Source organism: Nonomuraea sp. NPDC054003 (assembly GCF_055585125.1).
On sequence record NZ_JBVJKR010000013.1, the window covers coordinates 1 to 109,339 of the forward strand.

110 protein-coding genes, 3 tRNA genes and 2 pseudogenes are annotated in these 109,339 nt (G+C 70.5%); 52 read left to right on the forward strand and 63 right to left on the reverse strand.

The genetic code is table 11. From position 1 onward, the window contains the following. Positions 1-397: 397 nt before the first annotated feature. From ACZ6YG_RS30530 to ACZ6YG_RS30540, 3 genes are all read right to left on the reverse strand, one after another. Entirely contained in the window at positions 398-793 is a 396-nt protein-coding gene (locus tag ACZ6YG_RS30530; protein ID WP_271277228.1) for a hypothetical protein, read from the reverse strand. Positions 794-1,012: 219 nt separating this feature from the next. Beyond that, the gene (locus ACZ6YG_RS30535; RefSeq protein WP_466019919.1) at positions 1,013-4,129 is read right to left on the reverse strand and encodes a DEAD/DEAH box helicase; all 3,117 of its coding nucleotides are present in this window, start codon (positions 4,127-4,129) and stop codon (positions 1,013-1,015) included. Beyond that, positions 4,126-4,965 carry a Hachiman antiphage defense system protein HamA gene (locus ACZ6YG_RS30540; protein WP_271277226.1) on the reverse strand — a complete coding sequence of 280 codons (840 nt, stop codon included), beginning with the start codon at positions 4,963-4,965 and terminating at the stop codon, positions 4,126-4,128. The genes ACZ6YG_RS30535 and ACZ6YG_RS30540 overlap by 4 nt, the downstream gene beginning before the upstream one ends. Before the next feature lie 894 nt (positions 4,966-5,859). On the opposite strand from ACZ6YG_RS30540, the gene ACZ6YG_RS30545 reads away from it, so the two are divergent. Beyond that, positions 5,860-6,369, forward strand: a complete 510-nt coding sequence (locus ACZ6YG_RS30545) for a hypothetical protein (protein ID WP_271277709.1) — start codon at positions 5,860-5,862, stop codon at positions 6,367-6,369. A 701-nt stretch (positions 6,370-7,070) separates the two neighbouring features. Here ACZ6YG_RS30545 and ACZ6YG_RS30550 read toward each other — a convergent pair. The 4 genes from ACZ6YG_RS30550 to ACZ6YG_RS30565 all read right to left on the reverse strand — a co-directional run bounded on the left by ACZ6YG_RS30550 (position 7,071) and on the right by ACZ6YG_RS30565 (position 10,821). Continuing rightward, positions 7,071-7,412, reverse strand: a complete 342-nt coding sequence (locus ACZ6YG_RS30550; RefSeq protein ID WP_397199533.1) for a DUF1540 domain-containing protein — start codon at positions 7,410-7,412, stop codon at positions 7,071-7,073. 278 nt (positions 7,413-7,690) lie between these two features. Then, a complete protein-coding gene (locus tag ACZ6YG_RS30555) occupies positions 7,691-8,794 on the reverse strand; it encodes a cobalamin B12-binding domain-containing protein (RefSeq protein WP_466019920.1) in 1,104 nt (367 codons plus the stop codon). Continuing rightward, positions 8,791-10,353 carry a PP2C family protein-serine/threonine phosphatase gene (locus ACZ6YG_RS30560; RefSeq protein ID WP_466019921.1) on the reverse strand — a complete coding sequence of 521 codons (1,563 nt, stop codon included), beginning with the start codon at positions 10,351-10,353 and terminating at the stop codon, positions 8,791-8,793. Before ACZ6YG_RS30560 ends, ACZ6YG_RS30555 begins: the two co-directional genes overlap by 4 nt. A 141-nt stretch (positions 10,354-10,494) precedes the next feature. After that, complete coding sequence (locus ACZ6YG_RS30565) at positions 10,495-10,821, reverse strand: winged helix-turn-helix transcriptional regulator (protein WP_148036503.1); 327 nt, start codon at positions 10,819-10,821, stop codon at positions 10,495-10,497. A 111-nt stretch (positions 10,822-10,932) separates the two neighbouring features. On the opposite strand from ACZ6YG_RS30565, the gene ACZ6YG_RS30570 reads away from it, so the two are divergent. Both ACZ6YG_RS30570 and ACZ6YG_RS30575 read left to right on the forward strand, forming a co-directional pair. Continuing rightward, the gene (locus ACZ6YG_RS30570; protein WP_466019922.1) at positions 10,933-11,787 is read left to right on the forward strand and encodes an MBL fold metallo-hydrolase; all 855 of its coding nucleotides are present in this window, start codon (positions 10,933-10,935) and stop codon (positions 11,785-11,787) included. Then, entirely contained in the window at positions 11,784-12,428 is a 645-nt protein-coding gene (locus ACZ6YG_RS30575) for an NADPH-dependent F420 reductase (RefSeq protein ID WP_271277704.1), read from the forward strand. Before ACZ6YG_RS30570 ends, ACZ6YG_RS30575 begins: the two co-directional genes overlap by 4 nt. A 57-nt stretch (positions 12,429-12,485) precedes the next feature. Here ACZ6YG_RS30575 and ACZ6YG_RS30580 read toward each other — a convergent pair whose 3' ends face one another. The 3 genes from ACZ6YG_RS30580 to ACZ6YG_RS30590 form a co-directional block, all read right to left on the reverse strand. Beyond that, complete coding sequence (locus tag ACZ6YG_RS30580; RefSeq protein WP_466019923.1) at positions 12,486-13,409, reverse strand: slipin family protein; 924 nt, start codon at positions 13,407-13,409, stop codon at positions 12,486-12,488. A 72-nt stretch (positions 13,410-13,481) separates the two neighbouring features. Beyond that, complete coding sequence (locus tag ACZ6YG_RS30585) at positions 13,482-13,982, reverse strand: hypothetical protein (RefSeq protein WP_148036507.1); 501 nt, start codon at positions 13,980-13,982, stop codon at positions 13,482-13,484. 164 nt (positions 13,983-14,146) lie between these two features. Beyond that, positions 14,147-14,515 carry a nuclear transport factor 2 family protein gene (locus ACZ6YG_RS30590; protein ID WP_271277701.1) on the reverse strand — a complete coding sequence of 123 codons (369 nt, stop codon included), beginning with the start codon at positions 14,513-14,515 and terminating at the stop codon, positions 14,147-14,149. A gap of 331 nt (positions 14,516-14,846) precedes the next feature. Here ACZ6YG_RS30590 and ACZ6YG_RS30595 point away from each other — a divergent pair, with 331 nt between their 5' ends. Further along, positions 14,847-15,167, forward strand: a complete 321-nt coding sequence (locus ACZ6YG_RS30595) for a GYD domain-containing protein (RefSeq protein ID WP_466019924.1) — start codon at positions 14,847-14,849, stop codon at positions 15,165-15,167. 189 nt (positions 15,168-15,356) lie between these two features. Here the strand turns inward: ACZ6YG_RS30595 and ACZ6YG_RS30600 are convergent, their stop codons facing one another. Next, the gene (locus ACZ6YG_RS30600; RefSeq protein WP_148036510.1) at positions 15,357-15,815 is read right to left on the reverse strand and encodes a hypothetical protein; all 459 of its coding nucleotides are present in this window, start codon (positions 15,813-15,815) and stop codon (positions 15,357-15,359) included. Positions 15,816-16,103: 288 nt separating this feature from the next. On the opposite strand from ACZ6YG_RS30600, the gene ACZ6YG_RS30605 reads away from it, so the two are divergent. Next, complete coding sequence (locus ACZ6YG_RS30605) at positions 16,104-16,421, forward strand: hypothetical protein (RefSeq protein ID WP_397199540.1); 318 nt, start codon at positions 16,104-16,106, stop codon at positions 16,419-16,421. 108 nt (positions 16,422-16,529) lie between these two features. Then, positions 16,530-17,156 carry a glyoxalase gene (locus ACZ6YG_RS30610; RefSeq protein WP_466019925.1) on the forward strand — a complete coding sequence of 209 codons (627 nt, stop codon included), beginning with the start codon at positions 16,530-16,532 and terminating at the stop codon, positions 17,154-17,156. Between the two features lie 17 nt (positions 17,157-17,173). Here ACZ6YG_RS30610 and ACZ6YG_RS30615 read toward each other — a convergent pair whose 3' ends face one another. The 4 genes from ACZ6YG_RS30615 to ACZ6YG_RS30630 all read right to left on the reverse strand — a co-directional run bounded on the left by ACZ6YG_RS30615 (position 17,174) and on the right by ACZ6YG_RS30630 (position 23,422). After that, positions 17,174-18,526, reverse strand: coding sequence for an MFS transporter (locus tag ACZ6YG_RS30615; protein WP_466019926.1), 1,353 nt, complete (start codon positions 18,524-18,526; stop codon positions 17,174-17,176). Between the two features lie 139 nt (positions 18,527-18,665). Continuing rightward, a complete protein-coding gene (locus tag ACZ6YG_RS30620) occupies positions 18,666-21,134 on the reverse strand; it encodes a hypothetical protein (RefSeq protein ID WP_466019927.1) in 2,469 nt (822 codons plus the stop codon). Continuing rightward, positions 21,118-22,410: a hypothetical protein gene (locus ACZ6YG_RS30625; RefSeq protein ID WP_466019928.1), complete on the reverse strand. Its 1,293-nt coding sequence runs from the start codon at positions 22,408-22,410 to the stop codon at positions 21,118-21,120. The genes ACZ6YG_RS30620 and ACZ6YG_RS30625 overlap by 17 nt, the downstream gene beginning before the upstream one ends. Beyond that, entirely contained in the window at positions 22,403-23,422 is a 1,020-nt protein-coding gene (locus ACZ6YG_RS30630; RefSeq protein WP_364232803.1) for a hypothetical protein, read from the reverse strand. The genes ACZ6YG_RS30625 and ACZ6YG_RS30630 overlap by 8 nt, the downstream gene beginning before the upstream one ends. Positions 23,423-23,885: 463 nt before the next feature. On the opposite strand from ACZ6YG_RS30630, the gene ACZ6YG_RS30635 reads away from it, so the two are divergent. After that, positions 23,886-25,322 carry a cellulase family glycosylhydrolase gene (locus ACZ6YG_RS30635; RefSeq protein ID WP_466019929.1) on the forward strand — a complete coding sequence of 479 codons (1,437 nt, stop codon included), beginning with the start codon at positions 23,886-23,888 and terminating at the stop codon, positions 25,320-25,322. A gap of 44 nt (positions 25,323-25,366) precedes the next feature. On the opposite strand, the gene ACZ6YG_RS30640 is transcribed toward ACZ6YG_RS30635, so the two are convergent. Beyond that, a complete protein-coding gene (locus ACZ6YG_RS30640; protein WP_466019930.1) occupies positions 25,367-25,669 on the reverse strand; it encodes an SCO4225 family membrane protein in 303 nt (100 codons plus the stop codon). Positions 25,670-26,219: 550 nt separating this feature from the next. Between ACZ6YG_RS30640 and ACZ6YG_RS30645 the strand changes: the two are divergent. Then, positions 26,220-26,375 (forward strand): annotated as a pseudogene (locus ACZ6YG_RS30645) (DapH/DapD/GlmU-related protein); the annotation flags it as partial. A gap of 1,216 nt (positions 26,376-27,591) precedes the next feature. On the opposite strand, the gene ACZ6YG_RS30650 reads toward ACZ6YG_RS30645, so the two are convergent. The 5 genes from ACZ6YG_RS30650 to ACZ6YG_RS30670 are packed head-to-tail and all read right to left on the reverse strand — an operon-like array spanning position 27,592 to position 31,784. Continuing rightward, a complete protein-coding gene (locus ACZ6YG_RS30650) occupies positions 27,592-29,418 on the reverse strand; it encodes an ABC transporter permease (RefSeq protein ID WP_466019931.1) in 1,827 nt (608 codons plus the stop codon). Between the two features lie 2 nt (positions 29,419-29,420). Next, positions 29,421-30,167, reverse strand: coding sequence for an ABC transporter ATP-binding protein (locus ACZ6YG_RS30655; RefSeq protein WP_271277692.1), 747 nt, complete (start codon positions 30,165-30,167; stop codon positions 29,421-29,423). After that, complete coding sequence (locus ACZ6YG_RS30660; RefSeq protein WP_271277691.1) at positions 30,164-30,691, reverse strand: PadR family transcriptional regulator; 528 nt, start codon at positions 30,689-30,691, stop codon at positions 30,164-30,166. The genes ACZ6YG_RS30655 and ACZ6YG_RS30660 overlap by 4 nt, the downstream gene beginning before the upstream one ends. 35 nt (positions 30,692-30,726) lie before the next feature. Beyond that, a complete protein-coding gene (locus tag ACZ6YG_RS30665; RefSeq protein ID WP_466019932.1) occupies positions 30,727-31,449 on the reverse strand; it encodes a hypothetical protein in 723 nt (240 codons plus the stop codon). Further along, positions 31,434-31,784, reverse strand: coding sequence for a hypothetical protein (locus ACZ6YG_RS30670; RefSeq protein WP_466019933.1), 351 nt, complete (start codon positions 31,782-31,784; stop codon positions 31,434-31,436). Before ACZ6YG_RS30670 ends, ACZ6YG_RS30665 begins: the two co-directional genes overlap by 16 nt. 77 nt (positions 31,785-31,861) lie before the next feature. Between ACZ6YG_RS30670 and ACZ6YG_RS30675 the strand changes: the two genes are divergently transcribed. Next, a complete protein-coding gene (locus tag ACZ6YG_RS30675; protein ID WP_466019934.1) occupies positions 31,862-32,848 on the forward strand; it encodes a BtrH N-terminal domain-containing protein in 987 nt (328 codons plus the stop codon). On the opposite strand, the gene ACZ6YG_RS30680 is transcribed toward ACZ6YG_RS30675, so the two are convergent. Both ACZ6YG_RS30680 and ACZ6YG_RS30685 read right to left on the reverse strand, forming a co-directional pair. Then, on the reverse strand, positions 32,834-34,024 hold the full coding sequence (locus ACZ6YG_RS30680) for an RNA polymerase sigma factor (protein ID WP_466019935.1): 1,191 nt from the start codon (positions 34,022-34,024) through the stop codon (positions 32,834-32,836). The two genes, ACZ6YG_RS30675 and ACZ6YG_RS30680, sit on opposite strands and share 15 nt — an antisense overlap. Positions 34,025-34,030: 6 nt before the next feature. Then, positions 34,031-34,372: a YciI family protein gene (locus ACZ6YG_RS30685; protein WP_148036525.1), complete on the reverse strand. Its 342-nt coding sequence runs from the start codon at positions 34,370-34,372 to the stop codon at positions 34,031-34,033. Between the two features lie 164 nt (positions 34,373-34,536). On the opposite strand from ACZ6YG_RS30685, the gene ACZ6YG_RS30690 reads away from it, so the two are divergent. After that, positions 34,537-35,322, forward strand: a complete 786-nt coding sequence (locus ACZ6YG_RS30690; RefSeq protein ID WP_466019936.1) for a methyltransferase domain-containing protein — start codon at positions 34,537-34,539, stop codon at positions 35,320-35,322. A 6-nt stretch (positions 35,323-35,328) separates the two neighbouring features. Here the strand turns inward: ACZ6YG_RS30690 and ACZ6YG_RS30695 are convergent, their stop codons facing one another. The 3 genes from ACZ6YG_RS30695 to ACZ6YG_RS30705 form a co-directional block, all read right to left on the reverse strand. Further along, positions 35,329-35,556, reverse strand: coding sequence for a LapA family protein (locus ACZ6YG_RS30695; RefSeq protein WP_148036527.1), 228 nt, complete (start codon positions 35,554-35,556; stop codon positions 35,329-35,331). 67 nt (positions 35,557-35,623) lie between these two features. Further along, positions 35,624-36,535, reverse strand: a complete 912-nt coding sequence (locus tag ACZ6YG_RS30700) for a hypothetical protein (protein WP_466019937.1) — start codon at positions 36,533-36,535, stop codon at positions 35,624-35,626. Between the two features lie 13 nt (positions 36,536-36,548). Further along, positions 36,549-37,514: a helix-turn-helix transcriptional regulator gene (locus ACZ6YG_RS30705; RefSeq protein ID WP_466019938.1), complete on the reverse strand. Its 966-nt coding sequence runs from the start codon at positions 37,512-37,514 to the stop codon at positions 36,549-36,551. A gap of 89 nt (positions 37,515-37,603) precedes the next feature. Between ACZ6YG_RS30705 and ACZ6YG_RS30710 the strand changes: the two genes are divergently transcribed. Further along, positions 37,604-38,065 carry a VOC family protein gene (locus ACZ6YG_RS30710; protein ID WP_148037262.1) on the forward strand — a complete coding sequence of 154 codons (462 nt, stop codon included), beginning with the start codon at positions 37,604-37,606 and terminating at the stop codon, positions 38,063-38,065. A 90-nt stretch (positions 38,066-38,155) separates the two neighbouring features. Continuing rightward, positions 38,156-40,306 (forward strand): hypothetical protein, encoded by a 2,151-nt coding sequence (locus ACZ6YG_RS30715; RefSeq protein WP_466019939.1) that lies wholly within the window; start codon positions 38,156-38,158, stop codon positions 40,304-40,306. On the opposite strand, the gene ACZ6YG_RS30720 is transcribed toward ACZ6YG_RS30715, so the two are convergent. Beyond that, positions 40,290-40,715: a DUF6463 family protein gene (locus tag ACZ6YG_RS30720; RefSeq protein ID WP_466019940.1), complete on the reverse strand. Its 426-nt coding sequence runs from the start codon at positions 40,713-40,715 to the stop codon at positions 40,290-40,292. The two genes, ACZ6YG_RS30715 and ACZ6YG_RS30720, sit on opposite strands and share 17 nt — an antisense overlap. Positions 40,716-40,800: 85 nt before the next feature. On the opposite strand from ACZ6YG_RS30720, the gene ACZ6YG_RS30725 reads away from it, so the two are divergent. Both ACZ6YG_RS30725 and ACZ6YG_RS30730 read left to right on the forward strand, forming a co-directional pair. Continuing rightward, positions 40,801-41,346 (forward strand): TetR/AcrR family transcriptional regulator, encoded by a 546-nt coding sequence (locus tag ACZ6YG_RS30725; protein WP_466019941.1) that lies wholly within the window; start codon positions 40,801-40,803, stop codon positions 41,344-41,346. A 100-nt stretch (positions 41,347-41,446) separates the two neighbouring features. Beyond that, positions 41,447-42,127 (forward strand): GntR family transcriptional regulator, encoded by a 681-nt coding sequence (locus ACZ6YG_RS30730; RefSeq protein ID WP_271277680.1) that lies wholly within the window; start codon positions 41,447-41,449, stop codon positions 42,125-42,127. Here ACZ6YG_RS30730 and ACZ6YG_RS30735 read toward each other — a convergent pair. The 4 genes from ACZ6YG_RS30735 to ACZ6YG_RS30750 form a co-directional block, all read right to left on the reverse strand. After that, positions 42,105-42,539 (reverse strand): hypothetical protein, encoded by a 435-nt coding sequence (locus ACZ6YG_RS30735; protein WP_148036534.1) that lies wholly within the window; start codon positions 42,537-42,539, stop codon positions 42,105-42,107. The two genes, ACZ6YG_RS30730 and ACZ6YG_RS30735, sit on opposite strands and share 23 nt — an antisense overlap. A 49-nt stretch (positions 42,540-42,588) precedes the next feature. Then, complete coding sequence (locus ACZ6YG_RS30740; RefSeq protein ID WP_466019942.1) at positions 42,589-45,282, reverse strand: AfsR/SARP family transcriptional regulator; 2,694 nt, start codon at positions 45,280-45,282, stop codon at positions 42,589-42,591. 61 nt (positions 45,283-45,343) lie between these two features. Continuing rightward, positions 45,344-47,566 carry an AfsR/SARP family transcriptional regulator gene (locus tag ACZ6YG_RS30745; protein ID WP_466019943.1) on the reverse strand — a complete coding sequence of 741 codons (2,223 nt, stop codon included), beginning with the start codon at positions 47,564-47,566 and terminating at the stop codon, positions 45,344-45,346. A 111-nt stretch (positions 47,567-47,677) separates the two neighbouring features. Continuing rightward, positions 47,678-48,487 carry a M23 family metallopeptidase gene (locus ACZ6YG_RS30750; protein ID WP_271280090.1) on the reverse strand — a complete coding sequence of 270 codons (810 nt, stop codon included), beginning with the start codon at positions 48,485-48,487 and terminating at the stop codon, positions 47,678-47,680. A gap of 150 nt (positions 48,488-48,637) precedes the next feature. On the opposite strand from ACZ6YG_RS30750, the gene ACZ6YG_RS30755 reads away from it, so the two are divergent. Next, positions 48,638-49,462 (forward strand): exonuclease/endonuclease/phosphatase family protein, encoded by an 825-nt coding sequence (locus tag ACZ6YG_RS30755; protein WP_466019944.1) that lies wholly within the window; start codon positions 48,638-48,640, stop codon positions 49,460-49,462. A gap of 4 nt (positions 49,463-49,466) precedes the next feature. Here ACZ6YG_RS30755 and ACZ6YG_RS30760 read toward each other — a convergent pair whose 3' ends face one another. Next, the gene (locus ACZ6YG_RS30760) at positions 49,467-49,838 is read right to left on the reverse strand and encodes an STAS domain-containing protein (protein ID WP_148036540.1); all 372 of its coding nucleotides are present in this window, start codon (positions 49,836-49,838) and stop codon (positions 49,467-49,469) included. A gap of 107 nt (positions 49,839-49,945) precedes the next feature. Here ACZ6YG_RS30760 and ACZ6YG_RS30765 point away from each other — a divergent pair, with 107 nt between their 5' ends. Beyond that, positions 49,946-50,599, forward strand: coding sequence for a flavin reductase family protein (locus ACZ6YG_RS30765; RefSeq protein WP_261809052.1), 654 nt, complete (start codon positions 49,946-49,948; stop codon positions 50,597-50,599). 10 nt (positions 50,600-50,609) lie between these two features. On the opposite strand, the gene ACZ6YG_RS30770 is transcribed toward ACZ6YG_RS30765, so the two are convergent. Both ACZ6YG_RS30770 and ACZ6YG_RS30775 read right to left on the reverse strand, forming a co-directional pair. Beyond that, positions 50,610-51,353 (reverse strand): ABC transporter permease, encoded by a 744-nt coding sequence (locus ACZ6YG_RS30770; RefSeq protein ID WP_271280087.1) that lies wholly within the window; start codon positions 51,351-51,353, stop codon positions 50,610-50,612. Further along, positions 51,334-52,278: an ATP-binding cassette domain-containing protein gene (locus tag ACZ6YG_RS30775; RefSeq protein WP_148036543.1), complete on the reverse strand. Its 945-nt coding sequence runs from the start codon at positions 52,276-52,278 to the stop codon at positions 51,334-51,336. Before ACZ6YG_RS30775 ends, ACZ6YG_RS30770 begins: the two co-directional genes overlap by 20 nt. Positions 52,279-52,510: 232 nt before the next feature. Between ACZ6YG_RS30775 and ACZ6YG_RS30780 the strand changes: the two genes are divergently transcribed. The 11 genes from ACZ6YG_RS30780 (at position 52,511) to ACZ6YG_RS30830 (ending at position 58,966) form a co-directional block, all read left to right on the forward strand. Beyond that, entirely contained in the window at positions 52,511-53,521 is a 1,011-nt protein-coding gene (locus tag ACZ6YG_RS30780; RefSeq protein WP_222709279.1) for a lysozyme, read from the forward strand. A 43-nt stretch (positions 53,522-53,564) separates the two neighbouring features. Continuing rightward, positions 53,565-54,092 carry a C40 family peptidase gene (locus ACZ6YG_RS30785; protein ID WP_148036544.1) on the forward strand — a complete coding sequence of 176 codons (528 nt, stop codon included), beginning with the start codon at positions 53,565-53,567 and terminating at the stop codon, positions 54,090-54,092. A 60-nt stretch (positions 54,093-54,152) separates the two neighbouring features. Next, positions 54,153-54,383, forward strand: a complete 231-nt coding sequence (locus ACZ6YG_RS30790) for a transposase (RefSeq protein WP_148036545.1) — start codon at positions 54,153-54,155, stop codon at positions 54,381-54,383. Between the two features lie 39 nt (positions 54,384-54,422). Further along, positions 54,423-54,498: transfer RNA gene (locus ACZ6YG_RS30795), tRNA-Thr, on the forward strand. 152 nt (positions 54,499-54,650) lie between these two features. Beyond that, a tRNA-Met gene (locus tag ACZ6YG_RS30800) sits at positions 54,651-54,724 on the forward strand. Between the two features lie 71 nt (positions 54,725-54,795). After that, complete coding sequence (gene rpmG / locus ACZ6YG_RS30805) at positions 54,796-54,960, forward strand: 50S ribosomal protein L33 (RefSeq protein WP_019632658.1); 165 nt, start codon at positions 54,796-54,798, stop codon at positions 54,958-54,960. A 179-nt stretch (positions 54,961-55,139) separates the two neighbouring features. Further along, positions 55,140-55,589 (forward strand): MaoC family dehydratase N-terminal domain-containing protein, encoded by a 450-nt coding sequence (locus tag ACZ6YG_RS30810; RefSeq protein ID WP_148036546.1) that lies wholly within the window; start codon positions 55,140-55,142, stop codon positions 55,587-55,589. Position 55,590: 1 nt separating this feature from the next. Next, complete coding sequence (locus ACZ6YG_RS30815) at positions 55,591-56,019, forward strand: MaoC family dehydratase (RefSeq protein WP_148036547.1); 429 nt, start codon at positions 55,591-55,593, stop codon at positions 56,017-56,019. A gap of 54 nt (positions 56,020-56,073) precedes the next feature. Then, positions 56,074-57,117, forward strand: coding sequence for a hypothetical protein (locus ACZ6YG_RS30820; protein ID WP_466019945.1), 1,044 nt, complete (start codon positions 56,074-56,076; stop codon positions 57,115-57,117). An 11-nt stretch (positions 57,118-57,128) separates the two neighbouring features. Continuing rightward, complete coding sequence (locus ACZ6YG_RS30825; protein ID WP_148036549.1) at positions 57,129-58,160, forward strand: UDP-N-acetylmuramate dehydrogenase; 1,032 nt, start codon at positions 57,129-57,131, stop codon at positions 58,158-58,160. A gap of 239 nt (positions 58,161-58,399) precedes the next feature. Beyond that, the gene (locus ACZ6YG_RS30830; RefSeq protein ID WP_466019946.1) at positions 58,400-58,966 is read left to right on the forward strand and encodes a TMEM165/GDT1 family protein; all 567 of its coding nucleotides are present in this window, start codon (positions 58,400-58,402) and stop codon (positions 58,964-58,966) included. Here ACZ6YG_RS30830 and ACZ6YG_RS30835 read toward each other — a convergent pair. From ACZ6YG_RS30835 to ACZ6YG_RS30850, 4 genes are all read right to left on the reverse strand, one after another. Beyond that, positions 58,963-59,541, reverse strand: a complete 579-nt coding sequence (locus ACZ6YG_RS30835) for a hypothetical protein (RefSeq protein WP_466019947.1) — start codon at positions 59,539-59,541, stop codon at positions 58,963-58,965. The genes ACZ6YG_RS30830 and ACZ6YG_RS30835 overlap by 4 nt on opposite strands. Further along, complete coding sequence (locus tag ACZ6YG_RS30840) at positions 59,538-60,401, reverse strand: hypothetical protein (RefSeq protein WP_466019948.1); 864 nt, start codon at positions 60,399-60,401, stop codon at positions 59,538-59,540. The genes ACZ6YG_RS30835 and ACZ6YG_RS30840 overlap by 4 nt, the downstream gene beginning before the upstream one ends. Before the next feature lie 85 nt (positions 60,402-60,486). Next, positions 60,487-63,327, reverse strand: coding sequence for a helix-turn-helix transcriptional regulator (locus ACZ6YG_RS30845; RefSeq protein WP_466019949.1), 2,841 nt, complete (start codon positions 63,325-63,327; stop codon positions 60,487-60,489). Positions 63,328-63,443: 116 nt separating this feature from the next. Continuing rightward, positions 63,444-63,590 carry a hypothetical protein gene (locus ACZ6YG_RS30850; protein WP_219546921.1) on the reverse strand — a complete coding sequence of 49 codons (147 nt, stop codon included), beginning with the start codon at positions 63,588-63,590 and terminating at the stop codon, positions 63,444-63,446. A 174-nt stretch (positions 63,591-63,764) separates the two neighbouring features. Here ACZ6YG_RS30850 and deoC point away from each other — a divergent pair, with 174 nt between their 5' ends. Genes deoC through ACZ6YG_RS30875 form a run of 5 tightly spaced genes read left to right on the forward strand, consistent with a single transcriptional unit; the run spans position 63,765 to position 68,533 of the window. Beyond that, positions 63,765-64,694 carry a deoxyribose-phosphate aldolase gene (gene deoC / locus ACZ6YG_RS30855; RefSeq protein ID WP_148036554.1) on the forward strand — a complete coding sequence of 310 codons (930 nt, stop codon included), beginning with the start codon at positions 63,765-63,767 and terminating at the stop codon, positions 64,692-64,694. Continuing rightward, entirely contained in the window at positions 64,694-66,130 is a 1,437-nt protein-coding gene (locus ACZ6YG_RS30860; protein ID WP_246640500.1) for an aldehyde dehydrogenase family protein, read from the forward strand. Before deoC ends, ACZ6YG_RS30860 begins: the two co-directional genes overlap by 1 nt. After that, complete coding sequence (locus ACZ6YG_RS30865) at positions 66,120-66,317, forward strand: hypothetical protein (RefSeq protein ID WP_148036555.1); 198 nt, start codon at positions 66,120-66,122, stop codon at positions 66,315-66,317. Before ACZ6YG_RS30860 ends, ACZ6YG_RS30865 begins: the two co-directional genes overlap by 11 nt. Beyond that, on the forward strand, positions 66,310-67,155 hold the full coding sequence (locus ACZ6YG_RS30870) for an aldehyde dehydrogenase family protein (RefSeq protein WP_148036556.1): 846 nt from the start codon (positions 66,310-66,312) through the stop codon (positions 67,153-67,155). Before ACZ6YG_RS30865 ends, ACZ6YG_RS30870 begins: the two co-directional genes overlap by 8 nt. Positions 67,156-67,174: 19 nt before the next feature. Continuing rightward, positions 67,175-68,533 (forward strand): FG-GAP repeat domain-containing protein, encoded by a 1,359-nt coding sequence (locus tag ACZ6YG_RS30875; protein WP_466019950.1) that lies wholly within the window; start codon positions 67,175-67,177, stop codon positions 68,531-68,533. Here ACZ6YG_RS30875 and ACZ6YG_RS30880 read toward each other — a convergent pair. Genes ACZ6YG_RS30880 through ACZ6YG_RS30890 form a run of 3 tightly spaced genes read right to left on the reverse strand, consistent with a single transcriptional unit; the run spans position 68,486 to position 70,965 of the window. Continuing rightward, positions 68,486-69,928 carry an amidase gene (locus ACZ6YG_RS30880; RefSeq protein WP_466019951.1) on the reverse strand — a complete coding sequence of 481 codons (1,443 nt, stop codon included), beginning with the start codon at positions 69,926-69,928 and terminating at the stop codon, positions 68,486-68,488. The two genes, ACZ6YG_RS30875 and ACZ6YG_RS30880, sit on opposite strands and share 48 nt — an antisense overlap. A gap of 19 nt (positions 69,929-69,947) precedes the next feature. Continuing rightward, a complete protein-coding gene (locus ACZ6YG_RS30885; protein ID WP_148036559.1) occupies positions 69,948-70,127 on the reverse strand; it encodes a type II toxin-antitoxin system antitoxin in 180 nt (59 codons plus the stop codon). After that, on the reverse strand, positions 70,120-70,965 hold the full coding sequence (locus ACZ6YG_RS30890) for an SPFH domain-containing protein (RefSeq protein ID WP_148036560.1): 846 nt from the start codon (positions 70,963-70,965) through the stop codon (positions 70,120-70,122). The genes ACZ6YG_RS30885 and ACZ6YG_RS30890 overlap by 8 nt, the downstream gene beginning before the upstream one ends. Positions 70,966-71,021: 56 nt before the next feature. Between ACZ6YG_RS30890 and ACZ6YG_RS30895 the strand changes: the two genes are divergently transcribed. Then, a complete protein-coding gene (locus ACZ6YG_RS30895) occupies positions 71,022-72,218 on the forward strand; it encodes a threonine synthase (RefSeq protein WP_397199565.1) in 1,197 nt (398 codons plus the stop codon). A 157-nt stretch (positions 72,219-72,375) separates the two neighbouring features. Here the strand turns inward: ACZ6YG_RS30895 and ACZ6YG_RS30900 are convergent, their stop codons facing one another. From ACZ6YG_RS30900 to ACZ6YG_RS30910, 3 genes are read right to left on the reverse strand one after another with little or no spacing between them, the layout of a single operon-like run. Continuing rightward, entirely contained in the window at positions 72,376-73,026 is a 651-nt protein-coding gene (locus ACZ6YG_RS30900; RefSeq protein WP_466019952.1) for a hypothetical protein, read from the reverse strand. 19 nt (positions 73,027-73,045) lie between these two features. Then, positions 73,046-75,835 (reverse strand): ATP-dependent RNA helicase, encoded by a 2,790-nt coding sequence (locus tag ACZ6YG_RS30905; RefSeq protein ID WP_466019953.1) that lies wholly within the window; start codon positions 75,833-75,835, stop codon positions 73,046-73,048. Then, on the reverse strand, positions 75,822-76,139 hold the full coding sequence (locus ACZ6YG_RS30910) for an ArsR/SmtB family transcription factor (RefSeq protein WP_148036564.1): 318 nt from the start codon (positions 76,137-76,139) through the stop codon (positions 75,822-75,824). The genes ACZ6YG_RS30905 and ACZ6YG_RS30910 overlap by 14 nt, the downstream gene beginning before the upstream one ends. A gap of 88 nt (positions 76,140-76,227) precedes the next feature. Between ACZ6YG_RS30910 and ACZ6YG_RS30915 the strand changes: the two genes are divergently transcribed. Next, the gene (locus ACZ6YG_RS30915) at positions 76,228-77,418 is read left to right on the forward strand and encodes an MFS transporter (RefSeq protein WP_466019954.1); all 1,191 of its coding nucleotides are present in this window, start codon (positions 76,228-76,230) and stop codon (positions 77,416-77,418) included. On the opposite strand, the gene ACZ6YG_RS30920 is transcribed toward ACZ6YG_RS30915, so the two are convergent. Beyond that, positions 77,349-78,179 carry an undecaprenyl-diphosphate phosphatase gene (locus ACZ6YG_RS30920; RefSeq protein WP_261809054.1) on the reverse strand — a complete coding sequence of 277 codons (831 nt, stop codon included), beginning with the start codon at positions 78,177-78,179 and terminating at the stop codon, positions 77,349-77,351. The two genes, ACZ6YG_RS30915 and ACZ6YG_RS30920, sit on opposite strands and share 70 nt — an antisense overlap. A 100-nt stretch (positions 78,180-78,279) precedes the next feature. Continuing rightward, entirely contained in the window at positions 78,280-79,095 is an 816-nt protein-coding gene (locus ACZ6YG_RS30925) for an NmrA family NAD(P)-binding protein (RefSeq protein WP_466019955.1), read from the reverse strand. A 74-nt stretch (positions 79,096-79,169) separates the two neighbouring features. Here ACZ6YG_RS30925 and ACZ6YG_RS30930 point away from each other — a divergent pair, with 74 nt between their 5' ends. From ACZ6YG_RS30930 to lipB, 4 genes are all read left to right on the forward strand, one after another. Beyond that, the gene (locus ACZ6YG_RS30930; protein WP_397199573.1) at positions 79,170-80,084 is read left to right on the forward strand and encodes an AraC family transcriptional regulator; all 915 of its coding nucleotides are present in this window, start codon (positions 79,170-79,172) and stop codon (positions 80,082-80,084) included. Continuing rightward, positions 80,081-80,590, forward strand: a complete 510-nt coding sequence (locus ACZ6YG_RS30935) for an HAD domain-containing protein (protein WP_148036568.1) — start codon at positions 80,081-80,083, stop codon at positions 80,588-80,590. Before ACZ6YG_RS30930 ends, ACZ6YG_RS30935 begins: the two co-directional genes overlap by 4 nt. 63 nt (positions 80,591-80,653) lie before the next feature. Continuing rightward, complete coding sequence (locus tag ACZ6YG_RS30940) at positions 80,654-80,836, forward strand: PspC domain-containing protein (RefSeq protein WP_148036569.1); 183 nt, start codon at positions 80,654-80,656, stop codon at positions 80,834-80,836. 17 nt (positions 80,837-80,853) lie between these two features. Continuing rightward, entirely contained in the window at positions 80,854-81,489 is a 636-nt protein-coding gene (lipB, locus tag ACZ6YG_RS30945) for a lipoyl(octanoyl) transferase LipB (protein WP_148036570.1), read from the forward strand. 1 nt (position 81,490) lies between these two features. Here the strand turns inward: lipB and ACZ6YG_RS30950 are convergent, their stop codons facing one another. Then, complete coding sequence (locus tag ACZ6YG_RS30950; RefSeq protein ID WP_466019956.1) at positions 81,491-81,880, reverse strand: type II toxin-antitoxin system VapC family toxin; 390 nt, start codon at positions 81,878-81,880, stop codon at positions 81,491-81,493. After that, the gene (locus ACZ6YG_RS30955; RefSeq protein WP_148036572.1) at positions 81,877-82,104 is read right to left on the reverse strand and encodes a FitA-like ribbon-helix-helix domain-containing protein; all 228 of its coding nucleotides are present in this window, start codon (positions 82,102-82,104) and stop codon (positions 81,877-81,879) included. The genes ACZ6YG_RS30950 and ACZ6YG_RS30955 overlap by 4 nt, the downstream gene beginning before the upstream one ends. 187 nt (positions 82,105-82,291) lie before the next feature. Between ACZ6YG_RS30955 and ACZ6YG_RS30960 the strand changes: the two genes are divergently transcribed. After that, entirely contained in the window at positions 82,292-82,744 is a 453-nt protein-coding gene (locus tag ACZ6YG_RS30960) for a VOC family protein (protein WP_466019957.1), read from the forward strand. Between the two features lie 25 nt (positions 82,745-82,769). Here the strand turns inward: ACZ6YG_RS30960 and ACZ6YG_RS30965 are convergent, their stop codons facing one another. The 3 genes from ACZ6YG_RS30965 to ACZ6YG_RS30975 form a co-directional block, all read right to left on the reverse strand. Next, entirely contained in the window at positions 82,770-84,302 is a 1,533-nt protein-coding gene (locus ACZ6YG_RS30965; RefSeq protein WP_219546946.1) for an amino acid permease, read from the reverse strand. Positions 84,303-84,442: 140 nt separating this feature from the next. After that, entirely contained in the window at positions 84,443-84,988 is a 546-nt protein-coding gene (locus ACZ6YG_RS30970; protein WP_148036575.1) for a type 1 glutamine amidotransferase domain-containing protein, read from the reverse strand. 33 nt (positions 84,989-85,021) lie between these two features. Further along, entirely contained in the window at positions 85,022-85,372 is a 351-nt protein-coding gene (locus ACZ6YG_RS30975; protein ID WP_466019958.1) for a DUF2809 domain-containing protein, read from the reverse strand. 28 nt (positions 85,373-85,400) lie between these two features. On the opposite strand from ACZ6YG_RS30975, the gene ACZ6YG_RS30980 reads away from it, so the two are divergent. The 6 genes from ACZ6YG_RS30980 to ACZ6YG_RS31005 all read left to right on the forward strand — a co-directional run bounded on the left by ACZ6YG_RS30980 (position 85,401) and on the right by ACZ6YG_RS31005 (position 92,851). Then, complete coding sequence (locus ACZ6YG_RS30980) at positions 85,401-87,026, forward strand: ABC-F family ATP-binding cassette domain-containing protein (protein ID WP_466019959.1); 1,626 nt, start codon at positions 85,401-85,403, stop codon at positions 87,024-87,026. Positions 87,027-87,146: 120 nt separating this feature from the next. Then, positions 87,147-88,952 (forward strand): ABC transporter substrate-binding protein, encoded by a 1,806-nt coding sequence (locus ACZ6YG_RS30985; protein ID WP_466019960.1) that lies wholly within the window; start codon positions 87,147-87,149, stop codon positions 88,950-88,952. Further along, positions 88,949-89,995: an ABC transporter permease gene (locus tag ACZ6YG_RS30990; protein WP_148036578.1), complete on the forward strand. Its 1,047-nt coding sequence runs from the start codon at positions 88,949-88,951 to the stop codon at positions 89,993-89,995. Before ACZ6YG_RS30985 ends, ACZ6YG_RS30990 begins: the two co-directional genes overlap by 4 nt. Further along, positions 89,992-90,876 (forward strand): ABC transporter permease, encoded by an 885-nt coding sequence (locus tag ACZ6YG_RS30995; RefSeq protein WP_148036579.1) that lies wholly within the window; start codon positions 89,992-89,994, stop codon positions 90,874-90,876. Before ACZ6YG_RS30990 ends, ACZ6YG_RS30995 begins: the two co-directional genes overlap by 4 nt. After that, on the forward strand, positions 90,873-91,850 hold the full coding sequence (locus ACZ6YG_RS31000) for an ABC transporter ATP-binding protein (protein WP_148036580.1): 978 nt from the start codon (positions 90,873-90,875) through the stop codon (positions 91,848-91,850). Before ACZ6YG_RS30995 ends, ACZ6YG_RS31000 begins: the two co-directional genes overlap by 4 nt. After that, positions 91,847-92,851 carry an ABC transporter ATP-binding protein gene (locus ACZ6YG_RS31005; protein WP_219551554.1) on the forward strand — a complete coding sequence of 335 codons (1,005 nt, stop codon included), beginning with the start codon at positions 91,847-91,849 and terminating at the stop codon, positions 92,849-92,851. The genes ACZ6YG_RS31000 and ACZ6YG_RS31005 overlap by 4 nt, the downstream gene beginning before the upstream one ends. Positions 92,852-92,904: 53 nt before the next feature. On the opposite strand, the gene ACZ6YG_RS31010 is transcribed toward ACZ6YG_RS31005, so the two are convergent. Together ACZ6YG_RS31010 and ACZ6YG_RS31015 are read right to left on the reverse strand one after the other, a co-directional pair. After that, positions 92,905-93,474, reverse strand: coding sequence for a hypothetical protein (locus ACZ6YG_RS31010; protein WP_397199578.1), 570 nt, complete (start codon positions 93,472-93,474; stop codon positions 92,905-92,907). Then, on the reverse strand, positions 93,471-94,022 hold the full coding sequence (locus ACZ6YG_RS31015; protein WP_271275158.1) for an RNA polymerase sigma factor: 552 nt from the start codon (positions 94,020-94,022) through the stop codon (positions 93,471-93,473). Before ACZ6YG_RS31015 ends, ACZ6YG_RS31010 begins: the two co-directional genes overlap by 4 nt. 128 nt (positions 94,023-94,150) lie before the next feature. On the opposite strand from ACZ6YG_RS31015, the gene ACZ6YG_RS31020 reads away from it, so the two are divergent. Then, positions 94,151-94,690: a TetR/AcrR family transcriptional regulator gene (locus ACZ6YG_RS31020; protein WP_219551550.1), complete on the forward strand. Its 540-nt coding sequence runs from the start codon at positions 94,151-94,153 to the stop codon at positions 94,688-94,690. Here ACZ6YG_RS31020 and ACZ6YG_RS31025 read toward each other — a convergent pair. After that, the gene (locus tag ACZ6YG_RS31025) at positions 94,674-95,402 is read right to left on the reverse strand and encodes a nucleotidyltransferase domain-containing protein (protein ID WP_397199579.1); all 729 of its coding nucleotides are present in this window, start codon (positions 95,400-95,402) and stop codon (positions 94,674-94,676) included. The two genes, ACZ6YG_RS31020 and ACZ6YG_RS31025, sit on opposite strands and share 17 nt — an antisense overlap. Before the next feature lie 84 nt (positions 95,403-95,486). On the opposite strand from ACZ6YG_RS31025, the gene ACZ6YG_RS31030 reads away from it, so the two are divergent. Beyond that, positions 95,487-96,257 (forward strand): SDR family oxidoreductase, encoded by a 771-nt coding sequence (locus tag ACZ6YG_RS31030; protein ID WP_397199580.1) that lies wholly within the window; start codon positions 95,487-95,489, stop codon positions 96,255-96,257. A gap of 6 nt (positions 96,258-96,263) precedes the next feature. On the opposite strand, the pseudogene ACZ6YG_RS31035 reads toward ACZ6YG_RS31030, so the two are convergent. From ACZ6YG_RS31035 to ACZ6YG_RS31045, 3 genes and pseudogenes are all read right to left on the reverse strand, one after another. Beyond that, positions 96,264-96,842: pseudogene (locus ACZ6YG_RS31035) on the reverse strand (SDR family oxidoreductase); the annotation flags it as partial. 48 nt (positions 96,843-96,890) lie between these two features. Beyond that, positions 96,891-97,829, reverse strand: coding sequence for a ribose-phosphate diphosphokinase (locus tag ACZ6YG_RS31040; protein WP_148036586.1), 939 nt, complete (start codon positions 97,827-97,829; stop codon positions 96,891-96,893). Positions 97,830-97,849: 20 nt separating this feature from the next. Further along, complete coding sequence (locus ACZ6YG_RS31045; RefSeq protein WP_261809056.1) at positions 97,850-98,491, reverse strand: HAD family hydrolase; 642 nt, start codon at positions 98,489-98,491, stop codon at positions 97,850-97,852. A 124-nt stretch (positions 98,492-98,615) separates the two neighbouring features. On the opposite strand from ACZ6YG_RS31045, the gene ACZ6YG_RS31050 reads away from it, so the two are divergent. Then, the gene (locus tag ACZ6YG_RS31050) at positions 98,616-100,334 is read left to right on the forward strand and encodes an alkyl/aryl-sulfatase (RefSeq protein WP_466019961.1); all 1,719 of its coding nucleotides are present in this window, start codon (positions 98,616-98,618) and stop codon (positions 100,332-100,334) included. Here the strand turns inward: ACZ6YG_RS31050 and ACZ6YG_RS31055 are convergent. Continuing rightward, complete coding sequence (locus ACZ6YG_RS31055; RefSeq protein ID WP_148036589.1) at positions 100,273-100,611, reverse strand: hypothetical protein; 339 nt, start codon at positions 100,609-100,611, stop codon at positions 100,273-100,275. The two genes, ACZ6YG_RS31050 and ACZ6YG_RS31055, sit on opposite strands and share 62 nt — an antisense overlap. 118 nt (positions 100,612-100,729) lie before the next feature. On the opposite strand from ACZ6YG_RS31055, the gene ACZ6YG_RS31060 reads away from it, so the two are divergent. Both ACZ6YG_RS31060 and ACZ6YG_RS31065 read left to right on the forward strand, forming a co-directional pair. Continuing rightward, on the forward strand, positions 100,730-101,359 hold the full coding sequence (locus ACZ6YG_RS31060) for a TetR/AcrR family transcriptional regulator (protein ID WP_271275161.1): 630 nt from the start codon (positions 100,730-100,732) through the stop codon (positions 101,357-101,359). Next, the gene (locus ACZ6YG_RS31065) at positions 101,314-102,747 is read left to right on the forward strand and encodes an MFS transporter (protein WP_466019962.1); all 1,434 of its coding nucleotides are present in this window, start codon (positions 101,314-101,316) and stop codon (positions 102,745-102,747) included. The genes ACZ6YG_RS31060 and ACZ6YG_RS31065 overlap by 46 nt, the downstream gene beginning before the upstream one ends. Here the strand turns inward: ACZ6YG_RS31065 and ACZ6YG_RS31070 are convergent. Then, positions 102,742-103,719, reverse strand: coding sequence for an NAD-dependent epimerase/dehydratase family protein (locus ACZ6YG_RS31070; protein ID WP_466019963.1), 978 nt, complete (start codon positions 103,717-103,719; stop codon positions 102,742-102,744). The two genes, ACZ6YG_RS31065 and ACZ6YG_RS31070, sit on opposite strands and share 6 nt — an antisense overlap. Positions 103,720-103,921: 202 nt before the next feature. Then, a complete protein-coding gene (locus ACZ6YG_RS31075) occupies positions 103,922-105,709 on the reverse strand; it encodes a bifunctional metallophosphatase/5'-nucleotidase (RefSeq protein WP_466019964.1) in 1,788 nt (595 codons plus the stop codon). A 108-nt stretch (positions 105,710-105,817) separates the two neighbouring features. Between ACZ6YG_RS31075 and mshD the strand changes: the two genes are divergently transcribed. Next, positions 105,818-106,780 (forward strand): mycothiol synthase, encoded by a 963-nt coding sequence (gene mshD / locus ACZ6YG_RS31080; RefSeq protein WP_261809058.1) that lies wholly within the window; start codon positions 105,818-105,820, stop codon positions 106,778-106,780. On the opposite strand, the gene ACZ6YG_RS31085 is transcribed toward mshD, so the two are convergent. From ACZ6YG_RS31085 to dcd, 3 genes are all read right to left on the reverse strand, one after another. Further along, on the reverse strand, positions 106,713-107,717 hold the full coding sequence (locus ACZ6YG_RS31085) for an inorganic phosphate transporter (protein WP_148036593.1): 1,005 nt from the start codon (positions 107,715-107,717) through the stop codon (positions 106,713-106,715). The genes mshD and ACZ6YG_RS31085 overlap by 68 nt on opposite strands. A 5-nt stretch (positions 107,718-107,722) precedes the next feature. Next, positions 107,723-108,340, reverse strand: coding sequence for a DUF47 domain-containing protein (locus ACZ6YG_RS31090; protein WP_148036594.1), 618 nt, complete (start codon positions 108,338-108,340; stop codon positions 107,723-107,725). Positions 108,341-108,498: 158 nt separating this feature from the next. Then, on the reverse strand, positions 108,499-109,074 hold the full coding sequence (dcd, locus tag ACZ6YG_RS31095; RefSeq protein ID WP_148037269.1) for a dCTP deaminase: 576 nt from the start codon (positions 109,072-109,074) through the stop codon (positions 108,499-108,501). 103 nt (positions 109,075-109,177) lie between these two features. Here dcd and ACZ6YG_RS31100 point away from each other — a divergent pair. Beyond that, a tRNA-Gly gene (locus ACZ6YG_RS31100) sits at positions 109,178-109,248 on the forward strand. The last annotated feature ends 91 nt before the right edge of the window (positions 109,249-109,339 follow it).

The window sequence follows — 109,339 nt, forward strand, 5'->3', positions numbered from 1 at the left end:
AGCGACGCTGGGCGGGGTGCGGGGAGCTGGATCGACCTGACATGGACTCCATCCTTTCCAACCGATGGAGTCTCCATCAATCCCGGCGCAGTTCACTGGCTGGCTCACCGCCCTGCTGGGATGCGTCCACTACGACCTAGGGGAGAGGGAAGAGGCCGAAACCGCCCGGCGTACCGCCTTCGAAATGGGCCGCCAAGTAGGGCACGGGGAACTCATGGGATGGGCACACGAGATGTCAGCGTGGTTCGCCCTCGTCGAAGGCCGCTACGAAGACGTCGTGACGGCCGCCCGCATGGGCCAGTCCGTAGCCGGCACAAGCAGTGCTATGGTCCAACTCAACCTGCAAGAGGCGCGCGGCCTGGCCCGTATCGGCGACCGCCGTGAGGCCGACCGTGCCCTAACCCGCGGAGCCGACGTGCTCGGCAGCCTTCCAATGCCAGAACACCCAGACCACCACTTCGTGTTTGACCACTCCAAGTGGGTGTTCTATGCCGCCACCTGCTACACCTGGCTCGCCGACGACGACCGCGCCGAAGAACACGCCCGCGAAACTATCCAGATGCACACCCGCCCGGACGGTACGTCCAACGCGCCCATGCGAGTAGCCGACGCACACATAGATCTCGGCATCGTTCACGCCCGGCGCGGCGACCTCGACGCAGCCGTAGACCACGGTATGGCCGCTTTCGACATCGACCGTAGATCCCTCACCGATTTGGTCAACCGCGCTGGCGACCTCGACCGTGTACTTCGGCAGCGCTACCGTCGAGAAGCGCTCGCCGTAGAATTCCACGAGCGGTTTGTAGCTGCGCGGAGTGCTCTAGCGAACCGTCGACCAGACCTGCTCGATTAGGTACGAGATATCGAAGACTGCACCACCTGTGCTCGCCGCGCGATCTTACAGTCATCTCAGTAAACCGTATAGATTCTGCAGCAGTTTACATGTGACACGTGCTTCCGGTGGTTCGTTGGCCATTTAAGATGAGCCAATAGTAAAGAAAGCAGTAACGTGTCATACACCAACGCCAGACAGCTGGGACCAGATTGCCTTGCAGTCAGCGCCGGTTACCACACTATCTGACCCTAGAGCGGCATCCCAATCGCTCGCTTCACGCTGTGATACCCAACTACGCAATTGCTCGAAGGTTCCAGATGCCGGAATATCGCGCAGCTCCTCAGTCAATCCCTGTGCAGCAGCTCGAGGAACTCCCACCATACGAAGAGTAGCCGCCTCCCGAGTGGGCACACCGTAGAAGATCAAGGAAGGAATGTGGGCGACATCTCCAACATCACTCGCGCCGCCGAGGGACAACTTTTGCAGCGCGCCCAAGCCCCATGGAATTTGGCTAATCAAACGCGAATATAGATAATGTCCGGCTTCCCTACGTCGCTTCGTAGCATCCGAGACGTGCGTAAACCATTTATCTGCTATATCGACTACAGTTGCGCCGGAAACCCAATCGCGCACAATACCCGCTACTCTGCGAGGATCAAAGACGCCACTGTCTCCCTCTCCCAGAGAAAGCTCCGGAACATCTCCCAACACTGATATCACGGAGGTGAGCGACGATGGATCCGATGCGAATAGGTTGCGAGTAGTCCAAAATTCTGCGTCTCGGAACTCGGGATGTTCGTTTTGCTGTTTAGCATAAAGGTAGTCAACCGAGTAAAGGCTGAATCCGGTACCGTCGGCAAGGGATAGATAACCAGGTTGGCGGCCCTGCAATTGCTCGACGAATCGACGCGTAAGTCGCACTAGGCGTTCGGCGGCAGTGCTATTCGCTTCGCGAGCTTGATGATAAACAAGACTGGAGCGCAACATATCCTCAAGCTCGGCCGCAGAGGAATCAATGCCTGCCACTCTTATCGCATGAGTGAGATACTGAAGAAAAACGGCGAGCTCGCGATTGTTCCGGACGAAGCCCATATTGAGCTCGGAAGCTACTGACGACATATCGCCGAGGGCTGAAAGGAGAACGCTCGCTAGCTCTGCCGCTTCCCCGCGCAGAAACTTTCGAGCATCATCGATCCCCTTATTATCGGCGGCAGGAAATAGAACGAGGCCTAGCCGATCCCTCAGAGCGCGTCCAGCGCGGCCTGCAATGTTCCAAAACTCCGAGTAAGACATCGGCGTCCAGCCGACAGGTCTGCCCTGGTATTTCGAAATTGTTTCTACGATTACACTTCCGATTGGGAAATTAACGCCCTGTGCAAGTGTGCTGGTCCCGCACACTACACGGACATCTTCTCTGTCGATAAGAAGTTCAATGAGGTACCGGAGATCGTGTGATAGACCGGCATGGTGATATGCCACGCCTTTCTGAATCAGCCGTGCTAGTTCATGTTGTGATCCCAACTCACTCTGCACATAGCGAACAACAGATTCGGCGAACTCCGAAAGTGGGCGCTCGGGCATGTAGTCGGCAATCTCAGCAGCACGTGTTTCTGATGTGCTTCGGCCGCGGGCGAGAACCAGAACACCGCCGCGACGAGCAAGCCGCAACGCCGTAGAAACAGTAATCGCTGCCTTCGACTTGCTTTGATGAACTCCAGCAGGTCCCAAATCCAATTCGATCTCTTCGGTAAGATCTACATTTCCTGCGCTCGGAAGTGTTTGTAGTACTAGCCGGCTAGGTTTGCCTCTGGGCTTCTTCCAGATACTTGCTGCGGCTATCCGCTCACTTGGGCGCCACGCAACCCGGATTGTTCCATCGGCATCGTCACCTAGCCATGATGCCAGCATGGCTCCATTTGGTACGAAGGGGGTCAGAAGAAGGAATCTCGCGTCAGCACGCTCCCTCTTTAGAGTACTAAGCAACAATTCGAGGCGTGCACCACGTGGACCATCGGCAATATTGTGCGCCTCATCTACAACTACAAGAGCCAGGCCCCTCGCTACGGGATGATCGGATCTGATCAGTAGATCGAGCTTTTCTGGGGTTACCACAAGTACGTCTATATCGCGTCGTAGCAACCTATCCTCGGTAGGATCAAGCTCAAAAACGGGAACTGCTGCTTCAACGGAATACCCGAGCGCCGATATGTCAGAACGCAGCCGAATTACTATCTGATTGATTAGAGCTCGAGTTGGGACAACGTACGCGACTCGGCTGCCTGGGTTTAGTGCAAGGGCTTGAACGATCGAAAACTCTGCGATAAGGGTCTTGCCGGCTGACGTAGGCATCTCGACGACAATTGCTCGCTTTGCCGGATCTAGCAGGCTCGATCCAAGAGCAGTTCGTTGGCTCGGCCACAACTCCAATAGAGGAGCGTTTCGCGCCGTATCTGTTAGCGCATTTACGAAGTCTCGAATTCGCGCACCGAGCCTTCGTGTATTGAACCAGACACTACTTCGAACGAGTTGGCGCGCTCCAGCGGTGAGTAGATCCGCGAAGTGCGAAACCTCTGGCTCCGGTTGAAGATCCAGAATCTCAGTGATATTAGAGATATGGCGATCAATCTGCAGGAGGGCGTCAGCTGGTTCGCCATTGATGGTGTATCTTGCGGAAAGATCGACAATCTTCGCAAGGTTGAATCGTGTAATCAAAAGACCAGATACATTCTGGTCATTTCTAGCTCTCTGCAGCATCGCATCGCGCTTCTCTCGCTGGAGATGACGCAATGCCTCGATTTCGCTGACGGCAGCTTGCACATCCGCCCAGCCACCATCTTTTCTGCACAACAAAATAAAGCTATGTGCCACCCTCAATAGGAGCTCATCCAGCCAGTCTGACGAGAGTCTTGTAAAGTCCAGATCGTAGAGCTGTTGATCATCTTGGAGCAGCATTCTTAGCTCTGCTCTACGGCCGGCAAGAAGAGCGTCGACTGAGAGGTAGAAATAGTGAAGAACTCGCTTCCGTTCGTCTATTTGCGACAAATCGTCGAGTCTCCGGCACAGGAAAGCGCCGTCGAAAAGACTCGCACGGGCCTCTTCGCTGTCGTCCACCTCTAGAGCTAGACGCTCAATTGCCGCAGCCAACGAAGATAAATCGGCTTCTTGCGAATCGAGCATCTGTGGCTGGTCTAGCAATTCTTGGAGGGCATCCTGAAAGTACTTTGTTCTGGAAGACTCGATGACTGCGTCGAGCTGCAATTCTGCAAGCATCTCGCGAATCTGCGCGACATTCATCCCGCCTCCCTAGCTCTAGTGTATACCAGGTTGGCAAATTCCTCAATAGGAATGGAAATCTTTGCAATGCAGAACTTTATGGCAGCTGGTGCTAGTTCCCGCGGATTGGTCCTAAAAGTGCCGAAATCGGTTTCTTTCCCGGTTTCTTTAGTTCGCATCAAAACCGGCAGGACAATTAGGGGAAGTTTGTGGCAGCCCCATAGCAGTATCGCTTTTGCGACCATAGGCTTGTCTTGGTCGTCCGCATGCTTGATTGCCCAATTAAGTTCTTGCAAGATACGAGTGTGGTCGCTGATGATTTTTTTCAGCTGATTCTTGAGGCAGTCGTCCCCTTGCTCTACCACTGCTGGCGGCGAAGAAGCAGCATTGGAGGCTTTCACCTCACTACAGACAAGGCTGAGTTCCTGCTTGTCTGATCTGGCAAGTGCCAAAAGGTCCATCCCACGTGTGGGCTGTCCTGGGATCTCCTTGTTGCGTATCCGGCTTGCCACGACTGAACTCCCGTGGATCCGCTCGACGACTAGATGGGCCAGCACTTCGGCTGTCTCGTTGCGAGCCATGTCGAGATGTGGCCTAGTCGGATTCTGCCTAGCCCGTGGGATGGATGCCTCTGCTACCTCGTTCACGAGAGCCTCAATGTCTCGTAGATCGACTATGTCGTCGAGGCCGACCATCGCGCCGGTGAGAGTGTCGCGGAGCTTGTCTGGTTCGACATAGAACTGACGGACCGTCTCCGCGAAGAGGTCCAGGGCCACATCGGCGTCGACGTCAAATATGGAGTAGTGGTGGTTTCCCTCCCATACCTCATAGGCAAGGGAAAATCCGGGTAGGGCCACCGCGCCTCCACGCAAACAAGCAAGGGGTCGCGGTGATCGTACAGTTCTTGATTCATAGAAGTAAATGCGTTAGTTCCGGCATGTAGATGTATAACCTATTATGGAATGCCTAAAAAGGCGAATAAGGGACAGCTTGACCCCTGTGGAGCAGCGTCAACATCACCTCGCATGTTCGAATCTGGCATTGGAATTGCGGGGAGAATATGTGAAGGTACTCTAGTAGTAGAACGTATGTTTCTATCGATTGCCGGTCTATAGGGCATGGGTCAACGTGCCCGATTCGTTATGATCAAGGTCTCTCGTCGGGATCGGATAGCGATCCCTCGTGTGTTGCGCGGCGCTTCTGATCAGCGGCGGGACTGGCTGAGCCCCTGTGCAGTCCCGAGGGATAGTTGAGCCCCTGCCTGGTCCCCGGTCTGCCGAATTGTTCTCATGGGTATCAAGGCGGCGGCGCGGCGCGCCGCCGCGCCCCGGCCCTGCGCCCGCCCGCCGTCCGGGCGTGCGGCCTGGGGGCCGGTCCCGGCCGGCGCGGGACTCCGGGCCGCCCGCCGCACACCTGCCGCGCCGCACGGACCGAACCGTCAGCGCGGGGTTGCCGCGCCGCCGCACAGGTACATCCCTGACGATCGCCACAGCGTGGCTGGCCATGGCGCGTGGCTGGGGGCGATCGACGATCCAGGGTTCGTTCCTCACCCTGGCTCACCGAGGAGCGTGGCGGATCGCCGCGTGTGGTGCGGGAGCGGCATCCCGCTTGTGGCCTCCAACGCCGCACCCGTCGAGGAGCCGGCTGAGCCGTACGGTTGCCTGTCTGTCATGTCCCACTATCGAGCAGATCGTTCCCCGCTCGTGAGGGCGCGCTCTATTGGTCGGTGGTGGGCTCTACGCTCAACACTCGTGAGCCCCAATGTGGAGACCGTCCGGCTGGAAGTAGACGTCGAGGATTGCAGCGCTGTCTTACTGATGGACTGGGACGGAGACGACGCGGGCGATGTTGTGTGGTCTGTCGCGCTCGTCACGGTGTGGAAGGCCATGGCTGAGCTGTCGATCGTGTATCAGCACGGCGACGGCATTCCCTTCACGGTGACCATTGCCGATCAGGATCCGGGCGCTGATCTCGACGGGTACGAGGAGATCGTGGAGATCGACTTCATGTCGGCGACCGGCGAAGTCTCCCTGGTCGGATGGTGCATGGATTGGGACGATACGGCGATGCGCCGCCTTCCCCTGCTGCCAGCTGGTCCGGGCATCTACCGGCTGCGCTACCACGTACGCAGCACGCTCGGGGAGCGGCCGGATTTCGATGACAACCAGCACTACCTGCAGATGTGGCCCGCACAGCCGTCCCCGCCGGTCGTCGTCAAGCAGGGGGAGTGGATCGCTCATTTGAACGATGCCGCCACCTGAGGCTCGTGGCCGGGCGCCTGTGCAATATACGTGTAATGATCAAGAGCATGAGGGTGTACCTCGGAGGCTCCGCCGCAGGTAGAAGGACGTGCATGATTCGCAACGGTCACGAGCTGTAAAACCGTCGGCTCAGTCCACGCAAGTTCGAACCTTGCACCTGCCACAGCGGGAAAAGGCCCCTGACCAGGATGTACGCCGGGTCGGGGGCCTCTCTCATGCCTGCCCGCATCTCTCTGCGATTCCCCGTGATTCACTGTGGTTCGGGGCACGGGTAGGGCGCGTGATCAAGATGCCCGGCAGGTTCGACGGCGGACGGGATGATCAGTCGGGCGAGATGCGCGCGTCGCGCGAAAACGCCAGGTGCCGGCTGGCCACCGAGTCGTCACGTACGACGTTCTGGATCGGATTAAGAATCACGGGTATTCGACAGGCATCCGCTCAGCTCAGCGTTTCCCCTGCTCAGGCGCCGTGATCGTGTAAGAGTTCCCAAGCTGATAGCGCGAGTTCGATTCCCGTCACCCGCTCGGGGAGCCCTGCTCGTTGACCTCCGGTCAACTTCACAGGCCTTTGTGCTGGTCGGGAGTACGACCCCCGAGCCCCTCGCGTGCTCCATCCGGTTGGATCGAGCGATCGTGTGCACGACGAGGTGTTCGACATCGCGGTTCGCTCACCCGGCGATTCGTTTCTGCCGTGCCGCGGCCTCAGGCGGGCGAATAGGTGAGACAGTCCGCGGTGTTCTCCACATAGCCGACCGTGATGTTGGGAGCCTGGCACTCGAACTGGACGTTGTGCCGGCAGTCGGACATCTTGCATGCGCCGACGTGGCCCACGGTGGTGGGATCGCCGCCCTTGGCGGAAGTGCGGAAGAAGGTGTCGCAATGGGCATGGCGGATATCACCTACGGTGATGGCCAGTGCATGACACCTGCGGTCGGTGTTGTAGGCGCACGCATCCACATCGCATTCGTTCACTACAGGCATCTGCATCGGGATCCTCCGGGACGTTGAAGTGGCGCCGGTGAGCGGCTTGTCGGAACCGCTCACAGATGCTGCCCCAGCTCCGGTGAGCCCACTCTGAGTCGTCATGAAGCAGGGTGAAGTTTTGCCGTTTGCGATGGCTTCGCGGCCTTTTCTAGCGTTTCTGGGGTACGCAGCCAGGTGTCATCGAAGGCGACCGTATGCCGCGGCCCATCACCGTACGTGCAAAGGATCTTGGTGGCTGGGTGTGCTTCGGGCCACCCAAGGAAACGCGCACGGTACAGCCGGGAAGTACAGCAGCCGACCTGCGCCATGTCTCCTTCCCCACCCTCAGTACCTGTTTGTTACCTCTGTCCATCTTCGCGGGGAGGGATTTCACCTTCTAGAGACTCGCGCGCCTGCTGAGAGCCCGCCGTCGCCTGGCGGCCCCGGGCCAGGGTGTCGAGGGCGTGCGGGAGGCCCGTGAGGCGGGCGCCCAGGGCGTCAAGTACGGCGGTCAGTGCGTCCGGCGGCGCGTCGCGCTGGGTGAGCGTCCATGCCAGCCACCTCGTGTAGGAGACGAACAGCTCGGGATCGTTCACGTACACGGCGGTGCCCAGGAAATCGACGGTGAACGCCACGTCCTCCGCGGTGAGGACGGGCGGTTCCGCAGGCCGGGGCCCGGTCTCGGGGACGCAGCGGCTCAGCTCTTCCAGGGCGCCTCTGACCAGGTCTGGCTTGCGGTCGGTGAACAGGGCGTACTCATGGGAGGCGAGATGCGGTCGCCGCTCGGCGCTCAGGCCGGGCGCGTGCCTCCGGGGCAGCGGCCCGGCGTCGAGCAGGTCAGCGGCGGCACGGGCGTCGGGCGTCCAGGCGTCGGCTCCTAGCAGGCGGGCGTAACGGCCGTCGGGGCCGAAGGCGGCGCCGCCCACGAGCACGGGCGTGCCGGCCGCCTGGCACGCGCTGATCGCGGAGTGCGCAGCGGGCAGGCGGGTGGCGATCGAGCTGGAAAGCGCGACCATGTCCGGGGCCGTCCTGTGCAGGTGCACGATCAGGTGCCGGGTCGGCACATGGGCTCCCAGGTAGTCGACCATCCAGCCGCGCAGCCGCAGCACCTCGGTCAGCAACCGGGCGGGGAAGGTGTGCCACTCGCCCTCGACGCACGCCACGCAGAGCCGCCACTTGAGCGGCGCGGAACCGTGGTCCGTCGTGTCGATCGTGTTGGCGAGGACGGCGAGCACGCCCTCGTTGACGGCGGTCGCCATGTGCTCCTGGGCGACGGTGAGGCGGTTGGCCGCCCACTCCTCGCCGATGCGTGCCTGCGCGACGGCGACGACGTCGAGGAGGAGGCGCTCCAAGGAGACACCGGCGTCGTGCGCGTCCTGCGCCACCTTTACCGCGGCGTACTCGTCGCCGGCCGTCGCCGCCGCCCGCAGCGCCTCGACGTACTGCTCCATGTCGTCCTTCACGGCTCCGGTCCTCCGGTCGCCGCAGGGGGTGCCTCACCTGGGGCGCCGATGGCGACGATCGCTATGTCGTCGTGCTCACGGTCGCCCGCCCATTGCAACGCGAGCATCTGCACGTGTTCCGCCAGGGTGTCCGTCGGCACGCCGACGCTCCGCCGCAGTTCCTCGCGCAACCGTTCGTCGCCGAACCACTCGTCGCCGAGCGGCCCCCCTCTGGCTTCGATGACGCCGTCGCTATAGAGCAGGCACTTCTCCCCGGGCTGCAGGAGCACCGTCTCGGTGGAGCTGGTGACCTCGTCCAGGAGACCGATCGCCGTGCCGTGGGCTGTGGTGACGTCCACCCGGCCGTCGTCGCGCACGATCATCGGCGGCGGATGTCCGGCGCTGGTCAGCCGCAAGGCGACTCGCGTGCCTCGGCGCTCGACGCCGGCCAGCACGAGCGTGACGTAGCGGAGACTCTCGCCGGCGAGCAGCACGTCGTTGAGCCGCTCCAGCACCTGCTGGTGGTCATCGGCCAGCGGCAGCAGGGCGCGCAACGTGTCACGGATCTTCCCGGTGAGGACAGCGGCCTCCAGCCCCTTGCCGGAGACGTCGCCCAGCACCACCAGGGAGTGCCGCCCCGAGCCGACGGCCGGGTACACGTCGTAGAAATCCCCGCCGATCCGCGAGCTGCCGCCTGCCGCCCGATAGCGGGCCGCCACTTCGATCCCGTCCAGCTGCGGTATCACCGGCGGCAGCAGGCCGGCCATCAGCAGTTCGGTGATGGCCACCTGGTCGGAGTACAGGCGGGCGATGGAGATCGCGGTGCCGGCCCGCGCGGCGAACAGCCGGGCGAACATCTCCTCGCGGGGGGAGAACCCGGCCGTATGGCGCAGCAGGACGAGCGCGCCTACGGGCATGCCGTGTCCGGGCAGCGAGATCACGGCCGCGGAACGGATCCCGCGCCGCCGGCCGGGGAGCACCCGGCCGGGCACCAGGGCGGGGTCGATCCAGCGGGCGGGCACCGGCGGGAACCCCTGCAACGCCTCGTTGAGCCCCGGGATCGTCCGCGGGTCGAGGTCCGCGCTTTCGCGTCCGGCCTCGCCCTCCGAAGTGCAGAAGGCGAGCTCGTACTGGCGGCTTCCCAGCGGCATGACGACCAGCGCGGACTCGGCGAGATGCCGCACCGCCAGCCGCGCGGTGGTCTCCAGGCAGCGGTCGAGGTTCAGGGTGGACAACAACTCGGTGGCGGCCTGCACCACGGACAAGACGGAGTCGCGCTCGGCCTGCAAGGTCTCCATGGCCTGCTGCTGTCCGGTGACGTCGATCAGCAACCAGGTGACGTGGCCGCCGTCGGCCCACACGGGATGGGCCTCGAACACTCGCTCACCGATCGGTCCGCGGACCGGCGCGCACGCCAGGCCCTCCCGGCCCGTCGTCAGTCGAGCCGAGAGCCCGCGTTGGGCTTCGGCGAGCCAGGCCGGCCCGTCGTGGAACAGTGACCGGGCGGCCTCGTTCGCCTGTTCGACGGCGCCTGAGACGCCGGTCACCACCAGTGGGTACGGCGAGTCCTCCCCGAGCATGCCGATCCTGCCTCGTGCGCGATCGCTGTCAAACCTCAACCGTACTGCCGGGATGTACATGGCTTTCTCGCCGGACAATTGATGTTGTGTCATTTTTCGCCGCAGGACGCGCCGCGTAGCCCGGGTCGTCTTCGCCGACTGTCAGGCGTGCTCGGCGGCCCAGGCGCAGATGGCCGCGAGGGGTTCCTGCAGGGACCTGCCGAGATCGGTGAGGGCGTACTCGACGTGCTGCGGAACGGTCTCCTTGTGGACGTCACGGGTGATGAGCCCGTCCGCCTCCATGCCGCGCAGCGTCTCGGTCAGCACCTTCTGCGTGATGCCGGGCAGGCGGTGGCGCAGGCGGGCAGGCCGCTGCGGGCCGTCCATCAGGGCGTAGATCAGCAGGATCCGCCACTTGGCCGCCAGCCGCTCCAACGCCTGGCGGGTGGCACAGGACTCCTCCAGCACGTCAGGGATCGTCAGGTCCACGGGCGCCTCCGGCGGGAGTGGTAAGGGCACTTCAAAGTGCCTTCTGGGAGACGGGCGTCCCAGCCCTTACGTTCGACAGCACCGCGAACCCAAGGAAGAGAGACGCCGCCGATGACGGACTTCCAGTGTCATGTCTACACCGCCGCGGAGCCAGGGATCTTCGCCAACAGCTACCTGCTGGAGACGGACGACGGCGTAGTGCTGATCGACGCGAACCTGCTGGTGGCCGACGCCGAGGCCCTGGCCGCCCGCCTCGCCGCGCTGCGCAAGCCGCTGCTGGCCGCCTTCGTGACCCATCCACACCCCGACCACTTCAACGGGCTGCCGTACGTCGTGCCCGAAACCGTCCCCGTGTACGCCACCGCGGCAGTCGCGAAGGAGATCGAGCAGAGCGCCGACGCCAAGCGGGAGCAATGGCGGCCCGTGTACGGCGACCAGTGGCCCGACCGCTATCGAGTGCCTGAGCGTCTGCTCGCCTCCGGCGACGGCGTCGACGTCGGTGGTCTGCGGGTGACCGTGCACGACATCGGCCCGGCCGAGAGCCACGCCGACTCGTACATCGTGGCCCGGAGCGGCGACCGGCGTGCCGCGTTCATCGGGGACCTGGCGTTCGGGTCGATGCACTCGTACCTGAGCGACGGCCACTCCGGGCACTGGCTGGCCGCCCTCGATCGGATCGCTCGCGACCTCCGCGGGGTGCAGCTGTTGCCCGGTCACGGGCCGTCCGGCGATGCTTCCATGCTGGACGCGCAACGCCGGTACCTGATGATGTACCGCGAGACGATCGAACGGCTCGCCCGCGGAGCTTCCAGCCTCACTGACGACGACAAGCATGAGCTCACGCGGACCATGACGCGTTTCTCCCCCGACGCGCGGCTGGACTGGCTGGTCGGGCTGGGCGCCGACGCCGTCGCCGCGGAGCTGGCCGCCGAGCACCGTGAACCGGCACCAGGGACGCAGCAGTGAAGATCGGGGTCCTGGGCACCGGAGACGTCGGCCGCCGGCTCGCCTCCAGGCTCTCCGGTCTCGGCCACGAGGTGACGCTCGGCTCCCGTACGGCGGACAATCCGGTCGCCGCCGCGTGGGCGCGCGAGCATCAAGGGCACCACGAGACCTTCGCCGGCGCGGCCACCCACGGCGAGCTCGTCGTCAACGCCACCGGAGGGCTCGTGGCACTCGCCGCCCTGAAGGCCGCGGGGACCGCCAACCTCGACGGCAAGATCGTGGTGGACGTGTCCAACCCGCTGGACTTCTCGCAGGGCTTCCCGCCCCGGCTGGTCGTGCCCGCGGCTGGAAGCGTCGCCGAACAACTGCAGCAAGCCTTCCCCCGCACCCGCATCGTCAAGACGCTCAACACGATGCACAACACACTGATGACTGATCCGGCGCAGGTCCCGGGACCGCACAACGTGTTCGTGTGCGGGGACGACCAGGCCGCCAGGGCGCAAGTCGCGGATCTGCTGAAGTCATTCGGCTGGGCCGATCGGCAGATCCTCGACCTCGGCGGCCTGGCTGCCGCCCGCTGCGTCGAGCCCCTCGTGCTGCTCTGGATATCCCTCAGCGGCACCCTGCGGACCTCGGACTTCAACTTCGCGATCCTCCGCTGACGGAGCGGACCCCTGCGCCGGCACACCGTCCCATCCGGTCCTGGAGAGGCTGATGGTCTATGGAGTACGCGAGGCGCCGTTCTTCATGGCCGATTCCGCGGCGGACCGGTCGAAGGAGAGCCCTGACGGGGCCAGTTCGGGCGTGGCGGAGTTCGTCACGGCCGGCTGCCTTTCGGGCTCCTCCTCTGAGGAACTGGCGGGCTGCTCCGTGGTCTCCGCGACCGGAGCGCTGTTCGCGGAGCGTTCGAAGAAGCGCAGGAGCTCCACGGGCACCGGCATGACCAGCGTGGAGGTCTTCTCGGCCGCCACTTCCACCATGGTCTGCAGCAGGCGCAGCTGGAGCGCGCCGGGGGCCTCGTTCATGATGGCCGAGGCGTCGGCGAGCCGCTGCGCGGCCTGGAACTCTCCGTCCGCGGTGATCACACGGGCCCTGCGCTCCCGCTCGGCCTCGGCCTGGCGGGCGATGGATCGCTTCATGCCCTCGGGAAGATGGACATCCTTGATCTCCACGCGGTCGATGTGGATGCCCCAGCCGAGCGCGGGGCTGTCGATCATCAGCGCCAAGCCCTTGTTCAGCTCCTCGCGGTTGGAGAGCAGGTCGTCCAGATCGCTCTTGCCGATGATCGAGCGCAGTGACGTCTGGGCTACCTGCTCGATCGCGAACAGGTAGTTCTGCACCGCGATGGCCGCCCGCATCGGCTCCTCGACCCGGAAGTACGCGACGGCGTCGACCTGGACGGAGACGTTGTCACGGGTGATGCCTTCCTGCGTGGGCACCGGCATCGTGACGATCTGGATATTCACCTTCTTCATCCGATCCACGACCGGGATGAGGAAGGTGAGCCCTGGCGGGCGGATCTCCTGCTGAGCCTTGCCGAAGCGGAAGACCACGCCTCGCTCGACTTGGTTGACGACTCGGACGCTGACCACCAGCCAGGCTACGAGGATGGCGATCAGCCCGATCACGATAGTGGTGATCATGGCATGCCCCTTCCAGCTCAAGGTTAGATCCGGGCATCCGCCCGCGTCGGTAAGGCAGGCGTCAAGACCTGGTCAGCGGCTTCGGCCGGGTGGACGGCGGGCGAGGTGCCGTTTGGAACCCGAGGTGGTCGGTCCGAGTGTGACGCCGGGCGGCAGCTGTGAGGGGCGTTTCCGGATCCTGGGAATCACGCCGACCTGGTACTCGTCCTCGTAGACGAGCTTGCCTGGATCGCTCGCCCGTACGAGGTCGCATCGCACGTCGTGCACCGACAGGAGGTCCCGCAGCGGCCTGAGACGGGTGAGCATCGCGCCCGTGGTGGCGTGTTTGAACCAGGTGATCGCGCCGATGGTGTTCCCGTCCGCGTAGAAAGGCGGCTCGGGCAGGTGCTCGCGGAACCAGTCGTCGATGTCGAAGTAGAGCTCTTCCTCCTCCGGCGTGAGCAAGTTCTTGCGTCGCAGGTGGTCGACGGCGACGAAGATGCCGACCTCGACCCCCAACCGGCCGACGTAGTCTGCCTGAAGCCGCAGGTATGGCGTCTCGTTGATCATCTGCCTGCTCCAGAGTCTGCTCACGCCCTCGACACCTGTCAGCATGACTCGTCCGCCTCTTTTCGAACACTCTCGACCGAGTTCGTCCAGCGCGGCGGGCACAGTATGGACGGCGCGTATGTCTGTGACGAAGCCGCCCTTGCTCGGGTGCGCCGGCGCCTGCGGCCCGTCTCCCAGTCCTGAGCGGTTCAGTCAGAACTCAGGGTCCCTTGGTGGAAGTAGAGCCGCCAGCCCGCGTCAGTCCAGCGCCACACCGAACTCCGGCGGGCACGCCGTCCGCCGTTGTCGGAGACATAGGTCAGGTGGACCACGCCAGGGGCAAGAAGCAGCCCTGTCATGTCACTCACTCGAATGGGCTCGTCGGATTCCCGAGTACTCCCAGCCAGGCTGGCGATGATCTCGGATCGGCTCCAGAGACGGCCGGACGCGCCGACCTCCTTGAACTCCGGATGCAGGAGTTCGGCCATGAGATTCGCCGACGATCTCACGGTCGGATCGAGAAGCCGGAGCTCTCCGGTCACAGCAGCTTCCACGGGATCCGTCCGCTGGTCGACCATGCCAAGGACCTTACGGGCAACGTCTCCGGCGGGGCACCCCGGCTCCTGGATGATCAGGTCAGCGAGGCGTGTGAGTGGCGGGCGTGATCACGGCATCGTCCCGTACGGGCGGACCCGCGGTGGATGCGGCCGCAAGGAGAACCACTACGGTCATTTGTCGCCTCATAAGCTAGGGATCTTCGCAGCTGCAGGCTTCGGCGGCGTAAGGCTGCGACAGGGGAAAACCAGTACAGAGGGTGGGATTACCGTCATCTGAAGCCGAGAACTTCGATCCCGTGACCGCGATGGCCGCCCCAGTGCAGGGTGGCGGCACGAGAAGAGGGACTCGACCATGCCCAAGTACCTGATTCAGGCGACCTACACCGCAGACGGCCTCAAAGGAGTGTTGCGAGACGGCGGCACCGGGCGTCGGCAGGCGGTGGAGCGCATGGCGGAAAGCGTCGGTGGCCGGGTCGAGCAGATGTACTTCGCGTTCGGCGAGACGGACACGTATGTGGTTCTCGACCTGCCGAACAATGCGGCTTCGGCCGCTGTGGGGCTCACGATATCGGCGACCGGGGCCGTACGGACGAAGACGACCGTCCTGCTGACGACGGAGGAGATCGACGACGCCACGCGGATGGAGGTGGCGTACCGGGCTCCTGGCACGTGACAGCCAGGTGACTGCGAGCGCCGCAGCGGTGGAAGGCCGGCTCGTCGACGATGACCATCCAGCCGTCAGGGCCTACGCTCGCGGCCACCGCGCGTCCGCGAACTCCGGATGATCACGCGGTGGCCGTCTCCACGCGACCCCAACGCCTCGAGATCAGTCACTGGAGTACTGGGTGGTCACCGGAGCGCGTCACGGGCACTTCGCGCGCATCTTGGGGCTCCAGCCGTTGCGGACGACGTACTTGCTTCCTGCGTAGTAGCTGACCTGGCCCTGCAGGCGGTAGGTGAAGACGGTTCCCCGCTTGCAGCCCTTGTACAACGTCTTCTTGCCGGCCCCGTACCAGGAGGCGCTGGAGATGTTCTGCCAGCCGTACCAGCGCTTGCGCTGAAGCATGATCTTGGTGCGCTGGTTGCGGGAGCAGCCTCTCGACCAGCCGGTCGCGGCCACGTGTCCCTTGCGCATCTCCGGACGGTACACACGCACCTCACGGCAGGACATCGCCGTCGAGCCGGTCGCCGCGGCGGCCGGGGTGACGGTGGTGGGGGAGGTCTGGGCGCTGGTCTGGACGGCGGCCTGCGCGGGGGCGCCCGCGGTCAGAGCCGCGGCGGCGACCGCCGCACCGAGGACCATCGTGTTGAGCGTTCGCATCGGGTTCTCCTTGGTGCTCGTCGTACTGGACACCGCGAAGGTAGCCAGGCCGATGTTGAGAATCTGTGGAGCGCCTGTTGAGCGAACGACCGGCCAGTACTTCAGTGACCCATCGTGATCATGGTGGGGATCTGCGCTGGTAGTGGTCATGTGGACGCGCGGATCGCCGAGCCGGCGCCTTTCGCCCGGCCTTGATCGGTGCTGCCGGGACGATTAGCATGATCGCCGTGCTGCAGGAGGCGGGGTCGAGACGATCGCGTCACGAGGGAGTTCCGGGGCCTACTGACGATGAGCGCGGAAGAGGATTTCCAGCAGGTCGGCGCGGAGCTGGCTGATCTGGGTGTGGGGATCTCCAGGATGATGGGGCGTCCCGCGCTCAAGGACCAGGCGGGGAAGGTGTTCGCGAGCCTGCAGCGTGACGGCGCGATGGTGTTCCGGCTGGTCAGGGACACTCCCGAGCACGCGGCCGCGCTCCAGTTGGCCGGGGCGTCCCTGTTCGATCCGACGGGGCAGGGCAGGGTGGTGAAGGACTGGGTGGTCGTGCCTCACTCCTCGGCCGATAAGTGGACCGATCTGGCCGAGGCCGCTCTCAGCCGTCCACGCTGACCTGCGAGCGTCGCGGCGCCGGTCCCCGCTGTGGGCCGGAGCCGGCATGACCAGACCGATCAGGATTCGAGAAGTGGGGATCACCGGGCCGCGTCTAGCGTGACTGCTATGGCTTCCATCGAATTCGTCACCCTAGAGGTTGCCGACCCCACGGCGGCCACCCGGTTCACCACCACTGTTCCCGGTTCGGACGCTTGGTTGCGTCTGCGGGCCTCGGAGGCGCCGACGACCGGCTTCCGCGGATTCACGCTGTCGCTCGTCGTGTCCCAGCCGGCCACCGTCAACGGTCTCATCGACGCCGCCGTCGACGCCGGTGCCACGGCGTTGAAGCCGGCCGCGAAGTCGCTGTGGGGGTATGGCGGTGTCGTCCAGGACCCGGGCGGGGCGATCTGGACGGTCGCCTCCTCGTCGAAGAAGGACACCGGCCCGGCCTCCCCGCAGATCGACGAGATCGTGCTCCAACTGGGAGTGGAAGACGTGGCCGCGAGCAAGAAGTTCTACGTCGACCGCGGTTTCTCCGTGGCGAAGAGCTACGGCCGCAAGTACGTCGAGCTCGCCACCCCGTCGAGTCCCGTCACACTGTCGCTCTACAAGAGGCGTGCCCTGGCGAAGGTCGCCGGCGTCGCTCCCGAGGGCACCGGATCGCACCGGCTCGCCATCGGCGGTGACACCGGGCCCTTCACCGACCCGGACGGCTTCGTCTGGGAGGCGGCTCCCGCTCGCCACGGAAAGTGACCAGAGACACGGGGTGGTCAGGAGTCGCGGGCGTCGTCGAGGACGCGGGCGGCCTCTCGCTCGTACGGGGCGCGGGCGGCCAGCACCACCAGGCCGCCCAGGATCATGGGCACGATCAGCGCGTACATGGCCATCAGGAGGGAGCCGGTGGCGTCGGAGGTCATGCCGATGATCAGCGGACCGAAGGCGACGCCGATCGTCAGGAGCAGCTGCAGGACGGCGAAGCCGACGCCGCGCGACCTGGCCGCCACCACGTCGGCGATGCAGGCCGTGCAGGTGGGGATGGCGGTGGCGGAGATCGTGACGGCCAGCAGGATGAGGGTCACCATGGCCACCGGCGAGTTCATCAGCAGGGCGACGCCGAGGAGAGCCGAGCCCACGGTGATGCCGGAGCCGCCGATGAGCAGCCGGCCGCCCTTGACGCGGCCGTGCACCCGCTTCCCGAAGTGGGTGCCGATCAGGGTGCCGGCCAGCACGCCCACGATGGTGACGCCGCCGCTGATGCTGCTGGCGACGCCGGTCTGCATGCCGAGGACGCGGACCATCAGGGAAGGCAGCCAGTAGTAGACGCCGCCGAGGCCGAGGGTGAGGATGCTCACGCCGACGGAGACGAGGACGAGGGTGCGGGTGGCCAGGACCTGGCGGAGCTGGGGCCAGAAGAGCAGTTTCGCCTCGGCTTCCTGCGGTGGCGCCGGGTCCTGCCGGGGTACGGACGCGGCGGCCATGATCTTGTCGATCTGGCCGCGTTCCGGCTCGCGCAGGCGCCAGACGAGGAGGGCGGTCAGCGCGCCGGGGATCGCCATCAGCACGAAGGCCGCCCGCCAGCCGAAGGCCTGCCCGATGACGCCGCCCAGCAGGGTGCCGACGCCGCCGAGGTAGGAGGTCATCCGGGTCCAGCCGTACACCTGCATGCGGGTCGCGGCGGGGTAGAAGTCGGCGAGCAGGCTGCTGACGGCGGGGTTGTCGATGTTCTCGGCGGCGGCGAGCAGGACCCGCATGAGGTAGAAGACGGCGAACCCGGCGGCCAGGCCGGTGCCGAGGGTGGCCAGAGCCCAGCAGAGCACCACGATCCCCAGGATCCTGGTGCGGTTGTAGCGGTCGGCGAGGTAGCCGGCGGGCAGGGCGACGAGGGTGGCGGCCAGCGCCGCGGCGGTGGGGATGGATCCCGCCGCGGTGTCGCTGAAGCCCCATTCGGCCTGGACCAGAGGCAGTACGCCGGACAGCAGGTTCGCTTCGATGCGATCGACCATGCCGACGACGAACAGGACGATGAACGGCCCCCACCCGAAGGGGTTGGGATCGGTCGGGCTGATGCCGCCGGGCGGCGGGGATCCGAGTCTGCGGCGTTCGCGGGCGACGGCCTTGACCATGACTTCTCCTCCGCGGCTCCGGGCGCCGAAAGCGCCAGAACACGGTTCTAAAACAGTGTTCTAGGAGGAGTGTCGTACATCACACTCTGTTTCACCAGTGCTGAGCGGTGCCTGTGAAACGGATGAGCGTCGCGCACCCTCAGCCGATCGACGCGCGCTCGTACGCGTCATAGCTGTCGCGCACGGCTGTGCCGCCCGCGGCCAGGGCCCGCAGCAGCGCCGCCAGCCTGGCGGGTCCGTCGCCGGGCGGCGTACGGTCGAGCGCGGCCCGGCACAGGTCCCGCAACTCCTGCTTGGTGCGCTGCCCGCGCAGGACACCGTCGAAGAACTGGTCCGCGCAGGCGTACAGGGCGCGGACGGCCGTCGCCGACTCGGTCTCCAGCTCCTCCCGCAGGCGGCCGAGCGCCTGCTCGACCATGTCGGTGAGCGTCTCCGACACCCACTGCGCGGTCTCCTCCGCGCGCTGCCGGGTGGACACCACCTTCAGCGCGGCCTCCACGGTCAGCCCTTCGGTCCTGTGGTCGACGAAGTCCTCCTCGGGAGCCGGCCTGGAGTCCGAGCCGGTTCCCTTCTTCCTCGCCCAGGTGGGCACGTCGTCGTCCGGGTCCGTACGCCGGGCGTCCTCACGCGGCGGGTCGTACGAGCTGCCCTCCCGCGCGTGGCCGCCGGGGATCTTCCCCCTGACGTCGATGTCCATCACGATGGGCTGCACGATCCGCAGGAACAGGCTCCGGACCCCGTAGCCGGTGCTCAGGTCGGCCAGGTCGGCCACGGTCGTGGCGAGGGCCACGTGCCCGTCGCCGCGCAGCGACTCGGCCAGCACCGTCAGCGAGCGCCGCTCCGGCAGCGTCTCCTCCGGCAGATGGCTCCACAACGCCTCCGTCACCTGCTGCTGCAGCTCGACGATCGCCTGGTCCATGGAGGCGTCCACGACCTTCTTGAAGGTGTCGGACACGTAGTGGCGGCTGCGGATGAACTCCTGCTCCACGGTGTCGAGCCGGAGCATCTTGGCGTCGGAGCGGACCTCGCTGAGCCACTCGCCGGGGGCGCTGTGGCCGAACCCGGCGGCCATCCACGCCCTGACCTCCTCGACGGCCTTCTCCACCGCCGCGTCGAGCTCGTCCGTCCGCCTGCCTTCCTGCACCCGCCGCAGGTAGTCGTCCGCGATGTCGCCGAGGGCGTCCGAGAGCCCGCGGCGGAGCCGCGTCACGAGCTCGCTGACGAGCGCGTCCTCCGTGGGCAGGGCGACGTTCTCCCGCCGCAGCGTCTCGGCCAGGCCGGCGACCGCCTCGACCGCGCGGCGCCCGGCCGCCTCCGTGCCCTGCCGCGCCGCGCCGAACGCGGCCTGGTCCATCGTGGCCAGCCGCGCGGCCAGATGCGACAGGACGGGAACCAGCACGCGCTCGCGTACCTCGTGCTCCTGGACGACGTCGGCGGTCAGCACCTGGATGCCGTGCATGCCCACGGCGCCGCGGGCCTGCTGGGTCGCGGTGTCGAACTGGCTCTTGGTCAGGTCGGTGTGCTCGGCGTCATGGTTGAGCAAGATGATCATGAAGTCGCCGATGGCCGCTCCGGCGCTCGCGGCGCGCGCGAGCCGCTGGATCTCGGTGTCGCTCTCGCTGAAGTGCACCGTGGTCTGCCGGGGCCGTTTGATCTGCAGCAGCAGGTCCACCTCGTTCCGCAGGTCCTGCATGAACTGCTGGGCCACGTCGATGCCCCGTTCCTGCGTGCCGGGGAGGTCGATCAGCGTGAGGTCGCGTACGGGATTGTTCGGGAACGGGCAGTAGATCCGGACGTCGCGCACGGCCAGGTAGGGGCGCGGCGCGTCCATCGGGCCCGAGGCCGGGGGATAGGAGACGTGCGCGGCCACCTGGTCGAGCGGGATCTCCCGCACCTGGTCGCGGACCAGGTGCGGCTCGTAGGAGCGCAGCGACGCCCGCGCCTCCTGGAGCCGGCGCAGGTGCTCGGGGGCGGCGGTGAGGTCCCGGCCGGCCGACCGGGGGTCGCTCCGGTAGTCCTCCCAGGTCGGATAGCGGTAACGGGCGAACTCCGTGATCGTGTACGGCAAGCTCAATCCCAGGGCGTCGTGGCGCGGCCTGAGATAGACGTCCCTGAACTCGGCGAAGTCCCGCAGCACGACCTCCGCGCGTGCGGTGTCCGAGTTGGAGATCCGGCTGCGGGTCGCGGTGGTGGGCAGCGAGTCCCGCGAGGTCGGCAGGACGTCGACGGGCAGGCGGTCCAGCCCGGAGATCGCCCGGAGCAGCGTGCTCTTGCCCATCTGGGTCTGACCGACCACGCCGATGTTGAGCGTCGTCCGCGAGGTGCGTTCCCGGACCGCCTGCAGATGCCCGGCCGCCTCGGTCAGCTCCGCCAGCACGGACCGGGCGTCGCCCTCGTCGAGGAAAGCCCGCAGGGCGGTGCTCAGCCCGGGGCTCAGCTCGTGGGCCGCGGCGTCGCGCCTGGCCTCCTCGGCCAGGGCCACCAGGTCCGCGAACGCCTGCCGCAGCGCCTCCCAGGCCGTGTACGACTCCTCCGCCTGTGCCTGCCGTGCCCGGCGGGCGTCCAGCACGGCGTTGATCCTGGCCTGAATCTCAGAAGCGTCCACCATGCCTCGCCATCTCTTCGTCGGGCTCTTGCGCGGATCTCCAGACGTACGCGGTCATGCGCGCGGTCCGCTCTCCCTGCTCCGTCACCCTGATTCCGATGAGCCGGCCCTTTTCGCCGATCATCACGCAGGTCACCTCGTGGAGGCCGGTCGCGACGTGCGGCGCCGGGTGCGGGTACATGTCGGCCTTCCGGCATCCGGGGAGGGTGCGGGCCGTGCCGGTCAGGATGGGGGTCTTCGGGGCGAACTCCAGCGAGACGCCGGTTCCGCGGCGGTAGCTCACCCACGGGCCCTTGCCGGTTTCGAAGCCGGGGACGAGCCGTTTCCCGGCCTGGTCCTTGAGGGTGAGGGGCTGGTTGACGATCCTTCGCCCGGTCTGCGGACGCTTCGGCGCCGCCGGGACGGTTGACCGGGTGGCGGGCTCGGGGGCCGACGCCTCCAGCGGGGCGCGCGAGGAGACGGCCACACCGACGACCAGCAGGACGAACACGGCCGCGCCGCCGAGCAGGATCGGGGACGATCCGTTCTTGCGGGGTGGCCGGGGGGTTCCGGCGACCGGCGGTGCTGGTCGGCGTTCGGGGCGCTCCAGGGGGTGGGGGTCGACGGGGCCCACGCGCTTTGAAGGCTCCAAGGGGCCGGAGCGGTCGAGACGGGGGACGCCGCGGTCGAGTACGCCCAGGTGGGTGACGCCGGCACCGGGCCGCCCCGCCGCGCTCCAGCCGAGTACGACACTGGCCGGGGCGGGGCTCGCCAGGGCGTGGTTCCACACGATGTCCCAGTCGTTCACGTGGATCACCGGCGGGAGCACGAGGTGCGGATCGACCGGAGGCGGCGGGGCGACCGGCCACGGTGGCGGGCCCGGCCGGCCGGGGTCGGGCCGTCGCACCGCGCTGACAGGAGCGTTCCAGACGGGCTCCATGTGGCGTTCGTAGACGGCTCCGGCCCAGGCGGGGTAGTGCTCGTACAGGTCCGGGAGCTCGGGACCGCCGCTGTCGGCGGCGGAGAACCAGCCGACGAAGCAGTACATCTCCCTGCTGCCGTCGGTGTGCATCGACCGGCTCAGTTCGATCGCCTGGCAGGCCACTCCCACCAGCCGCGCGCCCGGCCGGACGGTGATGAGGAAGCGGGGACGGCCCTCCAGTCGCCTGCCGCCGGCGATGACGGTGTGGATGGCGTTCTCCAGCCACTGGCGGTCGGCGCCCGGCGGGCGGACCCGCCACCACACGTCGGCCCCGGCGGTACGGCCGAAGACCACCGGCGCCCAGGTCTGCTCAGGCACGGCGGCCGGCCGCCCAGCGGGCCGGCGACCCGCCCTCGAACACGCGCAGGTTGCCGAGCCGTGCGGCCAGCGCGGAGATCGCCTGGGTGGACTGGTCGTAACGGCGCTGGTTGTGGCCGATCTCCGCTTCGACCGCCCGCAGCTCCTGCTCCAGCCGTAGCCGCTGGTCGCGTACGGCGCGCCGGCTGCTCTGCGGCAACGCGGCCAGCCGCTCCTTGAGGCTGCCGCGCTCGGCCGCGAGCTTCCCCAGGTGCTGATCGTCCAGGTGGGCGGCGGTCCGGTAGTAGTGCGTCATGGTGAACATGAGCGGCAGGTGGACGTCGTTCGGGTCCACGCCGTCCGGCCGGACGTTGCCGTCCGGCAACGTCTGCAGGGGACCGACCGTGACGGGGCAGACGGCGGTGCACACGCGCGGCTGGAAGGCCACCGGCAGCAGGTTCCTGACCTCGTCGACGACGCCGGTCAGGGTCCGCCCCGGGCCGCCGCCCCAGTCGATGAGGTCCGCCTTCGTGATGAGGATGGTTATCGACGGCCACGCGAGCCCGCGCGCGGTCCTGCGGGTGAGAGTTTCCGTGATCACACTGGAAATGCGGTGGGTGACCATCGCGCGGGCCAGTGGTTCGCGGCGTTCGGGGGTCACGGGCTTACGGAAGTGCTCCCCGTCGAGCGTCACGAAGATGGCCTGGGAAAGCGATATCTTGTTGAGCAGCGTTTGTGTGTCGAGCGAGCCGTCCACGCCGACGAAATCGTGCAGCGCGCCCCCGCGGAAATCGGTCCAGTCGAGCAGCGCCGACGGATTCATCTCCCGCGAGAAGACGAATCGGTAACTGATCGGCTTGACCGACGTCTGTGGCAGCGAAGTGCCCTGGCCCAGGTCATGCCAGCTCTCCAGGATCTGGACATCGGCATTGTTGGTGACTTCGTGAAGGTTGCAATTGCCGACGCCGCGCGTCATCGTCGCGTACAGCGCATGCAGATAAGTGGATTTTCCGGAACCCGGGGCGCCGATCATAGAGACCGTGAGCGTGGGTAATTCTTGCATGCGACCCCTCCCCTGTCGGCATGACGCCCTCGAATTTGACATGCGATCGGCCGGGACGGAATGGCGGATAGCTAAGAGTGGCCAAGTCGTTACCGCAACTGGAATGGTCGGGAATTTGTCCGGCCGGCCGTCAGGTATAGCGGGCGGTGAGAAATTCAATGTATCGCCGGTGCCGGCTGGTGTGTCACCGGCCGGCAGGAACCGGACAGGGGCAGACCGCCGCCGCGGTGGGTGGGACGATCACCCTTGAGGGGCGGGATCCCGGGCTGCGGATGGCGGGTATCAGTCGTCCTCCTACGAGGGCTCGGCTGACGCTGACCGACGTCCTTTTCTGGAACTTGGGCCTTGTGTGAGGGTTCCGTGTCAACCTATGCTGCGCCGCACGTTAAGAAACTTTCCTAACCGAATATGCCCCGGAGAATCGGAGTCGTTCGTGAGGCGAAGTGCAGGTGCGAGGATCTTCGCGGTCGTGGCCGCGCTGGTGGCGCCGTTGATGGTGCCCTCCGGCGCGAGCGCGGCCGTGGCCGACCCGCTGGTGTCGCAGGGCAGGCCCGTCACGGCCTCCTCGGTCGAGGCCGCCGGCCTGGAGCCGGACAAGGCGGTCGACGGCAACGCGTCCACGCGGTGGGCCAGCGCCGAGGGGGTGGACCCGCAGTGGATCCGGGTGGACCTCGGCGCCGCGCACACCATCTCCCGGGTACGGCTGACCTGGGAGGTGGCCCACGCCAGGGCGTATCGGGTGCAGACCTCGCCCGACGGCTCCACCTGGAGCGACGTCTACTCCACCGCCTCCGGTGACGGGGGGACCGACGACCTCACGGTCAGCGGCAGCGGCCGGTACGTGCGGGTGTACGGCACCCAGCGCGGCACCCAGTGGGGCTACTCCCTGTGGGAGCTGGAGGTCTTCGGGACTCTCACGGGAGGCAGCGGCGGCGGCACCCCGGTCCAGGCCAACGGGCAGCTGCGGGTGTGCGGCATCAAGCTCTGCAACGAGAACGGCAAGCAGATCCAGCTGCGCGGCATGAGCAGCCACGGCATCCAGTGGTACGACCAGTGCCTCAACAGCGCGTCGCTCGACGCGCTGGCGAACGACTGGAAGGCCGACGTCCTGCGCATCTCGATGTACATCCAGGAGGGCGGGTACGAGACCAACCCCCGGCTGTTCACCGACCGGGTGCACTCCCTGATCGAGATGGCCACCGCCCGCGGGATGTACGCGATCGTCGACTGGCACATGCTCACCCCGGGTGACCCGATGTACAACCTCAGCCGGGCCAAGACCTTCTTCACCGAGATCGCCCAGCGGCACGACGGCAAGAAGAACGTCCTGTACGAGATCGCCAACGAGCCGAACGGCGACGCCGTCACCTGGCCCGTCATCCGCGACTACGCGCACCAGCTCATCCCGGTGATCCGGCAGCACGACGCCGACGCCCCAATCCTGGTCGGCACCCGGGGCTGGTCGTCACTCGGCGTCTCCGCCGGCGGCAACGAGACCGAGATCATCAACAACCCGGTCAACGCGGCCAACATCATGTACACGTTCCACTTCTACGCGGCCTCGCACGACAGCCTGTACCTGAACACGCTGTCCCGGGCCGCCGACCGGCTGCCGATCTTCGTGACCGAGTTCGGCACGCAGACCGCGTCCGGCGACGGGGCCAACAACTTCGCCAGGTCGCAGCAGTATCTCGACCTCATGGCCCAGAAGAAGATCAGCTGGGTGAACTGGAACTTCTCGGACGACTTCCGTACGGGCGCCGTCTTCACCACCGGAACCTGCCCGAGCGGCTCGTTCGCCGGGACGAGCAGGCTCAAGGAGGCCGGTGTCTGGGTCCGCGACCGGATCCGCACCGCCGACGACTTCTGACGCGACACGGGCGCCCCGTCCCGGGACGGGGCGCCCGCGTGGCATCAGTCCGAGATCACGGGGCCACGCGCGACGCGCCAGAGCAGATACGCCTGCAGCAGGCCCGCTCCGGTGAGCAGCACGATGAGCAGTACGGGGTTGTCCAGTTGTGGCGGGACCCAGTGCCATCCCCACCAGATGAGGGGCCCGAGCGGGAATGTGACGACCATGAGGGCGAAGCCGGACAGCAGGATCGGGTCCTGGACGGTCAGCAGGATCACCGCCGAGGGGATGCCGAGGAGCATCACCAGACCGGCGTAGAGACCGGCGAGAACCGCGGCGAGCCGGCCGTTCCTGTAGCGCCTCATGCGGTCACGCTCCTCGGACGCTCGGGAGGAGGACGAGCGTATCCCATCGAAGCCGGGCCATGATCGTGGCCGCGAGCCATGGGTTAGCGTGTAGGCAAACGCTTTCCCGGGGGTTGGCATGGGCACCACCGCTCTCGACGGCGACGCCCCGTTCGCCCGTCACCATCACGACTACTCACCCTGGTCCTTCTGGGACGAAGCCGGTCAGGAAGAACAGGACAGGCAGCTCGAACTCCAGCGCGCTCTCACCGGACGGCACGCCGGCTACGAGTTCGGCGAGAGGTGCTTCGTCTCCGAGCTCGCCTCGGTGCAGAACGAGGAGCTGCGGCTCGGCCCGCGCACCTACGTCGCCGCCGGCGCCTACCTGAGCGGCTCGGTGCGGACGGGACGCGACTGCTCCATGAACCCCTACACCGTCGTCCGGGGCGACGTGCGGATCGGCGACGCGGTCCGGATCGGCGCCCACACCTCGCTGCTGGGGTTCAACCACACGATGTCCGATCCCGACGTCGAGGTCTTCCGGCAGCCGCTCACCAGCCGGGGCATCGAGATCGGGGACGATGTCTGGATCGGCTCCCACGTGGTCGTCCTGGACGGCGTGACCGTCGGCGACCGCGCGGTGATCGGGGCCGGCGCGGTCGTCACCAAGGACGTCCCGGCCGGCGCGATCGTCGGCGGCAACCCGGCGAAGGTGCTGCGCTGGCGGGTTCCCGGGTTGAAGCCGCCCGCCGGCGACCTGGCCACTGCGGTGGCGGGGTTCGCGGAGACCGCGCGTGAGCAGGCGGAGGACGTCCTGGCACGCTGCTTCGACCCCCGGCTCCTCGGCGGGGCGTTCGTCGACCGGCCGGGCGCGGCCGTCACCGTCCGCGCCCAGTGCGACGCGATCGAGATCGCCGACCTGCTGCTCGGCCGGGCCCCCGGCCCGATGCCGGCGGACGAGCAGGGCGACCGGCTGCGCTCCTGGCAGGACCCGGCGACGGGCCTGGTGGGTACGCTCCTCGCGGACGGCAGCCAGAGGGCGCCCGATCCAGGCTTGGCGGAGACGCTGCTCGCGGCCGGCGGCCGGCCTGATGCGGGCCTGGCGGAGACGCCGCTCGCGGATGGCGGACGACGGCCCGAGCCGGGGCTGTCCGACCCGGATGTCGGCTACCACGTCCTGTGCGTCGGCTACGCGCTCGACCTGCTGGGCAGCCGGTTCCCCGCGCCGGTCCGGCCGGTCGCCGACATGGAGGCCGGCGAACTGATCGCCTTCCTGGAGAGCCTGCCCTGGACGCGGGACGCCTGGGGAGCGGGGCACTGGGTCGACATCCTGGGCACCGCCATCCTGTGGAACGGCGAGCAGGTGCGCCCCGGGACCACGGAGGCCCTGTTCGGATGGCTGCTCACGCACGCCGATCCGGACACCGGGATGTGGGGTTCGGCGCGGCCGATCGACGGGCTGCTGCGGCTCGTCAACGGCTTCTACCGCGCGTCGCGCGGCACCTTCGCCCAGTTCGGGGTGCCGCTGCCGTACCCGGAGCGGGTCGTCGACACGGTGCTGCGGCACGCCCGCGATCCGCGGTACGTCCGCCCGGAGCGGCAGAACGCCTGCGACGTCCTCGACATCGCGCACCCGCTGTGGCTGACCCGGCACACCGGCTACCGCGCCGAAGAGGTGACGACCCTGGCCAGGACCCTGCTCACCGACGCGCTCGGGCACTGGACCGACGGCCTGGGCTTCGGGTTCCAGGCCCCGCACCCCACCACGGCCGGCGCCGCCGCGACCGTGCCGGGGCTGCAGGGGACGGAGATGTGGCTGGCGATCCTCTGGCTGCTGTCCGACCTCGCGGGCGTCGCGGACGCTCTCGGCTACCGGCCGCGCGGCGTGCACCGCCCCGAACCCGCCGTGGAGCGCCCTTGTACCGCGTAGGGCACGGCGTCACTCAGCCGGCCCGGAGGGTTTCGGTCACGGGGCGGCGGGCGCCGAGTCGGGCCGGGACGGAGGTGAGCGCCGCCACCACGAGGACGGCCGCCAGCACCAGGGCGAGTAGCTGCCAGAGCGCGGGAAGCGTGGCCCTGCCGCTGTCACCGCCGCTGATCGCGTTCACCGCGGCGAACAGCGCGAAGCCTCCCGGGAAGGCGCCCAAGACGGCGCCGGCGAGCGTGGGCAGCACCTGCGCGGCGGTCAGTGCCGTACTCACCTCGCGAGGGGTGGCGCCGAGGGCGCGCGCCAGTGCGGACCAGCGCCGGTTGTCGAGTACCGTCGCCCAGGTGATGACGACGGCGTTGACCGCCGTGAGGGAGAGCAGGATGACCGTCCAGACCAGGAGCACGTGGCGCAGCACGGCCACCTGGGAGTCGTCATATCCTCCGGCGAGTGGTTGGTCGCCGAGGAAGGCGTCGAGCACCAGGAGGACGTAGATCCCGCTGACCGTGATCGCGATACTGGCCACGGCCAGCGCGACCCGTCGCGGCCGGCGGGCGGCGATCCGCGAGGCGAGGAGCAGCGGGACGGGCAGTCGCGCGGAGATCGCGATCAGCCAGCCGACGCGGCGGGGTGGGCGTGGCGAGTCGGCCAGCATGTCGACGGTGCTGGAGCGGGCCGCGCGCACGGCCGGGACGACGGTCGCGACCAGCGCGACCCCGAGTGCCACGGCGGTCACGGAGGCGGCCGTCGACCACGTCATCGACGGCGTGCCCGCGCTGCCGACCAGGCCGGCACCGGGCTCGGTGAGCAGCGGAGCGGTCAGCGAGCCGATCGTCAGACCGGCGGCGGCCGCGACGGCGGCCACCAGGACGTACTCCGCGAGCAGCACGGCGGCGACCAGGCCAGGGGTGCCGCCGGCTGCCTTGAGGAGCCCGACGCGCCGGGTCTGATCGGCCATCCGGCCGCCGACCAGCACCGAAAGGCTGGCCACGGCGAGCAGGCCGAGCAGCCAGGCTCCGATCAGCAGCAGGATCTGGGAGTCCTCGGCGAGCTCGGTCGCGTCGTCGAGGATGGTCTGCCAGGGCTGCATGGGCAGATCGCCATGCTTCGTGTCGGCGAACGCCTGGGCCTCGCCCGGGTCGGCCAGCTTCAGGTTCATCACGTACGACAGCGAGTCCGGTCCCGGGGCGAGGCCCCGCACGTCCGCCTGGGTGAGCCAGACGAGGCCGGGATTGTGCGACAACCCCGCGGGCAGGGCCCTGTCGTCGGGCACGACGCCGTGCAGGCAACCGGCGGCGACCAGGCACGACCCGCCAGGATAGGGCGCCATGGAGGCGGTGACCGCGACACCGACGACCTCGAACGACCGGCCGCTCAGCGTGACCGGATCGCCGACGCGCAGCTCGAACGCACGGGCGAAGGCGGCTTCGACCACCACGCCGCCGTCGCTGACCCAGCTGCCCTCCACCAGCTCGGGCTGGTCGACCGACGCGGGTGCGGCGTCGCGTCCCACGGCCTGCACGTCTGACGTCCGCCGGGACGCCTGGAGCTTCGCCGCGGTGACCGGGTACGGTCCGCCGTGGTCGACGACGTCGGGGTCGCCGGCCAGTTCCTCCAGGAGGGGAAGCTCCGCCGACCGGCTTGCGCCCGCCACCACGTCGGGACCGGCGGTCGTCTCCCGGGTGCTCTGGTACGGATGGGCGGCCGCGTCGCGCAGGACGAGCCCGAGTGTCAACGTCGTGGTGGCCGCCATGATGGCGAGCAGCATGAGCACGGCCTCGACGCGGCGCCGCCGGAGGTCGCGCACGGCGAGGCGGCCCACGAGCAGGATGCGGCCCGTCACCTTCAGTCCTCCAGCCCGGCGAGGGCGCCGAGCCGCCCGGTGGTGCCGCCGGTCAACCAGGTCTCGTCCACCAACGCGCCGTCGCGCATCGAGAGCAACCGGTCCGCGGTGGCGGCGATCCGCGCGTCATGGGTGACGATGACCAGCGTCTGGCCGGCTGCGTGGAGGCCCTCGAAGAGCTGGAGGACGTCCAGGGTGGCGGCGCTGTCCAGGTTTCCGGTCGGTTCGTCGGCGAGGACGACCAGCGGCTCGTTGCTCAGCGCGCGGGCGACCGCGACCCGCTGCCGCTGGCCGCCGGACAGCGTGGAAGGCAGGAAGCCGGACCTGCCGGCGAGCCCGACCCGCTCCAGCAACTCCTCGGCACGCCGTCTGGCGGCCCGGGGCGAGCGTCCGGCCAGGAGCGCCGCCAGCTCGACGTTCTCCACGGCGGTGAGCTCCTCCATCAGGTGGAAGGACTGGAAGACGAAGCCGACGTCGGTCCGTCGCATCCGTGACAGGGCCTTCTCGCTGAGGTCGTCGACGCGGCGGCCGTTCAGCGACACCTCGCCGCCCGAAGGCCGGTCCAGACCGCCGAGCAGGTGCAGCAGCGTGGACTTCCCGCAGCCGCTGGGCCCCATGATCGCCACCGTCTCCCCGGCGCGGATGTCGAGATCGACCTCGTCGACGGCGCGCACGAGTCCGTCCCCCGTGCCGTACTCCTTACGTAACCCGCGGGCGGACAGCACGGGCGGGTCGGCGGCGATGGTCACGATCCACTCCTTCGATGGGTCCAGTCCTTCTCACATGCCTCCAGCCAGCGCAGGTCCGCCTGGAGCCGGAGCACGATGCCCTCCAGCAGCAGCGCCGGGTCGGAGCGGTCCGGCTCGGCCATGGCGGCGCGCTGGACGTCACGCAGCCGGCGCAGCAACTCACGGCGCTGGGTGTCGACGACGGCGAGCGGGTCGGCCAGCCGGGCCGACGCGGCCGCGATCAGCTTGAGATGGAACTCCGCGAGGTCGGGCTTGGGCCAGCTGACCTCGGCGATCCACTCGGCGACCCGCTGCTGGCCGTCGGGGGTGAGCGCGTACACCTTGCGATCCGACCGGTCGGCGCCGCCGGCGGTCTCCTCGACCGCGATGAGGCCGGCCTTCTCCAGCCGGGTGAGCGTGACGTAGACCTGCCCGGCGTTCATCGCCTCACCGAGAGGACCGAGCGCGTCCCGCAGCCGCGCACGCAGCTGGTAGCCGTAGGAGGGCTCCTTGGCCAGCATCGCCAGCACCACTTCTTGCCGCATCGCGACCCCTAACCGTTAGCCCCTATAGCTAACGGTTAGCCTCCACCCCTGTCAAGCCGGCCGGCCCTTCCGCGTCCGGCGAGATGCGAGGAGAAACGGACCGCCCCTGCCGCCAGCACCGGCATCCCGAGCCCCCAGCAGCGCAGGAACGCCCAGACTTCCTGGTTCGTATGCTCACCGTTGCCCTGGATCTCTGGTGCGAGAGAAGAGGCGATCATCGGCAGCAGGAGCAGCGCGAAGCCCGCGAGCAGGAGCGCCGCACCGGCCGCGGTCGACTGACGGGGCCGGTACGGGCGGGCCGCCAGCAGGGTCAGGGCCGCGGCGCAGACGACGGCGGGCAGCGCCACCTTGCCCGCCCAGTGCAGCAGCATCGTCGTCGTCCAGTACCACCGCTCGGCCGGAAGCGGATCCAAGAAGTACAGCATGGGGGCCGGGGGGCCGAGAAGATCTCGCACCGTGCCGAGGAGGCCGCCGCCGACGAAGGCGAGGACGAACACCGGCAAGCGCCGCCCGGTACGGAGCACGGCGAGGGCGCCGGCGGCGGCGAGCAGGCCGAGGAGCACGCCCTTGGTGGCACCGTAGGCGAACGGGATCCACTTGTTCCACGGGTAGTTCCCGACCGTGACCGCCGTCCAGGCGCCGACGGCGCCCCACGAGACGACCCCGACGGCGATCCCGACGCACAGCAGGTCCCAGACGCGGCCGTCCCGGTCGCGTGCGGGGTTCGGTAAGAAGGGGTGGGTCACCAGTCGCGCCATTCGTCCGTGAGCTCGAACCGCTTGATGCCGCGACGGGCCGCGAGCCCGTCGAGGTCTATCCCCGCCTCGGTGAGCACGTCGTCGATGAACTCGCACAACTCCTCCCGCTCGACGGTGTCCAAGTCGTGGTCGTGCGTCCCGTCCACGGCGTTGAGCCCTTCGACCACCCGCCGGATCGCCGCGAGGACCTCGTCGTCGGAGGGCGAGCCGAAGCGCCGTACCTCGGCCTCGAAAGACGTCAGGACCCGTTCGGCCGCCGCCACGAACGGCTCCGGATAGGGCGCGGCGAAGTCGGCGACATGTGCGCGCCAGGTGTCTGTCGGTCTCCTGATCATTGCGTGATCGTAGGCCGATTGGACTCTCCCACGGGGGGAGGCCCCATGCTGGTGACCGGACACGAGGAGAGCGGCGCATGACCATCGTCAAGGACATCGAGGCCCGCGGCCTGCACCATTGCGAGACGACGGCGCTCGGGGTGCTGCTGCGGCACGAAGGGCTCGATCTGTCCGAACCTCTGCTGTTCGGGCTGGGGTCGGGACTGTCCTTCGTCTACTGGGACGGCAAGAGCATGCCGTTCCCGTTCCTCGGCGGCCGCGTCAAGCCTTTCGAGCTGACCAGGAACCTGGCGGCCAGGCTGGGGCTGACGTTGACGGTGAAGGAGACCGCCTCACCGCGCAAGGCGTGGGAGAACGTGGCCGCCCCCATCGACGCCGGCCGGCCGGTCGGGCTCCAGCTCGACTCGTACCATCTGGACTATTTCTCGACAAAGGTGCACTTCGGCGGCCATGTCGTCGCCATGTACGGCTACGACGAGCAGGACGTCCACCTCGTGGACACCGGCCAGCAGGGCGGAGCGGTGCGCACGAGCCGGGCCGGCCTCGCCAGGGCGCGGGCCGAACGCGGTCCGATGACCGCCAGGCACCGGTCCTTCACCATCACCCTGCCGCCTCACCCGACGCCGCCCTGGCAGGAGCAGCTCGCCGGCGCCATCAGGGACTGCGCCGACGCCTTCCTCGCCGCGCCCATCGCGAACCTGGGTCACCGCGGTATCGCGAAAGCCGCCAAACAGGTGCCCCGATGGCTGCTCCGCGCCGACGACCCGGCGCGGGACCTGCCGCGGGCCGCCCTCCTCATGGAGCAGGCCGGCACCGGCGGCGCCCTGTTCCGCGTCCTTTACCGCGACTTCCTCGAAGAGTGCGCCGGGCTGATCGACGACGGCAACCTTCGCGCGGGTCACCGGCTGTACGCGGAGGCCGCCGTCCTGTGGACGGACGTGTCCGCCCTGATCGCGAAGGCGGGGGAGAGCGGCGACGCGGCGCACCTGGAGCAGGCCGGGGCCATCCTCCGTGAACTCTCGCGCATCGAGGAGGACGCGATGCGGCTGCTACGGCTGCTGTAGCCGGCCGCGCAGGAAACGACGCTCCGCGTCGGTGGGCGCGAGGTCGAGCGCCGCCCGGTAGTGTCCCTCCGCCTCCTGCCCGCGGCCCGCGCGTCGCAGCAGGTCAGCACGGGTGGCGTGCAACAGGTAATAGCCGTCGAGCCCGGTGATCCCGTCGACCAGGCGGAGCGCCGCCTCGGGCCCGCTGACCATGCCGATCGCCACGGCACGGTTCAGCTCCACGATCGGGCTCGGCGCGATGCGCGCGAGCTCCGCGTACAGTCCGGCGATCTGCGGCCAGTCCGTCCGGGAGGCGAGCGGCGCGGTCGCGTGGCACGCCGCGATGGCCGCCTGGAGCTGGAACGGCCCGGCGCGGCCCCGGCGCAGCGCCCGCTCGCAGATCGCGGCGCCCTCCGCGATCCGCGCCTGGTCCCACAGCGTGCGGTCCTGCTCGTCGAGGGTGACCAGATCTCCGGCCGCGTCCACGCGCGCCGGTCGCCGGGCGTCGTGCAGCAGCATCAGCGCGAGCACGCCCTGCGCCTCAGGCTCGTCGGGCATCAGCACCGTCACCACCCGCGCCAGGCGGATGGCCTCCTGGCAGAGCCGGGCCTTCGCCGGATCTCCGTACCCTTCGTTGAACAGCAGGTAGAGCACGTGCAGCACGGCGGGAAGGCGGTCGGGCAGCAGGTGCGCGGGCGGCACCCGGAAGGGGATGGCCGCGTGCGCGACCTTCTGCTTGGCGCGGAAGATGCGCTGGCCCATGGTGCGTTCGGGCACCAGGAACGCCCGCGCGATCTCGGCGGTGCTCATGCCGGTCAGGCTCCGCAGGGTCAGCGCCACCTGGGCATCGAGGTTCAGCGACGGATGGCAGCAGGTGAACATGAGCTCCAGGCGCTCGTCAGGGATCTCGCTGTCACGCAGGTAGGGCGGTGGTTCCATGGCGGCCGCCTCCCGCAGCTTCGCCGCCTCGCCGGCCGCGCGGCGCATCCGGTCGATCGCGCGGTGACGGGCCGTGGTGGTCAGCCACGCCAGCGGCTGGTCGGGCACCCCGGACTCCGGCCACTTCTGGAGCGCCTTGGTGAACGCGTCCTGCGCGCACTCCTCGGCCAGGTCCCAGTCGCCGCCGGTGAACCGGATCATGGTGGCCACGATCCGGCTCCACCCGTCGGCGTAGATCCCGGCGATCTCGTCCTTCACCTGCGGCTAGTCCTCGCCGTCCGTCCAGAACGGCCGCAGCTCGATCATCCCGGCCCACGCCATCGGGTGCTTGGACGCGACCTCGATGGCCTCGTCGAGGTCGGCGCAGTCGATGACGTCGAAGCCGGCGATCTGGTCCTTGGTCTCCGCGTACGGACCGTCGGTCAGCAGCACCTCACGGTTGCGGACGCGGACGGTGGTCGCGTCGCTCACCGGGCGGACGCGCTCGCCCATCAGCCGGATGCCCTTGCCGTCCATCTCCTTGACCCAGTCCTCCACGTCCGGGGCCCCCTCGTCCTGGCCGGGCTTGTAGTCGGGATCGGTGCACACCAGCATGAGGTACTTCATCGGGCTGCTCCTGTCGTGTGTTCGGTCGTTTCGCTGTCTTTCGTCGGATTGACGAACGGGAAAGGCTCTCCACTACAGCTCACCTCAGGATTTTTCCGACCGCACCAGGCGAGGGCCACCCGGCCACTCCCGGTCACCGGCGCGGCGCTGCCAGGATGGGGAGCATGTCCCGCGATCTCCGAGCCACCTTCGACCGGGCGGCCGCCACCTACCAGGACGCACGCCCCGACTACCCCGCCGAGCTCTACGCCGATCTGCTGGACGTCACCGGGGTCACCCCCTCCGCCCACCTGCTCGAAGTCGGCTGCGGCCCGGGGAAGGCCACGCTGCCGCTGGCCCGGATGGGGTTCCGGATCACCGCGGTCGAACTCGGCGCCGCCCTGGCCGCCGAGGCGCGACGCCGCCTCGCCGGATTCTCCGGCGTCTCCGTCATCACGTCGTCGTTCGAGGATTGGGAGCCGCGGGACCGCTTCGACCTCGTGTACGCGGCCACGGCCTGGAAGTGGGTGGACCCGGAGGTCAAGTACGCCAAGGCGGTCTCCCTCCTCACCCCGGGCGGTCACCTGGCCGTGTGGAACGCCGACCACGCGATGCCGTCGGACTTCGACCCGTTCTTCACCGAGATCCAGAAGACCTACGAAGAGATCGGCGAAGGCCACGACGGCCCGTGGCCCGGGCCGACGCCCGAGGAGCAGGACGACCCCATGGCCGCCGAGTTCGACGCCTCCGGACATTTCACGGTGGTCGGGACGAAGCTCTACGTATGGGCGTTGCGCTACACGGCGGACGAGTATCTCGCCCTGCTCGACACGTTCTCCGGCCACATCGCCATGGAGCCGGACAAGCGCGAACATCTCTACCGGCAGATCCGCCGCCTCCTCGCCGCCCGCCCTGACGGACGGCTCACCCGCCACTGGTCAGCCGTCCTCACCGTCGGCCGACGCCTGTGACCTGTTTCATCCGCCCCGGCGGCCCATCAGCGCGCCGATGACCATCCCGATCGCGGTGCAGACCACCAGAGTGATCCACAACGGGGCGACCAGCACGATCATGAAGAGCTGGATGGTCGCGTCCTGCTGGTTCTGCACGATGAACACCACCGCCAGGATCAGCAGGACGAGCGCCATCCACAGGCGCGGCGGCACCGCCCGGAGCCGGCTCGCCGGCTTCTGCCCTGTCACCATGTGTTCCCCCCGGATGCACACAGAGCCCTGGAACGCAGCCCTACCCGAGAAACCGCCGGTGATGTGGTCACTCCGCGCCGAAGTCGAAGGCGACGTCGGCGAGATGGACCGCCTCGACCACCGGGTCGTCGAGGAGCTCGCGCAGGTCGGCGAGTTTCCAGCGGTCGACGACGAGCCCGTAGACGACGCCCTCCTCGGCCGCCGTCACGAGCCACCCGCGGGTCAGTTCGAACGCGTCCAGGTCGTCGCTCTCGTCGAGGATCCCCACCCACTCGCGGTACGCGGCCAGCGCCGCCTCGGGTTCGGTCTCGCACTGATAGGTGGTGTTCTCCCAGGTGTGGTTGGCCATGTCGCGGTTCCAGACGACCGCGTTGAGCGAGGGCGGATCACCGGAGTCGTCGAAGTAGGACGGCGAGTAGATGTAGGAGACGTCCTCTCCTCCGCAGATCTTGTGGCGCCGGTTGAAGGCGACGAGTTGCCCGGCGGTCACGGAGTCGGCGAAGTCCACGACCGCCACGGCGTCGAGCGTCCGCGGCAGCCCGTCGATGATGTCGCGGGACGTCTCCGCCGCCGTCCCGGAGACGCCGTCGGGGTCCGCCTCCACGGAGTCGATCGCGTCGGCCAGGCTGCCGGAGGGCCCGTCGAGCAGGGGCGCCCGGACGGTTCCGAAGACGTCCTCCACGATCTCGTAATCGGTGCCGCCCTCGCCGGGGCCGGCCCCGCGCGGCTCTCCCCACAGCGTGTAGGTCGTCGTCAGGAGGCTGCCGCGGTCGAGGTAGCCGTGCATGCGCTCGTCCGGGTTCGCGACGCGCGCCGCCGTGCCGTACACCTGGGCGATCCGCTCGTCGCCGGTCTCGACGAACAGCGGTAAGGCCCGGTCGGCCACGACGAGGGCCAGCCAGAGCGCCGCGGTGACGGCCAGGACCTTGAGCAGCGACCTGCCCACGTACGCCCAGTCGGGCTCCCTCGCGTTCGTCACCGCGCGCTCCTCCCTAGTGGTCCGACGCCGGTGCGCCGGCGGTCAGCAGTTTCTCCGCGAGCACGCGACAGCGGCTCGCGAGCTCCGGCGGGTCGAGCACCTCGAAGTCGTGCCCGAGCAGCAGCACGTGCATGAGCACCGCGTCAAGGCTGCCGGCGCCGCTGATCACCTCGCAGCGTCCGCTCCCTCGCGGCCGTACGACGGCGGCCGACGCCGGGACCTGGGCGCGCACCGTACCGGCGGGCGCGTGGACGAGGAAGCGCGCCCGGTGCGGGTAGACCCGGCTCGCCACGCCCTCCTGCACGTACGAGGCCGCGTCCGGCGCGGGGCGCGGGCGGAAGCGCCAGGTGCGGGCGGACACGTCGGTCATCCGGTCGAGACGGAAGCTGCGCCAGCCGTCGCGATCGAGGTCGTAGGCCAGGAGATACCAGCGCCGCTCGGAGGCGACCAGGCGGTAGGGCTCGACCCGCCGCCGGCGCACCTCGCCCCCGGACGGATAGCCGAAGCCGGCCTCGACCTCGTCGCGGCAGGCCCCGGCCAGCGTCATGAGCACCTGGGGGTCGACCGGCGCGCGGCCCGCGGCGAAGGACTCCACCGACCCGGAGAGCGCGCGCACCTCGTGCCGCAGCCGGGTGGGCAGCACCCGGTCGAGCTTGGTCAGAGCGCGCAGCGCGGCGTCGCCGGCGACCGCGCCGCCCGCGCCGGCCAGCAGCGAGACGACGGTGGCGATCGCCTCCTCGTCGTCGAGGAGGAGCGGCGGCAGGTCCTGCCCGGGGCCGAGCCGGTAGCCGCCCCCGACGCCCTGCCCGGCGTGCACCGGGTAGCCGAGGGCACGCAACCGCCCGACGTCCCGCCGTACCGTTCGCGAGGTGACCCCGAGCCGGTCGGCGAGCTCGGGGCCGGTCCAGACCCGGCGCTGCTGCAGCAGCCCCAGCAGGGCTAGCACCCGCTCCGTCGTGCTCCGCTCGTCACCGGCCATGTCGCCCACCCTGTCAGATAGCGGACCGATCCTGTCCTCCAGAGGGTGACAGCATGGACTCGAACCACCACGACGAACGGAGCGATCCGATGAGCCGCCATATCCAGGTCACCTTCGACGCCCACGACCCGCGGGCGCTGTCGTCCTTCTGGCGCGACGTCCTGGGCTACGTCCACCCCGGCCCGCCCGGCGTCGACCTGCCCGAGGGCGCCGACCCGCTGGCCGCGTGGGACGACTTCCTCGCGCGGGCCGGCGTCCCGGAGGACCAGCGCAACACCAGGTCGGCCGTCGAGGACCCGGACGGCCACGGCCCCCGGCTGTTCTTCCAGCAGGTGCCCGAGGACAAGGTCGTCAAGAACCGCGTGCACCTCGACGTGCGCGCCGCTCCCGGGCTGCAGGGGGAGGAGCGGATGGCGGCGCTGGAGGCCGAGTGCGACCGGCTCGTCGCGCTGGGCGCGAAGAGGGTACGGCGTGACGAGCCCGATCTTCCGCTGACCGCCGGCACCATCGTGATGACCGACCCCGAGGGCAACGAGTTCTGCCTGGACTGATGCCGAATGGGCTGGATGCCCTGAATGGGCGGGCCGCGGATCCTACGCTCTTGGCCGTCAAGCGATCCCCGCTGCTCGCTGGAGGCTTCCATGCCCGAGGCTGTTCAAGAGGCGCCCGCCCCCCACGTCCAGGCCATGACGGTCGCGCGGCGGGACGGGGTGATCTGGCGGGCCTACGGCACCGCGGCACGGCACCTGATCAGGCTGGCGGCGCCCGCCGCGCTGGTGTTCCTGCCGATCAGCCTGGTCGCGCTGCTCGGGCTGGCGCTGGTGGTGGACGAGTCGGCGGTGCTGGTCGACGGCTCGTTCGAGCTGCTCGGTACGCCGGGAAGGCCGCTGCTGGTGTGGGCGGCGGCGGTGATCTTCGTTTCGCTGGCCGGCCAGGCGGTGGTCATACCCGCCACCGTCGTGATCGCGGCCGGCCTGCTGACCGGCAGGCCCGTCGCCACGCCGGACGCGATGCGCGCCGCGCTGCGGAACCTGCCCGCGATGCTGCTCCTCGCGCTGCTGGGCGTCGTGGTGTTCACGGCGACCGCGGTGGCCGGGTTCGGCATGCTGATGTGGACCGGACAGCTGCTGTGGGCCGTTCTCGTGATGGCGTCCCTGGCGGTGCTCGCGCTGCCGAGCCTGCTGGCCGTGGCGATCGTGACGCTGGAGGGCCGGAGCGCCGGGCGCGCGCTCGCCGGCGCCTATCGGCTGGCGGGCAGGGGCGAGCCGACGGCAGGCGGCTTCTGGTCGTGCACGCTGACCCTGGCCTTCGGCGTGCTGGTCTTCCCCGCGGCGGCCCAGCGGGGGGTGGAGTGGGCGGTGGAGTGGGCCGCGTCGGGCAGCGTGCTCGGGTACGGGGTGGCGACCTCCGCCCTCACCCTGGTCATCCCCGCGTTCCAGGCGACGGTGATCGCGCGCCTGTACCTGAGCAGGCTGGCACACCGGAGTACGGCCGAGGCGTTCGAGCGGGTCGTCGAGAAGCTGCCGGGGAGCGGGGCGGCGAGCCCGGCCAGGCCGGTGCCGGTGCTCGCGGCGCTGCTGCTGCCGGGGTCGCTGTTCGCGGCCACGCTGCTGGTCAACCCGTTCGGCTGGCTGGAGGTGACCCAGACGGTCGTCACGGCCACCTGGACGAGCGACGACGTCCCTCCTCAGCCGAGACCCGGGCTGCGGGAGACGGATCTGAAGGCCATGTACGCGGGCCGGGGCGACGAACTGATCATGTTCATGGACAGCTTCGGCCTGGCGAGGCTGCTGACCTGCACCGCGACTGGCTGCCCGCGTACCGGGTTCCGCTGGGCCGAGCCCGCCGACGCCGACGAGGACATCGCGTCGTCCAGCGCCCGGCTCCACGAAGGCCGGATCGCCGTGAGCACCTGGTCGCAGCGAGGGCAGGGCGATGACCGGCGCGTCCGGCTCGGGCTGATGCTCTGCGACGCCCGCGGCTGCGTTCCGGGTCCCCGGCCGATCGGTGAGGAGATGTCGGTCTACGAGGGCAGGAGCGTCGCGCTGGCGCCGGGGCGCTACGACGGTCTGATGATCGCCCAGGTCCGGGAGCTGCCGGAGCGCGACGGTGAGGTCCTGTCCGTCACTTTCTGCGAAGACCCGGTCTGCGCCGACCCGTGGACGAAGGAGCTGGCCAGGCTTCCATCCAGGACCTCCGCGTACCAGGAGCACGGCCTCGTCGTCGGGGCTGGACCGACGAACCGCCCGGTCGTCCTCCGCTTCGACGAGCACGCGGGCTCTCTCTCCCTGATCACCTGCGAGGAGTCCGACTGTGCCGAGGTGCACGTGGAACGGCTGGTACACGGGGGCTGGACCTGGGGGTTCGACGAGGTCGGCGGGGAACCCGGCGCCACCATGGTGGTCAGGGACGACGGCCGGCCGCTGATCGCCTACCGCGACTCGGCCGATGGATCGATCAGGATGCTCGACTGCCGCAACCTGAGCTGCTCCCAGTCCGACCCCGTCATCCTGACCGGCCCCGGCCGCTTCCGCGTGCCCCCGGCGCTGGTGGTGGACGGGGAAGGACGGGCGCTGGTGGCCTACCAGGACGTCGACGACAACCGGATCGTCGTGGCCACCTGTGAGGGAACCCGCTGCACGCACACGCCGGTGGCGAAGAGCCGGTACGCCCTCGGCGACGCCCTCGCCATGACCCTGGACGCGCGCGGCCGACCGATGATCGGCTGGATCGACCATTCCGAGCACGACTGGGACCTGATCCTGACCACCCCGCTCAACCTGCCTTCCTAGCGTCCGGGGAGCCCGTCTTTCTCGCCGCCAGAACGATCAGAAGCCCGGGGACGATCCCGGCGAAGAACGGTGACGGTACGAGGAGGACGCCGCACAGCGCGCACCACAGGGCCAGAGCCCAGCCGATCCCGGCGGGCGCGGCCACTCCGCGCCGGGCGAGGTGCCAGGTCAGTGATCCCAGGAGGATCAGGGGCACGCCGAAGCTTCCCGGGCCGCCCCAGAAGGTGACCTTGTTCCGCAGGGACTCGACCGCAGGGCCGTCCGCGAGGAGCGGGACCGCCGCCCACATCCCCCGATCCACCCAGCCGGCGACGTCCGCCCAGGCGGTGGTCGCCAGCACCGCCAGGTGTCCCGCACCCATCACGACCATGATCCCGCCCGCCCAGCGGAACAGCTTTCCGAAGTCCATCGCACAACCCTTCTGTGTTGACCAACACAGGATATGTCGATCGACATTCGCTATGTCATCCGGCGTAGCTGGTTGGATGGACCGCATGGCCACGCGACGTATCCAGAGGACCGAGGAGAGCCGCCGGCTGCTGGTGGCGGCCGCCGCCGAGCTCTTCGCCGAGAAGGGCTACCGGCAGACGAGTTTCGTCGACATCGCCGACAAGGCCGGCATCAGCCGCGGCTCCATCCCCTGGCACTTCGGCAACAAGCTGGGCCTGCTGCAAGCGGTGCTCGACGACCAGCTCCAGACCGTGCTCACCGCTTTCGACGAGCAAGTCGGCGACCCGCTCGACCAGGTCATGAACTTCGTCCGCCTGCCTGCCGCGCGCCTGTTCATCACCCTGCTGGCCGAGGCCGTGGAGGACGGCTCGCCGATCCGCGAGCAGTACGCGCGGCTCCACGCGGCCCTCCGGCAGGGGGTCCAGGCGCGGATACCGGCCGAGGCCCTCCCCGCGGGCGCCTCCGCGGAGGCCTTCACGGTCCTGCTGGTGGGGGCGGTCATCGGCGTCCACGCCCAATGGCGCGTCGCCCCCGAGGCGGTGGACCTCGACGCCGTCCGCACCCTTCTCGAACGGATGATCGATGCGTGATAGACAAGCCCTGACGATCGGCGTGCGCGGCACGACTGCGCACCCCTGTCCCGCTGACCCTGTTTGACAGTGATCGCAGCGTGCCTGTGCAATATGTTGCATGCCGGTGCCACAGGGTCGCGGACTCGTCTCCAGGTCGCTGCTGAGGGAAGACGCCTACCGGGCGATCCGCGACGCGATCGTCGACGGCACGCTGGCCCCAGGTGAGCGACTCAACGACACCGACCTGGTCGAGTGGCTGGGCGTCAGCCGGACCCCGGTGCGCGAGGCCCTCGCGCGACTGGAGCAGGCGGGCCTGGTCAGGACCAAACCCGGCCGCTACACGATCGTCAGCCCTCTGGACGCCCGCGCCTGCCGTGACGCCCAGTCGGTCACGGCCGCCATGCACGAGCTCGCCGTCCGCGAGGCGCTGCCGAACCTCTCCGCCACCGAGCTCGAAGCCATGCGCACGGCCAACGCGCGGTTCGCGGACGCCCTGCGCCGCGACGACGTGGACGCGGCGCTCGCCGCCGACGACGAGTTCCACGGCGTGCTGGTCACCGCCAGCGCCAACGACGCGCTCCGCGACGTCCTCGAACGGTTCACGCCGGTGCTGCGCCGCCTGGAGCGGCTCCGCTTCTCCTCACTGAGCGGCCGGGAATCGGTCGCTCAGCATGACCGGATCATCGAATTGTGCGCGGCCGGCGACGTGGCGGGGGCGGCCGCGGCCACCCGCGCCAACTGGGAGACGCTCACCCCGTTGCTCGACGAACCGCCCGTCACCGGGGCCAGTTCGCGATGATCTCGGGCTTGATCGCGTCGGCGTGACACTTGAAGGTCTTGCGCAGGGCGCGGTCGTACAGGCAGACCCGCACGTCCACGCGCTTGATCTCGCCGTCGGAGGACAGCCGGAAGGGCGTCTTGGCAGCGCAGGTCGAGCGGGGCCGGCTCCATCCGGTGCCGCCGCCCGCGTAGTGGAAGCGGGCGCGGACGTAGGCGCAGTGACCGGAGTGCCTGTCGCGATCGGAGAGCGTGCCGCGCACGACGAACGTCTCGGCGCTGAAGTCGGTGATCCAGACGTCGGCCGTGGCGTGGCCGGAATGTCCCGCCGCCGACTTGACGGGCCCCCAGTGGATCCCGGCGGACGCCTGCGCCGGCCCGCCCGCGGCGATCAGGAAGGCCAGGACCCCACCGATGACATAGGTCTTCTTCATGGCAGGGACGCTAGGGGACGCCACTTGGAGAGATCTTGCATCCGGCTGGTCACAGCTGGTCGGCGATGGCTGCCGGGGTACGCGGCGCGGGGCCGGTGGCGATGGCTCCGGCCTCGGCGTCGTCGATGAGGTCGAGGTCGCGCAGGATCGCGGCCGAGCGGTTCAGGAGGGCGCGGTCGCCGCGGACGCGGCCGAGGCCCCACAGGTGTTCGGCCTCCCAGTAGGTGCCCGACAGGCCACGCAGCCGGTCGAGGCGGAGGGCTTCGGTGAAGCAGGCGGCGGCGGCCTCGCGCCGGCCGGCGAGGCGGTGCGCCTCGCCGAGGTTGCCCAGCGCCATGACCTCGGTGACGCGGGCGGCGGAGTCGCGGGCCAGGCCGATGGCGGCCTCGTGCGCGGCGACCGCGTCGTCATGGCGGCCGAGCCGCTGGCAGGTGAGCCCGACGCCGGTCAGGCAGCCGGCCTCCTGACGGGCGTGGCCGAGCCGGTGCCAGGCGGCGCGGGCCCGCTCCAGGGATTCGAGCGACTCCTCGTACCGTTCGAGCACGCGGAGCACGACGCCGCGGCCGTGCAGGGCCAGGGCGGTCCCGGCGTCGTAGCCGGCCCAGGCGCGCAGGGCGCGGTCGAAGCAGGCGAGCGCCTCCTCGGCCCTGCTCAGCCAGTGCAGCGCCCAGCCGAGGTCGTTGTCGGCCAGCCCGGCGTGACGGCGGTCGCCGGTGAGACGCGCGGCCGTGAGCGTGATGTACGCGAGCGTCAGCTGCTCGCGCCGGCGGCCCCGGCCTTCGAGCGGGGCGTTCAGGCACGCCGACAGGTAGGGCGCGACCTCGGGGGCGATGCCGGAGGCGGCCTGCCGGGCCGCGGCGACGAGGTTGTCCGTCTCGGCGTCGATCCACTCGTCGACCTCGTCGCGCGAGCCGAGCGGGACGCCGGGGTGGTCGAGCGAGCCGGGCAGGAAGTCGATCCGCCAGCCGATCGTCGGCTCGACGGCCAGCGTGGCGTGCCGGGCCGTGGCCACGTAGCAGTGCAGGGCGCGGCGCACGGCGCCGGTGCGGTCGGCCCCGGTCTCCTCCTCGGCGGCGCGTTCCCTGGCGAACAGCCGCAGCAGGTCGTGCAGGTGGAACCGGCCGGGCACGTCGGACCGTACGAGCTGGTTCTCCGCGAGCCGATCCAGCAGCACCGCCGCGCGCTGCTCCGGCAGACCGGCCAGCGCGGCGGCGACCGGGACGCCGACGTCGGGCACGTCCAGGAGGCCGAGCAGCCGGAACAGCCGGGCCGCCGCGGCGTCGCCGAGGTCCTGGTAGCTGACCATGAAGCTGGTGCGCACGGCCTGGTCGTGCAGCGCCAGCTCGGCCAGCCTGCGCTGCTCGACGGCGAGCCGCCCGGCCAGCGCCCGCACGCTCAGGTCCGGCTGCCCGGCCAGTTTCGCCCCCGCGATGGTGAGCGCCAGCGGGAGCCGCCCGCACAGCTCGGCGATCTCGGCCGCCGCCTCGGGCTCGCTCCCGACGCGGGCGGTCCCGGCCAGCCTGCCGAGCAGGGCGACCGCCTCGTCCGGCGGCAGACCCTCGACCGGATGATGGCGGGCGGCGTCGACGGAGCCGAGCAGCCGCCTGCTGGTGATGAGCACGCCGCAGGTGGCGCTGCCCGGCAGCAGGTCGCGCACCTGCTCCGGGCCGGCGGCGTTGTCGAGCAGGACGAGCAGCCGCCTGCCGTGCGTCATCGAGCGGAACGCCGCGGCGGCCTCCTCCTGGTCTGCGGGCACCGTCGCGCCCAGCGCGCGGAGGAACCTGCCGAGCACCTCCGCGGTGGCCGCCGGCTCGGTGTCCGGGGTGGACCCGTGCAGGTTGACGTAGAGCTGCCCGTCGGGGAAGAGACCGGCCAGGCGGTGCGCCACCTGGACGGCCAGCGCGGACTTGCCGATGCCCGCCGGGCCCGAGACGGCCACGACGTGCTCGCCGCCGTCCGTCAGCAGCCCGCACAGCCGCTCGACCTCGCCGTCCCGGCCCGTGAACGCCGCCACCGCCGGAGGAAGCTGCGCCGGGGTGCGCCCCCGTACGAGCTGTCCGGCGCGGCGCAGCTCCGGCCCCGGTTCGAGGCCGAGCTCGCGGTCCAGCAGCCGCGTGCCCTCGCGCAGCACGTGGAGCGCCTCCTGACGGCGGTTCAGCCGGTCGAGCGCGAGCACGAGCTGGGCGCGGAGCGATTCGTGGTACGGCAGGTCGGCGACCATCGGCGCGAGCCGCTCGGCCACCCGCGACGGGCAGCCCCGGCCCAGCTCCAGCGCGGCCCACTCGCCGACGGCGGTCAGCCTGAGCTCTTCGAGCCGCCGCACCTCCGCGTGGTCGAAACCGTCCAGTACGGGCCCGCGCCACAGTGCGAGCGCCCGGCCGTAGAGTGCGGGATCGCCCAGCCGGCGGCCCTCCTCGATGAGCCGCTCAGCGTGATGGGAATCGAGCCGCGCCACCCGCGTGTCGATGCGGTAGGCGCCCGGCCGGGTCTCGATCACCGGGTGGCCGAGCAGCGTCTTGCGCAACCGGGAGAGCAGCATGTGGAGCTGGGTGCGGGCGGTCGGGGGCGGGGCGCCGTCCGTCCAGAGCGCCGCGACCAGCTGCTCGGCGGTGACGCTCTGCCCGGCGTGCAGCAGCAGGACGCTCAGGACCGTACGGGCGCGCGACCCGATGGGGGCGACGGCGCGGCCGGCGACCTCGACGCGCAGAGGGCCGAGGATCTGGAAAGCGACTGGGCCGGACATCGACTCCTCCCTTGATGGATCGTAACGGGAGGGGTGCCGGAGGCGGCAAGCGTTCAAGACGTCATCGAACGGCGGTCGCGGCGCGTTCCCTGGCGAACAGCCGCACCAGCTCGTGGAACCGGTAGTGCGGCCGGCTCGGCCCGCCCGGCGGGCGCAGCAACTGCGCGTGGACGAGCTGCCGCAGCAGCTCGGCGTCGTTCCCGGGTCGCGCGCCCGTACGGTCGTCGTGCCGCACGCCGGGCAGGTCCGGGCCGAAGCCCGCTGGCTGTTCGACCAGCCCCAGCCGGTCGAACAGCCGCGCCGCCTCGGGCGGCAGCTCGCGGTACGACAGGGCGATGCTGTCCCGTACGCTCAGGCCGTCGCAGACCAGCTCGTCCAGCCGGTGGCGCTCGTCGGCGAGCAGCCCGACGAGGCCGGACAGCGGCCACCGCGGCTGCCGCGCCAGCTTCGCCGCCGCGATCCGCACCGCGAGCGGCAGCCCGCCGCACAGACCGGCCAGCCGCTCGGCCGCCTCCCGCTCGTCCGCCACACGCCTGCTCCCGGCCACCCGACCGAGCAACTCCACGCACTCCGGTACGGGAAGCACATCGACGGGGACATCGATGGATATGGGGACGGGCACGTCAACAGGCACGGGCACGGGCGTGTCGATGGGCGTATTGATCGGCACGGTCAGGGCTGTTTCGCCGAGACGGCGGCGGGCGGTGATGATCACGCGGCAGCCGGGCGCGTTCACCAGCAGGGGCCGCACCTGCTCCGCCGATCCGGCGTCGTCCAGGACCACGAGCGCCCGCCGCCCGGCCAGCGCCTCCCGGAACGCCGCGGCCTGTTCCGCAGGATTCCGCGGCACCCCCACGCCGAGCGCGCGCAGGAACCGTTCCAGCACGCTTCCCGCCGGCACCGGCTCCCCGCCCGTGTCATACCCCCGCAGGTCGGCGAAGAGCTGGCCGTCCGGGAACCGGCTGGCCATCTGATGAGCCCACCGCAACACCAGCGCCGTCTTCCCCACCCCCGCCATCCCGCTCACCACCGCCACCCGCGGCCCGTCCTGGGCGAGCAGCCGATCCAGCGCCCGCAACTCCGGCGCCCGCCCGACGAACCCCCGCACGGGCGGCGGCAACTGCGCAGGCCGCACCACCGCGACCTGCGGCAGATCACAAGCCGGCCATACCGCCCCCGTCGGATGGGCCAACAACCGGCCGTACGGCGACTCATCGCGCCACGCGGGCTCGGTGGGTTGTCTGTTGTGCGGTGGTTGCGACGGCTTGGCCTGCGGCTGGTCGCGAGTCGGTCGTGCCGCTCCCGCGGGATGGGCCGGCAGCCGGTCGTACGGCACCCCCTCGCGCCACGCCGGCTCGGCCTGCGTGTCCGACTGTCTGTTGTGCGGAGGTTGCGTGGGCTGCGCAAGCTTGGCCTGCGGCTGGTCGTGCGGCGGCTGCTCGCGCCACGCCAGTTCGGTTTGCGTGGCGGGTGGTCTGTAAGGCGGTTGCGCCTGCCGCGCTGGGGCGGGTCGCGGTAAGTGCGTCGGTGGGACGGGGTGGCCGCGGAGGACCTTGTGCTGGGCCTGGCGCAGTCCGGGGCCGGGTTCCAGGCCCAGTTCCTGTAGCAGCAGGTCGCGGCCTCGGTGGTAGCAGGCGAGGGCGTCGGCCTGGCGCCCGGCGTGCGACAGGGCGAGCACCAGTTTCTCGCGCAGCCCCTCGTACAGGGGATGGTCGTCGACCAGCCCGGTCAGGTGCTCCACGACCTCGCGCGGCCGGCCGCACGCCAGCTCCAGCCCGGCCCACTCCTCGACCGCCGCCAGCCGGACCGCGTCCAGGCGGCGCGCCCACGCCGTGATCGCCGTGGTGTCGAGCCCGGCCAGCACGGGCCCGCGCCACAGGGCCAGCGCCTGTCCGAGCAGGTCGGCCGCCTGGTCGGGGTGCCCGGCCGCGGCGAGTTCGCGCCCTTCGGCGATCCGCCGCTCGGCTTCGTGCGCGTCGACCCGTACCCCTTCGGCGTCGAGCCGGTAGCCGTGTGGCTCGGTGACGATCACTCCGGGATCGCCTCCGGCCGCCTTGACGGCCTTGCGGAGAGCGGCGACGTGGATGGAGATCTGGGTGCGTACCGACGTGGGCCGGCGGTCCTCCCAGACCGTGCGCGCCAGCCGGTCCACCGGCACCGCCTGGCCGGTCTCCAGCAGCAGGGCGGCCAGCAGCGCACGGCGCCGCGACCCGCCGAGCCGGACAGGGTGCCCGGCGACGCCGGCCTCCAGCGGTCCGAGGACGAGAAACTCCAGCTGAGCCATGATCGAGATCGGTCTTGCAGGCGACGACGGCAGGGCACACCCGCTCGCCGAACCGAAACCCCCGATCGATCGTAGAGGAACCTCGTTATCGATCCGCTAAACGCCCGGAGATCAGGCGGGGCAGGACGTCCCGCCGCCGAGGTACTTCAGGTGGTTCCCGCTCACGAAGGGGCCCTGGCCGTCGGCGCCGCCGCTGCTCTTCAACCTGCGCCAGACCGTGGAGCCGGGCTTGCGGTAGCCGTTGTAGCCGAAGACGTACACGGTGCCCTTGGTCAGCTTGCCCTCGGACTCGTACTTCGTGCCCGCCCAGGAACGCTTGTTGACGGCCTTCTCGGCCCGGTACCGGCACCAGACCGTCGGCTTCGGATGCGTGCAGCTGTGGCTGGTGAGGATCTGCCGCCCGCCGCTGCCGAGCGAGCGGTTCTTGCCGTTGAAGTAGGGCTTGACCAGCTGCCAGGTCCCGTTCACCTTCTGCTGCTGCTCGTAGTGGAGGTGGGGTTTGCCGGTTCCGACGCTGCCGATGCGGCCGATGACGGTGGACCGGGTGACCTTGGAGCCGTTCTTGACGCGGTTCTTCATGTGCGCGTACATGGTGCGCCAGGTGCTGTTGTGCTCGACGTACATCGTGTTGGTCGTGCTGCCGGACAGATACCGCACCGTCCCGCCGACCGCGGGGCGCACCTCCCAGCCGTCGGCGCTGTAACCGCCCGAGTAGGGGTTGTCGGTGTTCGGATACATGTCGAGCGCCTTGTCCACGTAACCGGCGTGGGATCCGGCGGAGTCCGTGAAGACCTTGGTGCCGCACGCGAACGGGAGCTGGAAGAACGGCCGCGAGGCGAGCGCCTCGGTGGCGGCGTGGGCCGGAGCCGGAAGGCCCGTCATGGCGACGAGCGCGGCGACGGACACGGCTGTGCGACGCAAGAGGAGTCCTCCTCCATCAGGGGTGATAGGTGCCCCGGAGACGTTAGGGAGGCGGGTTATCGATTCCCTTAGCGCCGTTTCGCTTAGGGCTTCGATAACCCGGCTCACTAACGTGCCTGGAAACTTTCACCGGGATGAGAGGGGTGCGTCTTGCCACGTCACGCCAGCCTGAGGATCCTCGCCGCCGGTCTGCTGGCCGCGACCTGCTTCGCCGGTCCGGCGTCGGCCGAGGCCGCGGCCCGGCCGGTGCGCGTGCTCCAGTTCAACCTGTGCAACAGCGGGCACGCCCCCTGCTGGGGCGAGAAGCCGGGCCCCGACGGCACCCGGGCCGCCAGGACGATGAGCAAGGTCGTGTCGGTGTTCAAGTCGCTGAACCCGCGACCGTCCGCCGTCGTGATGAACGAGGTGTGCTCCTCCGACCTCGCCTCCATGAAGATCCGGCTCGGCCTCGACGGCGACTCGTTCTTCACCGTGTACAAGAACTCCGCGAAGTACACGTGCGGTGGTTCCAGGAACGGCGGCGGCTCCTACGGTTCGGCGATCCTGACCGAGGCGCCGCTGCGCAGGCCGTACAGCGCGTACCGGCTGGAGAAGCGGTTCACCAAGCAGGACGGCAGCAGCGAGCGGCGGGTGATGGGCTGCCGGAAGGAGCCCTCCTTCACCGTCTGCACGGGCCACCTGTCGGTCAGCACGGTGGCGGTCGCCGAGGCGCAGTGCCGCGAGCTGATGAGCGGCGGCAGGAAACTGGCGGGCAGGGGCCCGCTGATCGTCTCCGGTGATCTGAACCTGCGCTGGAACAGGCCGGCCGAGCAGGCGGCGCTGAAGCGCTGCCTGGGCAGCGGCTACACGCGCAAGAGCGACGGCAACCGCCAGCACGTGATCGCCCGTGACAGCGGCCACGGCTTCGTCAGGACCGGGACGATCAGCATGGGGTCGTACAGCGACCACGACGCGTTCTGGGCGGACCTCTCGTGAGCCGTCAGAGGCCGAGGGCGTCGCCGCCGGGCAGGCGGGCGCGCAGCGCGGTGGGGACGTCGGGGTCGATGGGGACGACGGCGGAGACGCCCGTCACGTCGAGCAGCCGCCGCAGCACCCCCCGCACGCCCGCCATCCGCAGCCAGCCGCCCGCCTGCCTGGCCCTCTCCACGTAGTCGAGGAAGGTGCGCAGGCCCATCGAGTCGCAGAAGGTCAGCTCGGCGGTGTCGACGACGAGATGGATCCGCCCCCCGGACAGGCTGGCGCCGAGCGCCTCGTCCAGCTGGGGGCACCGGGTGGTGTCCAGCTCGCCGATCAAGCTGATGACCGCCGTGTCACCGAAGTATTCACTGGTGATGGCGAACGGTGCATGCATCCAGCGGCCTCCATGGTGTATGGGGGTGACATTACACCGGTCAAGGCCGGTCGACAGGTCCGATTGCCGCCGGTGCCGGGACCCCGGCAGGCGCGAAAGTGTGGTTCGTGACCAAGCACACCCGTATCGAACCGTCGATCCTCTACTTCGGCACCCCTGTCGTGCTGATCTCCACCGTGAACGAGGACGGCACGCCCAATCTGGCCCCGATGTCGTCGGCGTTCTGGCTCGGCTGGCGGGGCGTGCTGGGGCTGGGCAGGCGGTCCAAGACCGCGCGCAACATGACGCGGACCCGCGAGTGCGTGCTGAACCTGCCCTCGGACGAGCTCGCCCCCGCCGTCGACCGGCTCGCCCTGACCACCGGCGCCGACCCGGTGCCGCCGGGGAAGCGCGAGCGCGGCTACCGGTACGTGCCCGCCAAGTTCGAGCGGGCGGGGCTGACGCCGGTGGCGAGCGAGACCGTGGCGCCGCCCCGGGTGGCCGAGTGCCCGGTGAGCATGGAAGCGGTGGTGGTCGTCGAGCACCCGGTGGGCGACGGCGGGATCGTCACCTTCGAGGTGCGGGTGCAGCGCGTGTGGGTGCACGACGAGATCCGCAAGGACGGCGCCGACGACCACGTCGACCCGGACCGGTGGCGGCCCTTGATCATGAGCTTCCAGAAGCTGTACGGGCTCGGGCCGCAGGTGCACGACTCGACGCTGGCCCGCATCCCGGAGCACGCCTACCGGGGGCCGGACATCGAAAGGGCCCGCGCCGTGTGAGCTACACCGGTCAGACGCCCCGGCGCAGGGTCCGGTTGCCCAGGAACAGGCCGAGCGCGGCCACCGCCACCGCCGTCGCGGCCCCGTACAGGACCGGCAGGCCGAGCACCTGGCCGGAGAAGAGCGCGCGCTCGGCGTCGACGATGTAGGTGATCGGGTTGAGCCCGCCGGCCACCCGCAGCCAGTCCGGACCGGAGTCGAGCGGCAGCAGCACCCCCGACAGCAGCAGCATCGGGAACAGCAGCACCTGCGTGACCGTGTAGAACAGGGTGCCGTCGGGCGCCGACTTGACGGCCAGGACGAACGAGAGCGCGCCCAGCCCCACCCCGAACACGATCAGCAGCGCCAGCCCGGCGACCACCCCCGCCAGGTGCGGCTCGAACCCGAGCGGCAGCGCCAGCACGATGATCAGGACGGCCTGGGCGAACAGCACGGCCATCTCCTTCATCGTCCTGCCGACCAGCATCGCGGTCCGGTCGAGCGGCGTGACCATCATCCGCTCCATCGAGCCGCCGACCAGTTCCATCAGGACGTGGTAGCCGGCCGCCATCGGCCCGGTCAGGCACATCATCACCAGGATGCCCGGCACGAACCACTGCCAGGACGCCCCGACGGCGCCGTCCAGCAGGGCCCCGAACAGGAACAGGAAGAGCAGCGGCTGCCCCATCTCGAACATCAGCCCCACCGGCTCCCGCCACGCGGGCGTGAACTCGCGGCGGAACACGGTCACGGTGTCACGCAGGAAGGTCGTCATCGCTGAGGCTTCTCCCGGTCAGGGTGAGGAACACGTCGTCGAGGGTCGGGCGGACGGTCTCGGCGGTGGCGACCTTGACGCCCGCCGCCTCCAGCGTGCGCAGGTGCTCGGGCAGGGCGGCGGTCGCGGAGGCCGCGCGCAGCCGCACGGTGACGCCCTCGGCGGCGCCGCCGAGGAGCGCGGCGGCCCGCCCGGCGTCCTGGGCGGTGTGCGTGGTGAGCGTGACGCGGTCGCCGGCCAGGTCGTTCTTGAGCTGCTCGGCCGTGCCGTCGGCGATGATCCGGCCGTCGTCGATGATGATCACCCGCTCGGCCATGCTGTCGGCCTCTTCGAGGTAGTGGGTGGTGAGGAAGAGCGTGGTCCCGTACGTCTCGCGCAGGCGCAGGATGTGTGACCAGATCTCGGCGCGGCTCTTCGGGTCGAGCCCGGTCGAGGGCTCGTCCAGGAACAGCAGGCCGGGGCGGTGGACGAGGCCGAGGGCGATGTCGAGGCGGCGGCGCTGGCCGCCGGAGAGCGTGCCGGGCTTGCGCGCGGCCAGCGGCCCCAGGTCGAGCAGTTCCAGCATCTCGCCGGCCCGGCGGCGGGCCTCGGCGCTGGTCAGGCCGTAGCAGCGGCCCTGGGTGACGAGTTCGTCGCCGACGCGGAAGTTCTCTCCGGCGCTGTTCCGCTGGCCGACGTAGCCGATCCTGGCGCGCACCCCGGCGGGGTCGCGCGCCACGTCGCGGCCGGCGACGGTGGCGGTGCCGGACGTCGGCGGCAGCAGCGTGGTGAGCATCCGCAGCGTGGTGGACTTGCCCGCGCCGTTCGGGCCGAGGAACGCGACGAGCTGTCCGGGCTCGACGTCCAGGTCGATGCCGCGTACGGCCTCGACGGTCTGTTTCTTCTTCAGGGAGAACACGCGGGTCAGACCCCGGGTGTGGATCATGGCGCCTTCCTCCGGGCATGGCGAAGAAACCCCTGGTGGTGGGGGGTGTCGGATGGGAGCGGCTCAAGTGTCAGCCCGGGAAAGCGGTCCTGGCAAACGTGAACATCACGTTCATATACGGCTCTGACCTGCGGAAACGTCACGTGGTTCGGATGGCGATGACGGATAACTTTTCGGCCTCTGAAGTGCGATTTCTCCGTACATGTAAAGATTTTTTGCGACTATCACCCACGTGAAGCGTCTGGTGCTCATCGCGGTGGTGGCGGCAGTCGGTCTGGGCGCGCAGAGCGCCCAGGCGGCGGACGGGGTCGCGGGGGTGGACGTCAGCAACTGGACCGGCGAGGTCGACTGGTCGGCGGCGGCGTCGGGCGGCGCCAAGTTCGCCTTCGTGCACGCCACCGAGGGCGGCGACTACGTCAACCCGCGCTTCACCGCGCAGTTCGACGGCGCGGCGGCGGCCGGGCTGGTCCGCGGCGCCTACCACTTCGCGCAGCCGCACGAGTCGGGCGGGGCCGCGCAGGCCGAGCACTTCGTGCGCAACGGCGGCAACTGGCTCACCGACGGGCGGACGCTGCCCGGCGTGCTCGACCTCGAGGACAACCCGTACCAGGACAGGAACGGCAAGAACGCCTGCTACGGCCTGTCGGCCAAGGACATGGTCGCCTGGATCAAGGACTTCACCAGGACCTACCGGGCCAGGACCGGGCGGCAGGCGATCGTCTACACCACCACGAGCTGGTGGCGGACCTGCACGGGAGACAGCACCGCGGCCAAGTCCAGCCCGCTGTGGATCGCCCGGTGGGGCGCCGACCCGGGCGAGCTGCCCAAGGCCTGGCAGAAGCACACGTTCTGGCAGTCGGCCGACAAGGGCCCGCTGCCCGGCGGGCAGAACGCGTTCAACGGCTCCGAGTCCGAGCTGGCCGCGATGGCCAACCCGCCGGCCGAGGTGACCGTCTCCGGCAAGACGCGCAGCCGCACGACCTACCGGCTGACCGTGGCCAACACCGGGCCGCATCCGGTCACGGACGTCAAGGTCTCCGGGCGGACGTTCGGCGGGCAGCGGGTGGTCAAGGCGCCCACCGGCTGCACGTTCAGCGGCACCGCGATCCGCTGCTCGATCGACGAGCTCCGGCGCGGCCAGAAGAGGACCTTCGCCTTCACCACCAAGCCCCGCAAGAAGAAGGGCACGGTCGGCATCCGGTTCACTGTCGGAACCGTGGCGGTCAAGCTAAGCGCCAGATAGCCCCATAAGGCAGGATTGAACCGGCATCACGAGGGAGGCACGGGTGTCGGGGAGGCGCGGAGCTCTGCTCGCCATGGCGCTCGTCCTGCTCGTCGTCACCGCCTCCGCCCCGATCAAGCACCACGTCTTACCCCGGATCGTCGCGATCGCGTACGAGATCGAGCGCCACGGCATCGTCTACTCCTGGGGCGGCGGCCACGCCGAACGCCCCGGCCCCTCCACGGGCACCTGCGCCGGCTACACGGGCAGGATCAAGCCCTGCCCCGCCACCCGGACGCGGGGGCTGGACTGCTCCGGGCTCACGCGCTGGGTGTACGCGCTCGCGCACGGCGCGGACGTGCTCGGGCCGGGCAACACCGACGACCACGTACGGCGGATGCGCCAGGTCCGGTCGCCGGTGCCGGGTGACCTCGTCTTCTTCGGCGAACGCAGGAAGAAACGGCTCAGGACCCGGCACGTCGGCATCTATCTGGGCCTCGGGCGGATGATGAACGCCCCCGAGACCGGCGCGATCGTCCGGGTGGACGACATCGCGAAGGTGCCCGGATTCCTCGGGTTCTACCGCTACTGATCCCGTTACGCCTGTCGTCTCGGGGGAAATTGAGAGACCCGAAGGCTAATGTGTGCCGCTATGGACAGGCGATGGGTCGGGAGCGACGGGTACGAGATCGTGCTCGGCATGCGGGCCGGGCGTCAGGTGCTGAGGGTGCGCCGCAACGGCCGGCTCGTCGCCGAGTGCGCGTCGGTCTCCGAGGTCGCGCGCCACGTCGATCTGGCCGATCTCTGCGAGGTCATCGCGCTGCCCGAGCGACCCCGGAAAACCGGGCGGGAGACGGCCCGAACGAGTTCGCATCATCGTTGAGTGCCGTGTATGGTTACACCTGTCCGCAGCGCCGGACAGGCCCCTATAGCTCAGTCGGCAGAGCGTCTCCATGGTAAGGAGAAGGTCAACGGTTCGATTCCGTTTGGGGGCTCCACCCGCGACAGACCCCACCACGGTGGGGTTTTTGCTTTGTGTCGCCGGGGGTGCTTTTGGCATACTTGCATCACCCCGCCTGACCAGGCGAGTGACGTAGACGCTCGCGGGGTCGGGTATCCTCTACGGGGCCGGGTCGTTTCCGGCTTCAAAGGCGGAGTAGCTCAGTCAGGCAGAGCAAACGGCTCATAATCGTTGTGTCGCCGGTTCAAGTCCGGCCTCCGCTACTGCCCTCACCCAGGTCACCCGGCCTGGGTCCGGGCATGTCCATGTCCCGAACGTAGAAAGGCACTCCCAAGTGGCTGCCACCGACGTTAGGCCGAAGATCACGCTGGCCTGCCAGGAGTGCAAGCACCGCAACTACATCACGCGGAAGAACCGGCGCAACGACCCGGATCGGCTTGAGCTGAAGAAGTACTGCCCCAACTGCCGCTGCCACCGCGCGCACCGCGAGACCCGCTAGTTCTCGTCAGGGGCGGTCACTCCCGGCCTCCATAGAGCGCACAACCGGCGTCCCCTCCGGGCGCCGGTTTGTCATGTCCGGGGGGCGGCAAAAAGCAGGCCATCGGCAGCGACAGCCGAACCTTGTTCTGTTACCTTCTGCTCAACAGCGCGTCCGGTGAGACATGCGAGGGAGCATCGATGGCCTTGAACCGTGACTTCGTGGGGCGCAGTTACCCATCCAGCACCCCATACGAAGTCAGCCGGGTGAAGATCCGAGAGTTCGCGGCGGCGATCGGCGACGACAACCCGATCTACCACGACAGGGAGGCCGCCAGGGCCGCCGGCCACCCCGACGTGGTGGCCCCGCCCACCTTCCCGATCGTCTTCAGCCTGCGGGGCGGCGGCGAGGCGCTCGCCGACCCCGACCTGGGGCTCAACTTCGCCATGGTCGTCCACGGTGAGCAGCGTTTCGAGTATCTCCGCCCGGTCTACGCGGGCGACGAGCTGGTCACCACCGCCACCATCACCGACATCCGCACCGCCGGGCGCAACGAGCTGCTGACGGTCAGGAGCGACGTCACGACGGTCTCCGGCGAGCCGGTCTGCACCACGTACAACACGATCGTCGAGCGCGGAGGGGCGGCCTGACATGACGGCGACGGTGAAGTACGACGAGGTCGAGGTGGGCCAGGAGATCCCGCCGGTCGACTACCGCGTGCGCCGGGTCAACCTGGTCATGTACGCGGGAGCGTCCGGCGACTTCAACCAGATCCACTGGAACGAGCGGTTCGCCAAGATGGTGGGCCTGCCCGACGTCATCGCGCACGGCATGTACACGATGGCGCAGGCGGGCCGGTTCGTCACCGACTGGGCCGGCGACCCGGGCGCGGTCGTCGACTTCGGGGTGCGGTTCTCGTCGATGGTGGTCGTGCCCGACGACGACGAGGGCGCGACGATCACGGTGAGCGGCGTCGTGGAGGAGAAGCTCGACGACGGCAAGGTCGTGGTGGCGCTGACCGCCCGATCGGGGGACGCCCGGGTGCTGTCCAAGGCGAGGGCCGTGGTGCGGCTCGCCTAGGCGGCCGATTCTCGGGTACGCGTGACGGTCATGAGTGAGAAAGCATGGCCAACTGTGGAGTCGATCCCCGTCTCGGCCGTCACGGACGACCGGCCGCCCGCCCACCTGAGACCCGCCAGGACCGACGAGATCGCCGGCGCGAGCGGCACCGGCCGCGACACCGCCGGCGGCGCCGCCGTGCCCACGCCCGCACGCGCCACGGGCGTGGGCACGGCCGGCACCAAGGGCCGCCGCCGCGAAGGCGCCCGCGGCAACCCCGCGGCCGAGTTCGGCTTCTCCGGCGATCCAGGCCAGCACGGCGACCCGGGCGACGACATGCTGCACGCGCAGCGGGTGTGGGACGGCACGCTGGCCACCAACCGGATGGACGACCTGGGCGTCAACGCCGAGCGCCAGCGGGTGGAGACCAAGGACGTGACGGCCTCGGTCGGCCTCCTGGTGGACGGCTGGCCGGGTGACGTGCGCGCCTGCGTGGAGTCGGTGCTGGCGCACACCGGGTGCATGGTGCTGGCGCTCGACCTGGGCAACGTGGAAGGCGCCGGCGACGTGCTGGACGTGCTGGCCGGGCGCGAGCCTGACCGGGTGCGGGTGTGGCACGTCGCCGAGACGCCGCACTGGCTCGGCGGCACCGCGACCTGGGGCGCGGCCAGGGCCAAGCTGCTCCAGCTGGACACCGCCGAGGTGCACGTGTTCATGGACACCTCGGTGGTCCTGGTGGGCGACGCCCTCACGCCGCTGATCGCCGCCGTGCAGGAAGGCGCGGTGGCCGCCGGGTGGAAGGGCCGCAAGCCGCCGGGCGCCGAGAGGCCGGACAGCGGAGCCGAGTGGCTGGAGGCCGGGCCGGGCAAGGTGCCCGCGCTGACCGGTGACCTGATGGCGGTGCGCCGCTCGGCCGCCGTCGCGGCCCTGCCCGAGCAGGCCCGCTACGGAGCCGACGCCGACCTGGAGCTGTCTCTGCGCCTGCGCGGCGAGCTGGTGGTGCCCCGCACGCGCCTTCCCGTACGGCAGGAGCGCGTGCACGCCGTGGCCGACGACTACCGGCTGGAGGAGTCACACCGTAACCACGGCCGGGTGCTCAGGATGCTGGAACCCTCCTAAGCTAGACCCCTATGGAGATGCTCGCGCCGTACACCACGCTGGGGTTGGGCGGTCCCGCCCTCGACTTCGTCCAAGCCGACACGGCCGAGCGACTGGTCTCCCTGGTGGCCGAGGCCGACCGCGCCGCGCGGCCGACGCTGGTCCTCGGCGGCGGCAGCAACCTCGTGGTGTCCGACGCGGGCTTCGACGGGCTCGTCGTCCGGGTGGAGACCAAGGGCGTGCGGGTGTCCCGCGACGGCGAGCAGGTGCTCGTGACGGTCGAGGCGGGCGAAGACTGGGACCCGCTGGTGGCCCGCACGGTCGCGGAGGGCTGGTCCGGCGTCGAGTGCATGGCCGGCATCCCCGGCCTGGTGGGCTCCACCCCGATCCAGAACGTCGGCGCCTACGGCCAGGAGATCGCGCAGACCGTCCGGTGTGTGCGCGCCTACGACCGCCGCACCCAGCAGGTCGAGGATCTGGAGGCCCGCCAGTGCGGGTTCGCCTACCGCACCAGCATGTTCAAGCGTGACCTGTCGCGCTACGTCGTGCTGTCGGTGACGTACGCGCTGGAGCTCACCGACATGTCCGGGCCGGTCGCCTACCAGGAGCTGGCCACCCGGCTGGGCGTCGAGCCCGGCGCCCGCGTGCCGCTGGCCCGCGCCCGCGAGGCGGTGCTGGAGCTGCGCCGCGGCAAGGGCATGGTGCTCGACCCCGGCGACCCCGACACCCGCAGCGCCGGTTCGTTCTTCACCAACCCGGTCCTGACCGCGGAGCAGGCGGCGGAGCTGGCCGCCCGCGCGCCCGGCCACCCGAGCTGGGAGCTGCCCGGCGGCCTGGTCAAGGTGCCGGCGGCGTGGCTGATCGAGCAGGCGGGCTTCCCCAAGGGCTACGCCCGCGGCCCGGTGCGCATCTCCACCAAGCACACGCTCGCGCTGACCAACCCGGACGGCGCCGGCACCACCGGCGACCTGCTGGCCCTGGCCAGGGAGGTGCGCGACGGGGTGCGCGAGAAGTTCGGCGTCACGCTGGTCAACGAGCCGGTGCTGGTCGGCTGCGAGATTTGACCTGGGGAATGCCCGCGCGCGGGCCGCTGTTAAGGTAAGTCGAAACACCGAAGGGGAGTAGTCCCAATCGCGTAGATCGACATACTGGCGCGCGCGTGCGCGCGCCCGGTCGCGCGGGCCTCACGGGCGGACGAGACCTTCGGCCTGGCAGTCGTGTACGAATCGCTGCCGGGCCGAAGCCGTGCCCGAAATTCTCCCCGGGTGCGATGCCCACGGTCCGGCCGCACGAGAGAGGGACCGTGGAAGCTTTCTGGATCAGCCTGGGCGCGATCTTCCTCGCCGAGCTCGGCGACAAGAGCCAGCTCATGGCCATGACGTTCGCCACCCGCTACAAGGCCTGGGTGGTGCTGACCGGCATCACGGTCGCCACCACCGTCGTCCACCTGGGCAGCGTGGCCATCGGCGGGCTCATCGGCGACGCGCTGCCCACCACCGCCATCTCGATCGTGGCGGGCCTGGCCTTCATCGGCTTCGCCGCCTGGACGCTGCGCGGCGACGAGCTGACCGAGGAGGAGTCGCGCAAGGCCCAGCGGGCCACCCGCAGCGCGCTGATCGCGGTGACGGTGGCGTTCTTCCTCAGCGAGCTGGGCGACAAGACGATGCTCGCCACGATCACGCTGGCCACCCAGTACGGCTGGCTCGGCACCTGGATCGGCTCCACCGTCGGCATGGTGGCCGCCGACGCGCTGGCCATCGTGGTGGGCCGCATGCTGGGCAGGAACCTGCCGGAGAAGGCCGTCCGCTACGGCGCCGCCGCCGCATTCGCGATCTTCGGTGTCGTGATGCTGGTCGACGCCTTCCTCTAGCGTGACCTCATCGCGCCGAGCGTCCGTCGGCCGGCCCTGATGTCGGAGATCAGCACGTACGCGACGAGCAGCAGGCCGAGGCAGAGCGCCTCGGCCGCCCACCAGGGGATCTCGGCGAGCAGCAGGTAGCCGTCGCTGTCGCTGCGCGTGCGCAGCGCCCAGGTGACCACGGCCACCACCGCGGTGACCAGCAGCCAGGTGCGCAGGCGCGGCAGGTCGCCCCGCCGCCACAGCCGGATCCGCCACTCCAGGAAGACCACGAGCACGCCGAGCAGGGCGCAGAACCCGATCAGCCACCATGGCAGGGCGAACGTGGCCCGCTCGGCGATCGCCGCCCGCGTGGCGCGCAGCTCGGCCTCGGCCCGGCGCTGCGCGGCCACGGCGGCGTCGCGCTGCTCCTTCAACTCGGCGACCACCTGCTGGCGGGGCTGCGGGGTGGTGTCCGACGGAAGCATTCTGGCCACCACGGTCAGCATGATCGCGATGAACGCCAGCACCAGCACGATGGCCATGAACAGGTCGATGAACCGCAGGTCGAGCGGCGGCGCGAAGGACCGGGCGGGCCGCCTCCTCACTGCTCCCTCACCAGCGTGTAGCGCTGCGGGCGGGCGCCGGACTCGGCCAGCGTCTCCACGGCGGTGCGCAGCGCGTCCAGGCCCTTGATCAGCTCTTCCGTCCTGCCCCTGGACTGGGCCAGCTCCTGGGCCAGCCCGTTCAGCGCGGGGGCGGTCCGCTTGGCGGGCAGGCGAGCCAGGTGGAGCAGGAACAACTCGTCGGCGGCGGCCACGTTCGCCCGCTCGGCCCGCTCGGCGAGCGCCATCGCGCCGAACGCGAGCACGCTCAGGAACAGCGCGATCAGGGTGACGCCGAACGCGGACGCCAGCTCGGGCAGCACGTGCTGCTTGAGCGCGGCCATCAGGGCGGCGGCGTCGCCCTGGCGGTCGAGCGCGTCGCCGAACGCGGTGACCATGGCGGCCATGGTCAGCGCGGTGCCGATGAACCCGAACACCGGCAGCGCCCAGATCAGCGCGTGGTCGAGGTGGTGCTTGTTGGCCATCTCGCTCTCGTCGAGCGCGGAGCGGGCGCCGAGCACCGCCTCGGCGTCGTTCCCCGCCTCGGCGGCCTCCCTGAACAGCTTGAGCCGCCGCGCCACGAGGGTGTCGTCGCCCGGATGGACCGCCTGCACGGAGGTGACCGCGCGGGCGGTCGCGGCGCTCTCCCGGCGGATGTCCGGCACGACCCTGGCGATGCGGAGCACGGTGGTCAGGAACACCGCGATGATGAGCGTGACCACCAGCTCCGCCGCCGCCGGGACCGTGGTGGCGCCCACCGACTCCAGCAGCGCGCCGACGAGTCCCGCGACGTGACACAGCATCGCGACCATCGTGCCCATCACGGGCGCGAACGCCGGGTGACACCAGCCGAACCTTGACAAGCCTCGCTCCACTTCACCTCGTGATCAAGTCAGATGACTACCCAACCACATACGAAGCTGACTAACGGTAACGAGGTGGCTACAACTACCGTGAAAGCAGAGAAAGTCGGTGCGCGGCGGCGGCCGCCTCACCCCGGGTGGTGACGCAGAGCTTGGCCAGGATGTTGGAGACGTGCACGCTGACCGTCTTGGCGGAGATGAACAGCTCCTTGGCGATGTCCCTGTTCGTCCGGCCCAGCGCGACCAGGCGGAGCACCTCCAGCTCGCGCGGGGTGAGCAGCTCCGACGGCTCCTGCGGGCGCTGGGCGCCGCCGACGCGGCGCGAGAGCGCCTCGATCTCGGCCACGAGCGGGGCCGCGCCCAACGCGGTGGCCCGGGGGAGCGCCGTCGCCAGCCGGGCCGCGGCGCCGTCCCTGTCGCCGGCCCGCGCCGCCACGGTGGCCGCCCGCACCAGGGCCCTGGCCTGGTTGTGCGGCCGGTTGAGCCGTTCCCACGCGGCGGCCGCGGCGTCGAAGTCGCCCGAGTACGTCAGCCGGTAGGCCTCGGCGACCGGGCTCGTCACCGACAGGTGCGCGGCCACGTCGGCGGCCTGCTCACGCACCGCGCGGACCCGTTCGGGCTCGACGTCCTCGGCCGCGTCGCAGACGGTGCGCAGCAGGGCGAGCAGCCGCCAGCCGAGCATGGCCTTGCTGGACTGCGCGGGCCTGGCCAGCATCCGCTCGGCCACCGCCAGCGCGTAGCCGGGCTCGCCTCGCAGCATGTGCCAGCCGATGTGCAGCCGGGCGCTGTTGGTGATGTCCTGGACGAAGTCCTCCGGGCGCTCCTTGAGCACGCCGATCTCCGACAGGATGTTCTCCACCAGCTCCACCTCGCCCCGCGCGAGCGCGATGTCGGCGCGCACCCGCAGGAGGTGGTGACGGGTGCGCAGGGACGGCCCGAAGCTGAGCGCCCGCTCGACCGTCTCGACGGCCTCGTCCCAGCGGCCGATGTTCTCCAGCGCCTCGGCCTTGTTGTTGAGCACGAACAGGCCGCTGGCGCGCAGCCTGCCGAACCTCTTGGCCTCCCGCCAGCCCTCGTCGGAGAGCCTCAGCGCCTCTTCCCAGCGGCCGGTGTCGGGCAGCGAGTCGATCATGTTGCCGATCGCCCGGGTGATGACGCGGCCGGAGTTCTCCTGCCTGCCGAGGTCGAGCGCCCGCTGGTTGGTGGCGATCGTGGCCTCGATGTTCCCCGCGATCGAGTGGCCGAGCGCCAGGTTGAGCAGCAGGTCGGCCTCCAGGCACCGGTCGCCCAGCTCCCGGGCCAGCCGCAGCCCTTCCTCCACGTACATCTCGCCCTCGGCGGCCTCGCCGCGCAGCATGAGGTGCTGGCTCATCCGCACCAGCACCTCGGCCCTGGCCTCGCCCGGCTCCGGCACCAGCTTGAGCGCGTGGCGCAGGTCGTCCACCACGCCCATCTGGCCCTTGGCGATCTTCAGGTTGCTCCAGCGGACGATGAGCCCGGCCACGCGGTGCGGCTCGCGGGCCTCGTCCAGCTCCGACAGCGCTGCCTTGACGAACTTGACGGCCCGGTCCACCTCGCCGCCCGCCTGCGCGGCGGCGGCCGCCTTCTCCAGCACGGCGGTGTGGTCGGCGCCGATCCGCTCCGCCGCGCCGGGCACCCGGTCCCAGAGCATGAGCACGCGTTCGAGCAGCGGCACCGCCTCGGTGTAGGCGAAGGCCTTGAACGACTTCCTGGCGGCGTTCCAGGCGGCCGTCAGCGCGTGCACGTCGTCGCGCGCCCCGTACCAGTGGTGGGCCAGCTCGACGTGGGCGCGGCCAGGCGGGACCAGCCGGTGGTTCTTGGAGATCTCCTCGGCGTAGCGGGCGTGCAGGCGCTGGTGCTCGCCGGGCAGCAGCTCCTCGTGCACGGCCTCGCGGATCAGCGAGTGGCGGAAGACGTAGGCGCGGTTGTCGGAGATCTGCAGCACGTTGCCGGCGATGGCGGGCCGCAGCGCGGCCTCCAGCTCCAGCTCGGACAGGCCGCTCACGGCCGACAGCAGGGCGTGGCCGACGCGCGTGCCGCCGGCGGCGGCGACGCGCAGCACCCGCTGGGTCTCCTCGGGCAGCCGCTCGACCGCGTTGAGTATCAGGTCCTGCATCGACTCGGGGAACGCGAGGTCCTCGCCGCTCTCCAGCATGGCCTCGACGAACAGCGGGATGCCCTCGCTGCGCTCGTAGACCTTCTCCACGTCGGTGTAGTCGGGGGCGCTGCCGAGGATGCCGGCCATCTGCTGGGCGACCTCCTCGCGCGACAGCCGGGGCAGGTCGAGCCTGAGCACGCCGTTGACCCGGCCCAGCTCGGCCAGCACGGGCCGGAGCGGATGCTGGCGATGCAGGTCGTCGGAGCGGTACGTCATGACCAGCAGCACCTGCGGGACCCGCAGGTTGCGGCTGAGGAAGGCGATCAGGTCGCGGCTGGACCGGTCGGCCCAGTGGATGTCCTCGACGATCAGGACGGTGGGGGTGTCGTCGGCGAGCCGTTCCAGCAGCGTGAGGATCTGCTCGAACAGTCTGGCCCGGCCGGTCTCGGTCTCGCCGTCGCCGCTCGGCTCGCCGAACTCGGGGAGCAGCCGCGCCAGGTCGCGTTCGGCGCCGTCGGGAAGCAGGGCGGCGATCCCGCCGGTGCCGTGCTCCCGGACGAGCTGCCTGAGCACGGCGGTGAAGGGCGCGTACGCCAGGCCCTCGGTGGACAGCTCCACGCAGCCGCCGCCCAGCACCCGCGCGCCGTCGCGGGCCACCTGCTCGGCGAAGCACTGGACGAGCCTGGTCTTGCCGACCCCGGCCTCGCCGCCGAGCAGCACCGCCGTGGCGTTGCCCGCTCCGGCCTCGGCGAAGGCGTCGGCCAGGGCGGTCAGCTGCTCCTGCCGCCCGACGAAAACAGGGCTCACCGAGCGTCCAAGCATGTCATCCAGCATGTCACGCCATATCCGATGCAATCGACGCAATTAAGGGGGTTGAGAGGCCCGGCCGCGAGGGAGGGTGCGGCCGGGCTCTCGTGCGATGGTCATGACGAACGGCGCTTGCCGAAGACCGAGCGGCGCTCGGCCTTGTTCCCCTTCGTCGCCTCGCGCACCCGGCGGTGGCGGGCCGCGGCCTCGTGCAGCTCGTTCGCGTGGCTCTTCATCAGCTGGTACTCGATCTCGGGACTCATCACTCGTACTCCTTGAAGGCGCTTCTTCTCGACACCTTCAAGATTCGTCCTAAGGCCCGCCCCCGCACATCGGGTGGATGCCTTATCTCCGGCCGCCCGCGTATACCTAGGGCACGCCTCAACTCCGGTTTGGACGTAGGGACACCGGTCGGCGATGCTGTGAGGGTGTCAATTGTGACGACCTCGCTCGCGGACGTCGCCTCTTCCGGGGCCACCCTGCGAGCATTCCTGCACGGCCTGCCCGGCGTCGACCGGGTCGGCGCTGACCAGCGGGCGGCGATGCTCGGCACCCGTTCCATCAAGACCACGGCCAAGGCCCAGGCCATCGACCTGGCGATCTCCATGGTGGACCTCACCACCCTCGAAGGCGCCGACACCCCGGGCAAGGTGCGCGCGCTCTGCGCCAAGGCTCGACACCCCGGCGAGGGGGCGCCCCGGGTGGCCGCCGTCTGCGTCTACCCCGACCTGGTGCACGTCGCCGCCGGGGCGCTGGCCGGTTCGGGGGTGAAGGTGGCCTCGGTGGCCACCGCGTTCCCCAGCGGCCGCTCCTCGCTGGAGGTGAAGGTGAGCGAGACGAAGCTCGCCGTCGCCGCCGGCGCCGACGAGATCGACATGGTGATCGACCGCGGCGCGTTCCTCGCCGGCGACCACCTGAAGGTGTACGAGGAGATCGCCGCGGTGAAGGCCGCCTGCGGCGACGCCCACCTGAAGGTGATCCTGGAGACGGGCGAGCTGGCGACCTACGACAACGTACGCCGCGCCTCCTGGCTCGCGATGCTGGCCGGGGGCGACTTCATCAAGACGTCCACCGGCAAGGTGTCCCCGGCGGCGACGCTCCCCGTCACGCTGATCATGCTGGAGGCGGTGCGCGACTTCCGCGACGCCACCGGGCGGCAGGTCGGCGTCAAGCCCGCCGGCGGCATCCGCACCACCAAGGACGCGATCAAGAACCTCGTCCTGGTCAACGAGACCGCGGGCGACGACTGGCTGAGCCCCGACTGGTTCCGCCTGGGCGCGTCATCCCTGCTGAACGACCTGCTGATGCAGCGTCAGAAGCTCGCCACCGGCCGCTACGCGGGCCCCGACTACTTCACCCTGGACTGATGGCGATGTCGATGTTCGAGTACGCCCCCGCGCCCGAGTCACGCGACGTCGTCGACATCAAGCCGTCCTACGGCCTGTTCATCGGCGGCGAGTTCACCGACGGCTCCGGACCGTCGTTCAAGACCGTCAACCCCGCCACCGAGGAGACGCTCGCCGAGGTCGCCACCGCGTCCTCCGACGACGTCGACCGCGCCGTCCAGGCCGCGCGCAAGGCGTTCGACGCCTGGAGCGGGCTGCCCGGCAGCGAGCGGGCCAAGTATCTGTTCAGGATCGCCCGCATCATCCAGGAGCGCGCCAGGGAGCTGGCCGTGCTGGAGTCGCTCGACAACGGCAAGCCGATCCGCGAGTCGCGCGACGTCGACGTGCCGCTGGTCGCCGCCCACTTCTTCTACTACGCGGGGTGGGCCGACAAGCTCTCCCACGCCGGGTTCGGGCCCGACCCGCGGCCGCTGGGCGTGGCCGGCCAGGTCATCCCGTGGAACTTCCCGCTGCTCATGCTCGCCTGGAAGATCGCGCCCGCGCTGGCGTGCGGCAACACGGTGGTGCTCAAGCCCGCCGAGACCACGCCGCTGACCGCGCTGCTGATCGCGGAGATCTGCCAGCAGGCCGAGCTGCCGCCGGGCGTGGTCAACATCGTCACCGGCGCGGGCGAGACCGGCGCGGCCGTGGTCGCGCACCCCGACGTGAACAAGGTGGCCTTCACCGGCTCCACCGACGTCGGCCGCCTCATCGCCCGCACGGTCGCCGGCTCCGGCAAGAAGCTCACGCTGGAGCTGGGCGGCAAGGCCGCCAACATCGTGTTCGAGGACGCCGCGCTCGACCAGGCGGTCGAGGGCATCGTCAACGGCATCTTCTTCAACCAGGGCCACGTGTGCTGCGCGGGCTCGCGGCTGCTGGTGCAGGAGTCGATCCAAGAGGAGCTGCTGGCGGCGCTCAAACGCAGGCTGGCCACGCTGCGGCTGGGCGATCCGCTCGACAAGAACACCGACATCGGCGCGATCAACTCGGCCGAGCAGCTCGCCAAGATCCGGCAGCTCTCGGAGGCCGGCGAGTCGGAGGGCGCCGAGCGCTGGTCGCCCGCCTGCGAGCTGCCCGGGCGCGGCTACTGGTTCCCGCCCACCCTGTTCACCGGGGTGGCGCAGTCCCACCGGATCGCCCGGGAGGAGATCTTCGGCCCGGTGCTGTCGATCCTCACCTTCCGCACCCCCGCCGAGGCCGTCGAGAAGGCCAACAACACCCCGTACGGCCTGTCGGCGGGCATCTGGACGGAGAAGGGCTCGCGCATCCTCTGGATGGCCGACAAGCTCAGGGCCGGCGTGGTGTGGGCCAACACGTTCAACCGGTTCGACCCGGCCTCGCCGTTCGGCGGCTACAAGGAGTCGGGGTACGGGCGCGAGGGCGGGCTCCGCGGTCTGGAGGCCTACCTTGACGTGTGACCACCGCCGCGGCCGTCGGCGCCGGACGCGCGCCCAGGCCACCCGCGGCCACGCCTTCGCCCGTTCCGGCCGTCCCGTCCGCACCGGCTGGTACGCCCACCGCTGCGGCGTGAGCCGGTGCGGCCAGGTGTTCGTGCCGGTCGAGACAGCCCAGGAGATCACGTGGAGGGGGCGCGGCGATGAGTAGGCTGGCCGTCAGGAAGACCTACAAGCTGTTCATCGGCGGGGCGTTCCCGCGCTCGGAGAGTGGGAGGTCCTATCCCGTGACCTCGCCGAAGGGTGACTTCCTCGCCAACGCGTCCAGGGCCTCGCGCAAGGACGCGCGCGACGCGGTGTCGGCCGCCCGCAAGGCGTTCCCCGGCTGGTCCGGCGCGACCGCCTACAACCGCGGCCAGATCCTCTACCGGATCGCCGAGATGCTGGAGGGCCGCCGCGCCCAGTTCGCCGACGAGCTCGGCCTGGGCAAGAAGGCCGCGCTGGAGTCGGTGGACGCGGCGATCGACCGGCTGGTCTGGTACGCGGGCTGGTCCGACAAGATCACGTCCGTGCACGGCACCGCCAACCCGGTGGCGGGTCCGTACTTCAACCTGTCCACGCCCGAGCCCACCGGGGTGGTCGCCGTGGTGGCGCCCGCCGACCCGCTGCTCGGGCTGGTCTCGGTGGTGGCCCCGGTGATCGTCACCGGCAACACGTGCGTGGTGGTCGCCGCCGAGCGGACCCCGCTCCCGGCGATCACCCTGGCCGAGGTCCTGGCCACGTCCGACCTGCCGGGCGGGGTGGTCAACATCCTCACCGGTCACCAGGCGGAGCTGGCCCCCTGGCTGGCCGCGCACATGGACGTCAACGCCCTCGACCTGACCGGGGTGACCGACGCCGACCTGGCGCTGCGGTGCGAGCAGGACGCGGCCGAGAACCTCAAGCGGGTGCTCGGCCCGGCCGGCGACGACTGGTCCGGCGACCCCGGCCTGGGACGCATGACCGCGTTCCTGGAGACCAAGACGGTCTGGCACCCGATGGGGGTCTGAGAGGACTAGGGTCGGTGCCGTGCCGAGACGGATGACGATCTGGCTGGCGCTGGGCCTCCTGCTCGCGGGATGCGGCGGCGAACCCCGCCCCGTGTCCCGCACGCCGGTCCCGTCGGCCGCCGTGCCCTCCACTCCTGCGGCCTCCACCTCCGCGGCCTCGACCCCCACCGCGCTCCCGAGCGTCAAGCCCCGGGCCGGCAAGCGGGGCCGGGACGCCGACGACGCCGACGACGACGGCCGCGCCGACCTGGTCGTCGAGGCCCGCACCCGCGACGGCCTGCCGTTCCGCACGGTCGTCCACGGCTCGCCGCGCGGTCTGGACCCGGGAAGGCAGACCGGCGCCACGTCCAAGACGTCCTGCTTCATGCGGCTCGACCAGGCCAACTGGGCGGCCGACTTCGACGGCGACGGCTTCGGCGACATCCTCGGCACCGCGCGGGAGGGCGAGGACCGGAGCCGCCCGTGCGTCCTGTGGGGGCCGCACGGCCTCGCGCCGGGGAAGGAGCCGGTTCGGCTGCGGGCGGAGACGGACGTCGTGGCCGACGCCGCCGTCGCCGGTGACTTCGACGGCGACGGCGCCGCCGACCTGGCGATGCCGAGCACGCCCGAGGGCAGCTTCTTCCACTCCGACCTGGTCGTCCTGTACGGTCCCTTCCGCCGTGACGGGACACCGGCCCGCCAGACCGTCCAGGCGTCGCCGTCCGGCGACGAGTTCCGGCGGCTGACCGTCGACAGGATCGAGGGCCGGCGCGCGACAGGGCTGATCGTGCACGAGCCCGACGACGGCGAGCAGACCGCCTCCTGGCTGCTCCGCGCCGGGCCCGGCGGCCTGGACAAGGCGGGACACAAGCTCAACGACGGGTCGTCCGCCGCGTTCGGCGACTTCGACGGCGACGGCACCAGGGACGTCGCCGTGGGCGACAACGGGAGCCGCAACAACGAGCCCGGCTACGAGACCGAGCCGCCCTCCGTCCACCACGCGCTGACCGTCTACTACGGGAACGGCCGCACCTGGACGTTCACCGGCACCGCGGGCACGATGGCCGCCGGTGACTTCGACGGCGACGCCCGCGACGACCTCGCCTTCGGCGGCGGCCACGAGTACGGCCCGCGACAGCCGGTCCTGGTCTTCCGCGGCGCCCCCGACGGCCTGCGCCCCGGCGGCGCACTCGACGGCGTGAGCCCGGCCGGGCCGCGGACCGCGGGCGACTTCGACGGCGACGGGGACGACGAACTCGTCCTCTCCCACGGTCAGGACAGCGTGAAGATCATCGTGACGGACGGGACGAAGGTCCTGTCCCGCTTCGGCGTGCCGCCCGGTGGCGGCCGCTCAGCTGGAGAAACCCGGCGGCCGGATCGGCGGGTGGGCGGTCTGTAGCTGGGCCGCCAGGCCGAGCAGGTGGGGTTCGCCGCCCGGCGGGGCGATGAGCTGCACGGCGATCGGCAGCCCGCTGGAGTGGGTGGCGACGGGCACCGCCATCGCGGGCCAGCCGCACATGTTCCACGCGCCGGTCGCGGACGCGTACCTGACGTTGACCAGGGCGTTGCGGACGAAGCCGCGCTCGCCCCACCGCTCGGCCTTCGGCGGGATCGCGGCCAGCGCGGGCGTGACGAGCACGTCGGCGTCGCCGAACCACTGGTCGGCGCCGTAGCCGCGCCACCGGTCGCGGCCCCGGTCGCCGTTCGCGCCCAGGCGGTTGAGCACCCGCCCGGCCCTGGCCAGGGCGCGGCTGCGGCGCTCCAGCGCGTGCGGGTCGTGCGGGGCGGCGGACTCGGCGGCCCTGACCAGCCAGGCGGCCATCGTGGCGGTGGCGAGCCAGGCGGGGAACCGGTTCGTCCGCTCGACCACCGTGTGGCCGGCCTGCCGCAGCGTCTCCGCGGCCCCGCGCACCGCCGACCGGAACTCGCCGTCCATCGGCGCCCCCACCGGCAACGGCTGCGGCGCGTACGCCACCCGCAGGTCGAACGGCTCCGGCCCGTTCTTCGGCGGCGGCGGCTCCCACACCGCCTCGTCGTCCGCCCACACCGAGCGGAGCGGCGGCCGGCTCGGCTCGGTGCGGCGGCCGGACCGCCACGCCTCGGCCAGCGACGGGTCCGCGGCCAGCACGGACAGCATCAGCGCCAGGTCGGGGATGTTCGCGGCGATCGGCCCGTTCTCTGACAATCCTCGCCAGTCGTCCGTCGGGGCCGGGACCAGGCCGGTGCCCGGCTTGAGCGCCGGCACGCCGCAGCACGCCGCCGGGATGCGCAGCGAGCCCATGCCGTCGTTGCCGAGCGCGAGCGGCACCATGCCCGCCGCCACGGCCGCGGCGCTGCCGGACGACGACCCGCCCGCCGTGCGCGCGGTGTCCCACGGGTTGCGTACGGTGCCGTACACGCTGTCGCCGAACCCCACCAGCGTCAGCTCGGGCACGTTCGTCAGCCCGATCACCACCGCGCCCGCCGCCCGCAGCCGCGCGACCGTCTCGTGGTCGGCCGTCTTCGGCTCGGCGGACGTGGCCGCCGAGCCGGCCCGCATCGGCTCGCCGGCGACCTCCAGGTTGTCCTTGACCGCGACGGGGACCCCGGCCAGCGGGAGCTCCGACAGGTCGCGCCGGTCCTGGACGTCCTCCGCCTCCTTGAGCGCGCGCTCGCGCACCGCGCGGAACGCGCCCACCCGCGGGTCGCGCTCGGCGATGGCGCGCAGATGATCCTCGGCCACCGCCGCAGCCGCTACCTTGCCCTGACGTACGGCCGCCGCGATCTCCGTGGCGGACCTGCCTGCCCACGACATGCATAGAGTGTGCAGGTTTCTACTCTTCTGCGCGAGGCTCTTTTCGCGGCTTCTGCTCCCTGCCCGCCTGTTTGAGCGCGAGCCGCAACGCGTACTCGATCTGCGCGTTGACGCTGCGGAGGTCGTCGGCCGCCCATTTCGCGATCGCGTCGTAGACGGCCGGGTCGAGGCGCAGCAGGAGCTTCTTCCGCTCAGGCATACAAGCTGCCGGCGTTCACCACCGGCTGGGTCGCCCGGTCGCCGCACAGGACGACCAGGAGGTTGGACACCATCTGCGCCCGCCGCTCCTCGTCGAGGTCGACCACGCCCTCCGAGGAGAGCCGGTCGAGCGCGAGCTGGACCATGCCGACCGCGCCCTCGACGATCCGCGTGCGCGCCGCCACCACCTGGCCGGCCTGCTGGCGGACCAGCATGGCCTGGGCGATCTCGGGGGCGTAGGCGAGGTGGGTGATGCGGGCCTCCAGGATCTCGATCCCCGCCAGGTCGGTGCGGTCGCGCAGCTCGGTGGTCAGCTCGGTGGCCACCTCGGCGCCGTCGCGCAGGCTGGTGCGCGCGGGGTCGTGGGAGTCGTAGGGGTGCGTGGTCGCCAAGTGGCGGACCGCCGCCTCCGACTGGATCGCGACGTACTCCTCGTAGTCGTCGACCGAGAACACGGCCTTGGCGCTGTCGACCACCTTGTAGACCACGACCGCGGCGATCTCGACCGGGCTGCCGTCGGCGTCGTTCACCTTCAGCTTGGCCGTCTCGAAGTTGCGCACCCGCAGGGTGACCTTGCGCTTGGTGGTGAGCGGCAGCACCCACTGGAACCCGGCGTCGGACACCGAGCCGACGTAGCGGCCGAGGAACTGCACGACCTTGGCCTCGTTCGGGTTGACGATCGTGAAGCCGCTGGCGGTCACCAGCACCAGCACGCCCCAGATCGAGCCGAGCACGATCAGCAGCACCGGCGACCCCAGGCCGAACAGCACCGCGCCGCCCAGCACCAGCAGGACGAGCAGCACCACGAATCCGTTGATCCTGAACGCACGTCGTTCCATGGCGTCTCCTTGCTATCGAAGTGATATCACTATGCTATCTCACTAAGCTCATGCGCGTGCATCAGGATCACGTCTCGCTCGCCACCGGCCAGCGCTCGCTCGGAGACCCCGCGATCGCCTATCCGCTCCGGCCGCCGCTCACCCGCGGCTGCCCCCGCACCAGCACCGGCCGGATCGCCTATCCCGTCGAGGTCGACTACGCCTACGACCGGGTGCCCGCCGGCCTGTTCGACCAGCCGCCCGGCCCCGACATCGCGCGGTGGGCGCCGCTGCTGCCGCCGCTGTCCGCGCCCACCCTCGGCGAGGGCGGCACCCCGCTGCTGGAGGCGTGCGGCGTGCTCGTCAAGGACGAGTCGCGCAACCCGACCTGGTCGCACAAGGACCGGCTCAACCGCGTCACCGTCAGCGCCGCGCTCGCCGAAGGCGCGCCCGGCGTCGTCGTCGCCTCCTCCGGCAACCACGGCGCCTCGGCCGCCGCCTACGCCGCCCGCGCCGGGCTGCCCGCGATCGTGCTCGCCTCCGCCGGCTCGCCGCCCGCCGTGCAGTCCTTCGTCCGCGCGTACGGGGCGGCGGTGTTCAGCGTGCCGGTCGAGCGGCGCTGGCCGCTGATGACGGAGATCGTGGACCGGCTCGGCTACCACCCGGTCAGCAACCAGACGGTCACCCACACCGGCCACCCGTACGGGCCCGAGGGCTACAAGACGATCGCGTACGAGCTCTTCGTCCAGCTCGGCCGGGCGCCCGCGGCGGTGTTCGCGCCGACCGGTTACGCCGAGCTGCTGTACGGGGTGTGGAAGGGCTTCGCCGAGCTGCGACGGCTCGGGGTCGCGGGGACCGCGCCCCGGATGTTCTCCTGCGAGCCCGCCGCCGGCGGCCCGCACGCGCGGGCCGTCGCCACGGGCGCCCCGGCCGCGATCGTCGAGGTCGGTCCGACGGACGCGTACGGGATCGCCTGCCCCGCGGGCGGTCACCGGGGCGTGCGCGCGGTCACCGACAGCGGCGGCGGCACGGTCCTGGTCACCGACGAGGAACTGCGCGCGGCCCAGCGCGACCTCGGGCGGGAAGGGCTCTGGCAGGAGCTGTCCGGCGCGGCCGGGCTGGCGGGCTACCGGAAGCTGGGGACCTCGTTCGACGGGCCTGTGGTGTGCGTGGGCACGTCCAGCGGGTTCAAGGACGTCGGCGTGGGGTCGGCGGAGATCGCCGAGGCGACGACCTTCGACGAGGTGGTGGCGAACCTTCCCACGGGTTCGTGAAACTGGCTCGCCGGGTTTCCCTACGCCGCGCAGGCGTGGTGGCGAATCTCCCGGGTTTCGGCGATGCACCAGAGTTCCCCACGCCGCGCAGGTGTGGTGGCGAACCTTCCCCCGTCGGCTCGGAGGCGGGGGTTTCCCCTACGCCGTGGGTGCTCCTCTAGTTTTTCAGCCACACCCGCAGTGGGCCGAGCGGGGTGAAGCCGTGCTCGGCGGCCGGTGCCGGGTCGATCTCGTAGCCGACCAGGTCGCGGCCGGGGAAGAGAGCGGTGGCCTGGGTCCTGACGTGCGGCCAGGCGTCGTCGCCGAACACGTTGGACACGCCCACGGTCCTGCCGCCCGGCGTCTCGTTGAGCACGAACCCGGACGCCGTCCCTTCCTCCGCCCACAGGAGCTTGACGGACAGGTCGCCGAGCAGGGCGGCGGTGAACAGGCCGCCCTGGCCGCCCCACGCCTCCTCCCAGGCGCGCAGCGTCTCCGCGTCCCGTACCACGCGCCATCGGATGTCGCGTGCGGCTCCCTGACGAGCATCCGGCCCAGCGTGGAGCCAGGTGGCTTCGAAGAGCAGCTCGAAGCCGGGCAGGGTGAGGGCGGCGAAGCTGTCCTTGACGGAGGCGCCGGGGGTGTCGTCGATGAAGGGGAGGATGTCGGCGTCCGTCGCCTCGAGGGAGAGGGTGACGGCGTCGGGATAGTAGGGCGGGGTGCGGTGCGGATTCGTCCAGGCCCGTGGGGTGAAGGCGCCGGGGAGGCCGTGCGCGCGACACAGGGCATCGCACCAGGCGGCGTTGTTCAGCGCCGCTTCCTCGATCATCTGGCGCCCTGGGTGGCGGTCATCGGGTCCTCCTCGTGGGGGTGGCCGTCAGGGGGTCCTCGGGCCAGGGGTGCTTCGGGTAGCGGCCGCGCATCTCCGCGCGTACGGACCGGTAGACGTCACGCCAGAACGACGCCAGGTCCGCCGTGACCGCCACGGGGCGGCCCGCGGGCGAGAGCAGGTGGATCAGCAGCGGCACGCCCGCGATCAGGGGCGCCTCCTGCCAGCCGAACAGCTCCTGCAGCTTCACCGCCAGCACCGGCTGCTCGCCCGAGTAGTCGATCCTGACCCGCGAACCGGTGGGCACCTCGACCCGCTCCGGCGCCACCGCCTCCAGCCGCTCGCTCCACGGCACCAGGCGGCGCAGCGCCGCGGCCACGTCGATCCGCTCCAGGTCGGCGCGGCGGCGGGCGCGGGACAGCTCAGGCTCCAGCCACCGGTCGGCCAGGGCGACCAAATCGCTCACGTCAGGCCACGGCTCGCCCGCCGCGCGGTGGCAGAACGCCAGCCGGTCCCTGACCGCACGTGCCTCCTTCGTCCAGGTCAGCACCTCTTCGGTACGGAGCCCGTACAGGAGCGCGTCGCGCACGTCGGCATCCGGCAGCGGCGTGGCGGACAACTCGACGGCGCCCAGCCGCTCGACCAGCCGCGCCGTCACGTCACCCCGCTTCGATCCGGGCGGCGCTTTCCAGGCGACCTCCTCCTCGACCGTCACCGGGTACGCCTGCCTGGCGATCTCCTCGTCGATCACCACCGCCTGGCGGATCCTCGCCGACGCCGACCCGGTCGGGCGGTCGGCCACCGCGACGGCCAGCCACTGCGCCGACGCCAGTTTTGAGCCCTCCGCGAGCTGGGCTTCCGTGCCGGACGCCATGAGGTACCCGCCCCCTCGCCGCCGTGCCACCCTCTCGGGAAACGCCAGCGCCACGGCCAGCCCGGCCACCTCATCCTGGGTTCTCGGGGCGGGTGCGTCGTTCTTGGTGGGTTCTGTGGCCGTCCGTCCCTCCGCGCGGGCCCTTCCCCTGCCGTCCGGAGAGGACCGGTCAGGGGTGGCGTCCCTTTCCCGGGTCCGATGGCCCGCGGTACGGGAGAGGCGCCGCGTCTCGGCCCGCCAGCGAGCCGTGAAGGCGTCACGCCCACGACGGGCCGCACGCCAGACCTCCACCAGGTCGTCGCCCGCGTCGCGCGGAAGCTGCTCCGACAACAGCGCGATCACCTCGGCGGCCTCGGGACCCACGTCGAGCAGAGCCCGTGCCAGCCGGGGATGCACCCCCGCCAACGCCATCCGCCGCCCCCGCTCGGTCACCCGCACGGACATGACCGCCCCACCGGGGGAGGTCCTCTGCACCGCGTCCTTTCCAGGCGCGCCGTCTCCCTGGTGGACGGGGGACGTCGCCTGCGCCGCGTTCCTTCGAGATGTGCTGTCTCTCTGGGCGGTTCCTTGTGCTGGCGTGTCCGTTCGAGGCGCGTTGTCATCCTGGGTGGCGGGGGAGGTCCTCTGCGTCGACGCGTCCGTTGGAGGCGCGTCGTCTCCTTGGGGGACAGAGGGCGTCGCCCGCGTCGCGTCCCTTTGGGGTGTGCTGTTTCCCCCGGTTGGGGTGGTTGTACGGGCCGGGGTGGGTTGGACGGCGCCCAGGGTGTGCAGGGTGGTGAGTGCGGCGGCGAGGGCGGCGGGCGGGGGTGGGTCGAGAAGGGCCAGGCCGGAGCCGTCGGGGGAGCCCCAGCAGGCCGCCTGGAGGGCGAACGACGTCAGGTCGGCGAGGGCGATCTCCGGGCTCGGCTGGTCGGGCAGGCGGTCGTGGTCGGCGGCGGACCAGCAGCGGTAGACGGCGCCGGGCGCCTCACGCCCGGCGCGGCCCGCGCGCTGGCCGGCCGAGGACCTGGAGACCCGCACCGTGGTGAGGGAGCCGAGACCGCGGGCGTGGTCGGTGCGCGGCTCGCGGGCCAGACCGGAGTCGACCACGACCCGCACGCCGGGCACGGTCAGGCTGGACTCGGCGACCGAGGTGGCCAGCACCACGCGCCGGGACGCGCCGGGGGAGAGCACCGCGTCCTGGACCCGGGCCGGGGCCTGGCCGTGCACCTGGAGCACCTCGACGCCGTCGAGCATCGCCGCCACCCGGGCGATCTCGCCGACGCCGGGCAGGAAGCAGAGCACGTCGCCGTCCCGTTCGGCGAGCGCCCGCCGGACGACCCCGGCGACGTGCGACAGCAGGGCGGGGCCGACGCGCAGTCCGTGCGGCGGGGCGACCGGGCGCGGCGGCGGCGCCCACACGACGTCGACCGGGTGCGTGACGGCGGACGCGGCCACCACCGGCCCGCCGAGCAGCCGGGCCCAGGGGGCGGCGTCGGCGGTGGCGGAGGCGGCGATCAGCCGCAGGCCGGGCCGGAGCGTCTCGCGCACGTCCAGCAGGAAGGCCAGCGCCGTGTCGGCGTCCAGGTGGCGTTCGTGGCATTCGTCCAGCATGACGGCGTCCACCCCGGTCAGCTCCTGGTCCCGCTGGAGCCGTTGCAGCAGCACGCCGGTGGTGACGACCTCCACCATCGGGTTGGCGCCGGTGTGGCGCTCGCCCCGGATCGCGTAGCTGACGCCCATCCGCCGGGCCGCCGCGCGGACCGCCAGCCGCCTGGGCTCGGCCACCACTACCCGCATGCCCGCCTCTGCCAGGGCGAGCGGCGCGACCGTCGTCTTGCCCGTACCGGGCGGAGCGGTCAGCACGGCACTGCCGTGCGCGTCCAGCGCGGCGAGCAGATCCGGCAGCACACGCCGAATCGGCAGCGTTTCAGACGGCGTCTCAGACGGTGGCATGGGCGGCGGAGAGCACCGAGTCGAGCAGGCCGGGGAAACGGGCGTCGAGGTCGTCGCGGCGCAGGCTCATGAGCTTCTGCCTGCCGTCCTGCTTGGTCATGACCACGCCGGCCTCGCGCAGCGCGCGGAAGTGGTGGGAGGCGGTCGACTTGTGCACGCCCAGGTTGCGGCCCACGTCGCCGCAGGTCATCTCGCCCTCCGCGGCCAGGCGGGCGACGGCCTCCAGGCGTACGGGGTCGGACAGCGCTCGCAGCACCTCGGTGAGCTCGATGTCATCGGTGGCCGGATGGGGCAGGGCGCGCATGCTCCCCAAGATACCGGGTTTTATTGTTTGACAACGATCCAACAGTGCGTCAGTTTGATGGGCATCCAATTGATCCATCGGAGGACCAGTGAATCGCCGGCTCTACCCCCTCGCCGCCGGGAACTTCGCCGTCGGCACCGGCATGTTCGTCACCGCGGGCCTGCTCACCCCGATCGCCGCCGACCTGGACGTGTCCGTGGCCGCCGCCGGCCAGCTGATGACCGTGTTCGCGCTGGCGTACGCCGTGTTGTCGCCCTTGCTCGCCGCCGTGACGGCGGCGATGCCGCGGCGGACGCTGCTGCTGCTCGGGCTGGGCGTGTTCGTGCTGGGCAACGTGCTGACCGCCGTGGTGCCCGGTTACCCGCTGGTGGTGGCCACGCGGGTGCTCGCCGCCGCGGGGGCCGCGATGTTCACGCCGACCGCGTCGGGGGTGGCGGCCGCGCTGGCCGGTCCCGAGCATCGGGGGCGGGCGCTGGCGCTGGTGATGGGCGGGCTGAGCGTGGCCACCGCCATCGGCGTGCCGCTCGGCACGTGGATGGGCGCGGCGTACGGGTGGCGGGCCACCATCTGGCTGGTGGCGGGGCTGGCGGTGCTCGGCTTCGCCGGGATCGCGGCCCTGGTGCCCGACGTGCGGATCGCGGTCTCCGGCAGGCTGGGCGAGCGGTTCGCGCCGCTGGCCGACCGGGGCGTGCTCGCGGTGCTGGCGACGCAGCTGCTCATGTTCGCCTCGGCCTTCGCCGCCTACACCTACATCGGCGCGCTCTTCGACCTGCCGCTGCCCGCCGTGCTGTGGGCGTGGGGCGTGGGCGCCATCGTGGGCAACCAGCTCGGCGGCCGGCTCACCGACGCGTACGGGCCGCGCCGCATGGTGCTGGGCGGGCTGGCGGCGTCCACGCTGCTCATGGCCCTGATCCCGGTCGCCAACCTGGCCCTGCCCGTCGCCCTGGTCTGGGCGTTCCTGTGGGGCGCCCTGGGCTGGCTGGTGGCGCCCGCGCAGCAGTATCGCGTGGTCGCGGCGCTGCCGGGCAACGTGCCGGTCGGGCTCGGCCTGCTGTCGTCGGCCCAGTACACGGGGCTCGTGCTGGCGGGCGTCGCCGGCGGGCTGGTGCTCGACGCGTACGGGCGAGCAGGCGTGATCGCCCTGGCCACCGGCCTCGGCCTGGCGACGGTGCTGTTCACCCTCGCGACCTACCGCCCCGCGGTGGGCGGTCAGCCCAGGGCGGGGATCCAGCCGAGCGTCACCGCGAGGATGACGAGGAAGCCCAGGGCGAGCCGGTAGACGACGAAGCCGGTGAAGCTGTGGGTGCTGATGTAGCGAAGGAACCAGGCCACGGCGGCGTAGCCCACGATGAAGGAGATCACCGTGGCCAGGATCGTGGGCCCCCAGGCCGGGGTCTCGGCGCCGCCGATCTCCGACAGCTCGTACAGGCCCGAGGCCAGGACGGCCGGGATGGCCAGCAGGAACGAGTAGCGGGCGGCCTCCTCGCGCCGGTAGTCGAGCAGGAGGCCGGCCGTGATGGTGCCGCCCGAGCGGGAGACGCCGGGGATGAGGGCCGCCGCCTGGGCGAACCCGTACACCACGGAGTGCGGCACGTTGAGGTGCTTGGCGAGCGTGAGCTTGTTGCGCGCGGTGCGGTCGGCGAACCACAGGATGAGACCGAACAGGATGAGTGTGGTGCCGACCAGCCGCAGGTCGCGGAAGACGCCCTCGATCTGGTCCTTGAGCAGCAGGCCGAGCAGGGCGATGGGGATGCTGCCGAGGATCACGTACCAGCCCATGCGGGCGGCGATGTGGGAGCGCAGGGCGGGGGTCCACAGGGAGCGGGTCCAGGTGGAGGTGATCTCCCAGATGTCCTTCCTGAAGTAGATCAGGACCGCCGCTTCCGTGCCGAGCTGGATGACGGCGGTGAACGCGGCACCGGGGTCCTTCCAGCCGAAGAACGCCGAGGCGACGCGGATGTGGGCGCTGGAGGAGATCGGCAGGAACTCCGTCAGCCCCTGCAGCAATCCCAGCACCACGGCTTCCATCCAGCCGATCACGCCTGCACCTTCCCCCGATAGGAGCGCACGATGTACCGAGGTGAGGCTAGCGGAAACGGGGACCCGCCAAGGCCAGTCGCGGCTGGTCGCCGCGCGGAGTTCACCCGCTGGTCATCCAGGCTCCGGCGTTGTCCCGCGCGAAGCCGGCGAAGTCCCCGGCCGGCCGGCCCAGCGCGGCCCGCACGCCGTCGGCGACGTGGGCGTTGCGGCCGTCGAGTGTCTCCGTGAACAGCATGGTCAGCATCTCGATCTCGTCCTCCGGCACGCCGTGCTCGGCCGCGCCCGCCGCGTACTCCTCGGTGGTGATCGGCACGTACGTGATGTCGCGGCCGGTCGCCTTGGACAGCTCGGCCGCCACGTCGGCGAAGGTGAGCGCTCGCGGCCCGGTCAGCTCGTACAGCCTGCCCGCGTGCCCGTCCTCGGTGAGCGCGGCCACCGCGACGTCGGCGATGTCGTCCACGTCCACGAACGGCTCGGCCACGTCTCCGGCGGGCAGCGCGATGACGCCGTCGCGTACCGGCTCCAGCAGGTAGCCCTCCGAGAAGTTCTGCATGAACCAGGCGCACCGCACGATCGTCCAGGCGACGCCCGACTCGCGTACCACCTGCTCGGCGGCCTCGGCGAGCGGCTCGCCCCGGCCCGACAGCAGGACCAGCCGCTCGACGCCGGCCGCCACCGCGTGCTCGGTGAACGCCCGCACGTCGTCGAGCGCGCCCGGGACCGCCACGTCGGGATAGTAGGAGATGTACGCGGCGCGCGCCCCGTGGAGGGCGGCCTTCCAGGTGCCGCGGTCCGCCCAGTCGAAGGGCGGGGTGCCCGTACGGGAGCCCACGCGTACGGGCCGGCCGAGGGCTTCGAGCCTGTCTGCGATCCGGCGGCCGGTCTTGCCGGTCCCGCCCGTTACCAGGATGGTCATGCCCTCTAGTAAGCCGTCTGCCGGTGAGACTCTCCATGGTTGAGAAGCGCAATGGCATATGCGATCGTCTAACCATGGATCACCTGGCGGCTCTGCTCGACGGCCCGCGCGCCCGTGGCGCGTTCCTGCTGAGGGTCCTCCTCGACCCGCCCTGGGCGATGCGCGTGCAGGACGAGGCCCCGCTCACGCTGCTGGCCATGGTGCGCGGCGAGGCGTGGATCGTCCGCGACGGCCTGACGCGGGTGGGGCCGGGCGAGGTGGCCGTGGTGTGCGGGCCGGAGCCCTACGTGGTCGCCGACCGGCCCGGCACCCCGCCGCAGATCGTCATCCACCCCGGCGAGCGGTGCACCACCCTCGACGGCGAGTCGCTCTACCAGGCGATGCACCTGGGCGTGCGCACCTGGGGCAACGACCCCGACGGCGCCAGCTCCATGATCGTCGGCACCTACCTGATGGCCGGGGAGGTCAGCGGGCGGCTGCTGCGGGCGCTGCCGTCGCTGCTCGTCCAGCCAGGCGGGCCGCTCATCGAGATGCTGGGCGAGGAGGTGGTCAAGAACGAGCCCGGGCAGGAGGCGGTGCTCGACAGGATGCTCGACCTGCTGCTCATCGCCACGCTGCGCGGGTGGTTCGCCACCGGGGAGGCGCCGGCGTGGTACCGGGCGCAGAGCGACCCTGTCGTGGGCAAGGCCATGCGGATCATGCAGAACAACCCCGCGCACCCGTGGACGGTCGCCGCGCTGGCCGCCGAGGTGGGGGTCTCGCGTGCCTCGCTGGCCAGGCGGTTCACGGACCTGGCGGGCGAGCCGCCGATGGCGTTCCTGACCGGGTGGCGGCTGGCCCTGGCCGCCGACCTGCTCCGCGAGCCCGAGGCGACCGTGACCTCGGTCGCCAGGAAGGTCGGCTACGGCAGCCCGTTCGCGCTCAGCGCGGCCTTCAAACGGGCCCACGGCGTCAGCCCGCAGGAACACCGGGTGGGGGCCGGCCGGTGAAACCGCTGCTGCTCCTGGACGTGGACGGGGTACTCAACCCCACCGGCCGCCCGTCCCCCGACTTCCGCCGCTACCGGTGCACGATCGGCAGCACCGTCTACACCGTGCACCTCAACCAGCGCCACGGCACCCGGCTGATGGAGCTCGCGCTGGAGACCGGCTCCGAGCTGGTGTGGGCGACGACCTGGGAGCAGCACGCCAACGAGTGGATCGCGCCCCGGCTCGGCCTGCCGCCGCTGCCCGTCATCGAGATGGCGCCCGGCGAGAACGGGAGCCGGCACGGCGAGATGTTCAAGACCCGCCACGTGGCCGACTACGTCGGCGACCGGCCGTTCGTCTGGTTCGACGACCAGGTCTACCAGGAGGACGAGGACTACCTCAGGGCTCGTCAGGGTCTCGGCGAATTCCTGCTCGTCCACGTCCCCGGCAGAGTGGGCCTGACCAGCCGGCATCTGGCCGCCGCGCGGGAGTGGCTGACCCTTACAGGGTTTTCTCAGGGTCAGTAGTGGGAGAAGAGAGCGAGGCTCGTGCGTTCTTCTCAGTAGAACGTCATCACACGGAGGGACACCATGTACCGCTCACGACAGCACCGGATGCTCGCCGGCGTCTGCGGAGGCCTCGCCGACAGGTTCGGCCTGTCGCCCACCCTCGTCCGGGTCCTCTGGTTGATCCTCTCGCTCTTCCCCGGCCCGATGTGGGTCGTCTATGTCGTCATGTGGATCCTGGTCCCCGAAGAGCCGAAGAAGTACTGAGGATTATCCTCTAAGGCATGAGGGCAAGGCCGCTGACACTGATCCAGGACGAGCTCGTCGACTACGACAAGGCGATGGAGCGCATGGCCGAGCTGGTCGACGAGCGCCAGCGCGACGCACGGCCGGACACGCTCTGGCTGCTCAGCCACCCGCAGGTCTACACGGTCGGCCGGCGCACCCCGTCGGCCCACCTGCCCGACCCGTCGCGCGGCATCCCGGTCGTGGAGACGGGCCGGGGCGGGCAGCTCACCTACCACGGCCCCGGCCAGCTCGTCGGCTACCTGATCGTCAAGCTGGGCGAGGAGGAGGGCATCGTCGACTACGTGCGCGAGGTGGAGCTGCGCCTGGTCGCCGCCCTCGGCGAGCTCGGCCTGCCCGCCGAGCGGCGCGACACCCCGCCGGGCTCGGAGCTGCTCACCGGCGTGTGGACCGCCGAGAGCGGCCGCAAGATCGTCTCCATCGGGATGCGGCAGAGCCGCGGCGTCACCAGCCACGGCTTCGCCCTCAACGTCGACGGCGACCTGATGCCGTGGGACTGGGCGGTGGCTTGCGGGATGCCGGACGTCGACATGACCTCGCTCCAGCGAGAGCTCGGCGACGCCTCGATGGACCGGGTCCGCCCGGTGGTCGCGGCGGCCTTCGAGGCGTCCTGAATCACACGCGCGGGAAAACCTGCACCTCGGCATCATGGCCGGAGCCGTTGAGCTTGCCGTCACAGGTGTAAAGGGGCGCTTCCAGCGCTTCGGCGAGGGCCAGGTAACAGGAGTCGTAAGCGGTGGAGTTGTGCCGCAGTTCCCAGATCCGCTCTGCTATCCCCTTCATCTCGTAGCGCGTGATGTTGAGAGCCAGGTAGTCGGCCCGGGCCTGCTCGGCGATCGCGGCGGGCAGCCTGCCGCCGAGCACCAGTCCGCGCAACGTCGATAGGACCTCCACGTCAAGGAGGTGTGGAGCGTGGACGCTGGCTTGCAGCGCGCTGAGAAGTTCCATGTCGGCGTCGCGGCCCACGAGGGCCTCCACCATGGCGGAGGAATCGATGACTATCATCGCCTGCCCTCGGCGACTGCTTGCAGGATTTCCTCACTCGACGGGCCTCGGGAGCGATCGCGAGCTTTCAAACGTTTCACGATCTCAGCGTTGGTCGGCCGAGCGGCGATGTCGGCCAGTTCTCTGGCGACGTAAGCGGAAAGCGACAGGCCGGCTTCGGCGGCACGTGCCTTGAGCTGCTCGGCGATCGGTTCGGGTACGTCGCGGATGTAGAGAGTCGCCATGACGATGATGCTAGCAAACTGCTAGCAGCATTACTGGGGCGAGAGCTGAGGGAGGCGTCGATGGACGGGGTCCGCCCGGTGGTGGCGGCGGCCTTCGAGGCGTCCTGAGCTGAGGGAACGAATCGTCCGCGTTTAGCCCCCGGCGTCGCGTGCAGAGGCCCTGTCGGCGACGATCACGGGGGCGCGGATGACTGATCAGGACAGCAGGCCTCGGCTGTGCCAGGTGGTGCTCGACTGCCTGGACGCCCGTGCCCTCGCGGAGTTCTACCGGGCTCTGCTCGGGCTGGTCTACCGGCCCGGTGACGAGCCGCCGGAAGCGGGAGCCGAGGACGAGCGGGGCCGCGACTGGCTGGTCCTGAGGACCCCGGGTGGAGCTTCGCAACTGGCCTTCCAGCAGGTCGACGAGCTGCCGGAAGCGACCTGGCCGCAGGACGGCGTGCCCCAGCAGCTGCACCTGGACCTGACCGTGCCGTCGGTCGAGGACCTGCGGGCACAGCACGACCGTGTCCTGAGCCTCGGCGGGCGGCTCCTGCTGGACCGCATGGACGACGAGGAGGAGCCGTTGCGCGTGTACGCGGACCTGGCGGGGCATCCGTTCTGCGTCTTTGTCTCCAGGCGCGGCGCCTCCGAACCGCTCTGACGTAGCGAGGGCCGCGCCGGAGATGTCAGGCGTCCATGGGGACCTCGTCGATGGTGCGGCGGGGGCCGGTGAACCAGTGGCGGGCCGACAGCCACCACCACAGGCCGATGCCGATCAGCACCACGCCCACCGCGATCGGGGCGTAGTTGACCGACGTCCAGGTGAAGTCCTCGTCGCCGGGCACCCCGGCCGGCGAGAACGGCATGATGAAGTACACGCAGACGACCGCGATCTCGATCACCGCGATCCAGCCGAGCACCTTGTACCTGCGCCCGAGCGTCCACGGCCCGGGCTCGAAGCGGTCGCCCATCCGCAGCCGGAGCCAGATCGGGATGAGGAACGCCAGATAGAGCCCGATGACCGCGATCGACACCACGGCGAAGAAGGCCACCGGGGTGGTCAGGCCGGGAGGGGCGTAGAGGGCGGGCAGGGTGATGAAGGCGGCGGCGCCGCAACCGGCCAGAATGGCGTTGACCGGCGTGCGGTTGCGGTCGACCCGCGACCAGAGCCGCCAGCCGGGCACCGCGCCGTCGCGGGCGAACGCGTACGTCATCCGCGACATGGACGTCACGCAGCTCATGCCGCAGAAGAACTGGCCGATGGTGGAGATCGCGAAGATCGCGGTGGCCAGCGGCGAGCTGAGCGCGGTCTCGAAGATCGCGCCGACGAAGCCGCCCTGCTCGTTGATCGCGTCCACGTTCGTGGCCGCGAACAGGAACGCCAGCAGGACGATCCAGCCGCCGATCGCCGAGTAGAAGATCGACTGCCACAGGCCGCGGGCGGCGGCCGTGGAGGCGCCCTGGGTCTCCTCCGAGACGTGCGCGCACGCGTCGAAGCCGGTGATCGTGTACTGGGTGAGCAGGAAGCCGAGCGGCAGCACGTACAGCCAGAACGTCAGCCCGTTGGAGCCGTCGCCGAAGCCGGAGTTGTTGATCGTCTCGGTGAACACGAAGCCCACCGACTGGTGCTCGGACGGGCCGAAGACCAGGATCCCGACCACGATGGCGGCGCCGAAGACGTGCCACCAGACGGAGACGTTCTGCAGCAGTGAGATGAGCCGGTGGCTGAAGATGTTGATCAGCGCGTGCAACCCGAGCACGATCACGAACAGCAGGAACGCCTGCGAGAGCGTGCCTTCCCAGGCGCCGCCGGTGAGCCGGGTGAGGGTGATGTTGAGGAAGGTCGCGCAGCCGTAGTCGACGGACGCGGTGACCGCGATGAGGCCGATCAGGTTGAGCCAGCCGGTGAACCAGCCGTGGATCGGCTTGCCCATCTTGGCGGCCCACCAGTAGATGCCGCCCGCGGTCGGGAACGCGGAGACCAGCTCCGACATGCAGAAGCCGATGATCAGGATGAAGAGGGAGATCAGCGGCCAGCCCCAGGAGATGGCGATGGGGCCGCCGTTGTTCCATGCCTGGCCGAAGGTGGTGAAGCAGCCGGCGAGGATCGAGATGATGGAGAACGAGATGGCGAAGTTGGAGAATCCGCTCCAGGTCCGGGCCAGCTCCTGCTTGTAGCCGAGCTCGGCGAGTCGCTTGGAATCCTCTTCTGTGCTCACTGAGGTCTCCCTGGGGGGCGCGGAGGACGCTCTCTTTGGTCTAGGTTTAGACCATTCTTTGGTATACGTCCAGACCATTTCCGCGGCCCGCGCAAGGAGTTTCGGACGAGCGGGGCGGGCCGCGGCCCGCCCCTGTCACGTCAGTCCCCGAACACCTCGACCGTGGCCTGGCAGAACGCCTTGAGGTCGTCCGGCTTGCGGCTGGTGACCAGCTTGTTCGGCCCGGCGTCGCAGACCACGACCTCCTCGTCGACCCAGTTCGCGCCGGCGTTGCGCAGGTCGGTCTGGAGGCTCGGCCAGGACGTCATCTGCCGGTCCCGGACGGCGTCGGCCTCGATCAGCGTCCACGGCGCGTGGCAGATCGCCGCGACCGGCTTGCCGCCCTGGAAGAAGTCCTGGACGAACCGCACGGCCTTCGGGTCGGTACGCAGGAAGTCGGGGTTGGCGACGCCGCCGGGCAGCACGAGCCCGTCGAAGTCGGCCGCCGACACCTCCTCGACCGTGCCGTCCACGGCGAACGTGTCGGCCTTGTCCAGGTGGTTGAACGCCTTGATCTGCCCCGGCTCGGTGGAGATCAGCTTCGGCGTGCCACCGGCCTGCTTGACGGCCTTCCACGGCTCGGTGAGCTCGACCTGCTCGACGCCTTCGGGCGCGACCAGGAAAGCGATGGTCTTGTCCTGGAGCATGATGAAACCCCCTATTTCGTGGTTTCTCACCCCCTATCCGTGAGTTCCCGATCTATACGCGATGTGCGCGGCCCACGCCGTCGCGGCGCCGGCCGCGTACCAGAAGAGGTCGGGCGGGTTGAACGTGCTGCCGAGCAGCGGGCGCAGCACCTCCGGGATGCCGAGGAGCTGGGCGAACTCGATCGCCCAGCTCAGCCCGGCCGCGGTGAGCGCGGCGGCCCAGGGGCGCACGCGCGGCAACACGAGCACGACGAGCAGGTAGATCAGCACCGTGTAGAGCGCGTCGCCGGCGTACTTGGAAACCGGGCCGTCCCAGAGCAGCCGGACGCCGAGTCCGAGGGCGACCGTGACGAGGGCGGCCACCATAACCGGCAAACGGGACATTCAGCGGAGCCTAGTAGCATCGCCGTACATGAGCGCGACCATGGTGGTGCGAGGGCTGGCTGCCGGTCACGGGGAGCGGGTGCTGTTCACGGGGCTGGACCTGGTCGTGAGCCCCGGCGACGTGATCGGCCTGGTGGGGGCCAACGGCGCGGGCAAGTCGACCCTGCTGCGCATGATGGCCGGCCTCGACCGGCCCGAGGAGGGCGAGATCCGGCTCAGCCCGGCCGCCGCCACCGTCGGCTACCTGCCGCAGGAGCCCGACCGCAGGCCGGGCGAGACCGTGATGGAGTTCCTGGCCCGCCGCACCGGCGTGGCGCGGGCGCAGCGCGACCTGGACACCACCGCGCAGGCCCTGGCCGATCAGGCGCCCGGCGCCGACGACGCCTACAGCGTGGCGCTGGAGCGCTGGCTGGCGCTGGGCGGCGCCGACCTGGACGAGCGCGCCGAGGCGATCGGCCTGCCGGTGGCGCTGGAGCAGCCGATGACCTCGCTGTCGGGCGGTCAGGCGGCCCGCGCCGGGCTGGCCTCGCTGCTGCTCAGCCGCTACGACCTGTTCCTGCTCGACGAGCCCACCAACGACCTGGACCTCGACGGGCTCGACCGGCTGGAAAGCTTCGTCAAGGGCCTGCGGGCCGGCACGGTCGTGGTCAGCCACGACCGCGAGTTCCTGGCCAGGACCGTCACCGACGTGCTGGAGCTCGACCTGGCCCAGCAGCGGATCCACCTGTTCGGCGGCGGCTACCAGGCCTACCTGGACGAGCGCGAGGTCGCCAGGCGGCACGCCAGGGAGCGTTACGAGGAGTACGCCGAGACCCGCGCCGACCTGGAGGGCCGCGCCCGCAGGCAGCGGGCGTGGATGGAGAAGGGCGTCAAGAACGCCCGCCGCAAGATGCCCGACAACGACAAGATCGGGCGCAACGCCCGCGTCGAGACCACCGAGAAGCAGGCCGCCAAGGCCCGGCAGACGGAGAAGCTGCTGGAGCGGCTGGAGGAGGTCGAGGAGCCGCGCAAGGAGTGGGAGCTGCGCATGGAGATCGCCGTCGCGCCCCGCTCCGGCGCGGTGGTGGCCACGCTGCGCGGCGCGGTCGTCAGGCGGGGCGGCTTCACGCTGGGGCCGGTCGACCTGGAGATCGGCTGGGCCGAGCGGGTGGCGATCACCGGGGCCAACGGCTCGGGCAAGACCACGCTGCTCGGCGCCCTGCTCGGGCGCGTCCCGCCGGACGAGGGGCACGCCTCGCTCGGCTCCGGCGTGGTGGTGGGCGAGGTCGACCAGGCGCGCGGGCTGTTCGAGGGGGAGGAGGCGCTGCTCGACGTGTTCACCGCGCACGCCGACCTGGTGCCGGGTGAGGCGCGCACGCTGCTGGCCAAGTTCGGGCTGAAGGCGCACCACGTGCTGCGGCCCGCCTCGACGCTCTCACCGGGCGAGCGCACCCGCGCCGCGCTGGCCCTGCTGCAGGCCAGGGGCGTCAACCTGCTGGTGCTCGACGAGCCGACGAACCACCTCGACCTGCCCGCGATCGAGCAGCTGGAGTCGGCGCTGGCCGGCTATCCCGGCACGCTCCTGCTCGTCACCCATGACCGCCGCATGCTGGAGGCGGTCAGCGTCGACAGGAGGCTCGTGGTGGACCAGGGACGCGTGTCCGAGTCCCACTGAAAATTTACACCGCACAAAGATACGAAGATGAAACAATTCTCCGTATCTCGTTGACATGCGTAGTTCCTATGGTGTGCCGTGCTCTACACAGATAACCCCCCGCCTGAAGGTGAGGCACACATGAGGAAATGGCTCGCACGCCTGGCAGTGCTGGGCTTCGCGCTATTGGTGGCCGGTCAGGGTCAGGTGGCTCTGGCCCAGGACCCCGCGGCGGGAAAGAAGATCATCCGCGTGGGCGCTACCCAGGCCGTTGACTCCATGAACCCGTTCCTCGCCGTCCGCTTGGTGTCGACCTCGATCCACCGCTGGATGTACGGCTTCCTGACGGTTCCGGACAGCAAGACGCTGCAGCCCAGCCCGGACCTGGCCGAGTCGTGGAGCAGCTCCGAGGACGGTCTGACCTGGACCTTCAAGATCCGCGAGACCAAGTGGTCCGACGGCCAGCCGGTCACCGCCGAGGACGCCGCCTGGACGTTCAACAAGATCATGACGGATGACGCGGCCAAGACCGCCAACGGTCCGGCCGCGGAGAACTTCGAGAGCGTCACGGCCAACGGCCAGGACCTGGTCATCAAGCTGAAGAACCCCCAGGCCTCGATCCTGGAGAACCCGATCCCGATCATGCCCAAGCATGTCTGGGAGAAGGTCGGCAACCTCGCGGACTTCTCCGGCGACCAGTATCCGGCCGTGACCAGCGGCCCGTACATCGCCGTCGAGCACAAGAAGGACCAGTACGTCAAGCTGCAGGCCAACCCGAACTACTGGCGCGGCGCCCCGAAGATCGACGAGCTCCAGGTCGTCTTCTACGAGAACCCGGCCGCGTCCATCATCGGCCTGAAGAACGGCGAGATCGACCTGATCGGCCGGCTCAACCCGCCGGAGTTCGAGTCCCTCAAGGGCGACCCGAACATCGTGCAGTGGAACCAGCAGGGCCGCCGCGCCGTCTACCTGCAGATCAACCACGGCGCCACGACCACCGACGACAAGGAAGTGGGCGACGGCCACCCGGCGCTGCAGGACCAGAAGGTCCGCCAGGCGCTGCACCACGCCATCGACAAGGACAAGCTCGTCGCCGAGGTGCAGAACGGCCTGGCCAAGCCGGCGCACGGCTCGATCGTGCCGCCCATGTACACGGACTTCTTCTGGGAGGCCGCCGGCGACACCAAGGTCTCCTACGACCCGGCCAAGGCCAACCAGATCCTCGACGACGCCGGCTACAAGAAGGGCGCCGACGGCGTCCGCACCATGCCCGACGGTGACCGCAAGCTGGAGTTCCGCTTCAGCATCCACACCGACACCCCGATCGAGGACAAGCTCGCCGAGTACCTCACCGGCTTCTTCAAGGAGATCGGCGTCACGCTGACCACCAAGAAGCTCGACTCCAGCAAGTTCACCGAGGAGACCGGCGTCACCGGCCTGTTCGACATCGCGATCTCCGGCTGGTCGGTCAACCCCGACCCGGAGGAGGTCCTGGCGACGCACCTGTGCAGCCGGCGGCCGACCCCGTCCGGTGAGGGCGGCGGCACCGAGTCGTTCTACTGCGACGACACCTTCGAGAAGCTCTACCAGGAGCAGCTCAAGGAGCTCGACCGGCCCAAGCGGGCCGACCTCATCAAGCAGATGCAGGAGCGCCTCTACACCGACGCCCCGGTCATCGCGATCTACTACACCAACGACCTCGAGGGCTACCGCAAGGACCGGATCAAGAGCATCACGTCCGTGCCCGAGCAGGACGGCATCCTGTACGGCGCGAGCAGCTTCTGGCCGTTCTACTCGCTGGAGGCCGTCGAGTCCTCGGCCACGGCCGAGGAGGGCGGCTCCAACACCGCTCTGATCGCCGGCGTGGTCGGCGCCGTGGTCGTCATCGGCGTCGGCGCGTTCTTCCTCACCAGGCGGCGCAAGTCCGCCGCGGACGACCGCGAATGACAGCACCGCTCGAAGCAGCAGAGCCCGCCGCCGCCCAGGCGGCGGGCCCCGCTGGGGACGACCGCCCCGCCCGCCGCGGCGTGCTGCGCTACGCGCTCACCAAGGCCGGCGGGGCGTTGCTGAGCATCGCCATGGTGATCGTCGCGACGTTCTTCCTCTTCCGGCTCCTCCCCGGAGATCCGGTACGGAACCTCGCGCAGGGCCGCAACATGACCCCGGCGCAGCTCGACCTGGAACGGAGCCGGCTCGGCCTGGACAAGCCGGTGCCCGAGCAGTTCCTCGACTTCGTCGGCAAGACGCTCCGCCTGGACCTCGGCACCTCCTACGAGTACAAGCGGCCGGTCCTCGACCTCATCGGCGAGCGCCTCGGGCCGACGCTGCTGCTCACCGGGGTCGGTCTGGTCATCGCCGTCAGCCTCGGCCTCTGGCAGGGCACCAGGGCCGGGTGGCGGCCGGGCGGCCGGTTCGACCGGTTCTCCACGGCCACCTCGCTGGTGCTGTGGTCGGTGCCGACGTTCTGGCTCGGCCTGCTGCTGATGATGGTGTTCGCCGCCTGGCTCCAGATCTTCCCGACCCGGGGCATCGAGAGCGTCGACGCGCCCGACGGCTTCGGTTACGTCCTCGACGTGGCCTGGCACATGGTGCTGCCCTGCCTGACCATGGTCGGGGTGGTGTACGCGCAGTATCTGCTGGTCATGCGCTCGTCCCTGCTCGACGAGCTGGGCCAGGACTACATCAACACCGCGCGGGCCAAGGGTCTGCGCGACGACGACCTGCGGCGCAGGCACGCCGTGCCGAACGCGCTGCTGCCCACGGTGACGCTGGTGTTCATGAACATCGGCTTCGTCGTCGGCGGCGCGGTCACCACGGAGACGGTCTTCAGCTGGCCGGGGCTCGGCAAGCTGTTCTACGACGCGATCTCGGTGCCCGACTTCACGCTCATGCAGGGCACGTTCATGCTCATCACGGTCGCGGTGATCCTGATGAACACGCTGGCCGACATCGTCTACCACCTCCTCGACCCGAGGGTGAGGTCCGCATGAGCACCTTCACGTGGACCCGCAGGAAGCGGGCGCTCGGCCGGTTCTGGGAGGACTTCCGCAAACAGCGCGGCGGCCTCGCCGGCCTGGTCATCCTGGTCGTGGCCGTGACGCTGGCCGTCGTGGCGCCGCTCTTCATCGACCAGGGCGTCACCAGCGTGGTCGAGAACACCGGGCCCCGATGGTCCCCGCCGAGCCTGGACTACCCGTTCGGCACCGACGAGTCCGGGCGCTCGATCCTGCTCATGGTCTGGTGGGGCTCGCGCACGTCGCTGCTCATCGGCTTCCTGGCCGCGCTGCTCACCGTGGGCATCGGCACCGTGCTCGGCATCGCCGCCGGCCACTTCCGCGGCTGGATCGGCGCCGTCATCATGCGCGTGACCGACTGGTTCCTGGTGCTGCCCTCGCTGGTCACCGCTCTCGTCCTGGCGGCCATCCTGGGCGGCAGCACGTTCACCATCATCATGGCGATCGGCGTCACCTCCTGGCCGTCCACCGCCCGCCTCATCAGGGCGCAGACGCTGGCGGTGGAGGCGCGGCCGTACATCGAGCGCTCCAAGGCGCTCGGCGGCGGCCACTGGCACATCACCACCCGCCACGTGCTGCCGAACGTCGCCCCGCTGCTGCTGGCCAGCACCACGCTCCAGGTCGCCAGCGCCATCGTCACCGAGTCGACGCTGGCCTTCCTCGGCGTGACCGCGAACAAGACCTCCTGGGGCACCATGCTCCGCGGCTCCTACGACTGGAACGCGGCCAGCTACGGAGCCTGGTGGTACATCCTCATCCCCGGCCTGTGCATCCTCGCGGTCGTCATGGCGTTCACGCTCTGCGGCCGGGCGCTGGAGACCGTGCTCAACCCGCGACTCCGGAAGGCAGGGGCATGAGTCTGCTAGAACTGGACGACGTCTCGGTTACGTACCGCATCGCCGAGGGCGAGGTGCCCGCGGTGAGAGGCGTGTCGCTCACGCTCGGCAGCGGGGCGGCCCTCGGGGTCGCCGGCGAGTCGGGGTCCGGCAAGTCGACGCTGGCCATGGCGCTGCTGCGGCTGCTGCCGCGCGACGCCCGCGTCACCGGCCGGATCCTGCTCGACGGCGAGGACGTGCTCACCATGAAGTGGGGCCGCCTGCGCGCGGTCCGCTGGGCCCAGGCGTCGATCGTTTTCCAGGGCGCCCAGCACGGACTCAACCCGGTGCACAGGATCGGCGAACAGATCGCCGAGCCGCTGCTCGTGCACAACCTGGCCAAGCCCGGCGAGGCCGGCAAGCGGGTGGCCGAGCTGCTGGAACAGGTCGGCCTGCCCGCCTGGCGGGCCCGCAGCTACCCGCACGAGCTGTCCGGCGGCCAGCGCCAGCGCGTCATGATCGCGATGGCGCTCGCCTGCTCGCCCCGGCTCATCATCGCCGACGAGCCCACGACGGCTCTCGACGTGATGGTGCAGGCGCAGGTGCTGACGCTGATCAAGGAACTGGTCGCCGAGCACGACATCTCCCTGGTCATGATCTCGCACGACCTGTCGGTGCTCGCCGACGTGTGCGACCGGCTCGCGGTCATGTACGCGGGCCGCGTGGTCGAGCAGGGCCCGTCGCGCGAGGTGTTCCACGACCCCCGGCATCCCTACAGCCAGGCGCTGGCGGCGGCGTTCCCGACGGTCGGCGACCCGGCGTCGCGGCTGGCGCCCAAGGGACTCGGCGGCGACCCGCCCGACCCGATGGACCTGCCGACGGGATGCTCGTTCCACCCGCGCTGCCCGGTCGCGCTGGAGGAGTGCCCGACGCTGGACGTCGAGCTGTGGCCCGCCGGCGACCGCCGCGCCGCCGCCTGCGTCCACGTACGGGACCGCGTACAGGAGAAGGCATGACAGAGACGCAAGCTCCGGCCGAGGAGGTCACCACGGCCCGCCGTACCCTCCTGGAGGCCCGCGACCTGCACGTGGAGTTCGCCTCGCGCGGGCGCCGCGCCCGCGCGGTCGACGGCGTGAACCTCGCGGTCGGCGAGGGCGAGATCGTGGCGCTGGTCGGCGAGTCCGGCTGCGGCAAGACCACGCTGGCGCGCACGCTGCTCGGCCTGGAGAAGCCCACGTCCGGCACGGTCCGGTACGGGGGAGAGCCGCTGCGGTACGCCAGCCGGGCGCTCAAGGACTACCGCAGGCAGGTGCAGCTCGTCCTTCAGGACCCGATGGGCTCGCTGAACCCCCGGCAGACCGTCTACGAGGCGGTGGCGGAGGGCCCGCGCATCCACGGACTGCCGGACGAGGCTGACGTGGTGAACAACGCGCTGGCCAGGGCCGGGCTGCGGCCGCCTGAGCGGTTCCTGCTGCGTTACCCGCACGAGCTGTCCGGCGGGCAGCGGCAGCGCGTGGTCATCGCCGGGGCGCTGGCGCTGGACCCGAAGGTGCTGATCGCCGACGAGCCGGTGGCCTCGCTCGACGCGTCGGTGCGCGGCGAGATCCTCGCGCTCATGCTCAGGCTCCGCGACGAGCTGGGCCTGTCGGCGCTGGTCGTCACGCACGACCTGGGGCTGGCGTGGAACATCGCCGACCGGGTGGCGGTCATGTATCTCGGCCGGATCGTCGAGTCGGGGCCGGTCGAGCAGGTGCTGACCGCGCCGCGTCACCCGTACACGCAGGCCCTGCTGTCGGTGCTGCCCGAGTCTCCCGAACGGGTGGTGCTGACCGGCGAGCCGCCGGACCCGACCAGGATTCCGGGCGGCTGCCGCTTCCACGCCCGATGCCAGGTGCTCGCCTCCGGCAAGGCCGCGGAGGCGGGCGTGGACGCCCGGTGCAGGGGGGAGCTGCTGGAGATCCTGCCCGCCTCGGCCGGGGCGCAGGCGGCCTGCTACTACGCGGACGCCACCGGCTGAAAGGCGCGCGGTCCCGGCCCGGTATCGGCGGCCGGGACCGCGTCGTTCCGGGGTCAGCTGCCCGCGGGAGGCTGTCCCTCCGGGCCGCCCAGGTCGTCCCAGTCCGGGTCGTCGACGACGACGCAGGGGCCGGGCTCGCCGGGGATCATCATGGTCGCGAGCGTCCACACCACTCCGGGGTCCTCCCCGCCCCTCTCGGCGAACTCCAGCACCAGCGTGTGGTTCTCGTCGATGAGCCGCGGGTCGATGTCCAGCCCGCCCTTCCGCATGTGGACGGCACCGTCCGGCAGGAGCTTGCTCACTCCCCGGTCGCGCTCGCACTGCTTGCCGGGGCCGAGGTAGGTGACGTCGGCCTTGACGCCCGCCGCCCGCAGATCCCTCTCCAGCCGGTCGGCCTCCTCGAACTCGCGGATCTCCACCCCGACGGTGCCGTCGGACTTCTCGGTGACCGCGTACGCCGCGCTCTGCCCGCCCGTCAGCAGCGGCACCGCGAGCGCCGTGACCGCTGCCGCCCCCGTCACCGCCAGCCCCAGGAACAGGCGGCGGCCCCCGCGACGGCGCCTGTCCTCGCGCGCCGTGAATTCGGCTTTCAGATCCATCAGCAACTGCTCCTCGAAGCTCATACGATGATCCCTTCCGTGACGAAAGGCAGGTCCTTGAGAGTCCGGCGCGCGCGGTGCAGCCGCACCATGGCGGTCCCCGACCGGATGCCCAGGGCGGCCGCGGCCTCCGTGACCGTCAGCTGGTCCATGACGACCAGCTCCAGCACGGCGCGCTCACCCTCCGGTAACTCGGCCATCGCCTGGAAGGCCCGCCTGGCGGGCCGCTCCGCGTCGATCCGCTTCTCCACCCGGCTGATGTCGTCGCTGTCCAGCGGTCTTCGCCTGCTCACCCGGTCGGTCAGCTGGGACTCACGCAACGCCCGGCGCCGTTCGGCGGAGAGCGTGTTGCGGGCCACGCCGTACAGCCACGCGACCTCGCTGCCCCGCTCAGGCCGATAGGTGTGGGCGGACTCCATCACCGCCAGGAACACGTCCGCCACCAGATCGGCGACCTGGTGAGGGTCGTCGACCCGGCGGGCCAGGAATCGCGTGACCCCGTCGACGTGCCGCCGGTAGAAGGCCTCGAACGCCCCGATGTCGGTGGCGAACTCCGCCTGTTTGCGACGCACCGGCCACGCTCCTTTCGTCGATCCACACCTGTAATTGGCGGGAGACGGCCGGTGCCTTACAAAGGAGCCGGCTCTGCGAGACTGCTCGTACGGAAGGGGGACGGGGTGGAGCATCGCCCCGACTGCTGATGGAGAGAGCCGACGCCGCGCGCAACCGGGCCCGCGTCCTCGACGCGGCCGCGAAGCTGTTCGCGAGCAGGCCGCCGCACGAGGTGACGATGGAGGACATCGCCAAGGCGGCCGGCGTGGGCCGCGGCACCCTCTACCGCCGCTATCCCGACCGCGCCGCCATCGCCGTCGCCCTGCTCGACGAGCACGAGCGCGCCCTGCAGGAGAAACTGCTGCGCGGCGACCCGCCGCTGGGTCCCGGCGCGCCGCCGGCCGAGCGGCTGGCCGCCTTCTACGCCGCCATGGTCGGCCTGCTGGAGGACCACGCCCACCTGGTGCTGGGTAGTGAGGTGGGCCGCTCGCGGTTCGAGACCGGCGCGTACGGCTTCTGGCGCGCGCACGTGCGCTCCCTGCTCGCCGCCGCCGGCACCCCCGGGCCCGACGCGCTGGCCGACGTCCTGCTCGCCCCGCTGGCCCCCGACGTCTACGTCCAGCAGCGCCGGACGCTCAGCCCGGAGCAGATCACCGGCGCGCTGCGCCGCCTCACGCGAGCACTCTGACGATCGCCTGCCTGATGAACCGGCGGGCCAGCTTCGCCCTGCGGAACCGGCTCAGCACCGGCCCGTCCGTCCCGTACCTGCGGGCCCTGATCCCGTCCACCACGACCGGCGGCGCGCCCATCTCGCCGAGCACGTCGAGCGCCTCCCGCTTGCTGATCAACCGCCCGTCCCGCAGCGTCACGGCCGCCCGCGCCACCGTGACCATGCCCAGGTCCACCCACTCGTCCAGCAGCCACCGCCGCCGGCCCCGCGTCTTCACCAGCCAGAAGTCCCGCAGATCGGCCTGGACGAACGCGGCCAGCTCCGCGTCGGACACCGGCGGGATCAGCGCGTCCGGCCCCGGTCCGTACAGCTCCAGCGCCCCCGTGAGCAGCTCCCGCCGGGTCACGGCGGTGACGGGCCGCTCGAACAGCTCGCCCATCGCCCACGTCACGTGCTCCCGTCCGTGTTCGGCCAGCTGCCCGTCGGTCATGTACGAGCAGTGCAGCCGTTCGGCCAGGGCCCCGTCCAGCCCTCGGTGCAGCCGCTCCACAGCGTCGCGCCGCCGCTCGTCCAGCGGCTCCCGGACCACGGCGATCAGGTCCAGATCGCTCCGCCCCGGCTGGTAGTCGCCCTTGGCCAGTGACCCGTGCGCCCACACCGCCATCAGCGGCACGGCGGCCCCGGCCTCCGACAGGAAGCGGGTGAGCAGGATCTCGGTAGAGGTGTGCATGATCTCTACTCTCCCTCTCCATGGTTCGATGACAAGCGGTTAAAGGCATTGCCCCGGACACGCCCGCTCGGGGACCATCTCCGGATGAGCTTCGAGCAGAGTGCGCGGCCCGTGGCGCTGATCACCGGGGTGGGCAGGACTGTGGGGATCGGGGCCGGGATCGCGACCCGGCTGGCCGCCTCCGGGTGGGACGTCGGCTTCACCTACTGGACTCCGTACGACGAGCGGATGGCGTGGGGCGCCGAGACCGGGGCCCCCGAGACGATCCGCAAGGCGCTGGCGGGCGAGGGCGCGGCCGTCGCGGCTGTGGAGGCCGACCTGGTCGAGACGGAGACGCCGGCGCGGGTGTTCGACGAGGTGGAGAGCCGGCTGGGCAACGTCACCGCGCTGGTGATGTGCCACTGCGAGTCCGTCGACTCCGGGCTGCTCGACACGACCGTGGCCAGCTTCGACCGCCACTTCGCCGTCAACGCCCGCGCCTCCTGGCTGCTGATCCGCGAGTACGGCCGCCGGTTCCGCGGCGCCCACGGCACCGGCCGGATCGTCGCGCTCACCAGCGACCACGTCGTCGGCAACCTCCCGTACGGGGCGAGCAAGGGCGCGCTGGACCGCATCACGCTCGCCGCCGCCCGCGAGCTGGCCCACCTCGGCGTCACCGCGAACGTGATCAACCCCGGCCCGATCGACACCGGGTGGATGCCCGACGACCTGAAGGCCACCTGCGCCGAGCACACCCCGCTGGGTCGCCTCGGCACCCCGCGCGACACCGCCGACCTGGTGCAGTTCCTCTGCTCGCCCCAGGGTGGCTGGATCAACGGCCAGCTGCTGAAGAGCGACGGCGGCATCTCCGCCTGACCGCCGTCAGAGCGCGTGCCCTCCGGCGGCCTGGATGACCTGGCCGGTGATCCACCGCGCCTGCCGTGAGGCCAGGAACACGACGGCGCCGGCGATGTCCTCCGGCTCGCCCACCCGCCCCAGCGGCACGATCTCGCGGGCTCGCGCGTACGTCTCCTCGTCCATCCACCCGGTCTGCACCGGCCCCGGCGCGACCGCGTTGACCCGCACCAGCGGGGCGAGGTCGAGCGCGGCCGCGCGGGTGAGCGCTTCGAGCGCGGCCTTGGACGTGCCGTAGCCGATCTGGCCGGGAAAGGCGCGGGCGGCGTCGGTGCTGATGTTCACCACGGCCGCGGCCCGCTCCCTCCTGGCCAGCTCGTCGAGGAGCAGGGCGGGGGCGACGGCGTTCACCGCGTAGTGGCGGGCCAGCCCGCCGGCGGTGAGCGAGCCGAACGCGTCGGGCGACTCGCAGTGCGCGGCGTTGTTCACCAGCACGTCCACCGGCCCGAGCCGCCGCTCGACCGCGCCGAGCAGCCGCGCCGCCGCGTCCGGCGCGGCCAGGTCGGCCTCGACGGCGATCGCGTCACCGAGCTCGGCGGCCAGTTCCTCCGCGGCGGAGCCGGAGGGGGTCGTGTGCGCCCAGTCCGGTGTCGATCACGGGGTGCCGAACAGGGCGCTGACGGACTCGCCGAAGTGGATGCGGCGCATGGCCTCGGCGAGGGCCGGGGCGATGGACAGGACCGTGAGTTTGTCGCCGGGCTTGGGCGGGGGGACGGTGTTGGTGCAGACGATCTCCTTGACCTCCGGCAGCGCGCTGAGCCGCTCGATGGCGCCGTCGGAGAACAGGCCGTGGGTGCATGCGACGCGGACGGAGCGGACGCCGCGCTCGCGGAGGCGGTCGAGGAGCTCGATGACGGTGCTGCCCTTGGCGATCTCGTCGTCCAGGATGATCACGTCCTTGCCCTCGACGTCGCCGATCACCGAGCTGATCACCACGCGGTCGTCGCTGAAGCGCTGCTTGGCGCCCATCGCCACATCGGCCCCGATCAGGCGGGCGAAGTGGGCGGCCTCCTTGGCGTTGCCCAGGTCGGGGGAGACCACGACGGTGTCGGACAGGTCGTGGCGGGAGAAGTGGGCCGCCAGCTCGCGCAGCGCGTGCAGGTGGTCGACGGGGACGCTGAAGAAGCCGTGGACCTGCGGCGAGTGGAGGGTCATCGTCAGCACCCGGCCGGCCCCGGCCGCCACCATCAGGTCGGCCACCAGGCGGGCGCCGAGCGAGATGCGCGGCGCGTCCTTCTTGTCGGAGCGGGCGTAGGCGTAGTGGGGCAGCACGACGGTGATGCGCGCCGCCGAGGCGCCCCGGGCGGCGTCGAGCATGAGCAGCAGCTCCACCAGGTGTTCCTGGGTGGGCGGCACCAGCGGCTGGATCAGGAAGACGTCGCGCTCGCGGCAGTTGGCCTGGAGCTGGACCGCGATGACGTCGTTGGCGAAGCGCGAGACGCGCACAGGATGGAGGGGGACGCCGAGGTGGGAGCAGATCTCCTCGGCCAGCTCGGGATGGGCGCTGCCACTGAAAACCGTGATGTCTCGCACGATTTCCAAAGAGTAGCGGATCACCCGTCGAGCAGCTCGGGGGTGAGCGCGTCCAGACGCTCGACGATGCGCCAGGCCAGGACCAGCGCGTCCGGCGCGGGCGGGTAGCGCGGGTGCAGGACGGCGACGACCCGCATGCCGGCCGCGTCCGCCGAGCGCAGCCCGTTGCTGGAGTCCTCGACCGCCACGCACTCGTCGGGATCGACGCCGAGGAGCCGGGCCACCTTCAGGTAGCCGTCGGGGGCGGGCTTGCCGCGGTCCACCTCCTCGGTGGAGACGGTGGCGTCGAAGCAGTCGTGCAGGTCGCTCGACTCGAGCACCACGTCGATGAGCCGCCGGGGCGAGGAACTGGCCAGCCCGAGCGTGAAGTGGTCGCCGAGCCGCCGCACCGCCTCGGGCGCGCCCTTCATCAGCGGCAGGTGGGCGCGGTAGCGCTCGGCCATCCGGTCGACGACCTGCCGGGCGATCTCGTCCGGCGGCAGCCGCACGCCGAGCTCGTGCAGGTACGACGCCCACTCGGCGGTGCTCATGCCCATGAGCCGCGACTGGGTGTCGTCCTGCCAGGTGCCGCCGTGCTCGGCGACGAAGGCGCGGCGCACCTCCTCCCACACCGGCTCGGAGTCGACCAGCACGCCGTCGAGATCGAATACGCAGGCTTCCACGGAGAAGACCCTACCCATGCTCTCGGTCGTCCACTATTTCCCGATAAGTCAAGCCAAGGGAGGTTCACGGTGTTTCGTACGTACGTTGACCGTGCCCATCCTGCTTTCCGGGCATTTCTCAGGCATGGCCGAGCTTCCGTACGAGGCTGACGACGATAGGGGCGCGGGTTTCGTCGCCCCGCTCGCCTCCGCCGTCGTCAGGGACGCCGACGGCAAGGTGGTGTGGGACGCGGACGCGTACGGACGCGTGGACGGCGGCTGCCCGGCCACGGCGCACCCGAGCCTGTGGGCGCAGGCGGGGCTGCTCGCCCGGCGCGGCCTGTACGAGGTGGCCGAGGGCGTCTATCAGGTACGCGGGCTCGACCGGGCGGCGATGACCCTCGTGGAGGGCGGCACCGGCGTGGTCGTCGTGGACCCGCTCCGCTCCGCCGAGTGCGCCGCGGCCGCGCTGCGGCTGTACCGCGGGCACCGCGGGGACCGGCCGGTCTCGGCGGTGATCTACTCGCACTCCCGCGCCGACCGCTTCGGCGGCTCCCGCGGCGTCACCCTCGGCGGCGTGCCCGTGCTCGCCCCCGCCGGCTTCCTGGACCGCGCCGCCGAGGAGTTCCTGTACGCGGCCCCCGCCGCGAACCGCCGGGCCGCCTACACCTACGGCCCGGCGCTGCCGGGAGGGCCCGAGGGGCGGCTCGGCCCGATGCGGTCGGCGGGCACGGTCTCCCTGCTCCCGCCCACGGCGCTGGTCGAGCGGACCGGCCAGGAGGAGACGCTCGACGGGGTGCGGTTCCTGTTCCAGCTCGTGCCCGGCGCGGCGCTGGCGTTCCTGCTGCCCGAGCGGCGCGCGCTCGGCCTGGCGGTGAACGCCGGCGACCCGCCGGGCGGGTGCGACCCCCGGCTGTGGACGCGCGGTCTGTCGGAGGCGGTCACGCTCTTCGCCGGCCGCGCCGACGTGGCCTTCGCCGCGCACCACGAGCCCGTACGGGGCGGCGAGGAGGTCACGCGTCTGCTGGAGCGGCACCGAGACCTGCACTCCTACCTGCACGACCAGACCGTGCGCCTGATGAACAAGGGTCTCACCCCCCAGGAGATCGCCGAGTGTCTGCAACTGCCGCCCGCCCTGGCCGCCCTGCCCGGCTCGGCCGGCGTCATCAGGGCCGTCTACCAGCACTACCTGGGCTGGTTCGACGGCAACCCGGCCCACCTGTGGGAGCACCCGCCCCGGCAGAGCGCGATCCGCTACGTGGAGTGTCTCGGCGGCGGCGCGGCCGTGGTGGCGCTGGCCGAGAGGTACGCCGCCGGGGGCGACCTGCGCTTCGCCGCCCAGCTCCTCAACCACGCGGTCTTCGCGGACGAGGGCAACAAGCGGGCCCGCGACCTGCTGGCCGAGGTCTACACCCGGCTCGGCCACGGGGCCCGCGACCCCGCCTGGCGCAACGCGTACCTGATGGGGGCGCTGGAGCTCACGGACGGGATCGCGGCCGCGGACGGCGGGACCGTCGCGCCGGGCACGCTCGCCGCGCTCGGCGCCGAGCAGGTCCTGGACGCGCTGGCCGTCCGGGTGGACGGCCCGAAGGCCTGGAGCGAGAACCTGGCCATCGACTGGCACCTGACCGACCTGGGCCGCCGTTACCGCACGGTGCTGTCCAACGGCGTGCTCATCCGGCAGGCGGACCCGCCGGAAGGGCCGGTCGACCTGACGCTGCGGCTCACCCAGGCCCAGCTCGTCGCCCTGCTCGCGGGGCGGGGCGTCGGCGAGGTGTCGAGGGAGGGCGACATGCGGGCGCTCAAGCGCCTGTTCGCCGCGCTGGACGCCCCTGTGCCCGGCTTCGCGATCGTGACCCCCTGAACCGGCGCGTCCACAGCAGCGTGGCCGCGGCCGCCAGCAGCACCGGCCCGAGCACCAGCGGCGCCGAAGGACCACCGGCGTGCCAGCTCGCCGCCGCGGCGCTCACGCAGGTCAGCACGGTCACACCCAGCGTCGCCGCCCACAGCGGCAGCACGTGCAGGAAGCCGAAGAACAGCGGGAACACCAGCCAGACCAGCGGCGGCGACAGCATCGCGAGCACCGCCCACGCCAGCGTGGCCGCCACCAGCCAGAGCTGCCCCCGAGCGTCACGAGTCACCTACTCACGGTAACCCGCCGGGTCCGGGCCGAGCGCCCCGCCCCCCTCGAGCAGGGCGTCCGACACCGTGACTAGAGTCCGCTCTAGCGAATCGAGGCACCAGAGTACGCTCAGGCTCGTGGACCGCGTCAAGAGCCGGCGGGCGGAGCAGCGCAGAACCACCCGGCGCCGGATCGTCGAGGAGGCGTTGCGGCTCTTCGTCGGCCAGGGCTACGCCGCGACGACGCTGGAGCAGATCGCCGACCGCGCCGGGGTGGCCGTCCAGACGGTCTACTTCCACTTCGGCAACAAGCGCGGCGTCCTCGCCGAGGGCCTCGACGTGCTGACGGCCGGCGACGACGAGCCGGTGCCGCTGATCGAGCGGCCGTGGGCCCTCCAGGCCACGGGAGAGCCCGACCCCGCCGGGTCGCTGCGGATCTGGGTGGGCAACGCCCGGGTGATCTTCGAACGCGTGGCGCCGCTGATGCGCGTCCTGCGCGACGCCGCCGGCGCCGACCCCGAGATGGCCGTCACCTGGGAGACCAACCAGCGTCAGCGCCACGCCGACCACCTGGCGCTCGCCCGCCACCTGGCGGAGATCGGCGGCCTGAGGGATGGCATGTCGTCGGAAAGGGCAGGAGATCTGGTCTACGCGCTGGTGAGCCCGGAGACGTACCAGCTGCTGACCGAACAGCGGCGCTGGTCGCCGGCCGAGTGGGAGTCGTGGGTGTACGAGACGCTCTCCCGCTCGCTGCTCCGGGGCTGCTGACCGAACCGGGGGAGCACGTGGCGGACACCCGCAAGCACGCGCTGGCCGTCTGCCTGACGGCCGCGTTCATGGCCGGGCTCGACGTGAGCATCGTCAACGTCGCCCTGCCCTCGATCCGGGAGGGCCTGCACGCGTCGGAGGCGGGCCTGCAATGGATCCTGTCCGGTTACGCCCTTACTTTCGGCCTGCTCCTGGTGCCGGCGGGCCGGCTGGGTGACGCGCGCAGCCGGCGGACGGTCTTCATGTGGGGGGTGGCGCTGTTCACGCTCGCCAGCGCGGCGTGCGGGTTCGCCCCCACCATGCCGGTGCTGATCGTGTCCCGGCTGCTGCAGGGCCTGGCCGCCGGGATGATCAACCCGCAGGTGTCGGGGCTCATCCAGCAGATGTTCCGGGGCGCGGAGCGGGGCCGGGCGTTCGGCGCGCTCGGCGCCACCATCGGCGTCTCGACCGCGGCGGGGCCGCTCATCGGCGGTGCCCTGGTCTCCGCCTTCGGCGCCGACCAGGGCTGGCGGCTGGTGTTCCTGGTGAACGTGCCTATCGGGCTGGTCCTGGTGCCGCTGGCGCGCCGGCTGCTGCCGCCGCCGGAGCGGACCGGGCGCCGGGAGAGCATGGATCCCGTCGGGGTGCTGCTGCTCGGGGTGGCCGTGACCGTGCTGCTGCTGCCGTTCATCCAGCAGCACCAGTGGCCGGGCGCGGCCAAGTGGCTGCTGGTCCCGGCGTCGCTGGCCCTGCTGGCGGCCTTCGTCGCCTGGGAGCGGCGCTACCGCGGGGAGCCGCTGGTGGACCTGTCGCTGTTCAGGCTGCGCTCCTACGGTCTCGGTACGGCGATCGCGCTGCTGTACTTCGCCGGGTTCACCGGCATCTTCTTCATCTTCACCCTCTACCTGCAGGCGGGCCTGCACTACAGCCCGCTGCTCGCCGGTCTGGCGATCACCCCGTTCGCGGTCGGCTCGGCCGGGGCGGCGGTGGTCGGCGGCCGGCTGGTGAACCGCGCGGGCCGCCGCGTGGTCGTCGCCGGGCTGGTCACGGTGGTCGCCGGACTGCTGGCGACCATGGCCGCCACCCTGCTCGTGCCCGGCCCGCACGTGGCGCTGGCGACCGCGCTGCCGCTGCTCGTCGCGGGCGTCGGCAGCGGCCTGACCATCGCGCCCAACCAGGCGGTCACGTTGTCGCAGGTGCCGCCGGCGGGCGGCGGCAGCGCGGCGGGCGTGCTGCAGACCGGTCAGCGGCTCGGCTCGGCCATCGGCATCGCGGCCGCCGGCTCGGTCTTCTTCGGCCTGCTCGGCCAGGGCTGGCCGGTCGCCTTCAGGCACGGCCTCATGGTCGTCGTGCTGTTCGTCTGCGCGGGGCTCGCCGCGGCGCTCTACGACCTGCTGCGCCGGTCATGAGAGCAGTGTGGCCTCCACGTCCGGGTCGAGGCCGACGGCGGGCATGTCGGGCCGCACGGGCGCCCGCCCGCCGATGCTCCTGAGCCAGGCCCAGGTGTCGGCCACGGTCTCCTCGACCGGCCGGCACCGCAGGCCCGCAGCCACCGCCCTGGACACGTCGCCGCCGTGCACGAACGCGTGGCCCTCGCCGGTCAGCCAGATGGGCAGGTCGGTCCACGGCTGCACCCCGGCCGCCAGGATCGCCTCCTCGCTCGTCCAGCGCAGCTCCGCGTCCGACCCGGTGACCCGCACACAGGTCTCCAGCAGCTCCCGCATGGTGACGAACCCCGGCGGGCTCACCACGTTGAAGGCGCCGCCGACCCCGTCGAGCGCGGCTTCGAGGCACCACCTGGCCAGGTCGCGGGCGTCCACGCACTGCAGGCCGAGGCCGGCGGGCTCGGGCGCGAGCACCGGTCCGCCCCGCGCGATCCTGGACAACCACCACGGCAGCCGCCCGATGTTCTCGTGCGGGCCGATGATCAGCCCGGCGCGGGCGAGCAGCGCCCGGTCGCCGAACGCCGCGGTCGCGGCGAGCTCGCCGCCCGCCTTCATCTCCGCGTATCCGCCCTCGCCGCCGTCGGGCGACCCCTCGACGACCGGCGCGCTCTCGTCGGCTCCGTACGGGACGGGCGGGGCGTAGACGGACCGGCTGGACACGTACACGTAGTGACCGGCCCGGCCGGCGAGCAGCGAGGCGGCGTCGCGCACCACGGACGGCGCCCACGACCAGGTGTCGGCGACCACGTCCCACTCGCCGCCGGCCAGCGCGTCGAGCCCGTCGGGCCGCGTGCGGTCGCCGCGCAGCGAGGTCACCCCGGCGGGTGGTTCGTGCGTGCCCCGGTTGAGCACGGTCACGTCGTGGCCGAGGGCCAGCGCCTCCGTCGCGAAGGCCCGGCCGACGAAGTCGGTCCCGCCCAGTACCAGAAGTCTCATCCGCTCACTGTGCCGCCGGAGTCCGGCCGCACGTAACCCCGCCAAGCCGACAGCGGAATCGCTCAGAGCGGAACTCGATGATTAGACCCGTCGCCGCCGGGCAGAGGCGGCTCGGAGGTTGTCGCATCAAGGGACGAGGGCCCGCTTCCCGTGGGTTTCAGGGGCGTCAGTGACGGGAAGCGGGCTCTTTCACGTCCGGGTGTCAGCCGGTCACGGTGATCCGGTTCGTGGCCGGAGGCGCGATCGGGTTGTTCTGGCCCAGGTAGTCGACGAAGGCGTCGATGTCGAGCGGGCCGCTCCACAGGTCGGTGCCCTCGGTGAACACCGGGAAGGCGTCACCGCCGCCCACCAGGAAGTTGTTCGCCGCCACCCGGATGGTCTGGGCGTCGGTCACCGGCTGGCCGTCGATCATGATGTTCGAGACCTTGCCGCCCCACGGCGCGCTCTGGCTGTAGGTGTAGGTCAGGTTCGCCGACGGCTGCAGGATCCGGTTGAACGGCTGGTTGTTCGGGCCGCCGGTGAACTGCTGCTCCAGCAGCGTCTTCAGCTGCGCCCCGGTCAGCGTCACCACCTGCATCAGGTTGTTGAAGGGCTGGACCGTGAACGCCTCGCCGTACGTGACGACCCCGTCGCCCTCACCGGCCGGCGAGCCCGCGTAGCTCAGCGACGCGCGCACGCCGCCCGGGTTCATGAACGCGATCTGCGCGTTGCCGCCGGTCCTGGTGGCCGCCAGCTGGGCGTCGGCGATCAGGTTGCCGAGCGGCGACTCTCCGGACGCGACCGCGACGTTCGGGATGTCCGCGGTGATCGTGCCGACGGGCCGGTTGGCCACCCCGGACACGCGGTCCTTCCACGTCTGCACGAACGCGGTGATCTCCGGGTCCGGGGCGACCGTGCGGGTCACGACGTGGTTGTCGGCCACGGTGGAGGCCCGGTCGACGTCGCGGGTGCGGGTGTCGACCTGGAGGTCCACCTGGGTGATGACGCGGCCGAACGAGCCGCCCTGCGAGAACAGCCGGTCACGGCCCCGCGGGTCCTTGACCGTGCACAGGTACGCCTGGTGCGAGTGGCCGCTGAGCACGAGGTCGATCTCGGCGTCGACCTGGGTGGCGATCCGGTTGCCCGCGCCGGGGACGGCGCTGCACGCGTCGGGCGACTGGCTCGGCGTCACCTGGTCGCCCTCGTGCACGAGCACGACCTGGGCCTTCACGCCCACCAGCGTGAGCAGCTTGGACGCCACGTTCGCGGCCTTGACCTCGTCCACGAACTTGATGTTCTTGATGCCCTCGGAGGTGACGATCGTCGGCGTGGTCTGCGTGACCAGGCCGATGAAGCCGATCGGCACCCCGTTCATCCACTTGACGCTGACCGGGGGAAGCGCGGGCACGCCCCAGTCGGCCATCAGCTTCTTGATCTGCGGGCTGTTGCCGAGCGCCGAGAGCGCGTCGGTGCGCTCGTGCCGGTTCTTGAAGAGCACGTTCGCGCCCACGTAGTCGAAGGCGGCGCCCTTCCACCTGCCGGCGGGGGAGCAGCCGTCCACCGGGTGGCAGCCGCCCTTCATGATCCGCCGCAGCTCGTCGTAGCCCTCGTCGAACTCGTGGTTGCCGACCGCGGCCACCTTGAGCCCGAGCTTGCCCATCAGCTCGACCGTCGGCTCGTCGTGGTAGGCGGCCGAGATGAGCGGGGTGGCGCCGATGAGGTCGCCCTGCGCCACCGCGATCGTGTTCCTGTCGGCCAGCGCCTTCATGTGCGTGGCGACGTACGCGGCGCCGCCCGCGTCGACGGTGTTGCCGTGCTCGTCGACCATCCGGCCGGAGGACCCGGTCGGAGGTTCCAGGTGGCCGTGGAAGTCGTTCAGTGCGAGCAGCCGGACGGGGACCGTACGCGGCTTGTGAGTTTTACTCGCGTCTGCCGGGAGACCGGCGAGCAGGAGTCCGCCTGAGGCGACCGCTCCGGCCAGCGCCAGCCGGAGGAAGGAACGGGACGTCATGGCCCATGACGTTACGGCGACAATCCGTGCAGCCAATGTCGCAAAGGTAACGATTCATCGGGGCCCCGGCTGGCGGTATTTGCCAGTTGTACGCCTAGAGTTCGAGCTGTGAGTACGCACGTGAGGATCAGAGAACGGCTGGACGACCAAGAAATCGCCGATGTCTTGAGTGTCGTGGAAGCGGCCACGGAAGCCGACCGCGTCCGCCCGCTCAACGAGCACGTGATGCTGCATCTGCGCTACGGCGGCGACCCCCGCGCCCGCTCGCTGCTGCTCTACGCGGACGAGCTCGTCGGATACGCCCACGTCGACCCCACCGACGAGGTGGAGGGCCCCAGCGGCGAGCTGGTCGTCCACCCCGCGCACCGGGGCCGCGGCCACGGCAAGGAGCTGCTGCGCGCCGTGCTCGACCTGACCGGCGGCAGGCTGCGGCTGTGGGCGCACGGCGGCCACCCCGGCGCGGAGGCGCTGGCCGCGTCGCTGGGCTTCGTGCGCGCCCGGTCGCTGTGGCAGATGCGCCGCTCCCTGTACGCCCCGATCGCCGACGCCACCGTGCCCGAAGGCGTCACGGTCCGCACGTTCGTGCCCGGCCGGGACGAGGAGGCGTGGCTCAAGGTGAACGCCGCCTCCTTCGCCCAGCACCCCGAGCAGGGCGCCTGGGAGCTCGACGACCTGCTGCGACGCGAGCGCGAGCCGTGGTTCGACCCCGAGGGGTTCTTCCTCGCCTTCCGCGGCGACCGGCTCGTCGGCTTCCACTGGACGAAGATCCACGGCTCCGACGAGCACGGCCACGAGCCGCTCGGCGAGGTCTACGTGGTCGGCGTGGACCCGTCCCAGCAGGGCACCGGCCTGGGCCGGTCACTCACCCTGACCGGCCTGGCCCACCTGCGCTCGCGCGGCCTCGCCCAGGCCATGCTCTACGTGGACGAGACCAACACGGCGGCCATCCGCCTGTACGAGTCGCTCGGGTTCGCCCGCTGGGACGTCGACGTCATGTACGCCGCTACTCCACCGCCCAGTGAAGCGCGAAGTACGACAGCGCCGCGACCAGAGCCGCAGCCGGGATCGTAAGGACCCAGGCGGTCACGATGTTGCCCGCCACCCCCCACCGCACGGCCGACAGCCGCTTGGTCGAGCCCACGCCCATGATCGCCGAGGTGATCGTGTGCGTGGTCGAGATCGGCGCCCCGAACCCGATCGCGGCACCGTACAGGACCGTGGACGCCGCCGCCTCGGCGGCGAAACCCTGCGGCGGGTCGAGCGCGATGATGCGCCGGCCCAGCGTGCGCATGATGCGCCAGCCGCCCGCGTACGTGCCCAGCGAGATCGCCGCGGCGGCGGCCAGGATGACCCACTGGGGGATGTCGTCGGTCGGCGCCACGTAGCCGCCGACCACCAGCGACAGGAAGATGACGCCCATGGTCTTCTGCGCGTCCTGCAATCCGTGGCCGAGCGCCATCGCCGCGGCCGAGACCGTCTGCGCGTAGCGGAACCCGCGGTTCGCCTTGCCGGGTTGCGCGTTGCGGAAGATCCAGTAGATTGCGATCATGATCGACGCCGCGAGCGTGAAACCCACGAGCGGCGACAGGATCATGGGGATGACGACCTTCTCCACCACGCCGTCCCAGTGGACCACGCTGGCGGACGCGAGCGCCGAGCCGATCAGGCCGCCGATGAGCGCGTGACTGGAGGAGGAAGGAAGACCGAAATACCAGGTGATCATGTTCCAGGTGATGGCGCCGATCAGGCCCGCCGCCACGATCACCAGGCCGTGAGAGCCCTGAGGTGCGTCAATGATCCCTTTGCCGACCGTCTGGGCGACCTGCGTTCCCAGATGGGCGCCGATGAAGTTCATCGCCGCGGCCATGAACAGCGCCGCCCTGGGGGTCAGCGCGCGGGTGGAGACGGACGTGGCAATGGCGTTCGCCGCGTCGTGGAAGCCATTGGTGTAGTCGAAGATCAGCGCGATCACGACCACGCCGATGACTAGGGCGAGCGTGAGGTCCACCGGCCCTAGCTTTCCTTGACCGCGATGGATTCGACGGTGTTGGCGACGTGCTCGAAGGCATCGGCCGCCTCTTCGAGGGCGTCGATGACCTCCTTCATCTTCATGACCGTGAGCGCGTCGTACTCACCGCCGAACAGCTTGGCCAGCAGCCGGCGGTAGATCTGGTCGCCCTGGTTCTCCAGGCGGTTGACCTCGATCCAGTACTCGTTGAGGTTCTTCATCGACCGCAGTCGGGGCATCGCCTCCGCCGTGAGCTCCGCCGCCCGCTCCAGCACCTCGACCTGACGGACCACGTCTTTGGGGAGATGGTCGATCTGGTAGAGCACGATGAGGTCGGACGCCGCTTCCATGGCGTCCATCACATCGTCGAGGTTGGAAGCGAGACGGTAGATGTCCTCGCGGTCGAACGGAGTGATGAAACTCTCGTTGAGCCGGTTCATGATCGCATGGGTGCGTTCGTCGCCGGCGTGCTCGCAGGCCCGCATCTTCTCGGCCAGGGACTCCCGATCCGATCCGTCGCTGATGATCTCTACGAGCAAGCGTGATGCGGTGACCAGGTTGTTCGCCGAGTCGGCGAACAGGTCATAGTAGCTGTCCTCACGTGGCGTGAGCCGCAGGCGCACGTCGTTCTCCAGATGTGCGGGGATGGTCCGTGGAAAGGGTAAGGCTTACCAGGTGAAATGCGAACTTCATGTCCCCTTCTCCTAGGCGCTACCCTCCGTATGCTGTACGACACCGGGGCAAGAGTACTTCCAACGCCCCATAGCCGCGCAGCCGGGTACTACACCTCTGTGCGGTGAAAGCTCTGGAACGACCGCGACGGCGTCGGCCCGCGCTGCCCTTGGTAGCGCGACCCGTACCTCTCCGACCCGTACGGGAACTCCGCCGGCGAACTCAACCGGAACACACACAACTGCCCGATCTTCATCCCCGGCCACAATTTGATCGGCAACGTGGCCACATTGGACAGCTCAAGCGTGACGTGACCGGTGAACCCCGGATCGATGAACCCGGCCGTCGAGTGCGTCAGCAACCCGAGCCGCCCCAGCGAACTCTTGCCCTCCAGCCTGGAAGCCAGATCGTCGGGCAACGTGATCACTTCGTATGTCGAGGCGAGCACGAACTCGCCCGGATGCAGGATGAACGGCTCGTCCCCGTCAGGCTCGACCAGCCGCGTCAGATCCGGCTGCTCCATCGAGGGATCGATGTGCGGATACCTGTGGTTCTCAAACACCCGGAAAAAGCGGTCAAGCCGGACGTCGATGCTGGACGGCTGGACCATGTCCCGGTGGAACGGGCTCAGCGCCAGGCGGCCGGCGTCGATCTCGGCAAGGATGTCGCGATCAGATAGCAGCACGATGAGCAACCTACCCGGTGTGTCCTGGCGAAGTCAGACGGCTCTGCTTGGTCAAGTGGGTCGGCTTTCCGCTAGAGTGTTGGTCGCGGCTTCGGGCCGCGACGCGGGTGTAGTTCAATGGCAGAACATCAGCTTCCCAAGCTGACAGCGCGGGTTCGATTCCCGTCACCCGCTCTCGATGTGAAAGCCCAGGTCGACCGAGGGATTCGGGACCTGGGCTTTGATCTTGTTCGGGCTTGTTCGATCTTTTCGGGCCATTAACGGG

What these genes read in the sequence shown, in the direction of transcription:
- ACZ6YG_RS30535 (WP_466019919.1), bottom strand. Translation starts at nt 4,129, where the DNA reads ATGAATGTCGCGCAGATTCGCGAGATGCTTGCAGAATTGCAGCTCGAC.
- ACZ6YG_RS30560 (WP_466019921.1), bottom strand. Translation starts at nt 10,353, where the DNA reads ATGCTCGGGGAGGACTCGCCGTACCCACTGGTGGTGACCGGCGTCTCA.
- ACZ6YG_RS30570 (WP_466019922.1), top strand. Translation starts at nt 10,933, where the DNA reads ATGACGGACTTCCAGTGTCATGTCTACACCGCCGCGGAGCCAGGGATC.
- ACZ6YG_RS30580 (WP_466019923.1), bottom strand. Translation starts at nt 13,409, where the DNA reads ATGATCACCACTATCGTGATCGGGCTGATCGCCATCCTCGTAGCCTGG.
- ACZ6YG_RS30590 (WP_271277701.1), bottom strand. Translation starts at nt 14,515, where the DNA reads ATGGTCGACCAGCGGACGGATCCCGTGGAAGCTGCTGTGACCGGAGAG.
- ACZ6YG_RS30595 (WP_466019924.1), top strand. Translation starts at nt 14,847, where the DNA reads ATGCCCAAGTACCTGATTCAGGCGACCTACACCGCAGACGGCCTCAAA.
- ACZ6YG_RS30600 (WP_148036510.1), bottom strand. Translation starts at nt 15,815, where the DNA reads ATGCGAACGCTCAACACGATGGTCCTCGGTGCGGCGGTCGCCGCCGCG.
- ACZ6YG_RS30605 (WP_397199540.1), top strand. Translation starts at nt 16,104, where the DNA reads ATGAGCGCGGAAGAGGATTTCCAGCAGGTCGGCGCGGAGCTGGCTGAT.
- ACZ6YG_RS30610 (WP_466019925.1), top strand. Translation starts at nt 16,530, where the DNA reads ATGGCTTCCATCGAATTCGTCACCCTAGAGGTTGCCGACCCCACGGCG.
- ACZ6YG_RS30615 (WP_466019926.1), bottom strand. Translation starts at nt 18,526, where the DNA reads ATGGTCAAGGCCGTCGCCCGCGAACGCCGCAGACTCGGATCCCCGCCG.
- ACZ6YG_RS30620 (WP_466019927.1), bottom strand. Translation starts at nt 21,134, where the DNA reads ATGGTGGACGCTTCTGAGATTCAGGCCAGGATCAACGCCGTGCTGGAC.
- ACZ6YG_RS30630 (WP_364232803.1), bottom strand. Translation starts at nt 23,422, where the DNA reads ATGATCGGCGCCCCGGGTTCCGGAAAATCCACTTATCTGCATGCGCTG.
- ACZ6YG_RS30640 (WP_466019930.1), bottom strand. Translation starts at nt 25,669, where the DNA reads ATGAGGCGCTACAGGAACGGCCGGCTCGCCGCGGTTCTCGCCGGTCTC.
- ACZ6YG_RS30660 (WP_271277691.1), bottom strand. Translation starts at nt 30,691, where the DNA reads ATGCGGCAAGAAGTGGTGCTGGCGATGCTGGCCAAGGAGCCCTCCTAC.
- ACZ6YG_RS30665 (WP_466019932.1), bottom strand. Translation starts at nt 31,449, where the DNA reads ATGGCGCGACTGGTGACCCACCCCTTCTTACCGAACCCCGCACGCGAC.
- ACZ6YG_RS30670 (WP_466019933.1), bottom strand. Translation starts at nt 31,784, where the DNA reads ATGATCAGGAGACCGACAGACACCTGGCGCGCACATGTCGCCGACTTC.
- ACZ6YG_RS30675 (WP_466019934.1), top strand. Translation starts at nt 31,862, where the DNA reads ATGACCATCGTCAAGGACATCGAGGCCCGCGGCCTGCACCATTGCGAG.
- ACZ6YG_RS30685 (WP_148036525.1), bottom strand. Translation starts at nt 34,372, where the DNA reads ATGAAGTACCTCATGCTGGTGTGCACCGATCCCGACTACAAGCCCGGC.
- ACZ6YG_RS30690 (WP_466019936.1), top strand. Translation starts at nt 34,537, where the DNA reads ATGTCCCGCGATCTCCGAGCCACCTTCGACCGGGCGGCCGCCACCTAC.
- ACZ6YG_RS30695 (WP_148036527.1), bottom strand. Translation starts at nt 35,556, where the DNA reads ATGGTGACAGGGCAGAAGCCGGCGAGCCGGCTCCGGGCGGTGCCGCCG.
- ACZ6YG_RS30705 (WP_466019938.1), bottom strand. Translation starts at nt 37,514, where the DNA reads ATGGCCGGTGACGAGCGGAGCACGACGGAGCGGGTGCTAGCCCTGCTG.
- ACZ6YG_RS30710 (WP_148037262.1), top strand. Translation starts at nt 37,604, where the DNA reads ATGAGCCGCCATATCCAGGTCACCTTCGACGCCCACGACCCGCGGGCG.
- ACZ6YG_RS30715 (WP_466019939.1), top strand. Translation starts at nt 38,156, where the DNA reads ATGCCCGAGGCTGTTCAAGAGGCGCCCGCCCCCCACGTCCAGGCCATG.
- ACZ6YG_RS30720 (WP_466019940.1), bottom strand. Translation starts at nt 40,715, where the DNA reads ATGGACTTCGGAAAGCTGTTCCGCTGGGCGGGCGGGATCATGGTCGTG.
- ACZ6YG_RS30725 (WP_466019941.1), top strand. Translation starts at nt 40,801, where the DNA reads ATGGCCACGCGACGTATCCAGAGGACCGAGGAGAGCCGCCGGCTGCTG.
- ACZ6YG_RS30730 (WP_271277680.1), top strand. Translation starts at nt 41,447, where the DNA reads ATGCCGGTGCCACAGGGTCGCGGACTCGTCTCCAGGTCGCTGCTGAGG.
- ACZ6YG_RS30735 (WP_148036534.1), bottom strand. Translation starts at nt 42,539, where the DNA reads ATGAAGAAGACCTATGTCATCGGTGGGGTCCTGGCCTTCCTGATCGCC.
- ACZ6YG_RS30740 (WP_466019942.1), bottom strand. Translation starts at nt 45,282, where the DNA reads ATGTCCGGCCCAGTCGCTTTCCAGATCCTCGGCCCTCTGCGCGTCGAG.
- ACZ6YG_RS30745 (WP_466019943.1), bottom strand. Translation starts at nt 47,566, where the DNA reads ATGGCTCAGCTGGAGTTTCTCGTCCTCGGACCGCTGGAGGCCGGCGTC.
- ACZ6YG_RS30760 (WP_148036540.1), bottom strand. Translation starts at nt 49,838, where the DNA reads ATGCATGCACCGTTCGCCATCACCAGTGAATACTTCGGTGACACGGCG.
- ACZ6YG_RS30770 (WP_271280087.1), bottom strand. Translation starts at nt 51,353, where the DNA reads ATGACGACCTTCCTGCGTGACACCGTGACCGTGTTCCGCCGCGAGTTC.
- ACZ6YG_RS30775 (WP_148036543.1), bottom strand. Translation starts at nt 52,278, where the DNA reads ATGATCCACACCCGGGGTCTGACCCGCGTGTTCTCCCTGAAGAAGAAA.
- ACZ6YG_RS30790 (WP_148036545.1), top strand. Translation starts at nt 54,153, where the DNA reads ATGGACAGGCGATGGGTCGGGAGCGACGGGTACGAGATCGTGCTCGGC.
- ACZ6YG_RS30810 (WP_148036546.1), top strand. Translation starts at nt 55,140, where the DNA reads ATGGCCTTGAACCGTGACTTCGTGGGGCGCAGTTACCCATCCAGCACC.
- ACZ6YG_RS30815 (WP_148036547.1), top strand. Translation starts at nt 55,591, where the DNA reads ATGACGGCGACGGTGAAGTACGACGAGGTCGAGGTGGGCCAGGAGATC.
- ACZ6YG_RS30825 (WP_148036549.1), top strand. Translation starts at nt 57,129, where the DNA reads ATGGAGATGCTCGCGCCGTACACCACGCTGGGGTTGGGCGGTCCCGCC.
- ACZ6YG_RS30850 (WP_219546921.1), bottom strand. Translation starts at nt 63,590, where the DNA reads ATGAGTCCCGAGATCGAGTACCAGCTGATGAAGAGCCACGCGAACGAG.
- ACZ6YG_RS30860 (WP_246640500.1), top strand. Translation starts at nt 64,694, where the DNA reads ATGGCGATGTCGATGTTCGAGTACGCCCCCGCGCCCGAGTCACGCGAC.
- ACZ6YG_RS30870 (WP_148036556.1), top strand. Translation starts at nt 66,310, where the DNA reads ATGAGTAGGCTGGCCGTCAGGAAGACCTACAAGCTGTTCATCGGCGGG.
- ACZ6YG_RS30880 (WP_466019951.1), bottom strand. Translation starts at nt 69,928, where the DNA reads ATGTCGTGGGCAGGCAGGTCCGCCACGGAGATCGCGGCGGCCGTACGT.
- ACZ6YG_RS30885 (WP_148036559.1), bottom strand. Translation starts at nt 70,127, where the DNA reads ATGCCTGAGCGGAAGAAGCTCCTGCTGCGCCTCGACCCGGCCGTCTAC.
- ACZ6YG_RS30890 (WP_148036560.1), bottom strand. Translation starts at nt 70,965, where the DNA reads ATGGAACGACGTGCGTTCAGGATCAACGGATTCGTGGTGCTGCTCGTC.
- ACZ6YG_RS30900 (WP_466019952.1), bottom strand. Translation starts at nt 73,026, where the DNA reads ATGATCGAGGAAGCGGCGCTGAACAACGCCGCCTGGTGCGATGCCCTG.
- ACZ6YG_RS30905 (WP_466019953.1), bottom strand. Translation starts at nt 75,835, where the DNA reads ATGCCACCGTCTGAGACGCCGTCTGAAACGCTGCCGATTCGGCGTGTG.
- ACZ6YG_RS30910 (WP_148036564.1), bottom strand. Translation starts at nt 76,139, where the DNA reads ATGCGCGCCCTGCCCCATCCGGCCACCGATGACATCGAGCTCACCGAG.
- ACZ6YG_RS30925 (WP_466019955.1), bottom strand. Translation starts at nt 79,095, where the DNA reads ATGACCATCCTGGTAACGGGCGGGACCGGCAAGACCGGCCGCCGGATC.
- ACZ6YG_RS30930 (WP_397199573.1), top strand. Translation starts at nt 79,170, where the DNA reads ATGGATCACCTGGCGGCTCTGCTCGACGGCCCGCGCGCCCGTGGCGCG.
- ACZ6YG_RS30940 (WP_148036569.1), top strand. Translation starts at nt 80,654, where the DNA reads ATGTACCGCTCACGACAGCACCGGATGCTCGCCGGCGTCTGCGGAGGC.
- lipB (WP_148036570.1), top strand. Translation starts at nt 80,854, where the DNA reads ATGAGGGCAAGGCCGCTGACACTGATCCAGGACGAGCTCGTCGACTAC.
- ACZ6YG_RS30950 (WP_466019956.1), bottom strand. Translation starts at nt 81,880, where the DNA reads ATGATAGTCATCGATTCCTCCGCCATGGTGGAGGCCCTCGTGGGCCGC.
- ACZ6YG_RS30955 (WP_148036572.1), bottom strand. Translation starts at nt 82,104, where the DNA reads ATGGCGACTCTCTACATCCGCGACGTACCCGAACCGATCGCCGAGCAG.
- ACZ6YG_RS30960 (WP_466019957.1), top strand. Translation starts at nt 82,292, where the DNA reads ATGACTGATCAGGACAGCAGGCCTCGGCTGTGCCAGGTGGTGCTCGAC.
- ACZ6YG_RS30970 (WP_148036575.1), bottom strand. Translation starts at nt 84,988, where the DNA reads ATGCTCCAGGACAAGACCATCGCTTTCCTGGTCGCGCCCGAAGGCGTC.
- ACZ6YG_RS30975 (WP_466019958.1), bottom strand. Translation starts at nt 85,372, where the DNA reads ATGTCCCGTTTGCCGGTTATGGTGGCCGCCCTCGTCACGGTCGCCCTC.
- ACZ6YG_RS30980 (WP_466019959.1), top strand. Translation starts at nt 85,401, where the DNA reads ATGAGCGCGACCATGGTGGTGCGAGGGCTGGCTGCCGGTCACGGGGAG.
- ACZ6YG_RS30985 (WP_466019960.1), top strand. Translation starts at nt 87,147, where the DNA reads ATGAGGAAATGGCTCGCACGCCTGGCAGTGCTGGGCTTCGCGCTATTG.
- ACZ6YG_RS30990 (WP_148036578.1), top strand. Translation starts at nt 88,949, where the DNA reads ATGACAGCACCGCTCGAAGCAGCAGAGCCCGCCGCCGCCCAGGCGGCG.
- ACZ6YG_RS30995 (WP_148036579.1), top strand. Translation starts at nt 89,992, where the DNA reads ATGAGCACCTTCACGTGGACCCGCAGGAAGCGGGCGCTCGGCCGGTTC.
- ACZ6YG_RS31000 (WP_148036580.1), top strand. Translation starts at nt 90,873, where the DNA reads ATGAGTCTGCTAGAACTGGACGACGTCTCGGTTACGTACCGCATCGCC.
- ACZ6YG_RS31005 (WP_219551554.1), top strand. Translation starts at nt 91,847, where the DNA reads ATGACAGAGACGCAAGCTCCGGCCGAGGAGGTCACCACGGCCCGCCGT.
- ACZ6YG_RS31010 (WP_397199578.1), bottom strand. Translation starts at nt 93,474, where the DNA reads ATGAGCTTCGAGGAGCAGTTGCTGATGGATCTGAAAGCCGAATTCACG.
- ACZ6YG_RS31020 (WP_219551550.1), top strand. Translation starts at nt 94,151, where the DNA reads ATGGAGAGAGCCGACGCCGCGCGCAACCGGGCCCGCGTCCTCGACGCG.
- ACZ6YG_RS31025 (WP_397199579.1), bottom strand. Translation starts at nt 95,402, where the DNA reads ATGCACACCTCTACCGAGATCCTGCTCACCCGCTTCCTGTCGGAGGCC.
- ACZ6YG_RS31030 (WP_397199580.1), top strand. Translation starts at nt 95,487, where the DNA reads ATGAGCTTCGAGCAGAGTGCGCGGCCCGTGGCGCTGATCACCGGGGTG.
- ACZ6YG_RS31050 (WP_466019961.1), top strand. Translation starts at nt 98,616, where the DNA reads ATGGCCGAGCTTCCGTACGAGGCTGACGACGATAGGGGCGCGGGTTTC.
- ACZ6YG_RS31070 (WP_466019963.1), bottom strand. Translation starts at nt 103,719, where the DNA reads ATGAGACTTCTGGTACTGGGCGGGACCGACTTCGTCGGCCGGGCCTTC.
- ACZ6YG_RS31075 (WP_466019964.1), bottom strand. Translation starts at nt 105,709, where the DNA reads ATGACGTCCCGTTCCTTCCTCCGGCTGGCGCTGGCCGGAGCGGTCGCC.